Annotated in this window: 107 protein-coding genes, 1 tRNA gene, 3 pseudogenes and 1 riboswitch (2 of these 112 running past the window's edge); of the genes and pseudogenes, 52 read left to right on the top strand and 59 right to left on the bottom strand. The window is 57.1% G+C overall.

All coding sequences use genetic code 11. The features are described from left to right. Positions 1–1416 carry the 3' portion of a glutamine synthetase III family protein gene (locus tag KQI82_RS09065; RefSeq protein ID WP_216632463.1) on the top strand. 687 nt of this gene lie to the left of the window's left edge, so only the last 1416 of its 2103 coding nucleotides appear in the window; its start codon lies beyond the left edge, outside the window; it ends in the stop codon at positions 1414–1416. Between the two features lie 44 nt (positions 1417–1460). On the opposite strand, the gene KQI82_RS09060 is transcribed toward KQI82_RS09065, so the two are convergent. Continuing rightward, positions 1461–2546 carry a YkvI family membrane protein gene (locus KQI82_RS09060; RefSeq protein ID WP_216632462.1) on the bottom strand — a complete coding sequence of 362 codons (1086 nt, stop codon included), beginning with the start codon at positions 2544–2546 and terminating at the stop codon, positions 1461–1463. A 362-nt stretch (positions 2547–2908) separates the two neighbouring features. Beyond that, positions 2909–3004: riboswitch (NiCo riboswitch) on the top strand. Positions 3005–3116: 112 nt separating this feature from the next. Here KQI82_RS09060 and KQI82_RS09055 point away from each other — a divergent pair. From KQI82_RS09055 to KQI82_RS09045, 3 genes are all read left to right on the top strand, one after another. Continuing rightward, positions 3117–4046 (top strand): cation diffusion facilitator family transporter, encoded by a 930-nt coding sequence (locus tag KQI82_RS09055; RefSeq protein ID WP_216632461.1) that lies wholly within the window; start codon positions 3117–3119, stop codon positions 4044–4046. Between the two features lie 283 nt (positions 4047–4329). Then, complete coding sequence (gene asnA, locus KQI82_RS09050) at positions 4330–5337, top strand: aspartate--ammonia ligase (RefSeq protein WP_216632460.1); 1008 nt, start codon at positions 4330–4332, stop codon at positions 5335–5337. 145 nt (positions 5338–5482) lie between these two features. Then, positions 5483–6286: a helix-turn-helix domain-containing protein gene (locus KQI82_RS09045; RefSeq protein WP_216632459.1), complete on the top strand. Its 804-nt coding sequence runs from the start codon at positions 5483–5485 to the stop codon at positions 6284–6286. Positions 6287–6400: 114 nt separating this feature from the next. Here KQI82_RS09045 and yihA read toward each other — a convergent pair whose 3' ends face one another. The 14 genes from yihA to KQI82_RS08975 form a co-directional block, all read right to left on the bottom strand. Further along, positions 6401–6994 (bottom strand): ribosome biogenesis GTP-binding protein YihA/YsxC, encoded by a 594-nt coding sequence (yihA, locus tag KQI82_RS09040; protein ID WP_216632458.1) that lies wholly within the window; start codon positions 6992–6994, stop codon positions 6401–6403. A 9-nt stretch (positions 6995–7003) separates the two neighbouring features. Beyond that, positions 7004–9409 (bottom strand): endopeptidase La, encoded by a 2406-nt coding sequence (gene lon / locus KQI82_RS09035; protein WP_216632457.1) that lies wholly within the window; start codon positions 9407–9409, stop codon positions 7004–7006. A gap of 67 nt (positions 9410–9476) precedes the next feature. Further along, positions 9477–10787 (bottom strand): ATP-dependent Clp protease ATP-binding subunit ClpX, encoded by a 1311-nt coding sequence (gene clpX, locus KQI82_RS09030; protein ID WP_216632456.1) that lies wholly within the window; start codon positions 10785–10787, stop codon positions 9477–9479. A 13-nt stretch (positions 10788–10800) separates the two neighbouring features. Further along, positions 10801–11382, bottom strand: coding sequence for an ATP-dependent Clp protease proteolytic subunit (locus KQI82_RS09025; RefSeq protein ID WP_187334117.1), 582 nt, complete (start codon positions 11380–11382; stop codon positions 10801–10803). Between the two features lie 99 nt (positions 11383–11481). Continuing rightward, complete coding sequence (gene tig, locus KQI82_RS09020; RefSeq protein WP_216632455.1) at positions 11482–12897, bottom strand: trigger factor; 1416 nt, start codon at positions 12895–12897, stop codon at positions 11482–11484. Between the two features lie 89 nt (positions 12898–12986). Then, positions 12987–13673 (bottom strand): metallophosphoesterase, encoded by a 687-nt coding sequence (locus KQI82_RS09015; protein ID WP_216632454.1) that lies wholly within the window; start codon positions 13671–13673, stop codon positions 12987–12989. A 19-nt stretch (positions 13674–13692) separates the two neighbouring features. Then, complete coding sequence (thrC, locus tag KQI82_RS09010) at positions 13693–15180, bottom strand: threonine synthase (RefSeq protein ID WP_216632453.1); 1488 nt, start codon at positions 15178–15180, stop codon at positions 13693–13695. 26 nt (positions 15181–15206) lie between these two features. Next, positions 15207–15563, bottom strand: a complete 357-nt coding sequence (locus tag KQI82_RS09005) for a YraN family protein (RefSeq protein WP_216632452.1) — start codon at positions 15561–15563, stop codon at positions 15207–15209. Next, positions 15560–16180, bottom strand: a complete 621-nt coding sequence (locus tag KQI82_RS09000) for a ribonuclease HII (protein WP_216632451.1) — start codon at positions 16178–16180, stop codon at positions 15560–15562. The genes KQI82_RS09005 and KQI82_RS09000 overlap by 4 nt, the downstream gene beginning before the upstream one ends. Positions 16181–16317: 137 nt before the next feature. Then, the gene (gene ylqF / locus KQI82_RS08995) at positions 16318–17214 is read right to left on the bottom strand and encodes a ribosome biogenesis GTPase YlqF (protein WP_241426673.1); all 897 of its coding nucleotides are present in this window, start codon (positions 17212–17214) and stop codon (positions 16318–16320) included. Between the two features lie 30 nt (positions 17215–17244). Continuing rightward, on the bottom strand, positions 17245–17850 hold the full coding sequence (gene lepB, locus KQI82_RS08990) for a signal peptidase I (protein ID WP_216632450.1): 606 nt from the start codon (positions 17848–17850) through the stop codon (positions 17245–17247). A gap of 192 nt (positions 17851–18042) precedes the next feature. Continuing rightward, positions 18043–18384: a 50S ribosomal protein L19 gene (gene rplS, locus KQI82_RS08985; protein ID WP_216632449.1), complete on the bottom strand. Its 342-nt coding sequence runs from the start codon at positions 18382–18384 to the stop codon at positions 18043–18045. Positions 18385–18634: 250 nt separating this feature from the next. Beyond that, positions 18635–19297 carry a TIGR03936 family radical SAM-associated protein gene (locus tag KQI82_RS08980; protein ID WP_216632448.1) on the bottom strand — a complete coding sequence of 221 codons (663 nt, stop codon included), beginning with the start codon at positions 19295–19297 and terminating at the stop codon, positions 18635–18637. Next, entirely contained in the window at positions 19290–21122 is a 1833-nt protein-coding gene (locus tag KQI82_RS08975) for a TIGR03960 family B12-binding radical SAM protein (RefSeq protein WP_216632447.1), read from the bottom strand. The genes KQI82_RS08980 and KQI82_RS08975 overlap by 8 nt, the downstream gene beginning before the upstream one ends. Before the next feature lie 220 nt (positions 21123–21342). Here KQI82_RS08975 and KQI82_RS08970 point away from each other — a divergent pair, with 220 nt between their 5' ends. Both KQI82_RS08970 and KQI82_RS08965 read left to right on the top strand, forming a co-directional pair. Continuing rightward, positions 21343–21528, top strand: a complete 186-nt coding sequence (locus KQI82_RS08970) for a DUF4177 domain-containing protein (RefSeq protein WP_216632446.1) — start codon at positions 21343–21345, stop codon at positions 21526–21528. A 212-nt stretch (positions 21529–21740) separates the two neighbouring features. Next, positions 21741–21965, top strand: a complete 225-nt coding sequence (locus KQI82_RS08965; protein WP_216632445.1) for a hypothetical protein — start codon at positions 21741–21743, stop codon at positions 21963–21965. A 200-nt stretch (positions 21966–22165) separates the two neighbouring features. On the opposite strand, the gene KQI82_RS08960 is transcribed toward KQI82_RS08965, so the two are convergent. Together KQI82_RS08960 and KQI82_RS08955 are read right to left on the bottom strand one after the other, a co-directional pair. Then, a complete protein-coding gene (locus KQI82_RS08960) occupies positions 22166–22870 on the bottom strand; it encodes a Crp/Fnr family transcriptional regulator (protein WP_216632444.1) in 705 nt (234 codons plus the stop codon). 465 nt (positions 22871–23335) lie between these two features. Beyond that, on the bottom strand, positions 23336–24016 hold the full coding sequence (locus KQI82_RS08955; protein WP_216632443.1) for a Crp/Fnr family transcriptional regulator: 681 nt from the start codon (positions 24014–24016) through the stop codon (positions 23336–23338). A 113-nt stretch (positions 24017–24129) separates the two neighbouring features. On the opposite strand from KQI82_RS08955, the gene alr (KQI82_RS08950) reads away from it, so the two are divergent. Next, positions 24130–25263, top strand: coding sequence for an alanine racemase (gene alr / locus KQI82_RS08950; protein WP_216632442.1), 1134 nt, complete (start codon positions 24130–24132; stop codon positions 25261–25263). Between the two features lie 29 nt (positions 25264–25292). Here alr (KQI82_RS08950) and KQI82_RS08945 read toward each other — a convergent pair whose 3' ends face one another. Next, a complete protein-coding gene (locus KQI82_RS08945; RefSeq protein ID WP_216632441.1) occupies positions 25293–25874 on the bottom strand; it encodes a site-2 protease family protein in 582 nt (193 codons plus the stop codon). Next, on the bottom strand, positions 25858–26778 hold the full coding sequence (locus KQI82_RS08940) for a M23 family metallopeptidase (RefSeq protein ID WP_241426671.1): 921 nt from the start codon (positions 26776–26778) through the stop codon (positions 25858–25860). The genes KQI82_RS08945 and KQI82_RS08940 overlap by 17 nt, the downstream gene beginning before the upstream one ends. A gap of 178 nt (positions 26779–26956) precedes the next feature. Here KQI82_RS08940 and KQI82_RS08935 point away from each other — a divergent pair. From KQI82_RS08935 to KQI82_RS08920, 5 genes and pseudogenes are all read left to right on the top strand, one after another. Then, positions 26957–27032 (top strand) — tRNA-Pro (locus tag KQI82_RS08935). Between the two features lie 538 nt (positions 27033–27570). Then, entirely contained in the window at positions 27571–28416 is an 846-nt protein-coding gene (locus KQI82_RS08930) for a tyrosine-type recombinase/integrase (protein WP_216632439.1), read from the top strand. Between the two features lie 706 nt (positions 28417–29122). Further along, positions 29123–30835: pseudogene (locus KQI82_RS15945) on the top strand (leucine-rich repeat domain-containing protein); the annotation flags it as partial. Between the two features lie 111 nt (positions 30836–30946). Beyond that, positions 30947–35323 carry an S-layer homology domain-containing protein gene (locus tag KQI82_RS08925; RefSeq protein WP_241426670.1) on the top strand — a complete coding sequence of 1459 codons (4377 nt, stop codon included), beginning with the start codon at positions 30947–30949 and terminating at the stop codon, positions 35321–35323. A 94-nt stretch (positions 35324–35417) separates the two neighbouring features. After that, positions 35418–35675: a hypothetical protein gene (locus tag KQI82_RS08920; protein WP_216632437.1), complete on the top strand. Its 258-nt coding sequence runs from the start codon at positions 35418–35420 to the stop codon at positions 35673–35675. A gap of 588 nt (positions 35676–36263) precedes the next feature. Here KQI82_RS08920 and KQI82_RS08915 read toward each other — a convergent pair. Together KQI82_RS08915 and KQI82_RS08910 are read right to left on the bottom strand one after the other, a co-directional pair. Then, positions 36264–36407 carry a hypothetical protein gene (locus tag KQI82_RS08915; protein ID WP_216632436.1) on the bottom strand — a complete coding sequence of 48 codons (144 nt, stop codon included), beginning with the start codon at positions 36405–36407 and terminating at the stop codon, positions 36264–36266. 86 nt (positions 36408–36493) lie between these two features. Continuing rightward, positions 36494–37435: a LysR family transcriptional regulator gene (locus KQI82_RS08910; RefSeq protein WP_216632435.1), complete on the bottom strand. Its 942-nt coding sequence runs from the start codon at positions 37433–37435 to the stop codon at positions 36494–36496. 159 nt (positions 37436–37594) lie between these two features. Between KQI82_RS08910 and KQI82_RS08905 the strand changes: the two genes are divergently transcribed. The 9 genes and pseudogenes from KQI82_RS08905 (at position 37595) to KQI82_RS08865 (ending at position 48878) form a co-directional block, all read left to right on the top strand. After that, positions 37595–38530: an NAD(P)/FAD-dependent oxidoreductase gene (locus KQI82_RS08905; RefSeq protein WP_216632434.1), complete on the top strand. Its 936-nt coding sequence runs from the start codon at positions 37595–37597 to the stop codon at positions 38528–38530. Between the two features lie 22 nt (positions 38531–38552). Beyond that, a complete protein-coding gene (locus tag KQI82_RS08900; RefSeq protein ID WP_216632433.1) occupies positions 38553–39914 on the top strand; it encodes an acyclic terpene utilization AtuA family protein in 1362 nt (453 codons plus the stop codon). Positions 39915–39929: 15 nt separating this feature from the next. Further along, complete coding sequence (locus KQI82_RS08895; RefSeq protein WP_216632432.1) at positions 39930–40235, top strand: DUF4387 domain-containing protein; 306 nt, start codon at positions 39930–39932, stop codon at positions 40233–40235. A 54-nt stretch (positions 40236–40289) separates the two neighbouring features. Then, the gene (locus KQI82_RS08890; protein ID WP_216632431.1) at positions 40290–41630 is read left to right on the top strand and encodes a 2-hydroxycarboxylate transporter family protein; all 1341 of its coding nucleotides are present in this window, start codon (positions 40290–40292) and stop codon (positions 41628–41630) included. A gap of 28 nt (positions 41631–41658) precedes the next feature. After that, entirely contained in the window at positions 41659–41982 is a 324-nt protein-coding gene (locus KQI82_RS08885) for a hypothetical protein (RefSeq protein WP_216632430.1), read from the top strand. 12 nt (positions 41983–41994) lie between these two features. Beyond that, positions 41995–43437: pseudogene (locus KQI82_RS08880) on the top strand (UGSC family (seleno)protein); the annotation flags it as partial. A 263-nt stretch (positions 43438–43700) separates the two neighbouring features. Further along, the gene (locus tag KQI82_RS08875) at positions 43701–46094 is read left to right on the top strand and encodes an ATP-binding response regulator (RefSeq protein WP_216632428.1); all 2394 of its coding nucleotides are present in this window, start codon (positions 43701–43703) and stop codon (positions 46092–46094) included. A gap of 139 nt (positions 46095–46233) precedes the next feature. After that, a complete protein-coding gene (cls, locus tag KQI82_RS08870) occupies positions 46234–47757 on the top strand; it encodes a cardiolipin synthase (RefSeq protein ID WP_241426668.1) in 1524 nt (507 codons plus the stop codon). 26 nt (positions 47758–47783) lie between these two features. Then, the gene (locus KQI82_RS08865; protein ID WP_216632427.1) at positions 47784–48878 is read left to right on the top strand and encodes a M42 family metallopeptidase; all 1095 of its coding nucleotides are present in this window, start codon (positions 47784–47786) and stop codon (positions 48876–48878) included. Positions 48879–48988: 110 nt separating this feature from the next. On the opposite strand, the gene acrA is transcribed toward KQI82_RS08865, so the two are convergent. From acrA to KQI82_RS08840, 5 genes are all read right to left on the bottom strand, one after another. After that, positions 48989–50125: an acryloyl-CoA reductase electron transfer subunit beta gene (gene acrA / locus KQI82_RS08860; protein WP_216632426.1), complete on the bottom strand. Its 1137-nt coding sequence runs from the start codon at positions 50123–50125 to the stop codon at positions 48989–48991. 19 nt (positions 50126–50144) lie between these two features. Beyond that, positions 50145–50945 carry an acryloyl-CoA reductase electron transfer subunit gamma gene (gene acrB, locus KQI82_RS08855; RefSeq protein WP_216632425.1) on the bottom strand — a complete coding sequence of 267 codons (801 nt, stop codon included), beginning with the start codon at positions 50943–50945 and terminating at the stop codon, positions 50145–50147. Between the two features lie 19 nt (positions 50946–50964). Continuing rightward, complete coding sequence (locus KQI82_RS08850; protein WP_216632424.1) at positions 50965–52107, bottom strand: acyl-CoA dehydrogenase; 1143 nt, start codon at positions 52105–52107, stop codon at positions 50965–50967. Between the two features lie 24 nt (positions 52108–52131). Next, positions 52132–52968, bottom strand: a complete 837-nt coding sequence (locus KQI82_RS08845) for a 3-hydroxyacyl-CoA dehydrogenase NAD-binding domain-containing protein (protein ID WP_216632423.1) — start codon at positions 52966–52968, stop codon at positions 52132–52134. Positions 52969–53030: 62 nt separating this feature from the next. Continuing rightward, positions 53031–53807, bottom strand: a complete 777-nt coding sequence (locus tag KQI82_RS08840; RefSeq protein WP_216632422.1) for an enoyl-CoA hydratase-related protein — start codon at positions 53805–53807, stop codon at positions 53031–53033. 311 nt (positions 53808–54118) lie between these two features. Between KQI82_RS08840 and trmB the strand changes: the two genes are divergently transcribed. From trmB to KQI82_RS08825, 3 genes are all read left to right on the top strand, one after another. Then, complete coding sequence (trmB, locus tag KQI82_RS08835) at positions 54119–54778, top strand: tRNA (guanosine(46)-N7)-methyltransferase TrmB (RefSeq protein WP_216632421.1); 660 nt, start codon at positions 54119–54121, stop codon at positions 54776–54778. A gap of 117 nt (positions 54779–54895) precedes the next feature. After that, complete coding sequence (locus tag KQI82_RS08830; protein WP_216632420.1) at positions 54896–55735, top strand: AraC family ligand binding domain-containing protein; 840 nt, start codon at positions 54896–54898, stop codon at positions 55733–55735. Beyond that, on the top strand, positions 55719–56141 hold the full coding sequence (locus KQI82_RS08825) for a DUF2000 domain-containing protein (RefSeq protein ID WP_216632419.1): 423 nt from the start codon (positions 55719–55721) through the stop codon (positions 56139–56141). The genes KQI82_RS08830 and KQI82_RS08825 overlap by 17 nt, the downstream gene beginning before the upstream one ends. A gap of 56 nt (positions 56142–56197) precedes the next feature. On the opposite strand, the gene KQI82_RS08820 is transcribed toward KQI82_RS08825, so the two are convergent. From KQI82_RS08820 to infC, 10 genes are all read right to left on the bottom strand, one after another. Further along, positions 56198–57433, bottom strand: a complete 1236-nt coding sequence (locus KQI82_RS08820; protein ID WP_216632418.1) for an amidohydrolase family protein — start codon at positions 57431–57433, stop codon at positions 56198–56200. A 15-nt stretch (positions 57434–57448) separates the two neighbouring features. After that, entirely contained in the window at positions 57449–58351 is a 903-nt protein-coding gene (locus tag KQI82_RS08815) for an ABC transporter permease (protein ID WP_216632417.1), read from the bottom strand. Between the two features lies 1 nt (position 58352). Continuing rightward, entirely contained in the window at positions 58353–59408 is a 1056-nt protein-coding gene (locus KQI82_RS08810; RefSeq protein ID WP_216632416.1) for an ABC transporter permease, read from the bottom strand. A 10-nt stretch (positions 59409–59418) separates the two neighbouring features. Continuing rightward, positions 59419–60969 carry an ABC transporter ATP-binding protein gene (locus KQI82_RS08805; RefSeq protein ID WP_216632415.1) on the bottom strand — a complete coding sequence of 517 codons (1551 nt, stop codon included), beginning with the start codon at positions 60967–60969 and terminating at the stop codon, positions 59419–59421. A gap of 60 nt (positions 60970–61029) precedes the next feature. Continuing rightward, complete coding sequence (locus KQI82_RS08800; protein WP_216632414.1) at positions 61030–62097, bottom strand: BMP family ABC transporter substrate-binding protein; 1068 nt, start codon at positions 62095–62097, stop codon at positions 61030–61032. Positions 62098–62156: 59 nt separating this feature from the next. Beyond that, a complete protein-coding gene (locus tag KQI82_RS08795) occupies positions 62157–62903 on the bottom strand; it encodes a glutamine amidotransferase (RefSeq protein WP_216632413.1) in 747 nt (248 codons plus the stop codon). Positions 62904–62919: 16 nt separating this feature from the next. Beyond that, entirely contained in the window at positions 62920–63939 is a 1020-nt protein-coding gene (locus KQI82_RS08790; RefSeq protein ID WP_216632412.1) for a LacI family DNA-binding transcriptional regulator, read from the bottom strand. A 334-nt stretch (positions 63940–64273) separates the two neighbouring features. Beyond that, positions 64274–64627 carry a 50S ribosomal protein L20 gene (gene rplT / locus KQI82_RS08785; RefSeq protein ID WP_216632411.1) on the bottom strand — a complete coding sequence of 118 codons (354 nt, stop codon included), beginning with the start codon at positions 64625–64627 and terminating at the stop codon, positions 64274–64276. Positions 64628–64652: 25 nt separating this feature from the next. Next, positions 64653–64850, bottom strand: coding sequence for a 50S ribosomal protein L35 (gene rpmI / locus KQI82_RS08780; protein ID WP_187334169.1), 198 nt, complete (start codon positions 64848–64850; stop codon positions 64653–64655). Between the two features lie 46 nt (positions 64851–64896). Continuing rightward, positions 64897–65403: a translation initiation factor IF-3 gene (gene infC, locus KQI82_RS08775; RefSeq protein WP_187334257.1), complete on the bottom strand. Its 507-nt coding sequence runs from the start codon at positions 65401–65403 to the stop codon at positions 64897–64899. A 375-nt stretch (positions 65404–65778) separates the two neighbouring features. On the opposite strand from infC, the gene KQI82_RS08770 reads away from it, so the two are divergent. Both KQI82_RS08770 and KQI82_RS08765 read left to right on the top strand, forming a co-directional pair. Further along, positions 65779–65931 carry a hypothetical protein gene (locus KQI82_RS08770; protein WP_216632410.1) on the top strand — a complete coding sequence of 51 codons (153 nt, stop codon included), beginning with the start codon at positions 65779–65781 and terminating at the stop codon, positions 65929–65931. A 150-nt stretch (positions 65932–66081) separates the two neighbouring features. Further along, entirely contained in the window at positions 66082–67020 is a 939-nt protein-coding gene (locus tag KQI82_RS08765) for a DMT family transporter (protein ID WP_338148970.1), read from the top strand. A gap of 30 nt (positions 67021–67050) precedes the next feature. Here KQI82_RS08765 and KQI82_RS08760 read toward each other — a convergent pair whose 3' ends face one another. Next, positions 67051–67548 carry a pyridoxamine 5'-phosphate oxidase family protein gene (locus tag KQI82_RS08760; protein ID WP_216632409.1) on the bottom strand — a complete coding sequence of 166 codons (498 nt, stop codon included), beginning with the start codon at positions 67546–67548 and terminating at the stop codon, positions 67051–67053. A 209-nt stretch (positions 67549–67757) separates the two neighbouring features. Here KQI82_RS08760 and KQI82_RS08755 point away from each other — a divergent pair, with 209 nt between their 5' ends. Continuing rightward, complete coding sequence (locus KQI82_RS08755) at positions 67758–68219, top strand: helix-turn-helix transcriptional regulator (RefSeq protein WP_216632408.1); 462 nt, start codon at positions 67758–67760, stop codon at positions 68217–68219. A 47-nt stretch (positions 68220–68266) separates the two neighbouring features. On the opposite strand, the gene KQI82_RS08750 is transcribed toward KQI82_RS08755, so the two are convergent. Then, positions 68267–69904 carry a GH25 family lysozyme gene (locus KQI82_RS08750; RefSeq protein WP_216632407.1) on the bottom strand — a complete coding sequence of 546 codons (1638 nt, stop codon included), beginning with the start codon at positions 69902–69904 and terminating at the stop codon, positions 68267–68269. 129 nt (positions 69905–70033) lie between these two features. Beyond that, complete coding sequence (glmS, locus tag KQI82_RS08745; RefSeq protein ID WP_216632406.1) at positions 70034–71872, bottom strand: glutamine--fructose-6-phosphate transaminase (isomerizing); 1839 nt, start codon at positions 71870–71872, stop codon at positions 70034–70036. Between the two features lie 342 nt (positions 71873–72214). On the opposite strand from glmS, the gene KQI82_RS08740 reads away from it, so the two are divergent. Beyond that, positions 72215–72895: a DUF421 domain-containing protein gene (locus tag KQI82_RS08740; protein WP_216632405.1), complete on the top strand. Its 681-nt coding sequence runs from the start codon at positions 72215–72217 to the stop codon at positions 72893–72895. Next, entirely contained in the window at positions 72896–73297 is a 402-nt protein-coding gene (locus tag KQI82_RS08735; RefSeq protein WP_216632404.1) for a DUF4363 family protein, read from the top strand. It abuts the gene before it with no gap. Here the strand turns inward: KQI82_RS08735 and nrdR are convergent. From nrdR to KQI82_RS08700, 7 genes are all read right to left on the bottom strand, one after another. Then, the gene (gene nrdR / locus KQI82_RS08730) at positions 73272–73727 is read right to left on the bottom strand and encodes a transcriptional regulator NrdR (protein WP_216632403.1); all 456 of its coding nucleotides are present in this window, start codon (positions 73725–73727) and stop codon (positions 73272–73274) included. The two genes, KQI82_RS08735 and nrdR, sit on opposite strands and share 26 nt — an antisense overlap. Before the next feature lie 208 nt (positions 73728–73935). Further along, positions 73936–74460 carry a hypothetical protein gene (locus KQI82_RS08725; RefSeq protein WP_216632402.1) on the bottom strand — a complete coding sequence of 175 codons (525 nt, stop codon included), beginning with the start codon at positions 74458–74460 and terminating at the stop codon, positions 73936–73938. 144 nt (positions 74461–74604) lie between these two features. Continuing rightward, positions 74605–75081: a hypothetical protein gene (locus KQI82_RS08720; protein ID WP_216632401.1), complete on the bottom strand. Its 477-nt coding sequence runs from the start codon at positions 75079–75081 to the stop codon at positions 74605–74607. Between the two features lie 68 nt (positions 75082–75149). Further along, complete coding sequence (locus tag KQI82_RS08715) at positions 75150–75518, bottom strand: type II toxin-antitoxin system PemK/MazF family toxin (protein ID WP_243208587.1); 369 nt, start codon at positions 75516–75518, stop codon at positions 75150–75152. A gap of 173 nt (positions 75519–75691) precedes the next feature. Next, positions 75692–76876, bottom strand: a complete 1185-nt coding sequence (gene alr / locus KQI82_RS08710; protein WP_338148969.1) for an alanine racemase — start codon at positions 76874–76876, stop codon at positions 75692–75694. A 33-nt stretch (positions 76877–76909) separates the two neighbouring features. Then, positions 76910–77524 carry a hypothetical protein gene (locus tag KQI82_RS08705; protein ID WP_338148968.1) on the bottom strand — a complete coding sequence of 205 codons (615 nt, stop codon included), beginning with the start codon at positions 77522–77524 and terminating at the stop codon, positions 76910–76912. Positions 77525–77544: 20 nt separating this feature from the next. Then, positions 77545–79083 (bottom strand): NAD(P)H-hydrate dehydratase, encoded by a 1539-nt coding sequence (locus KQI82_RS08700; RefSeq protein WP_216632400.1) that lies wholly within the window; start codon positions 79081–79083, stop codon positions 77545–77547. A gap of 150 nt (positions 79084–79233) precedes the next feature. Between KQI82_RS08700 and KQI82_RS08695 the strand changes: the two genes are divergently transcribed. Then, positions 79234–80211 (top strand): IseA DL-endopeptidase inhibitor family protein, encoded by a 978-nt coding sequence (locus KQI82_RS08695; RefSeq protein ID WP_216632399.1) that lies wholly within the window; start codon positions 79234–79236, stop codon positions 80209–80211. Positions 80212–80479: 268 nt separating this feature from the next. Here the strand turns inward: KQI82_RS08695 and KQI82_RS08690 are convergent, their stop codons facing one another. Together KQI82_RS08690 and KQI82_RS08685 are read right to left on the bottom strand one after the other, a co-directional pair. Next, on the bottom strand, positions 80480–80683 hold the full coding sequence (locus KQI82_RS08690) for a hypothetical protein (protein ID WP_216632398.1): 204 nt from the start codon (positions 80681–80683) through the stop codon (positions 80480–80482). Between the two features lie 143 nt (positions 80684–80826). Then, positions 80827–81111, bottom strand: a complete 285-nt coding sequence (locus KQI82_RS08685) for a hypothetical protein (RefSeq protein ID WP_216632397.1) — start codon at positions 81109–81111, stop codon at positions 80827–80829. A 142-nt stretch (positions 81112–81253) separates the two neighbouring features. On the opposite strand from KQI82_RS08685, the gene KQI82_RS08680 reads away from it, so the two are divergent. The 6 genes from KQI82_RS08680 (at position 81254) to KQI82_RS08655 (ending at position 87624) form a co-directional block, all read left to right on the top strand. Continuing rightward, positions 81254–81589, top strand: a complete 336-nt coding sequence (locus KQI82_RS08680; protein ID WP_216632396.1) for a helix-turn-helix domain-containing protein — start codon at positions 81254–81256, stop codon at positions 81587–81589. Between the two features lie 478 nt (positions 81590–82067). Beyond that, complete coding sequence (gene pheS, locus KQI82_RS08675) at positions 82068–83093, top strand: phenylalanine--tRNA ligase subunit alpha (protein ID WP_216632395.1); 1026 nt, start codon at positions 82068–82070, stop codon at positions 83091–83093. A gap of 15 nt (positions 83094–83108) precedes the next feature. Next, entirely contained in the window at positions 83109–85805 is a 2697-nt protein-coding gene (gene pheT / locus KQI82_RS08670; protein WP_216632394.1) for a phenylalanine--tRNA ligase subunit beta, read from the top strand. Between the two features lie 117 nt (positions 85806–85922). Next, complete coding sequence (locus KQI82_RS08665; RefSeq protein WP_216632393.1) at positions 85923–86168, top strand: IreB family regulatory phosphoprotein; 246 nt, start codon at positions 85923–85925, stop codon at positions 86166–86168. A gap of 210 nt (positions 86169–86378) precedes the next feature. Continuing rightward, positions 86379–86681: a hypothetical protein gene (locus tag KQI82_RS08660; RefSeq protein WP_216632392.1), complete on the top strand. Its 303-nt coding sequence runs from the start codon at positions 86379–86381 to the stop codon at positions 86679–86681. A gap of 46 nt (positions 86682–86727) precedes the next feature. Beyond that, on the top strand, positions 86728–87624 hold the full coding sequence (locus KQI82_RS08655; protein ID WP_216632391.1) for a C40 family peptidase: 897 nt from the start codon (positions 86728–86730) through the stop codon (positions 87622–87624). A 71-nt stretch (positions 87625–87695) separates the two neighbouring features. Here KQI82_RS08655 and folD read toward each other — a convergent pair whose 3' ends face one another. The 4 genes from folD to yfmF are packed head-to-tail and all read right to left on the bottom strand — an operon-like array spanning position 87696 to position 92052. Beyond that, entirely contained in the window at positions 87696–88538 is an 843-nt protein-coding gene (gene folD, locus KQI82_RS08650; RefSeq protein ID WP_216632390.1) for a bifunctional methylenetetrahydrofolate dehydrogenase/methenyltetrahydrofolate cyclohydrolase FolD, read from the bottom strand. Then, a complete protein-coding gene (gene lgt, locus KQI82_RS08645; RefSeq protein WP_216632389.1) occupies positions 88522–89508 on the bottom strand; it encodes a prolipoprotein diacylglyceryl transferase in 987 nt (328 codons plus the stop codon). The genes folD and lgt overlap by 17 nt, the downstream gene beginning before the upstream one ends. A 13-nt stretch (positions 89509–89521) precedes the next feature. After that, entirely contained in the window at positions 89522–90793 is a 1272-nt protein-coding gene (yfmH, locus tag KQI82_RS08640) for an EF-P 5-aminopentanol modification-associated protein YfmH (RefSeq protein WP_216632388.1), read from the bottom strand. After that, positions 90790–92052 (bottom strand): EF-P 5-aminopentanol modification-associated protein YfmF, encoded by a 1263-nt coding sequence (gene yfmF / locus KQI82_RS08635; protein WP_216632387.1) that lies wholly within the window; start codon positions 92050–92052, stop codon positions 90790–90792. The genes yfmH and yfmF overlap by 4 nt, the downstream gene beginning before the upstream one ends. A 223-nt stretch (positions 92053–92275) precedes the next feature. On the opposite strand from yfmF, the gene KQI82_RS08630 reads away from it, so the two are divergent. From KQI82_RS08630 to KQI82_RS08620, 3 genes are all read left to right on the top strand, one after another. Next, entirely contained in the window at positions 92276–92713 is a 438-nt protein-coding gene (locus KQI82_RS08630) for a DUF3795 domain-containing protein (protein ID WP_216632386.1), read from the top strand. A gap of 959 nt (positions 92714–93672) precedes the next feature. Next, positions 93673–94005 carry a PadR family transcriptional regulator gene (locus KQI82_RS08625; RefSeq protein ID WP_216632385.1) on the top strand — a complete coding sequence of 111 codons (333 nt, stop codon included), beginning with the start codon at positions 93673–93675 and terminating at the stop codon, positions 94003–94005. Then, on the top strand, positions 93995–95407 hold the full coding sequence (locus tag KQI82_RS08620; RefSeq protein ID WP_216632384.1) for a DUF2812 domain-containing protein: 1413 nt from the start codon (positions 93995–93997) through the stop codon (positions 95405–95407). The genes KQI82_RS08625 and KQI82_RS08620 overlap by 11 nt, the downstream gene beginning before the upstream one ends. A gap of 51 nt (positions 95408–95458) precedes the next feature. On the opposite strand, the gene KQI82_RS08615 is transcribed toward KQI82_RS08620, so the two are convergent. Continuing rightward, complete coding sequence (locus KQI82_RS08615) at positions 95459–96415, bottom strand: dipeptidase (RefSeq protein WP_216632383.1); 957 nt, start codon at positions 96413–96415, stop codon at positions 95459–95461. Between the two features lie 131 nt (positions 96416–96546). After that, entirely contained in the window at positions 96547–98256 is a 1710-nt protein-coding gene (locus KQI82_RS08610; protein WP_216632382.1) for a glycosyl hydrolase family 18 protein, read from the bottom strand. 245 nt (positions 98257–98501) lie between these two features. Between KQI82_RS08610 and ylxM the strand changes: the two genes are divergently transcribed. The 8 genes and pseudogenes from ylxM (at position 98502) to trmD (ending at position 103990) form a co-directional block, all read left to right on the top strand. Continuing rightward, positions 98502–98867 carry a YlxM family DNA-binding protein gene (gene ylxM, locus KQI82_RS08605; protein ID WP_216632381.1) on the top strand — a complete coding sequence of 122 codons (366 nt, stop codon included), beginning with the start codon at positions 98502–98504 and terminating at the stop codon, positions 98865–98867. 2 nt (positions 98868–98869) lie between these two features. Next, positions 98870–100225: a signal recognition particle protein gene (gene ffh, locus KQI82_RS08600; protein WP_216632380.1), complete on the top strand. Its 1356-nt coding sequence runs from the start codon at positions 98870–98872 to the stop codon at positions 100223–100225. A gap of 68 nt (positions 100226–100293) precedes the next feature. Beyond that, entirely contained in the window at positions 100294–100533 is a 240-nt protein-coding gene (rpsP, locus tag KQI82_RS08595; RefSeq protein WP_187331881.1) for a 30S ribosomal protein S16, read from the top strand. 15 nt (positions 100534–100548) lie between these two features. Beyond that, positions 100549–100782 carry a KH domain-containing protein gene (locus KQI82_RS08590; RefSeq protein ID WP_216632379.1) on the top strand — a complete coding sequence of 78 codons (234 nt, stop codon included), beginning with the start codon at positions 100549–100551 and terminating at the stop codon, positions 100780–100782. 239 nt (positions 100783–101021) lie between these two features. Next, the gene (locus KQI82_RS08585; RefSeq protein WP_216632378.1) at positions 101022–101633 is read left to right on the top strand and encodes a TVP38/TMEM64 family protein; all 612 of its coding nucleotides are present in this window, start codon (positions 101022–101024) and stop codon (positions 101631–101633) included. 15 nt (positions 101634–101648) lie between these two features. Continuing rightward, a pseudogene (locus KQI82_RS15670) lies at positions 101649–102506 on the top strand (glycosyltransferase); the annotation flags it as partial. 19 nt (positions 102507–102525) lie between these two features. Further along, a complete protein-coding gene (gene rimM / locus KQI82_RS15900) occupies positions 102526–103224 on the top strand; it encodes a ribosome maturation factor RimM (RefSeq protein ID WP_338148967.1) in 699 nt (232 codons plus the stop codon). Continuing rightward, a complete protein-coding gene (gene trmD / locus KQI82_RS08570; protein WP_216632376.1) occupies positions 103214–103990 on the top strand; it encodes a tRNA (guanosine(37)-N1)-methyltransferase TrmD in 777 nt (258 codons plus the stop codon). Before rimM ends, trmD begins: the two co-directional genes overlap by 11 nt. 47 nt (positions 103991–104037) lie before the next feature. On the opposite strand, the gene KQI82_RS15895 is transcribed toward trmD, so the two are convergent. The 3 genes from KQI82_RS15895 to KQI82_RS08560 all read right to left on the bottom strand — a co-directional run bounded on the left by KQI82_RS15895 (position 104038) and on the right by KQI82_RS08560 (position 105967). After that, the gene (locus KQI82_RS15895) at positions 104038–104511 is read right to left on the bottom strand and encodes a YitT family protein (protein WP_338148966.1); all 474 of its coding nucleotides are present in this window, start codon (positions 104509–104511) and stop codon (positions 104038–104040) included. After that, positions 104483–104890 (bottom strand): YitT family protein, encoded by a 408-nt coding sequence (locus tag KQI82_RS15890; RefSeq protein ID WP_338148965.1) that lies wholly within the window; start codon positions 104888–104890, stop codon positions 104483–104485. Before KQI82_RS15890 ends, KQI82_RS15895 begins: the two co-directional genes overlap by 29 nt. Positions 104891–105118: 228 nt before the next feature. Further along, positions 105119–105967, bottom strand: coding sequence for a MurR/RpiR family transcriptional regulator (locus tag KQI82_RS08560; protein WP_216632375.1), 849 nt, complete (start codon positions 105965–105967; stop codon positions 105119–105121). Between the two features lie 226 nt (positions 105968–106193). Between KQI82_RS08560 and KQI82_RS08555 the strand changes: the two genes are divergently transcribed. The 4 genes from KQI82_RS08555 to KQI82_RS08540 all read left to right on the top strand — a co-directional run bounded on the left by KQI82_RS08555 (position 106194) and on the right by KQI82_RS08540 (position 110254). Continuing rightward, entirely contained in the window at positions 106194–107573 is a 1380-nt protein-coding gene (locus KQI82_RS08555) for a sodium/glutamate symporter (protein WP_216632374.1), read from the top strand. A gap of 29 nt (positions 107574–107602) precedes the next feature. Further along, entirely contained in the window at positions 107603–108616 is a 1014-nt protein-coding gene (locus KQI82_RS08550; RefSeq protein WP_216632373.1) for a hypothetical protein, read from the top strand. Between the two features lie 79 nt (positions 108617–108695). Next, positions 108696–109514, top strand: a complete 819-nt coding sequence (locus tag KQI82_RS08545) for an aspartate/glutamate racemase family protein (RefSeq protein WP_216632372.1) — start codon at positions 108696–108698, stop codon at positions 109512–109514. Beyond that, complete coding sequence (locus KQI82_RS08540; RefSeq protein WP_216632371.1) at positions 109511–110254, top strand: aspartate/glutamate racemase family protein; 744 nt, start codon at positions 109511–109513, stop codon at positions 110252–110254. Before KQI82_RS08545 ends, KQI82_RS08540 begins: the two co-directional genes overlap by 4 nt. 1182 nt (positions 110255–111436) lie before the next feature. Here KQI82_RS08540 and ilvA read toward each other — a convergent pair. After that, positions 111437–112657, bottom strand: a complete 1221-nt coding sequence (ilvA, locus tag KQI82_RS08530; RefSeq protein ID WP_216632370.1) for a threonine ammonia-lyase — start codon at positions 112655–112657, stop codon at positions 111437–111439. 332 nt (positions 112658–112989) lie between these two features. Here ilvA and KQI82_RS08525 point away from each other — a divergent pair, with 332 nt between their 5' ends. Next, positions 112990–114501 carry a helix-turn-helix domain-containing protein gene (locus KQI82_RS08525; RefSeq protein WP_216632369.1) on the top strand — a complete coding sequence of 504 codons (1512 nt, stop codon included), beginning with the start codon at positions 112990–112992 and terminating at the stop codon, positions 114499–114501. A gap of 187 nt (positions 114502–114688) precedes the next feature. On the opposite strand, the gene KQI82_RS08520 is transcribed toward KQI82_RS08525, so the two are convergent. Beyond that, positions 114689–115343, bottom strand: partial view of a MarR family transcriptional regulator gene (locus KQI82_RS08520; RefSeq protein ID WP_216632368.1) — the 3' portion only. 11 nt of this gene lie beyond the right edge of the window; 655 of the gene's 666 nt are visible here — the last part of the coding sequence; its start codon lies off the right edge, out of view; it ends in the stop codon at positions 114689–114691.

Genomic DNA, 115343 nt, shown 5'->3' with positions numbered 1-115343 from the left:
CAAGAGTTGGACGACCACTACTATGGCGTGATCCGCCCCCGGGTGGCAGCCTACATGAAGGACCTGGACACGGAGCTTTGGAAGTTGGGCGTGCTCAGCAAGACCAAGCACAACGAGGTTGCGCCGGCCCAGCATGAGATGGCCCCCATCTACAACAACGCCAACGCGGCCTGCGACCACAACCAGCTGGCCATGGAGCTGATGAAGACTGTGGCGGAGCGCCACGGCCTGGTGTGCCTGCTCCACGAAAAGCCCTTTGCCGGCGTCAACGGCTCCGGCAAGCACGACAACTGGTCACTGACCACCGACACTGGGGAAAACCTCTTTAAGCCCGGCAAGACCCCCAGCCAGAACGCCCAGTTTCTGCTGTTTTTAGCCGCCTTCATCAAGGGCGTGGACGACTATCAGGAGATGCTGCGCTCCACGGTGGCCTCCGCCGGCAACGACCACCGGCTGGGCGGCAATGAGGCGCCTCCCGCCATCGTTTCCATCTTCTTAGGCGACGAGCTGGTGGAGATCATCGACTCCATCGTGGCCGGCTCCGCCTATGTTGACAAGAAGAAAAAGAACCTCCAGATCGGCGTGGATGTGCTGCCCAATATCCCGCAGGACACCACCGACCGAAACCGCACCTCTCCTCTGGCCTTCACCGGCAACAAGTTCGAGTTCCGCATGCTGGGCTCTACCCAGTCCATTGCCGGGCCAAACATCGTGATCAACACCATCATGGCTGAGGAGCTGCGCCAGTTTGCCGACCAGCTGGAGAACTCCAGGGACTTCCAGGCGGACCTTCAGAAGCTGCTGCGCAAAACCTTTAAGGACCACCAGCGCATCATTTTCAGCGGCAACGGCTACGACGAGTCCTGGGCCCGGGAAGCGGAGCGCCGGGGCCTTGCCAACCTGGTCAGCACCGCGGACTGTCTGCCGGCCTATGTCTCTCAAAAAAATGTGGACCTGTTCACCAAAAACGGTATCTTCACCAAAGATGAGATGACCGCCCGCAATGCCATCCACCTTGAGAGCTACTGCAAGGTCATCCACATCGAGGCGCTGACGCTGATCGAGATGGTGAAGCGAAACATCCTTCCCGCTGTCAGCCGCTATTCCGACGCGCTCTCCACCTCCCTGCTGCACCGAAAAGAGGCTGTCCCCACCGCCTCCTTCAAGGTGGAGGAAACCCTGATCTCCAAACTCTCCCGTCAAAACAGCGCCCTTCTGGATCTCACGCTCAGGCTTCAGAAGGCTGTGGATCAGGCCCCGGGCGAGGACGCGGGGTATGCGCAGGCGAATTATTACCACGACTCCGTGCTGTCGCTGCTCAACGAGGCCCGCACGGTCATCGACGATCTGGAGACCATGACCTCCAAAGAGTACTGGCCCTATCCCACCTACAGCGATATCCTTTTCTCCGTGTAAACAGCAAGGAGCCGTCCATAAGGACGGCTCCTTGTTTCTTTTCTCTACTGGCAGTTTTCCTGAACCTGCCCTTTCTCCCTCCGCCTGCACCAGAGGTAGTGGGACCCCATAAACAACAGGAAAATTCCGCTCAAATAGCCAAACAGCGGATAGAGCACGCTGATCAGGTCGCCGAACCCCATCAGGCTGCCCAAAGCGGCGGCGGCTCCCAAAAGCGCGGTCGTTTTTCCACGGCTCCGTTCCACAAGTGGGAACTTCTGCCTCAGCAGAGTGACCACGGCCACCAGACTGGAAAGGGACGTACCAAACATTGCCAACAGCAACAGCGCCCCATAGACATAGGCCAGCGCCGGGCTCAGCGCGGAGGCCAGTGCAAGCATGGGCAGTTCCTGAGAAATTGCCTGAGGGCAGACCCGCAGCGCCAGGATCACACTCAGGGCAATGAGCAACAGCAAACCGCAGCCCAGGGCCACCCCTCTCCACACGGTTTTCTTCTGGTCCGCGTATTTTCCAAGGGGCGCCAGGACGCCGACGGCGCCCAACACATTGTAGGAGGCAAAGGTGATGGCGGCCGTGGGCCAGTATTTCATCAAAAAGCTACCCTCAGAAACCGGGGCAAAGGCCGCCTGGGCCATCGGAAAGCGGATCAGCGCCGCGAGAGCCACCAGAACTGTGACCAGCACCAGAACCGGCACCAGGATGGAAAAGGCGGACACCAGCCCCCGCAGACCCCGAAAGGCTATCAGCACCACCGCCGCGGTCATCAAAATTCCCCCCAGCCAGGATGGGATGCCAAGCAGCTGCTGCGTCAGCGCCCCGGCGCCGGCCGACATGATGGCTGTCACACCGAATAAAAACACGCACTCAAAAAGGGACAGTGCCTTTCTCAGCCAAGGCCACTCCTTCCGGACCACCAAACGGTCCATCTCCTCGATCCCCGTCATCTGTGCAAGGCGCAGCAGCATCATGCCAAACGCGGCCAAAAGCGCCACGGCCAGCAGCAGACCCGGCACCGACATCTTGCCGAAGCTTCCAAAAAACTGCCAGAGCTCCTGTCCCGACACATAGCCGGCCCCTAAGAAACAACCCGCATAAGTCACCGCCAGCCCGGCAGCGGTCAAATTCTTCATATTCCATTTCTCACTTTCCAAAGTGATATCGCCCGCCGCAGCACCCAACATGGACTGTCTTCCAACGCGGGCGGCACCTCCGGCAAACCGCCGCCCGGCGCGGAATCTCTCCGGCTATTATAGCACAGGCGGCAAAGCCGTCAAGGTCCCTTTTTAAGATTCGTGTTGACGAACTTCGGCAGTTTTGCAAAAGGTGAATCCATATAAGGGAGTGGATGCCGCCCTCCTTTTTAACACTTCTATCCCACCCGGATAATCGGGTAATCTTTCTATCACAAAACTATTGATAAGAGCATAGGTTATGGTGTATAATAATAAATACTCTTTGCACTGCATTACATTCTTTCGGGAATGCGAGATCAACAGTACAAACTGAGCAGGCAATGAACCTTCAAGTTCATGGGGCCGGGCCGCACTAAGCGGTAGCAGGGTGTATTATGCACATCTGTGGGACAGTTGTATGTTCCATAGGTGTGCTTTTTTATTCACTTTGGAACAGTCTATCTCTAATGGGGTGCCAATAAGAGAAATCATCATTTCCGCTTATACGGACAAAGGGAGGATTCTTTTATGACAGCCAAAAAAGAAAATCAAACAACCGTAAACTCCGCGCTGCCGGCAACGGAGGAAAAACGAATTGTCCGAAAGCTGTCGCTTGTGGGTATCATTGGAAACACGGTGCTTTCAGGCTTCAAAATCATTGCCGGAATCGCCGGCCACTCCGGGGCCATGATTTCGGATGCCGTCCACTCATGCTCCGATGTGTTCGCCACCTTCATCGCCTTTTTGGGTGTGAAGCTGTCGAAAAAACCGTCGGATGATTCTCATCCATACGGCCACGAACGATTTGAATGCGTGGCCTCTTTGGTGCTTGGAGTAATCCTGTTGGGCACTGGGCTGGGTATCGGCGCAGTGGGAGCGAAAAATATTATCTCCGGCAACTATGAAACCCTATCGGTTCCCGGCGCTATCGCTCTGGCGGCGGCCGTCGTGTCCATCGTGGTAAAGGAGTCCATGTTCTGGTACACGCGGTACTATGCCAAGAAAATCAATTCCTCTGCATTTATGGCGGACGCCTGGCATCACCGTTCCGACGCGTTTTCATCCATAGGTTCTTTGCTTGGGATCGGCGGCGCTATGCTTGGCTTCCCCGTATTAGACAGTGTGGCAAGTGTGGTCATCTGCCTGTTTATCCTGAAAGTATCCTATGATATTCTAAAGGACGCCATTTCCAAAATGCTGGATACGGCCTGTGACGAGAGTTATGAGGCGGAGCTTCGGCAGTTCATTGAAAAGCAGTCGGAGGTTGTGCGCGTTGATATGCTTCGTACCCGGATGTTTGGAAACAAGATTTACATGGATTTGGAAATTGAGGTGGACGGCGACAAGCCTCTGAGGGAAAGCCATGCTGTCGCCGAACAAGTGCATGACGACGTGGAAACGGCCTTCCCAGACATCAAGCATATTATGATCCATGTAAATCCCTCTGAAGTGGAATGAGAGACTGCTATCTGACACTGCTTGACGAATGATCGCTCCCCGAAAGAGCTGCCTTTATTTTGAGGCGGCTCTTTTTGGGCGCTCCGATCGATCGTTTGGAAAATAGAGCGGTATCAACACCTGTCTTAGAAAAGGGGCCGCCAAGGTTGTGCTTGCATTTACGCCGGATTTTGCTTATAATGATTTTTATTGTTAGCTGTCCCGCAGCCGTCAATCCTCATGGGGATGGCAGAGGGCGGAGGCAGCCGAACGCCTTAAATTGAAGCATAGAGGGGTTGAGCACATGAGTAAAGTCTATATTCCGGAGGGATACCAATCTCCGCTCTCCAACTACGAGATGCAGCGTGCCATCGAGTTTATCAAGTCCAATTTTCAGGCGAATCTGAGCAATGCGCTGAATCTGAGACGGGTCAGCGCACCGCTGTTTGTGGATGAGAACTCCGGTTTGAACGACAACCTGAACGGCTATGAGCGCCCTGTGGGATTTGATATCCCGGATGTGGGCGCCAACGGGCAGGTGGTGCACTCTCTGGCCAAATGGAAGCGCCTTGCGCTCAAGCGCTACGAATTCCATGCGGGCAAGGGCCTCTATACCGATATGAACGCCATCCGCCGGGATGAAGAGGTGGACAACATCCACTCCATCTATGTGGACCAGTGGGACTGGGAGAAGATTATCTCCCGTGAAAACCGGACGACGGAGTACCTGAAGGAGACGGTACGCAGCATTGTGGGCGCCGTGTGCGAAACCTCCGAGGCGCTGGATGTTGCCTTCCCCAGCCTGCATGTGAAGCTGGACCGGGACGTGTTTTTCATCACCTCCCAGGAGCTGGAGGACCTGTATCCCGATCTGGACGCCCACCAGCGTGAAAATGAGATCTGCCGCCAGCACCACACGGTGTTCCTCATGCAGATCGGCGGCAAGCTCCGCAGCGGCAAGCCCCACGACGGCCGCGCCCCCGACTATGACGACTGGAAGCTCAACGGCGACATTCTCTTTTGGAACGACGTGTTAGGCCGCTCCTTTGAAATCTCCTCCATGGGCATCCGGGTGGATGAGACCTCTCTGGATGAGCAGCTGAACCTGGCCGACTGCAATGAACGCCGGGCTCTCCCCTTCCATAAGATGCTGTTGGACGGACAGCTGCCCCTGACCATGGGCGGCGGTATCGGCCAGTCCCGTCTGTGCATGCTGATGATCGGCACCTGCCACATCGGCGAGGTGCAGGTCAGCCTCTGGGACAATGATACCCAGGAGACCTGCGAAAAGGCCGGGATCATGCTGCTGTAACAGCAATGGTTTAAAAAACAGCCGCCGCAATATGCGGCGGCTGTTTTTCACCTCCGGCAGCTCCGCCATACCGACTCCACGCAGCGTTTGTTTCTTTTTCGCGGCATATTTGCTACAATGATCGGGAGAAACACAGGAGGGAACTATGAATACAAGGAACACAGGACTGCTGATCAGCGATACAAGAAAGGAAAAAGGACTTACGCAAAAGGAGCTTGCCGAAATGCTGCATGTCTCGGACCGCACAGTGAGCAAATGGGAGCGGGGCGCAGGATTTCCGGACGTGACGCTGCTGGAGCCGCTCTCCGATGCGCTTGGGATTTCTGTCCATAGCCTTCTGAGCGGCGAACCTGAGAGCGGCGATCACACGGTGCAGGATGACCGCGCCGTCCGGGACGCCATCAAGGCCGTCTGCGCCCAATACAAAAGGAAGATGCGAAAAAACATCGGCAGAACCGTTGCGTCTATCTTCCTGACCGTGTTCTTTGGTTTTTTCCTCTTTGCAATTTTAGACTATACCGGTGCATTCCTCAGAGACGTCCAACTTGAAGTCCCCGCGGCCATATACGAGGGCGGAGAGGCGGTTGGGGAAACCGTCGTACGAATAGACGGTTCACTGAAGCGGATCGGCAGGAAGAATTTTCAGGGAACCTTTTCCATCGAATGTGTTGAAAAGACCGGGCGGAAGGACGTCAGCGCATATATTACCTATGACCGGGAAGGGTTTCAGCAGATCAGCTACTATAGCCCCGGAATAGCGCGAGTTTCTGTGGGAATCAAGCGTCGTCTGTATATATCGCCGGATATGCGGCAGTTTGCGCTGACGCTGGATGACGGAAGAGTCGTCGCCACCAATGTCTGCGCCGCAAATCTTCAGGAGATCGATGGGTGCAGGTATGCGCTGTCCTATAAAAGCGGCTATCCCTATTTTTCTTATGCGGATTATTGAACATGCGGCCGGTCTTTGCAGTTTCTTACGCTGTTCAGGCAGCATGTGCAATCAAAGAGAACACGGGATGGACGAATCCATCCCGTGTTCTCTTTGATCCAAGTGAGGTCACTTTTATCCGCAGTGAAGGGAGAGCTCCCGCAGGAGAGTTTCCTTCCCCTCTCCTTTTTCCGCGGAAAAAGCCACCATCGGTTCCCCTTCCGCCATCTGCAGCGTATCGCGGATCAGCTGGAGGTTGGCTTCCACCTCGCTCTTTTTCAGCTTATCCACCTTGTTGGCCACTACAATCATGGGGCAGCCGCTCTGACGGAACCAATCGCACATCACGCAGTCGTCCGCGGTGGGCTTATGGCGGGCGTCCACAATCAGCACGCCCAGGGTAATCAACTCTCCCTCGTCCTGAAAATAGGACTCCATCAGCTGACCCCAGCGCTCCTTCTCCGTCTTGCTGACCTTGGCATACCCATATCCCGGCAAATCCACCAGATACGCCTGCCGGTCTATGCGGAAATAGTTGATCTGGCTGGTCTTTCCCGGTGCAGAGCCCACGCGGGCAAAGTTTTTCCGGCCCAGCAGCCGGTTGATAACGGAGGATTTCCCCACGTTGGACCGGCCCGCAAACACGATCTGCGGCGCGCCGTCCCGGACAAACTGGCTCGGGCCGGCAGCCGAACGCACAAATTCGGCGTTTCCAAAATTCAGTGCCATGCTTCTCCTTTACTGCCGCAGGGCGTCGCCCGGCGCGCTCTCATGGTGGACCGGCGCAAAAGCCGCCACCGGGTCCTCCCGGCGCTGCCCGGCCGTCTCCGGATAACAGATCGCCTCTGCTATCACCGCATCCACGGTCTCCACCGGCACAAAGCGCAGTCCCTTGCGCACAGTCTGGTCGATCTCCTCCAGGTCCCGCAGGTTTTCCCTGGGGATAATGACGGTTTTGATGCCGCTGCGCAGGGCGGCCATGGTCTTCTCCTTCAGCCCGCCAATGGGCAGTACCAGTCCCCGCAGGGTGATCTCGCCGGTCATGGCCAGCTCGGCGCGTATTTTCCGGCCAGTCAGGGCGGAGAGCATGGCGGTTGCAATGGCAATACCCGCCGAAGGGCCGTCCTTCGGCACCGCACCCTCCGGGAAGTGAACATGGATATCCCGGGTCTTGTAGAAATCGCCCTGTATACCTAACTCGGAGGCCCGGCTGCGCAGGCAGCTGAGGGCCGTCTGGGCCGATTCCTTCATCACATCCCCCAGATTTCCGGTCAGCTCCAGTTTTCCGCTGCCCTCCATCACATTGACCTCCACCTCCAGAATTTCGCCGCCCACTTCCGTCCAGGCCAGGCCGTTGACAACGCCCACCTCTTCCTTTTCTGTGTGCAGCGATGGACTGTAAGGCCGGACGCCCAAGACCTCCTGCAGGTTTTCTTCTGTAACGGTAAATCGCTTTATATCCTTTGATACCAGCTGGATGGCCGCCTTCCGGCACACTTTAGCCAGCTGGCGCTCCAGCACGCGGACGCCGGACTCGCGGGTATAGCCGGTGATGATCCCACGGATGGCCCCGTCGCTGACGCGCAGGGCGCTCTTGGAGATGCCGTGCTCTTTCATCTGCTTGGGCAGCAGGTGGCGCCTGACGATCTGGATTTTTTCCTCGTCGGTGTAGCTGGACAGCTCGATCACTTCCATCCGGTCCAGCAGCGGACGGGGAATGGTCTCGGTGGTATTGGCGGTGGTGATAAACATCACCTGGGATAAATCCACCGGAATTTCAAGGAAATGGTCCCGGAAGGCATAGTTCTGCTCGCTGTCCAGCACCTCCAGCAGAGCCGCGGCGGGGTCTCCCCGATAGTCGCTGCCCATTTTGTCGATCTCATCCAGCAGAAGCAGCGGATTCATGCTTCCGCTGCGGCTGATGGCTTCGATGATGCGGCCAGGCATGGAGCCTATGTAGGTCTTGCGATGGCCGCGAATGTCCGCCTCATCCCGGACCCCGCCTAAAGACAATCTGCCTAACTTCCGGTTCAGCGCCTTGGCAACGGAGATGGCAATGGAGGTCTTGCCCACGCCGGGAGGGCCCACCAGACAGAGGATATGGCCGTGCCCCTCCGGGTTCAGCTGACGCACGGCAATGGTTTCAAGGATGCGCTCCTTCACCTTTTCCAGGCCGTAGTGGTCCCGCTCCAGAATTTTCCGGGCAGCTTCCACGTCCACCCGCTCCCTGGTGGTCTTGTTCCAGGGCATCTCAAGGCAGACATCCAGGTAGTTTCGGGAGACAGCGGCCTCCGCGCTGCCAAAGGGCTGCTTTGCGATGCGGTCCACCTCTTTGAGCAGCTTCTCCTCGGTCTCCTTGCCCAGGTGCAGCGCCCGGATACGGCTTCGGTAGTCCTGAAGCTCATCGTCGGAGTCGTCGCTCTCCCCCAACTCGTTCTGCATGACCCGTATCTGGGTGCGGAGAATCTGGTCCCGCTGGGACTGTGCCAGCTGATCCCGGATTTTCTCCTGCATCTCGTGCTCAAAGTTCAGCACATTGATCTCCCGGCTGAGCAGCGCGTTGAGCTTCTTCAGCCGCAGGAAGGGATGCAGCTCCTCCAGTATCTCCTGCTTGTCCAGATAGCGGATGCTGATGTTCTGGGCAATGTAGTCGGCAAGATATCCGGGCTCACGGCAGTCCAGAACCGTCGTGGGCACCTCGTCGGGCAGGCTGGGGATCAGGTCCGCGTATTCGGCGAACAAGCCGTAGGTCTGCCGGATCAGCGCTTCGGTGCGGGGCGTGCTGCGGGTGGCGGCGGGAGTCTCTTCAATCTGTTCCACATTGGCCTGCAAAAAGGGCTCCGTCTGCCACAGCCGGCGCATCCGGGCGCGGTACATGCCCTCCACCATGACGCGGACGGCGCTTTCGGAGATCCGCAGGATCTGCCGGATATGGGAAACTGTGCCAACCTCATACAGGTCGGACTCCGCGGGCAGCGGCGTCCCGATCTCTCGCTGTGTCACAAGGAATATCTCCTGGTCCTGCTCCATGGCGCGCTCCAGGGCGCGGATGGAGATCGGCCGCTCCACATCGAAGTTGATGGTCATGTGGGGAAAAACAGTCAGTCCCCTCAGGGCCAGCACAGGGATGTTCATAGGTTCCATGGCGGAAAAATTTCCTTTCATTTCACTTCAGAATGGAAAAGGGGCGTCGCAAGCGGCGCCTCTTCTCTCAGGAAGCAGAAGCCTTTTTGGGAGTTCCGGAAACGCTCTTCCCGGAATTGAGCTTCACTGCATAATTCACTTTATCAGGGTTCCGGACAACCTCCGGCTTCCCGGTCCCCTCCACGCATTCGCGGGTAATGGTCACCTTTTCTATGGTGGGGTCGGAGGGCACATCGTACATCAGCTGCGTCAGCATTCCCTCCATCACGGCCCGCAGTCCGCGGGCGCCGATGGAGCGCTCGATGGCCTTGTCGGCAATGGCCTCCAGAGCGTCCTTCTGGAAGACCAGGTCCACCTCGTCGTAGCTCAGCAGCTTCTGGTACTGCTTGATCAGCGCGTTTTTCGGCTCCGTGAGAATCCGGACCAGAGCCTCCCGGTCCAGCGCCTCCAGCGGCGCAATCACGGGAAGACGGCCCACCAACTCCGGAATCAGACCGAATTTCAGGATGTCGTGGGGCTGCACCTCCTTGAGGACCTTGCCCACGTCTTTCTCCTTCTTGCTCTCCACCACAGCGCCGAACCCGATACCCTTCTTGTCCAGACGGCGCTCAATGATCTTTTCCAGGCCGTCAAAGGCCCCGCCGCAGATAAACAGGATGTTCTTGGTATTGACCTGAATAAACTCCTGATGGGGGTGCTTGCGCCCGCCCTGGGGCGGCACATTGGCAACCGTGCCCTCCACGATCTTCAGCAGCGCCTGCTGCACCCCCTCGCCGGAGACATCCCGGGTGATGGAGGTGTTCTCGCTCTTGCGGGCGATCTTGTCGATCTCATCCACATAGATGATGCCGTGCTCCGCCCGCTCCACGTCAAAGTCGGCGGCCTGCAAAAGGCGCAGGAGGATGTTCTCCACATCGTCGCCCACATAGCCGGCCTCCGTCAGCGTGGTGGCGTCTGCAATGGCAAAGGGCACCCGCAGGATGCGGGCCAGTGTCTGAGCAAACAGCGTCTTGCCGCTGCCGGTGGGGCCGATCATCAGGATGTTGCTCTTTTGCAGCTCCACATCCTCGTCCCCGCCGAAGAAAATCCGCTTATAGTGGTTGTAAACCGAAACAGATAAAGCGATTTTGGCAGATTCCTGTCCGATCACATACTCGTCCAGCACCGCTTTGATTTCCTGAGGAGTGGGCAGCTGGTCGGGGATATCGTCCAGATCCGCATTGGGCCCATCGTCATAGCCGTCATTCAAAATATTCATACAGAGCTGGACGCACTCGTCGCAGATGCGCACGCCCGGGCCCTGGATCATCCGATGCACCTGCTGCTCATGCTTGCCGCAGAAGGAACACCGGATGGGTTTCTTGCCTTCGTCGCTCATAGAGTTCTCCTTGTTATTTCTTGTAGATGATCCGATCCACCAGGCCGAATTCCTTGGCCTCTTCCGCGCTCATAAAGTTGTCGCGCTCGCAGGCGGCGGTCACTTCCTCCACCGTCCGGCCCGTGTTTTCGGCCAAGATGTGGTTCATCTTCTTCTTGATGGTCTCCAAGCGTTTGAGGTGGATGGCCATGTCGGTGATCTGGCCCTGGGTGCCGGCGGAGGGCTGATGAATCATGATCTCCGCGTTGGGCAGCACCAGGCGCTTGCCCTTTGCGCCGGAAGAGAGCAAAAACGCTCCCATGCTGGCGGCCATGCCCACACAGATGGTGGACACGTCGCACTTGACATACTGCATGGTGTCATAAATCGCCATACCGTCTGTAACAGAACCGCCGGGGCTGTTGATATAGAGGCTGATGTCCTTGTCCGGGTCCTGGGCCTCCAGATACAGCAGCTGCGCCACGACCAAGCTGGCAGTGGTGGCATTGACCTCTTCTCCCAAGAAGATGATGCGGTCATTCAACAGGCGGGAAAAGATGTCGTAAGACCGCTCGCCGCGGTTGGTCTGTTCTACTACGTAAGGTACTAAACTCATGTTTTGAAAACCTCCGTTCATTTGTGGCCTATAAACCATTCTCTCATGATACCACAGGCACCATGAGAGAATGTGTCGAATCTGTTAAAAATGTACGCCTTATTTCTGCTCTTCGGTCGGCTCCGGTTCCTTCTCTTCCTTCTTGGCGCTCTTTTTGGCGCTCTTTTTGACCGGCTTTTCCCCGCCTTCTTCGCCGCCCTCGTCCTTCTTTTTGGGCGCCTTCTTTTTCTTCTCCTCAACAGGCTCCGCAGTGGCGCTGTCGCGGACCACGGCAATGGCCTTCTCGTTGAGCACCTGGGCCTCGATCTGCTCGCGGGGCAGGTACTTCTTCACCATCTCCACGTCCATGCTGTACTTCTCAGAAAGGTTCTTATACTCGGCCTCCACGTCCTCATCCGTGGCCTCTAACTTCTCTTCGTTGATGATGGCGGCAACGGCCAGATCCAGGCGAACCTGGCGCTGGGCGGGCTCACGGGCGTCGTCCTTGAGCTTCTGCTCCTCAGAGCCCGTCATCTTCAGATACTGCTCATAGGGAATGCCCTGGGCCTGAATCTGAGACTTGAAATTCTCCACGAATTTCTCCACCTGACTGTCCACCATGGCGTCAGGCACATCACACTCAATGCCGTCGGCCACCTTGGACATCAAAGCATCCTCAAAGGAGCGGGTGGCCGCCTCTTCCCGCTCGGCGGCAATCTTCTTCTTCAGATCGGCCTTCAGCTCTTTCAGGGTGTCGAACTCAGACACATCCTTGGCGAATTCGTCGTCCAGGCTGGGGGCTTCCTTCACCTTGACTTCATTGACCTTGACCTTGAAGACCACCGCCTTGCCGGCCAGGTCCTTCTGGTAGTCCTCAGGGAAGGTGACGTTGATCTCCTTCTCCTCACCCACGTTCATGCCCACGACCTGCTCTTCAAAGCCGGGGATGAAGCTGCCGGAGCCGATCTCCAGGGGATAGTTCTCTCCCTTGCCGCCGTCGAATGCAACGCCGTTGTCAAAGCCCTCGAAATCGATGACAGCGGTGTCGCCGTTCTCCACAGGACGTTCCACGCTCACGAGGCGGGTGTTGCGGTCGGAGAGCTCCTTGATGCGGCTATCCACATCAGCGGCGGTGACTTTCACCTCAGCCTTGGGCGCGGAGAGGCCCTTATACTGTCCCAGCTTGACCTCGGGATAAACGGGGACGGTGGCCTTGAAGGTAAAGCCGTCCTTTGTGACCTCTCCCTCCAGCTCCACGGTGGGATAACCCACAACACTCAGCTTTTCCGCTTCCACCGCAGCCTCATAGGCGTCGGGAAGCGCGATATCGACTGCGTCAGAATAAAAGACCTCGGTGCCGTACATCCCCTCAATGATCTTGCGGGTCGCCTTGCCCGGGCGGAAGCCGGGGACGCTGATCTTCTTACGGGCCTTCAGATAGGCCTTGTTGACAGCAGCTTCAAAATCGTCTGCACTCACCTCGACGGTCAGCGCGACTATACTTTTTTCCAGTTTTTCACAACTTTTCACACTCATATTTCTTTTCCTCCGTTCATCACCGGTTTCAGGCCGGTGCGAATACCTATTTTAACAGAAAAAAAACGAAATTTCCATAGTTTTTTCCGTTAATCGCAAATTTTTTTTGGAATAAACCCAAGGTAGTCGGCCGCCACCAGGAAAAAGTCCGTTCCGAACCGGGAACCCTGGATGGCGAGGCGGTGGCTTGCGCCGTGGAGATGGCCGTAATAACACTGCGCCACCTGATACTCCTGAAGCTTTTTCAGGATTTCCGGGCACTGATACCCCTGATACAGGGGCGGATAGTGTAAAAAGCAGAGCTTTTTCCGATCTCCGGCCGCCTGCAGGGAGGTTTCCAGCCGTCCAACCTCCCGGTTGAGCACCTTGGCGTCCTGATCCTTCTGGTCCTCCTCGAAGAACCAGCCCCGTGTGCCGCACAGTGCGTAGTCCCCGTAAAAAAAGCAGTTGTTGTGCAGGATCTCCAGACTGGTGATGCCCTCGCGCGCAAAAAAGGCCTTCATCTTGGAGGCCGTGTTCCACCAGTAGTCGTGATTTCCCTTAAGCAGCAGCTTTTTCCCCGGAAAGCTGTCAATCAGGCGAAAGTCCTCCGCCGCCTCCTCCAGTGAGATGCCCCAGGAGGTGTCGCCGCAGAGAACGGTCACATCGTCTGGTCCCAGCCGGGAAAAAGCCTGGCGGATACGTTCCACATAATTGGCCCACCCGTCCCCAAAGACCTCCATGGATTTGTTGACCGCAAGAGACAGGTGCAGATCGCCGATGGCGTAAAGCGCCATGAAACGCCTCCTTTCTATCTCAGCTCAAAAAGGAGAGGACCACGCCGTCCATGCCGCCCTTCTCCGTGCAGCGGTCAAAGCGGCGTTCCTTCCCCTTCAGCTCCGCAAGGCGGCGGGGCGCGGCCACACCGGTGGCCGACTGGAGCTGGCCGATCAGCTCCACGCCCTGACTCTCCGGCGTCTCGCCGATGGCAGTGAGCACGTGGTTGCAGAACTTATAGGGCGAGGCGGTGGATACAAACACCGTCACCGTCTCATCGCCGGTGGCCCGGCGGTACTGCTCCATGACCTGGACCGCCACGGCGGTGTGGGTGTCGATGAGGTAGCGGTGGTCCCGGTAGTACCGGGCGATGGTGGCGGCAGTGTCCTCCTCGCCGCAGAACCCGCCCCAGAAGAGGGACCGGAGCTTCTCCCGGACCGCGCCGCTCACCTCGTAGCGGCCGCTCTGCGCAAGCTGGGCCATGTACTCCTTCACCGGAGCGTCATCCTGACCGGAGAGGTCAAAAAGCAGGCGCTCTAAATTGCTGGAGATCAGAATATCCATGGAGGGGCTCATGGTGGTGTGGAAGGGCCGATTGCGGTCGTAGACGCCGGTGCGCAGGAAATCCGTGAGCACGTCGTTGCAGTTGGAGGCGCAGATCAGCCTGCCCACCGGCAAGCCCATGCGCTGTGCATAGTAGGCGGCCAGAATATCTCCGAAATTCCCGGTGGGAACGCAGAAGTTCACCTTGTCCCCCATGGATATCTTTCCATCCCGGACCAAGTCACAGTATGCGGAGATGTAATAGACCACCTGGGGCAGGATGCGTCCCCAGTTGATGGAGTTGGCCGAGGAGAGAAAATACCCCCTTCCCTCCAGCGTCTCCCGCATGGCCGCATCGGAGAAGATGCGCTTGACACCGGTCTGGGCGTCGTCAAAATTGCCCACCACGGCGCACACGCCCACGTTGTCCCCCGCCTGGGTGACCATCTGGAGCTCCTGGATGGCGGAGACGCCGTCTTTGGGGTAGAACACCAGGATTTTGGTCTGAGGCACGTCGGCGAAGCCCTCCATGGCCGCCTTTCCCGTGTCGCCGGAGGTGGCCACCAGGATGCACACGGTCTTCTCCTCCCCGGTCTTCCGGAGGGCTGCGGAGAGCAGCTGTGGCAGCATCTGAAGCGCCATGTCCTTGAATGCGGAGGTGGGGCCGTGCCAGAGCTCCAGGCAGTGGGTACGCCCGTCCACCGTGCGCACCGGCGCCACGGCGGAAGAATCATATTTGTCAGGGCCGTAGGCGTTCTCAGCAAAGGCCGTCAGTTCCCGGGGGGAGTAGTCCTCCAGATAGAGCCCCATCACCGCCGCTGAGCGGTCCTGGTAGCGCATGGGCAGCAGCTTTTTCAAAAACGCCTCGTCAATCTGCGGGATTTCACACGGTGTCAGCAGTCCGCCGTCCCGGCTCAGCCCCATCTTGATGGCCTCCGCCGCGCTGATGCGCAGCTTGTTGTCGCGGGTGGAATAGTACTTCATGTTCAAAACTCCTCTTTATGGAAAAGTCAGTCACAGGTAAACGCGTTTTCTATGTATTGGAAGTCGGTGACTCCCCCTTTGCCATCGGTATAGACCTCGGCCACGTCAAAGCGCACCGGAAGGTCCAGCCCATAAGCGCTCACATAGCAGGAGGCGGCGGTGCGCAGCTTCCGCTGCTTGCGCCAGTCCACTGCCTCCCGCGGCAGACCGCGGGAGAGATTGCCGCGCAGCTTGACCTCCACGATGCACAGCACGCCCGCCTTCTCCGCCACGATGTCGATCTCCCCAAACCGGCAGCGCCACTGGCTGGAGCGGAGGATATAGCCCTTTTTCCGGAGATAGCGGGCGGTCACAGCCTCTCCAAAATCGCCCAGTCCCTTCATCGCCGCCTCTCCCACTTTTTCAGAAAGCTCAGGCGGTGCACCGGCGAGGGCCCATATTGATCCAGCATCTCATAGTGCAGCTTCGTACCGTAGCCCTTGTGGCGTGCAAACTGGTACTGGGGATACGCCCGGTCCAGCACGCCGGTCAAAAAGCGGTCCCGGCTCACCTTGGCCAAAATGGACGCGGCCGCGATGGAGGCGCTGCGGCTGTCGCCTTTGACGATCAGCTGGTGGGGCGTGGTCAGCGCGCTGAGGCTGCCGTGGTCCCGGTTCCCGTCCACCAGGGCAAGCTCCGCCGGGACGGCCAGCCCGTCTATCGCCAGCTGCATGGCCTTGATACGGGCGTTGAGGATGTCGATGCGGTCGATCTCCTCCGCCTCCACAAAGGCCACCGACCAGGCCAGCGCCCGCTCCTGGATGACCGAAAACAGCGCCTCGCGCCTGCGCTCCGTCAGCTTTTTGGAGTCGTCCAGCCCCTCGATTTCCGTGTGGGGCGGCAGGATCACGGCCGCGGCATACACCGGCCCTGCCAGAGGTCCCGCTCCCGCCTCGTCTACGCCGCAGACGGAGCGGACGCCGCTGCTCCACTGCTCCTCTTCAAATATCCAACCGTTCATTTTCATCTCCAATAGTCCAGGCCGATTACGTAATCCAATCTGATTACGGTGCCAAGCGCCGTGCCCGGATACAGCGCGGCAGGGTTGCCCCGCTATTCGGGACGCAGATCAAAAAGGCCTTGCTCTGTCCCCTGTGCTTATTCCTTAATCTCCTCTGGCGATTCCATTGTAAAGGAACCTAACTTGCCTCCTCTGAATTCATCCAGCAGGATTTTCGCCATGCGCTCCGTGTCGATCTCTCCGCCTGAGATGAGAAAGCCCCGCTTTCTTCCGGCGGAGCGGAGCAGCCGGTAGCCATAGGCCACATCGTTTTCCTCCGCCTCCCGTTCCGGCAGATCAGGCAGCTTATATCCCGTCCGCAGCGCGTCCGGGTAGTGGGCGCCAAGATAGGACATCAGATGGCAGCCCAGGGTTTCAATGTCCAGGATTTCATCTTTCACCGCGCCCGTGTAAGCCAGGTGCAGCCCCACGCTCTGATCCTCAAACTTGGGCCAGAGAATGCCCGGCGTGTCCAGCAGCTCCAGCTGGCGGTCCACCGGCACCCACTGCTTTCCCCGGGTGACGCCGGGCCGGTCCTCGGCCCTGGCCGTCTTCCGTCCCGCCACCTGATTGATGAAAGTGGATTTTCCCACATTGGGGATGCCTAAGATCATCACCCGCACCACCCGGCCCACCTGGCCCTTTTCCGCATAGGCGCGCAGCTTGTCCGCCAAAAGCTCCCGGATGGCGGCGGCAAATTTCCCGGTTCCGACGCCCTGCCTGGCGTTGGATTCCAGCACCGCATAGCCCTTGGAGCGGAAATAAGCGGCCCAGCGGCGGGTGAGGGTTGGGTCGGCCTGATCCACGCGGTTTAAAACCACCAGCCGGGGCTTCCCCGCCGTCAGTTCATCCACATCCGGGTTCCGGCTGGAGATGGGGATCCGCGCGTCCAATATCTCGCAGACCGCGTCCACGTTTCTGATCTGCTCCGCAATCATGCGCCGGGTCTTGGTCATGTGCCCGGGATACCACTGGATAGTCATTTTGTTTTCCATACGCATCTCCCCCCTTCTTTGAAGTATTCCCTATCCTATCAGGCCGATGCGGGAAAATTCCCGTTTCCCGCTGACCGAATCCTCGCCGGGATAGAGCAGCAGCACTGCTTTGCCGATCAGGTACCGGGTGTCCACCGTGCCCAATCGCCCGCTTCGGCTGTCGCTGCTGTGGTTGCGGTTGTCGCCCATGAGAAAGACCGATCCCTCCGGCACCCAAAGCGGGAACCGCGTTCCCTCGTCGGTCAGGGTGAGCTCGTTGATGTAGTCCTCCTTCAGCGGCACGTCGTCCACATAGACGGTGCCTGTTGAAAAGTCGATATCCACCTTCTGCCCGCCCACCGCAATGACCCGTTTGACAATGGGATCGGAGGTGAGGCTCTCCTTCCGGGCGATGACAATGTCCCCCTGCCGGTAGTCGTGGTACAGCAGAGAGTTCACCACCAAAAGCCGGTCCCCGTGCTGGAGGGTCGGCACCATGGAAAGGCCGTCCACGCCAATGAGCCGGATGACAAAGGTGAATAGCAGCACCACCACAAGAACAGAGCACACCAGGGCCTGAAACCACTCAAAAAGGCTCCAGCTCTCCTTCTTGTCATTTCCCTCGCCCGGATCGGTTCGGATCTCTCTTTCATCCATGGAAGCATCTCCTAAGCAGCAATAAACTGCCATGATAATCTATTGGATCAGTATAGCAAAAAGATCCTGAAACAACAAGGGATTTTCCCGGGAAATAAGATTTTTTTGGCCTTCCGGCCGCTGCCGAAATCAATGCGCCTCTATACAGGGCAAAAGAAAAGAGAGGCCGAAGCCTCTCTTTTTCAGGGCAGATTAAAGCTTTTCCTTGATCTTGGCGCTCTTGCCCACACGGTCGCGCAGATAGTAGAGCTTTGCGCGGCGGACGCTGCCGTGGCGCACGTTCTCGATCTGGGCAATGGAGGGGGAGTGCAGGGGGAAGATCTTCTCCACGCCGATGCCATAGGACACGCGGCGAACGGTGATGGTCTCTTCAATGCCGCCATGCTTTTTGGCAATGACGGTTCCCTCGAAGACCTGGATTCTCTCGCGGGAGCCTTCCTTGATCTTCACGTGGACGCGGACCGTGTCGCCCACATCCGGGGAAGACACTTCGGCAGCAAGCTGCTGCTTGTTCAATTCTTTAATCAGATCCATGGGTACTTTCCTCCTATTATTAGGTGTTCATGCCGCTTTTCTCCGGCGCATCAGCGCTCATTCGGCGCGCGCACAGCAGAGGAACGCCCTTTTTAACTTAGTTAGGATACCATAGGAATCCGCGCAATGCAAGGCTTTTCGCAGATAAATTTGAAAATATTGTATAAAATACGCTTTCCCCTCATCTTCCCACTGCGAATGGGCAGGATTTTCCGCAAATGAATGCAGCTTTGCACCCAGCGGACTGCTCTCAGCGAAAAATGGCTCCTTCCTGATCTATCAGCTCCAGACGGCGCACCCGGACAAAGTCCGGCGCGCACTCCGGCAGCTCCCTGCGGATCGCCTCCCCCAACAATGCCGGGTTCAGCCCCGGGTTCTGAGCTTGGACCACAGCCAGAGCCTTGACGGCCTGCTCCCGCTCCGTAAACGTCAGCTCCCGAATCATGGGTCGAATGTCCACATCCGCCAGAGCGCGGCGCTTTGTCTTCTTCTGGATCACAATGGACTCCCGGGAGAAAAGGCCGCCAAGCTGCTCCACAGTGTCGGGCGGCACGCCGTTATCGTAAAGGAATTCCACTTTCGCCCGGATGCTGGCAAGCTCTTTGACCGGTCGCACCGCCGGATAACACTCCAATACACGCAGCCCCTTGGGAAACCCCGGGTTCAACAGCTCCGGCACGCCGGCGCCGTCTGTCTCCTGCTCCACGGTGAAGTCCAGCAGCTCGCACTGGCTGCTCTGCCCCACGGGCAGGGGCAGCACAATGGACAAAATGGGATGAGGGTGGAACCCCTGGGAATGGCTGATCTCCAGTCCCGTTCGGGGAAAGACCCGCTGAAAGGTGCGCATCAGGTCCAGGTGGGAGATGTAGCTGGCCTGAGCCTCTTTTACAAACAGAAGACGCAGCTTAGACATCGCACTTCCCTCCTACCAGACGGTTTGCGCCGCAGCCGCTGCACTGGGTACGGCAGTCCGGCGTGGTCTCGGAGCGGTGGGCCCGCTCCCGCTCCCGCCAGAGGAAATCCTTTGTGACGCCACTGGAGATCATGTCCCAGGGCATCAGCTCATCCTTCTCTCTGGTCCGGTTGGCGTAAAAATGGGGGTCCAGGCCGCACTCTTCAAAGGCTTCCAGCCAGCGCTCCAGGGAAAAGTACTCCTCCCAGGCGTCCAGGCGGGCGCCCTTGCGCCAGACGGACTCAAGGACGGCGCACATGCGCCGGTCGCCCCGGGCCAGCACAGCCTCCATGAAGCTGGTGTCGGAATCGTGCCAGTTGTAGGTCACCGTCTTGGTGCGGATGGCCTCCCGCAGCAGTTTGACCCGCCGCTCATACTCCTCCTTGGAAATCTGGGGCTCCCACTGGAAGGCGCTGTGGGGCTTGGGCACAAACCAGGAGGTGGAAACGGTGATCCGGATGCCCCGGGCCTTGTTGGAGGCATACTCCCGCCAGGTGTGCATCACATGGGCCGCGATCTCCGCAATGCCTAACACATCCTCGTCGGTCTCCGTGGGCAGTCCCAACATGAAGTAAAGCTTCACCGCGCTGAAGCCGCCCTCGAAGGCGGTGCGGCAGCTTTGCAGCAGGTCTTCCTCCGTCAGGTTCTTGTTGATGGCGTCCCGCAGCCGCTGGGTGCCGGCCTCCGGCGCAAAGGTCAACCCCGCCTTGCGGCCCTTTTGCAGCCGCTGCATCAGGGCCATGGAGAAGTTGTCCGCCCGCAACGAGGGAAGCGAGAGATGGATGTGACGCTTGTCGCAGAACTCCTCCAAATCGTCGCACAAATCCACCAGGGGCGGATAGTCGCTGGTGGAGAGGCTGGAGAGCGTCATCTCCTCGTAGCCGGAGTCGCTGAGGGCCTCCATGGCGTAGGCCGCGCAGAGGTCCTTGCTGCGGCTGCGCACCGGACGGTACACATATCCGGCCTGGCAGAACCGGCAGCCCCGGATGCATCCCCGGAAAAGCTCCAGCGTGGTGCGGTCCTGGACAATCTCCGTGGAGGGCACCACGGTGTGGGTGGGGTAATAGGCCTTGTCCATGTCCTCCACAATCCGCTTGGTCACTTGCCGGGGCGCGCCGTGGCGGGGGAGAATCTCCGCCACGGTGCCGTCCTCGTGATAACGGATTTCGTAGAGACTGGGCACATAGAGGCCGGGCACCTGGGCGGCCTCCACCAGCAGACGGTGCTTGTCCCAGCCCTCCTGTTTGGCCCTGCGGTAAAGCTCAATGAGCTCCACCGTCACATCCTCCCCCTCGCCAAGGGAGACGATGTCGATGAAATCCGCCACCGGCTCCGCATTGTACATGGCGGTGCCGCCGGCGATCACCAGCGGGGACAGGGCCTTCCGGTCCGCCGCGCGCACCGGCACGCCGGCCAAATCCAGCATGTTCAAAATACCGGGGAAGGCCATCTCGTAACCCACGGAAAACCCGATGATGTCAAAGTCCCGGATGGGGTCGCCGGACTCCAGCCCATAGAGCGGGATGCCCGCTTTGCGCATCTCCTCCTCCATGTCTCCCCAGGGAGCGAATACCCGCTCACACCAGACTCCGTCCATGTTGTTCATAATGCCGTATAAGATCCGCATCCCCAAATTGGACATGCCGATCTCATAGGTGTCGGGGAAGCAGAATGCAAAGCGGACATCCACTTCCGCCTTGTCTTTCTCCACCGCGTTATACTCGCCGCCCACATAGCGCGCAGGCTTCTGCACCCGGGGCAGGATGCGTTCCAGTCTCTTGTCCACAATCGCTCTCCCAGTCTGGCGCAAAAGCGCCCTGTTTTCTTCCGAATTAATTTATTTTACCGTGTATGACTTTTTTTTACAAGTCCTAATTCCAGGACTCCCTTTTCTGATACTTCTTGCTGGAGTAAACTCCACCAATTTAACAAAGTCTTTCTTGAATACGTACTAATAAAGCCTTAAAATAGGAACCATATTTTTGTTTTGAAGGGGACAGCAACACATGAAAAGATATGAGTATGTGAATGTTCATATTGGAAAATTCTGCGGTGCAAAATCAGAAGAGCATCGGGCGATTATTGATGAATATGCAGGAAAAGGATATCGCTATGTAGGGTATATTCCCACAAATATCAGTGATTATGGAAAAATTAAAGATATGGATTTGGTTTTTGAAATGGACTGTTAATTTCCCAGTTTGACAGTTGCCATAAAATGGCGGCCGCCCTTATTTTTCCTATTATGACGAATCGTTTATATGATCGGCTTGCAGCAACAAAGCTCCGGTGATATTGATAAGTCCGTTGCGCAGAGCCGGTTTGTATGTTATGTTTGCTCAAAAGTGCACATTCGACGGATAAGGTGTGCCAGCAGTTTGTAGATTGAGAAAGAGGGTTTGGGATGAAAAAAGTGATCTTAGGTTCCATTATGTTTTTGGCGGGTGCGCTTTGTACCGCGATACTTTTATCCGGAACGATGGCAAATGATTGGACAACAAACGGGCGGTTATCCTCCTTTTGGAATATGTCGCAATACGGGATTTTGCCGGCGTTTTACATCTTTATCGGTATTGCCGTTGCCGGTATCGCTGTTGCAATATGGGGGATATTTGATAAAAAAGAGTAAGAAAGCAAATTTCCATTTGCCGGGCGGATTTTATTCGTCTTATTGGCACAAGGCATCAAACAGCAGGCGGCTCCGCAAGGATAACCGCCTGCTTTGTGCATTTCAACGGCAGGTTTACAAGATATGCTTGAAACGGCAAAAGTCAAAAAAGGGTTTCCTGAAAGAGAAGGGCCCGCCTGTTCAGGCGGGCCCTTCTCTTCTCAAATCGACAGTCGCTCTTCAAATCTTTGGAGCCGCTCAACGTCATGAACAAGGAATCCGCTGCGCTTCTTTTCCACAATGGACTCTTTTTTCAGTTCGCTGAATACACGGTTAAAGGTGGTCACATGGATCAGAAGATAATCCGCAATCTCCTGCTGGGTCAGCCGGCATGGGATAAAGCAGCCTCCCTCCCCATCCGGCGTACTCTGGCGGCACAGCTGAATGAGCCAGCCCACCACCCTCTGTTCCGCATCCAGACAGGCGGTCAGCTCCATCCGCCGAAAGAGCAGGGAAAGCTGGGCGGCGTACAGCTGATGGTACTGTTCCAGAAGGGCCCTGTCCTTCCCCAAAAGTTCAAAAAACTCCCTTTGGGAAAAAGCATAGGCAATCGTGTTCTCACAGGCCTCGATGTACATCCTTCCGCATCCGGACAGTGATGCCGCCGTTCGGCGCTCCAGTATGGTCCGTTCCCCATAATAGCAGAAATCCAGCCCCGTGGCGCTGAGCGGGCGGTGCACGGAGAGCTTTAAAAGTCCCGTCTGCACGTAGAACACCCCCGGCTCCTGCGAAGCTTCCCGGTCAAAGGAAATGCGCTCGTTTTGAAATATTTTCAAGCATTTGCCCTGGTCCAGATACTGGTCAAAACGCCCTTCCAGCGGCGGCAGCCTGCCAAACAGGATTTGCAAGGCAGCTGTCTTCTCCATGGTATCACCTCTTTCCTTGGCAAGCGTTTCAAGAATTTGTTTTATTTTACCAAATTTTGTCTTTCCCGTCAACAACTTAGTATATACTATAAAATAAATATTTTAACTGCTAATTTTATTTTCAGAATTATCAAATTCATTTGCTTTTATCAACATGTTTTCATTTCGTAAAATTCTATCTTTCTGCTTGTCATATGGATGACTATATAAAAGAAAAATAAAAAAGTACAGGACCGATTTGCGTATAGCCTATTCTTTTGGCAATTTTATATAATGATTTCACAGCAATCTAATCGGAGGAACTCAATTTTTTGCTTTCTGCCAAGCAATAATTGACAAAGGAGTGGTGTCTGCTTTGTATGAATTCACCAAATAGCTCCATTGTCCGGACAGGAGAAAAGCGAGCGCTTTTTCTTTCAAAAGCCGCTCGCTTCCTCTCAGCAGGCGCAACGGGAAATCAGGTCTTCAATAGATCTTCCAGTCATTCATAATGTACTGCCTCAGCTTTGGGACGTCGATGCACAGCCTGCTCTTTGTCTTCACCGCCACACCGTTTGTCTGAAGCCAGGCAAATATTTTGTTGCAGGTGCTGATGTGAAGCAGCAGGATATCGGCGATCTCCTGTTGATTCAGCGCGCAGGGGATTTCGCAGGTCTTCTGGTCATAGCAGCCGGCACAGAGGCCGTAGAGCCACGTCAACACCCGCTGGCTGGAGGTCAGATTGGCCGTCAGCAGCACACGGCGCTGCATCACCGTGTGATAAACTGAGGTAAACTCCATGTACTCCTCAGCGAGGGCCGGGTCTTCTTTGAGAAACGCATAGACCTGCTCCTTTTCAAAGGCTATCAGCACCGTATTTTCAAGGGCCGTGATATCCCAGCTTTGAGAGTATTCCGTATAGGGCGTTATGATATTGGAAAAGCAGGTGATCTTCTCCCCCATGGTCAGAAACCGGAAGGTGGTCCGGTCGGGCCGCGTGATCACACAGGCCCCCTTCCCCTGCCGTACATAGAGAAGGAACTTGCGCCCGATGATGGACTGATCCAGCTTTTCCCCTGAAAACAGTCTGATCTCCTCCCCCTGATTCAAATACTGCTCCAGGTGAGGAAGGGCAAAGGGGAACTCCCCCATCAAGATTCCGCGCATGAGCGCTCTTTCGTCCACCCAATCACCCCGCTTCTTATTTGATAGCAATTGTATAGAAGATTTACGATTCTGTCAACAAAACCCCATTCTTAGATATGAAGGAGTGATCCTGTATGGAACTGTCCTGCTACAATTCATACTACGAGATCAAACTTGAAACGCTGTTTTCCAATTACGAAAAGATCGAAACCTATATCTCTCCCGCCGCGCTCATGCCTGTGCTGAAGGCCAATGCCTATGGAATGGGCACACTGGAGATCGCCCAGGCTCTGGTGGGGCGTTTCAACTGCCCGGTCATCGCCTGTTCCCAGGTTTATGAGGGGCTTGTCCTGCGGAAAAACGGCATATTCACCCCGGACATCCTGATCCTTGGCCCGGTGATAGATATGACCCTCCCCCATGTGGTTCACTGGGATTTGCAGATTCCCCTGTTTACTCCCGACGGAGCCTATGCTCTCTCCAAAGAGGCCGCCCGCCAGGGAAGGCGGGTCAAGGCCCAGATCAAGATCGAAACCGGGATGAACCGCATCGGCGTACATCCAGGGGAGGAGTTGAATTCTCTGATTCAGGCCATCCGCCGGTGTCCCAACATTGAAATCACCGGCGCCTTTACCCACTTTGCCCAGGCGGAGTATCCCGGTGACGAATTTACCAAGCAGCAGTTCCAGCGCTTTCAGGCCGGGGTTCAACAGCTGAAGGAGAATGGGTTCACCCTGCAATACATCCACTGCTGCAATACCGGAGCCACAGAGTGGTTCAAAGATGCCGTATCCTGCTCCACCCATGTCCGTGTGGGCAGCCTGGTTCTTGGCTACAGCGATATTGCCGACGGGTCCAACCCGATCGGCGTTGAGGATATGCTCTCCTGGCGCAGTTATATTCACCATATCAAGCATGTCCTTCCCGGGGAAAGCGTGGGCTACGACCAGTTCTTTAAGCCGGAGCGGCCCACCGATCTGGCCGTTGTGGGCGTCGGCTTCGCCGATGGACTCTTCTGTCCCATGGTAAAGCAGCAGGGCGCGGTCCTGGTCAACGATACAAGAACCCACTTTATCGACACCTGCATGGACCAGTGCTTTATTGACATCACCGGCATCGACTGCAAGGTGGGCGACCCGGTGACCTTCTGGGGCTATTCCCCCAGCCACCAGGCCTATCTCTCCCCGGAGGAGTTTTCCAGATACGGCCAGATCTACACTGCCTATACCTCCTCCTGTCCGGACCGGATCAAACGGATATACATTTAAATGTCACATGAAACATGCTGCTGCGCGGGTCATTCCCTGCGCAGCAGCATGCTCCATACTCCCAGAATTCCCACCAGAAGGTAGGCGTTTCCTCCGCTTTGCACACTCAGCCAAAGGGCGCCGGAGGTCAAAAGCACCAGCGTAAAAATGCTCAATATGCTCACAATACGCCGGGCCAGCCACGGATCTGCCCAGAGAGACAGGATCAGCTCTATCGCCCGTCCGCCGTCCAGCACAGAGATGGGCAGAAGGTTAAAGGCGCCCAGTATCACATGGGCGCCGGCGTAGAGATAGCCTGATGTCCACCCCATGTGTTCAGCAGCGCGGGCGCAGGCAACCCCGCAGATCAGGTTTACCGCCGGACCGGCTATCACCGCGATGAGCTCCTGCCCATAGGAAAGTCCCGCTCCGCAGACCATCCCGGCCCCCCAGGCCGCCAGGCGGAAGCGCTCCGCCCGGACGCCGAAGAATCGAAGCGCGGCCCAATGTCCTATCTCATGCAGTCCGGAGGCCAGCAGGATTGAGGCCAGCAGCTCTCCGCTTTGCTGAAGGGCAAAAGCTGTGACCAGCAGCAGAAATCCAGGCGAGATGATCTCAAGACAGCGTGACATAATAGATGGGGTTCAGATAGTCACTTCCATTGTGCAGCTCAAAGTGCAGATGCGGGCCGGTGGCCATCCCCGTCTCCCCCACCTCTGCGATCTTTTCTCCCTTGGTGACGGATGCTCCCGAATTGACTATTGTTTTGCTGCAATGCGCATACAATGTGGAGTAGCCGTTTTCATGGGTCACAGTCACATATTTGCCCAGGGAGCTGCTCTCACCCACCGCCGTCACCGTGCCGTCCGCAAAGCATCCCACCGCCGTACCGGTGTCCGCCGCGAGATCAACCCCATAGTGGAATTTCTCCTCCCCTTCGATAGGGTGTTCCCGGTAGCCGAAAGAGGAGGACAGAACGCCCACAATGGGCGAGCAGTAGGAGAAGTCCAAAACGGCCTGCTCCATGCGGACACCCTCAGGCAGGTTGGTATAGACCAGTTGGCTCACCGTTGCCTGACCGGCAGTCTCCCCAGCGGTTTCCCCGCTCTCCACAGGCTGTGCGGATTCTTCGGGTTCTTGGGTGACGTTGCCGCTTTCAGTAGTCTCCTCCCCCTCCCCTGTCTCCACCCGCCAGGAAGCGGGCTGCCATCCCTGGGCGCTTTGATTGAGCAGCGCTTGGGTTTCCTCCAGCCCCAGGTCCCAGGCCGCGGTTTCCACCGCTTCCCCGTCCTGGGGATGAAAAACCGCCTGGTACACTTCTTCCAGTGTGCCGCTGAGCCCCTGCTCTCCGGAGATACCCCGGCCCACCGCCGAGAAGACGGCCTTGACATCCATATTCTGCTCCATCACGCTGTTCAGGGTTTCGCGCAGCTGTACCATCCGTTGGGGCAGTACCAATTTGATGACTACCATGGAAAAAAAGACTGCGGCGCAGATCGCCAGCTGCGTAAGGCGCTGGCGCTCCTTCTTTCCCATTGCCGATCCCTTTCTCTGCCGGCTATAAGCTGCCTTTCTCTTTGAGTACCTGTTGATCTGCGCTCCGATCTTTCCCGCCGTCATGGCCCGCCTCCTTTCTTTGTCTCCACCTTATGAGGCCACGATACGGAATATGTCTTGACATTGAGGCAAACTCCACCTATAATATGTAACGTCTCCGGGTGTAGCGCAGTTGGTAGCGCGCTTGGTTCGGGACCAAGAGGCCGTGGGTTCAAATCCCGCCACTCGGACCATATCAAAAGCCAGATTTTGATACAAAGATAGCTTCCCTTTTGGGGAGGCTATTTTTGTATCTATGACAGAAAATCCTTGATATTAGAAAGTGTTCTGGCATTTCCTTTTGCCGCGGCACGGATCAGCCAAGGCAAAAGTGAGGGTGGCCTTGTACACAGCTTCTATGCCGGTGTAGTCGCTTACCGCCATAGCCAGTTCCTTCCACTCATCCGGCAGCAGGCCGATGTTTTATACCACGTTACCTTGCCGTCCTATGCCCTGAGGCAGACCGGCACCGCTTCCCGCAGCTTGGCTGTAACTTTACCTGTTTTCATCCTCCTGTATGTTCCGTTTTCGTTTTGCACTGGTTTTTTGCCTTGCCGGCAGCTTACGCATTTGGGTGTGAACGCAAGGCTCTTTACAAAAAAATTTTGCTTTTTCGCCGGCAGCGTCCGGTCTACCCTTTGAAAGCGGTAGACCGGGCGTTTTGTGTTTTTTACATAAAGGCAGGACCAACAGGTACAATAGAAACAGTTTTTACTATTAAGGAGGTTCCATATGGAACGAACAATTACAACGGGAATTTTACAAGATTTTGCGGCGCATCTGGCCCGCGAGGAACGTGCCCCCGCCACGATGGAAAAGTATTTACGGGACGCGCGGCAGTTCGGAACATGGCTGGATGGCGCAGCAGTGACAAAAGAGTCGGTAATCGCGTGGCGGGAACATCTGCTGACAGAACACCTTCTTTCCCCGTCCACGGTCAACGCCAGCCTGTCCGCACTCAACGGCCTGTTTCGTTTTTTGGGCTGGGAGGATTGCCGCGCCCGTTTCCTGAAAATCCAGCGGCGGATGTTCCGGGATTCGGCCCGTGAGCTGACCCGCCCGGACTACGACAAACTCACCGCCACGGCCCGGGGTATGGGCCGAGAGAGGCTGGCTCTGACCATGGAGACCATCTGCGCCACCGGCGTCCGGGTGAGCGAAGTCCGTTTTATCACCGTGGAAGCCGCCAAGCAGGGCCGGTCGGAGATTACAATGAAAGGGAAAATCCGCGTGATCCTCATTCCTGCCAAACTGTGCCGCAAGCTCCTCAAATACGCCAAAAAACAAAAAATCGTTTCCGGCGAGATTTTTCTCACTGGAAACGGCAGGGGTGTCACACGGCGGCAGATATGGTCGGAAATGAAACGGCTCTGCGTTTACGCAGGTGTGGAGCCAAGCAAGGTATTTCCACACAACCTGAGACATCTTTTTGCGGTGGCCTATTACCGGGCTTACAAGGACATTGCAAAGCTTGCTGATATGCTGGGCCACAGCTCCATTGAAACCACCCGCATTTATCTCTTGTCCTCAGGCGCGGAGCACCAGCGCCAACTTGACCGATTGGGACTCGTCTCTTAGGCGGATTCAACATTCCGCCCCAACACTCCAGGCTCCAAACTTTCAAAGCTACATATTTATATAGAAACTTTACCAGCTTTAAGCCAGAAAATCAAGATTTTTTCCGGAAAATGGGTGCAAAAACCCAGCCGCGAAAAGAAAACTTTTTTGTGGTTTACTTTTGTGCGGCCTTTGGTCCCCATATAGGGGATATGGTTATCTGCTTTTTATGCTTTTGCGCCGAACCTTGCAGTTACTATGCCCGGAGACTGAACAGAATGTTGATTTCGTGTATAACCACGCTGGGCAGGAAAAAAGCCGGAAGACGCCGTTTCCTACGAAACCATAAAAAAGGGTTGGCATGTCTGTCCACTGAGCGATACATGCTGAGAGGTATCGCGTGCGTAGGGGGGACCTCTGTGAGGGGTGAACATATATATTTAAAGGGCGGCATTCACTGATAGAAGAGATTATGACCAAAGCAAGGTACAAGTACCTGTCCGACTTGCGGTACATAGACGATGATCGGCGGGCGTGTACAGCCCATTCCACTGAAATAATCGAACCGGGTCAGGCGTCTCTCTTTGAGTGGAGCGACGCACTGGATTATCCGGCGCAGTCGCCCCCGAAACCCACCTTGCAAGCCGCGAAGGAACGACTGACAACATTGTTATCCCGGCCTCAGGATGAGGCAATTCATAACGGCAAATAAAGGAGGAGATACAGAATGAAAAAACGACTCTTGGCAAGTCTGCTTGCACTGTGCATGGTAATGACAGTATTACCCGCCACGGCACTGGCGACAGAGGGAGCGCCGGAAGGCGAGGCACCGAATATCTGCACACAAGGCGATGGCTGTACGGCGGAAATCCATAAAGAGGATTGCCCACTATATGTAGTCCTTGTGGATGAGCCGGAAGGCGCCGAGCCTGCGGCAACGAAGCGGGTTGCCGCGCTCATCGCGGCCCTGCCGGAGTATGCCAACGCGGTACCGGACGACGTGGAGGACATTGAAGCGGCACAAGCTGCCTACGATGCCCTGTCTGAAGAAGAACAAGCTGCGGTGGACGGGGAGTTGGTATCAAAACTTGCCGATTTGACCGAGCTGGCGAAGGATTTGAAAGGGTATGAGCCGCCACATGACACCGAGGTTTACGATATGCAACCTGTGGCGTCCGGAAACTGCGGCGCCGCAGAGAACGAAAGCAGCGTTCAGTGGGCGCTGACACAGAATAATGCGGATATCAGCAATCCCACCTATACCCTCACCATTTCCGGCAGGGGCACAATGGCAGATTTTCCTTCGACAAACGCTCAGCCGTGGTTAGGAGGCAACGGATATCCAAATCGCGCCAGGATTACCGCCATTGTTGTGGAAGAAGGCATTACCTCTCTGGGAGAGAGAACCTTTAGACAATTAGAGGCTGTAACGTCGCTTTCACTGCCCTCTACTTTGCAGAATATCCCACATCTTCCGGCGCTGGAGAAGTTATATGCCCTGGAGAGTATCACTGTGCCGGAAGATAACCAATTTTATAAGGTTATTGACAACGTCTTGTTCACCAAAGACGGAACAATCCTGATCAAATATCCAATCAGCAAGCGTGGTACTTCTTATACAGTCCCATCAGGAACTTTAACCATTTCGGCTTCCGCCTTTCAGGAAACCCGAAATCTGGAAATACTTACCTTGAATGATGAATTGGCCTGTGTCGAAAGCTATGCCGTTAACGATTCCAAAATCAAGAATTTAATCATCGGCAGTGGGCCGCTTGAGATTTCCAACAATGCATTCCAAAGCTGTTCAGACTTGACGGCTGTTTCCGGCGGCACCAATGTTTCGGCAATCGGCAACTATGCTTTTCAGAATTGTGCAGCACTGACCTCTGCGCAGTTTACAGATAAGCTGATATCCATCGGGGAACATGCGTTTGAGAAATGTACACAACTGGATTCCATTGCTGCAAGCGGCACCACATTTACAAATTTGAGCAGCATTGGACAGTATGCTTTTTATCAGACAGGGCTTACAACTTTTCCAATGAGCTATGATACCCCTTTGACCACAATCCCCTATAATGCGTTCTACCAAACAGCCCTCACAAAAATTACGATTCCAGACGCTGTAACCACTTTAGCAGAAAATGCGTTCAGAATGAGTCAGTCCGCCGAGGCAGGAATGGAAAGCTCATTGAAAACAATAAACATTGGCGCAAATTCCAGATTGCAGACCATCGGCAACTACGCTTTTTACGGTGCATCTTTTGGCACCGTCCAGCTTCCGGATACTGTTACAACGGTTGGTCAGCATACATTTGGCTTGAATGCGAATGCTTCTGTTTTCGATTTTAGCCGAATCAAAGACAATGCAGCAGCATCGCAAAACTCTGTTTATAATTTATACAGTAACAGCTCCAATGTCATTTATTTTAATTCAACAGCTGCTGAAAACCAGTTTTCTGTTGCAAAAAGCTCATTTGTAATCGCGATTACCAACGGCGGCACGTTTGCACCGGAAGCCGTGTTTGAATCCGGCAAACTGGCTGCGCCTGTGAAAGAGGACTATGCCTTCGGCGGCTGGTACACACGGGACGGTGTAAGCGGCGAGTGGGGTGAAGCTGTTACGTCTCCCGCCGCCGGGCAGACCTACTATGCCAAGTGGGTAGAGCGCGGTGATGTCTCAGGCATGGGAACAGTGCAGTCCCCTTATGTACTCAGCGACGGAGCGCATATCTATGCGCTGGCGCGTATCCTTGAAAAACAGCCCGCCAGTGACAGCGATGAAATTCTGAGCGATCAACTCAAGGCGGACTATCTTCTGTTCGGCTATCTGAGCGATTACAAAGCGGCCTATACAGCCATCCAGTGCGCGTATTACGAGCTGAGCGCTGATATCACGCTTTCAAACCGCGACGCAGATGGGACTTACAACGGCTTCTGCGGCATACCCAATTTCTGTGGAGGCAGTTTTGACGGCAAAGAGCACATCATCACGCTGGATATGGATTTCAGCAAATATCCTGCCGAGGCAAAAAGCATCGGCGGCGTGTTTGCCAATACCGAAAAGGCCGCCATCAAAAATCTGAAGCTGGCAGGCAAGGCAACGGGGACGCTGACGTTAATCTCCACCGCCACGCTGAAGGACGTGGGCCTTTTGATCGGCGCCACGTCCAATGGAGCCCAACCCACCACGCTGGAGAATATCACCGCCGACGCCACCATTGACATGACTGTGGATCTGGGGGTCAGTCAGTGCGCCTACATTGCCGCTATGGTGGGACGCGGATATTCTGTGACCATGAAAAATTGCGTCAACAAGGGCAATTTCACAGCCGCTTCGGAAAATCCCACCACAAACGCGCCTCGCGTTGCCGGCTTGGTGGGGCACGCCTACACCGGTTTTCAGTTGGAAGATTGCGCCAATGAGGGAACGATCACAACCACCGGTTCCGGCCCGCTGACCACCGGTGATTTAATGGGCACCAGCAGTTCCCCCATTTACAAAAATTGTGTGTCCTCCGGCAGCGTCAGTTCGCAGGTCGGTACCCTGAGCGTTTTCAGCGGCATGAGAACGGACTGCGTCAAAGCCGATGGGAATGTCATCCGCGTCACCATCACCGGCAAGGCGGGCGACCGCATTGTCAACGCGGATGCTGGCATCAATTACACCTATCGTGAGGCCAGCGATCAGGTGTTTGAACTGCCTGTCTACTATAACCAAGACGGCGTGCGCAATTACAGCAAATATATGCAGGATGAGCACTTTGCGGTCAACAGGGACAGCCGTTTGTTCCTGTACGATCTGCGCAACACCTCCTTCACCACAAAGCTGAGCACCGAGGACGCCTTTACAGATGCGCTGCCCTTCAGCTCCTGGGCGACCGCCCTGCCCATCTCCACTGCCGAACACCTGCTGTGGATGCAAAAGGCCATCAACGATGGAGATGAGGCTGCCATCAAAGCACTGTATACCCTGGGCGGCAAGAGTGTTGAAAACCTGGATTCCGAGACCGCCAGGATCGTGTTGCGCTCCGCTTATTACAAGCTGCAAAACGATGTGGCCGTCACGGGGGAAAACGGCTTTACCGGCATCGGCGACATGGATTCGTTCGGCGGGCACTTCGACGGCGGAGGGCATACCGTGACCCTCACCATCTCAGAGACCGTACCGTCCCTGGCGGAAAATACCTATTTTGGTTTATTCGGACGCATGTTACCGCTGACTGACGGTGTGGTGGAGGTACGGAACCTGAACATCGTCAGCTCCTTCGACCTGTCTCTTCCCATGGATGCCAGCTACAGCGCCTATGTGGGCGGCCTTGCCGGCTACGCAAGCGGCGTTACCTTGGACAATGTGAACGTGACTTTAGAGAAGATGAATCTGTCCAAGAATGGCGACCAGGGGGCCGGCAGCCAGGGAGGCGTGAATGCCGGCGGCTGCTTCGGTGCGGAATTCACATGGCTGGGTACGTGCCCCACTGTAAAAATAGACTGCACCATCACGGCGGACTGGCCGGCGGCCGAAGCGAACAAAAAGGTCGGCTCCCTCTATGTGGGCGGTTTCGCGGGCCATGGACAGTATGGAGGCAGCGTCGAGTTTATCGGCGGCAACGGCATCAATGCCAACAATATCCCAACTCCCAGAATCGGCGGCATCATGGGCTACTCCTGGTCTTCTAACACATTGGACGGCCTCCTGGTGAAAAACAGCACCGGCCATGCCATCACCATGAGCGGCGCAACTGCCCAGATCGGCACGCTGATCGGCTACCATACTACTTCCAGTGCCGCCGCCGATGTGGTAAGCGTGTCGGCGGACGGAGTTGTTGTGGAGGGGCCCTTTGTGCTGAATGGCAGGCATGCCGGCGGCTTGTTTGGATATGTTGACACAACCGGCATTGTAAATATCGCAAACTGCGTGCTGAGCGACGGGATCGACGTGTCCTATACCGTCAACAACGGATACTACGGCGGATTGATCGGATACGCAAACATGAAGAACGCGCCCCTTCGGCTGCGCGACACGGCGGTCGGCGTCAATGTACCTGACAGCGGAATTTATACAGGCGCCCTGATCGGTTATATGACAAAGGAAAGCGATATAGAGGCCCAAAACTCCGTCTATGTCACCCGAAGCGGCGAGGCGGCCGTTGGTAGGAAACAAGGAGTTCCGAACGCGCCTGTCTCTACAATTGACGGTACTGCCGTCCTTGACACTGCTGTGCTGGCCGGGGCAAAGAGCTTTGGCGATACCACAGAACACCTCCTCACCGGCGGCGCTCTGCCCGCCCTCACCGTTGGGCCTGAGAGCATTTTTGCCCTGGCCGGCGGCGAAGTGACCTTGACCAAGGCCGGTATGGCCAAGGCGTCCTTTGCCTGGAATGGCCGGTCCTTTTATACCAGCGAGGACATTACGATAGACCCCAAGGCTTTGACGGCAGACGACGTGACCGTAACCGGCGTCAACAGCAGCTATGCCTCAGACGAAGCCGCAGCTGCGGCGCTGGATGCCATCGCGATTGTCTATGGCGATAAAGTGCTTGCCAGAGGCACGGATTACACTGTGGAACAAATTACATCTGACGGCAGCCATAAATTCATGATTGCGTTTACGGGAAATTACAGCGGCACGACGGAGGCATCCTATACCGTGAGCGATACAGCCCTGACTGCTTCCGCGCAGGGCTACACCGGTGTTTATGATGCCGCCGAACATGGAATTGCTGTCTCCGCTCCCGAGGGCGCGGCCATAACCTATGGAGAGGACAGCGAGAGCTTAGGGGAAACCAATCCAAGTTATACCGACGCCGGCACCTATGTGGTCTACTGGAGAGCCGAGAAGGATGGCAGCGCGGTAACAGGCTCGGCAGTGGTCATCCTCACCCCCGCCACACTGACCATAGCCGCCGATAACCAGTCCATCTACTTGGGCAGCGCACTGCCCGATACCTACACCTATACGGTATCCGGCCTTGTTGGGAATGACATTCTCACCACCGAACCCACCGTAACCTGCCCCACCGCAGATGCCGGCACGGCGGGCACCTATCCCATCACTGTCAGCGGGGCGGCAGCTGGTGACAACTACACCATCACCTATAAACCCGGTACCTTGACCGTCTCCCGGCGTTCCGGCGGCGGCTCCGGCTCCAGCACCTACTCCGTCAGCGCGGACAACGTTAAAAACGGTTCTCTTTCCGTCAGCCCCAAAAACGCCGGCAAGGGCAGCACCGTGACCATCACCGCAAAGCCGGACGATGGTTATACGCTGCATGAGCTGACCGTCACAGACACGAACGGCAACACCGTGAAGCTCACGAAAAAGAGCGATACACAGTACACCTTTACCATGCCCGGCAGCAAAGTTACCGTGAAAGCCGTCTTTGCACGGATCAAGCAGCCCGGCACCGGCTTTATAGATGTTCCCGCCAACGCCTACTACGCCGACGCGGTGGCATGGGCTGTGGAGCAAGGCATCACCATTGGCACATCCGCCGCCACATTCAGCCCCAGCGCCTCCTGCACCCGCGCTCAGATGGTGACGTTCCTTTGGCGGGCGGCTGGTTCCCCGTCTCCCAAGAGCGGCGGCAGTTCCTTTGCAGATGTCCAGTCCGGCGCTTATTACTATGACGCGGTGCTGTGGGCCGTGGAGAACGGCATCACCACCGGCACCAGCGCTACCACCTTTGCCCCGGACGCTGCCGTGACGCGGAGCCAGACTGTGACATTCCTCTATCGCGCGGCAGGATCCCCGGCGGCCAGCGGCAGCTCCTTTGCCGATGTCCCCGTCGACGCCTACTATGCCAGCGCCGTATCCTGGGCTGTGAACGAGGGTATTACCAACGGCACATCCACCACCACATTCAGCCCGCAGGCGGACTGCACGCGTGGTCAAATCGTAACCTTTATGTATCGCAGCGCACAATGATCCCCAGCAAGAGGGCGCGGAGCCTCGTCCCCCTCCCGTCCCGTCAAACGTTTGACGGGACGGGAGGGGAAAATAGATACGGAAGGAGCGAACAATGGATCACATAGAGGTCAAGATCAATAAAATTTCCCCCTCCAGCGCCAAAGGGAGCGTTCATGTGGAGGTGGAGAGCGGCGGATTTACAATTTCCAACATTCTGCTCCGGAAGGACGCCGGGCAGCTAAAGATTTCTCTGCCATTGATAAGCATAGGAGATCAGAAGCGTCCTGCGATTACCTTGCAGGGAGAATTAAAGAATCGGATCATGGAGGAGTTGGAGCAGGCATATCAACAGTCCACCTATATGAAATGAGAAAGACGGCGTTGGATATGGCGGACGATTGCGTTGCGATAAAGGCCGCGGAGTTGCCTCCCCGCCACACCAAGGAATACAATATGCCATGCAGCGGCGGCTCCACACCCGAGACGCACCATTTTATATAGTTCGAATCATACATGCGCCATAAGGCAAGCTTGCCAGCTTTTGTATCCAGGGCTATGCCCGTCATAATTCCAGTATGCAGGGGGGCACATGGGCGGGCATGGCGGCACATTTTCAGAAATAGGGCGGTTTTCCTCCTATGCCGGAGAGGGCATAGCGGAATTCAGCATTTGAGGAGGGAGTTTCTGACAGCTCTTCCGATGATTTTATGATCCGCCCGCCTCCTCTTGCTCTCCGGCGGCCAAAAGCGTCTCCCGCAGCATGATAAGCAAGTCCATTACGCTGCAAAACGCCGCCGTGCCATAGGTCCGGCGCAACATGTTGGTATGACCGTGGACACACTACTCTTTTCGGCATGTTTATTTTATAAATTTGTATTATTATGTATATGTAACAAGAAAGCCCCGGGGAAATGATCTCCCCGGGGCGCCCTTTATATTTTCCCCTGTGTTGTTCATCTTAACCGCCTTGGTGAGCCGGGGCTCCAGTGCCCAAAATCAGCCTGGATGAGCGGACGCGGCGCTTTGCCCGGCGCTGAAGGGCAAACTGGACAATCCCGTCCAACAGCTTGATCACCGCAGCGTCCAACAGGAGCAGGATCAATGTAAAGGCGCAGCTTAAAGCTGCGCCTTTTTTGTATTAAATTATTCTCACAAATTTTCAGAAGGTCCCACATGTAGAATTTCTATTCAGTCACCAAAGCGGGCGGAAGACTGCTCCATGGCGGCGCAGATTGCAAGGAAGTCCTGCAGGATACGGCTTCCTACAAGCTCCTCCCGATAGCAGGCGCGCAAAATGCGGTAATAGTTTTTCTCAGGAATCAGGGGCTTATATAGCAGTTTCCCTCCCCTGTTTCGAAGGTAGATTTCATTCTCCAATGGAGAAAAGGGGAGCAGTGTAAACGCGCCGCATTCCACCATGGCAATACAGGTCTGCCAGCTTTCCGTTTCCAACGCAATCACAGGAGAGATGCCGCACCGCCGAAAAATTTCATCTGCCAGCGCACGAAGGCTGAGCCCCTTTTTGAAAAGCACAAATTCTTTATCTGCCAGAGTAGAGAGGTCTGTAAGAATATCGATGCCGTTTTCCTGGGGGCAAATCTTGTCCGAGAAAAAATCGATTGGCGCAATGATGCAGACCTCCTCTTTGGAGCAGGTATAGGATTGGATGTGGCTGAGCTTGAAATCCTTATAAAGGAAAGCAACGTCGATCTCCCCGGATGTCAGCATTTCCGCCAGGGCTTCCATAGAACCTTCTACCAAGTTAAACTTGTACAGCGGATACTTTTCTCGCAGCCGCGGAACGATGTAGGGGAAAATCGAAGCGCTCTTTTTGCGGCTGCAGCCTATGGTAAGCCTGCCTCGTTCCTCGTCTTGAATTTCCACCAATTCCCGCTCAAACTGGGCCATAGTCCCCATGATCTTCCGGGCGGCGGCAACATAGCGCTCCCCCGCTGCGGTAAGCTTCATACAGCCCGGTCTCCGCTCAAACAATCTAAGTCCCAGCTCGCTTTCCACATGCTCAAGAAGATTGGACAGAGAAGGTTGTGAAACATATAGATTCTTCGCAGCGGCTGTAAGATTTTCCTCCTTGGCGATCTCCAATATATATTGCAGTTGACGGTCATTCATATGCACCCTGCCCCCTTTTTTGATTATAGCAGGGCTTGTCGCGCATCGCAATAGGTAAAAACCTATCGTTAAAATGCATTTTTAGGTATTTTACCAATCGCCATCCGCTGTGTACAATATAAGCAGAACAACCTATTATTCAATCAGGAGGCTTGTACCATGTTTATTTTTGGCGGCCCGGATTATGACCTGATCATCGTTGGCAGCGGCCCTGCCGGCATGACCGCTGCGGTTTATGCGCGGAGAAGCGGCAAAACCGTGCTTGTGATTGAAAAGGAAAAATTCGGAGGACAGATCACCAGTTCCCCAAAGGTGGAGAATTTCCCCGGCAGGCTTTCCATGGCAGGCAGCGATTTCGCAAACGACCTTTTGCACCAAGCGATGGAAAACGGCGCGGAGTTTGTCTTGGGAACTGTGACGGCAGTCGCGCAGGAAGGCGATTTCAAAAGCGTCACAACCGAGGAGGGCGAGTGCTACTCAGCGAAGGCAGTTATTCTTGCCAACGGCGTAAAGCACCGCGTCTTAGATCTGCCCGGTGAACGGGAATTGATCGGAAACGGCGTTCATTTCTGTGTCGTCTGTGACGGAAACCTCTACGCCGGAAAAAAGGCGGCCATCATTGGTGGAGGCAATTCAGCGCTTCAGGAGGCGGTCATGCTGTCGGAGCTTGCGGCTGAACTGCTTATCGTGCAGAACTTGGCGTTCCTCACCGGCGAGCAGCAGCTCATCGACCTTTTGGAGTCCAGGTCCAATGTAAAAATTATTTATTCCACAGTTGTCTCTCAGTACAAGGTTGAAAGCGGGAAGCTCACCGGTCTGACGCTGAAAAGCGAAACGGACGGGAGACTCAGCGAGGTCGCCTGTGACGGCTGCTTTCTGGCGGTTGGCCTGGTTCCTGAGAATGAGCAATTTTCCCCGGTGGCAAAGCTTGATGAACGCGGTTATTATATTGCGGATGAGAGCTGCTTTACAGAGACAGAAGGCCTGTTTGTCGCGGGTGATTGCAGGCAAAAGGCCGTCCGTCAGCTGACCACAGCGGCAAGTGACGGCGCGGTGGCGGCTCTGGCGGCCTGCCGATATATCGACAATCATTGAATATAAGAAGGAGGAACCAAGCATGACTTCCTGCAAAATTTTCGTCCCCGTGGGTGCCTGCGGCGGCGGGATTCATGACGACGCCTTTGAAATGGGCATGGCGATGAATCCGGACTGTATCGCCATGGATGCCGGCTCCACAGATTCCGGCCCCGCATATCTTGCAAACGGCGTGTGCAAGTATTCCGAGCAATCCATCGCGCACGACCTGGAGCTTTCCATTGTTGCGGCGGTCGAACACAATATCCCGCTTTTCATTGGCAGCTGCGGCACCTGTGGAACAGACAGCTCCCTTGCGCACTTTGCCGAGATCGCGGAACAAATCATTGTAAAGCACGGCTACCATATAAAAATTGCAACGATCTCTTCCCAGATGGATCCCCATGTGCTGGAAAAGAAATGGGATGAGGGAAAAATCCACGCGCTCCCCGGCGCGCCGGAGATCACCCGGGATGTCTTTGCCAGCTGCCAAAATATTGTCGGCCTGATGGGGGCTGAGCCATTCATCGAGGCATATCGCAGCGGCGCGCAAATCGTACTTGGAGGGCGCGCCACCGATACCGGCGTCATCGCCGCCTTTGGCCTGATGAACGGAATGAATGAAGGGGCCTGCTGGCATGGCGCCAAGGTGGTGGAATGCGGGCCGCAGTGTACGGATACTGCCGGCGTGTGCGTCATGCTGGAGCTGGACCACGAGGGTTTTACCGTCTATCCTACCGACCCGGCCGCCCATTGCACCCCTTATACGGTTTCCGCCCATCTGCTCTATGAGAACACAAATCCCTTCCGCCTGACGGAGCCGGGCGGGTCCTTTATCACGGACGACGCTGTATACACCCAGCTTACGCCCCAGGCAACCCGTGTGACCGGCAGCCGTTTTGAACGCGCAGGCCAGTATACCATGAAACTGGAGGGCTCGCGCCTGGCCGGCTATCAGAACATCTCCCTTGTCGGCGTGGCGGATCGGGATATCCTGCGGGACCTTGACAGCTGGATCGGCTTCATGCGCTCCCATGTGCAGGCCGTTCTTGACAAGCACGGTTTCGACCGCAGCACCTATTCCTTTGATTTGCGCTGCTTCGGCCATGACGCTGTGGTTCCACTGACGGATGGTGAAAACTTTATTCCAAGGGAAGTGGGCCTTCTGCTGTCCGTGACCGCCGATACACAGGAAATTGCAACGGGAATTGCCAAGGATTTCAACCCCTATCTGCTGCATCTGCCCAAAAACTACCAGAGCGCAAAAGATCTGCTTCCAACATTTGCCTTTCCCTTCTCCCCTGTGGATACGCCGCGCGGGCCTGTTTACGAATTTGTTCTTCACCATGTGGTGGATGTGGACGACCCGTTGGAGCTGGTCCGCATCAATTATAAGGTGTATTAAAAGGAGGCATTGGTCATGGCAAAGCTGAGAGAAGTTACAAAATATATCCGCAGCAAAAACGCCGGTCCGTTTTGGGTCACTTTAGAAATCTTCTGCGACGGTGAGAGGGAGTACGAGCAGGTGAAGGCTTCCAAAAATGTATCCGCCGCAACCATTGCAAGGCTCTATCACACCAAGGAATCCGATGTGCAGATCTTCTATATTCCCAACATTTTTGTAATCAAGATTTCTTTTCCCCGTCCCTATCCCAGCGGTTACCGCTACGAGCGCGATATGCACTACGGCCAGCAATACCGCCTGCTGGCCGAGGTGGAGCTGTAAGATCAGGCCGCGAAACAAAAACCCCCAGTAAAATTACTTTAGGAGGAGATCAGTATGGCAAAAGAGAAATGGTACCAATTTAAAAAAGTAGATGCGATCTTCGGTATTCCGGTCAAGTTCTTTGTCCCCGTCGCGCTGATCATAATTGCGGCCGGTCGTTTGGGTTGGGTCCCTTCGGATCTTTTTATCACCGCTTTCGCCCTGGTCATGGCGGTGGGCGGCATTCTCAGCTGGATCGGTGAAGTCACGCCGATTCTCAAATCAATTGGCGGCAAATTGCTTCTCCCTTTGCTTGGTGCATCCATGCTTGTCAAAAAAGGTGTTTTGAGTGAGATTTTCAGCACTTCCGCCGACCTTTTCACCCAGAACGGTTTTCAGATGTTCTTCGTGGCGGCTGTGGTGGCGGGCGCGATTCTTGCGACGGACAGCCGCTTTTTAAAAGCCTGCGTGATCCGCTACATCCCGGTTCTTCTGATTTCCCAAGTCTTTGCCATTGGCTTCAGCTTCCTTGCGGCAAAGCTCACCGGCCGCTCCGTATATGAGGCGATCTTTTTTGTTGCAGCGCCCTGCATGACCGGCGGCACCTCCGGCGCGATCTCTACTTTGCCGGCGCTGTACTCTTCAGTTTTGGGGGCCGATATGACCGGCATGGCAGCGCAGCTCTACGCGGTAGCGCTGCTTGGCACATACCTCTCTTTGATTATGGCGATCATCATGAATATTCTTGCAAAGAAATTTCCAAAAGCAATGGGCAACGGCAATGGGGAAATCCTTCGCAATGAATCCCCCGCGCTGCAGGAGGCAAAGAAAACCGCCGTTGTCTATGAGCAGTCTTCTTCAGACTATGGAGATTTGATGGGCGGCGTTTTCATTGCCTGCGCATTCATGGTGCTTGGCTCCATTTTCAACCACTTCATTTCCGCCATCGTCTATATCGCCTGGACGCTCATCATTATCGTTATCTTGAAGATATTCAACCTGGTTCCTGATAAGTTCTGCCGTCAGGCGTATTATTTCAGCAACATGTCGCAAAAGTATGTGGTGATCATATTGACCACCTGCATTGGCATGGGTTCCTCTTCCGGCGGCGGTATGAGTTCCGCGCTCCAGCTTTCCAATGTCGTCATCATCGTCCTTGCCATTCTCGGCGCGGTCGTGGGGGCAGGCGTCGGCGCCAAGCTTTTCGGTCTCTATCGTTACGAGTCGTCCTTGACCGCCGCGATCTGCGCCTGCAACATTGGAGCTTCCGGCGATGTACAGACCTGCTACGTCTGCGACCGTATGGAGCTTTTGCCTTACGCCACCATTTCCACACGCATCGGCGGTGCGATGATGCTTGTTGAGATCAGCATTCTGTTTCCCATTGTGGCCCGTGCCGCCGGTATCATCGCCTGAACGGCCGAGTAAAAAGGAGTGAAAGAAAATGTCTGAACAGTATCAAGTCGTATGGCCGTCTTCTCAGGTCCATATTCCGGACGTCCGGCTCTCGCCACGTGTCAAAGATATGAATGAGGCCGTCATATTGGAATTCAACCACATGCACTACCGCGGCGTGGAGATTTTTCCGATTTTAAGAGAGGAGTTAAAGCGCAGGTACCCTAAGATCACCATCATTCCCTGGGATACCATAGGCGACTTCCGCGACATGCGCAACTTCGGCGGCTACGAGGCTGAAAAATGGCCTGGCCTGAAGTATTTTATTGAAAGGCATCATATAACTGCCGCCGTGGGCGGCATGGGGGCCTGAGGAGCCTGTGCACCCGCCGTGACGCGGGTAATGTCGTATGCGGAAACCTGCGGGATTCCCTCAACCGCCATGATCATCACCGGCTTTATTCCCCAGGCAAAGTTGGTTGCCGCCTCCCAGGGCTTCCCCGATCTTCCCATCTCCGAATACCCCGATACCATGATGACTGACTCGGATGAGGAGCTGCGGGAAAAGGTTGTCGGAGTTCTTTGTGACAACGTGGTCCGCAGTCTTACCCAAACGCCTCCTCCCCGCAAACCGCGGAAAAAGAGGGAGCCGAACCTCCGCGACATCATCTTTGAAGGTTCCATATCTGAAGTAAATGAGTTCTTTTATGAAAATTTGTGGACGGACGGCCTTCCCATTATTCCCCCAACGTTGGAAGAAGTCGACCGGTTCATGGAGTTCACCAGCCGCCCTGCGGACGAGGTCATTGCAAAGCTGCCTCACGAAAACCGGAAAGCAACTGTCTGGTCCGTTGCCGTAAACGGCGTGATGGCTGGCTGCAGACCGGAGTATATGCCCCTGCTGCTTGCAGCGGTAGAGGCCATTTCCTATACCGGCATCCCCGGAAACCTTCTTGATCAGGGTTGGCGAGCTGAGGATACCGGCACCTCACCCGGCTGGGAGCCTCTGATCATTGTCAGCGGACCGTTGGTCAAAAAGTTGGATTTCAACTGTGGGCAAGGCGCTCTGCGTTTTGGCCGGCAGGCAAACACAAGCTTCGGCCGCTTCCTCAAGCTGTTTCTGCGAAATGTGGGCGGATTCAGAATTCCGCCCGGCAGCGGCGACAAAGGCAGTCTCGGCCAGAGCATGAATGTGGCCATCGCTGAAAACCAGGACTTTGTTCAGGAGCTTGGATGGAAGACTTATCAGGAGGAACGCGGATTTTCCGCTGAGGACACGTGCGTAACGGTGCTTTCCTCCGCCTATGTCAGCGCGCCCTGCTATACCTCCGGCGATGAGCCGGAGCAGCATTTGGAGATTCTTTCCGAGGAAATTTGCGAAAAACAGTTCGGCATCTTTTCCACATGGGGCGTCCACACCTTCCGTCTTGAACCAGTTTTGATGTTAGCGCCGCCTGTGGCTCAGATTTTCGCGGAACATGGATTGAGCAAGCAGGATGTGCGTGATTATCTCTACCGGAATTCCCATGTGACAGCCGGGCAGATGGAACGGCACTGGCACGATTTTAACGGTCTGGATTTCGACATGTACGCCCGTGCGAAAAACGGAAAGATTCCTCCTGTTTACGGCGAATCCAACGATCCGCAGCGGCCCATCCCCGTATTTCTCAATAACAAAACCCTTCAGATCATTGTGGCCGGTGACCCGGCCCGCGCTCAGAGCAAGGGCTTCATGCAATCCGGATACATCGCTCCAGCGACATCCCGTAAGGTATGCCTTCCTGAAAATTACGATGAACTGATTGCAAAGCAGAAAGAGCGGACTTAGCCCCATAGAAGAGCACCACTGTGCGCATATATGCGCACAGTGGTGCTCTTCTGCCGCCATCTGAAGCTTTTTATCAGAAGTTTCAAGCATGGCGCCGCCATTTTGATGCAGACTCCGCTCGTAAAGCTTTTGGGCGCCGATGCCTTTCAAGTATCATCAGCCGTTGAGAAAATAGTTCTGATTTCAATATTCCTATTTTCTTCATTCCGGTATATAATAAAAAAAGCCGGATTTCTGTTTTAGGCCATGTTAGGAGGTACACTATGTGCAACGACAATCTGAAGCATCTTCTGGATGCGTTGACGGAAACCTCCGTCTATGTAATCGAAGCGGAAAGCCGGAAACTGCTGTATTTTAACCAGCGCTGCCGGGAGCTTGGACGCGGGCGCGCCAAACTTGGAGCAAGGTGCTGCGACGTCTGGCCGGAAGTGTGCGCCAACTGTCCGCTGGCGGAGATGGGCACCGGAACCTCCAGCCACATCGTCTGCTATGATCCCCTGCTGAAAACCACGGTGGACGCCACAGCCAACCGCATCCTCTGGGACGGGCATATCCCGGCCGTCGTGATCACTGCCACTCCCCACAGGCTCAACTTTGAGGAGGAGCAGGGGGAGAAAAAGGTCAAAGAAATGTACGCGCAGAGTTTGGTAACTGTATTCAGCGAGTGTATCATTGCAAACCTGACAAAGGATTACTATGTAAATTGTCAAAAGGACTCGCTGTGGACAGACATACCGGACCAGGGCAGCTTTGGATCTGAAAATCTCACCTATTCCAAAAAGGCAGTCCATCCGGACGACCTCTCTCAATTTCAGGACAATTTTTCAAGAGAATCCATGCTGCGTCTGTTCGCCAGCGGCCGCAGGCAGATAACAAAGCGCCTCCGCCGTCTGACCGGCGACGGCACCTATCACATGGTGGAGTTTACCGCCACGCAGTTAGAGCGGTTCGACGATCAGGACTGCTGGTGTGTTTTGATCTACAGGGACATTCAGGAGGAGTATCTGCTGGAACAGAAGATGAACCTGGACATCGCCCAGTTGGCCATGGCCGCCAAGGTCTCCTACCAGATGCTGATCTCCATCAATCTGACGCAAAATACTTACCGCATGCTGGAATACGACCGCCTTCACTTCTGTAAGGCGCCTGAATCCGGCTGTTTTGATGAGTTGGTGCAATTGGGAATCTCTATCGCCGCCCCGGAATTTCAGACCATATATGCTGAAACGTTTTCAAGGCAGCACCTGCTGGAGGCCTTTGCCCAGGGCGGGCAGTCCGTCTCCCTTGAGCTGCGGCAGCTTGGAGAGGACGACCAGTATCATTGGACCCTTATGCAGGTGATGCTGGTTCCAAGCGACGCCACGGACGACGTTCTTGTGATGGCCATGTCCAAGTGCATCGACGAAGAGCGCCGGCGGCAGGAAGCAGACCTGGAGCGGGAGCGGCAGAGCAAGCTGCTGCTGGAGGAGGCCCTGCAAAAGGCGGAGCGGGCCAGCCAAGCAAAAAGCGACTTTCTCTCCCGCATGAGCCATGATATCCGCACCCCGATGAACGCCATTATGGGGATGACCGAGCTGGCGCAGCACCACATTCAAAATGAGGACAGGCTCCGGGAGTATTTGGAAAAAATATCCGATTCCAGCGCCCACCTTCTGGGGCTCATCAACGAGGTATTGGATGTCAGCAAAATTGAAAGCGGCACGGTGGAACTGGATGAGTCGGAGTTCGACCTCCGCGATCTGGTGCGGGACGCCGTGACAATGGTGCAGCTGGCCGTCCAGTCCAAGGCTCAGCATCTTGTGGTGCAGATCGATCAAACGCTTCACAGTCAGGTGCTGGGGGATAGACAGCGGCTCTGTCAGGTGCTGGTCAACCTGTTGGACAATGCCTCCAAGTACACGGCCCCACAGGGAGAAATCCGTCTCCTGCTGGAGGAGGTCAAGAAAAACACCTTCCAGATGGGAACCTATCGCTTTATGGTGGAGGACAACGGCATCGGGATGACGCCGGAGTTTGTAGAGCATATTTTCGAGCCTTTCAGCCGGGCCGACGATGCCCATAAAGTGACCGGCACCGGCCTTGGGATGACCATTGTCCAGAATATCGTCTCCCTGATGGGCGGCTCCGTTGTGGTGGAGAGCGAGTATGGCCGCGGCTCCCGGTTTACCATCACCCTCTCTCTTGCCCAGGCAGCCGCTTCCCCGGCCCAGGCGGCTCCGGCCTCCTATGAAGAGGTCTCCCTTACAGGAGTCCGTATTCTGCTGGCGGAGGACAATGCCCTCAATCAGCAAATCGCCTTGGAGATGCTGAAGCTGCTTGGTGTGGAAGTGGAGATAGCGGAAGACGGACGCCAGGCGGTGGAGGCGGTTCTCCACCATCCCCCCTTTTATTATGATGCCGTTTTCATGGACATCCGCATGCCCAACCTGAACGGCTATGAGGCCACCCGTCAAATCCGGGACAGCCACCTGGACGGCATCAACGAGCTGCCCATCATCGCCATGACCGCCGACGCCTTTGCGGAGGATGTCAGGAAGACCAAGCTTTCCGGATTGAACGGCCACCTGATGAAGCCCATCTCCATAGAGCAGCTGCGCAATACGCTGGTTCAGTGTATCCAGTGGAAGCGGCGGAACCATCCCGCTCCACAATCATAACGCAGGCCTTTCCCGCCCCGTACTTTGACGGAGCTCCAAAAGCCGTTGACGCCTGTCAGCGGCTTTTGATGTTTTGCCCGCGCTTTCCTTTTCCGCCAAAGCCTGCTATACTGAAGCAAACGTCGAAAGGAGCCCGCTTTTGAAAAAACATGACATCATCGTGAGCAAGATCATCTATATTGCTCTGTTTGTGACCATTCAGCTGGCGATCCTGATCTTCATGTTTATCTATTTCTGGGATAAATTTGCCTACTTTTATTTCTTCTGCATCCTTTTGTCCATTGTGGCCACTGTCCATATCCTCAACAGCGACAGCAACCCAAGCTTCAAGATCGCCTGGCTGATCCCCATATTGCTGCTTCCGATCTTCGGCGGGCTGCTGTACCTTCTCTTTGGAAAGTACCGCTTTACCAAGCGGGAAAAGCAGACGTCGGCCGCTATCCAGCGTCAGTGGCGCAAGGCCGGCACGGCGGTTCCCAACGCCATGGAGCAGCTGGAACAGGAGTCTCCGGAGGCGGCGCTCCATGCCCGGTACATCCTTCGCGCCTCCGGCACGCCGCCCTTTGACCACACCCAGACCGAATACTTCCCCATCGGCGAGGCCATGTACGCCGCCATGCTGCGGGAGCTGGAATCCGCCGGCAAGTTCATCTTCCTTGAGTATTTTATTGTGGAAGAGGGCGTCATGTGGGACGGCATTCTGGATATATTAGAACGCAAGGTCCGCCAAGGCGTCGACGTCCGGGTGATGTACGACGATCTGGGCTGCCTCTTTACCCTGCCCCACGGGTATGTCAAGACCCTCCGCCAAAAGGGGATCCGCGCTTGTGTGTTCAACCCCTTCAACAGCATCCTCTCTCCCCGCTTCAACAACCGGGACCACCGGAAGATCTGCGTCATTGACGGCAACGTGGGCTTCACCGGAGGCATCAACCTGGCGGATGAGTATATCAATGAATTCCCCAAGTACGGCCACTGGAAGGACACGGCCCTCCTCCTGCGGGGCCAAGGCGTCTGGAGCCTGACCACGCTGTTCCTCTCCATCTGGGACATGACCACCGGGGATCAGGACGACTTTGCCCGCTATCAGCCCACTCTCGCCCCCGAGGATGTCCCCAGTGACGGATACGTCCAGCCCTATGCGGATATGCCCATGGACAGTGAGCTGGTGGGTGAGAGCGTATATCTCAACATCATCTCCCGGGCCAGGGAGTATATTTACATCACTACCCCTTACCTGATCTTGGACAATGAAACCCTCTCCGCCCTGAAGCTGGCCGCCCGCAGCGGCGTGGATGTGCGGATCATCACGCCCCACATCCCGGATAAGAAGCTCGTCTTCTTCCTCACCCGCTCCTATTATGAGCCGCTGCAAAAGGCGGGGGTGCGGATCTACGAATATACACCGGGATTCATGCACGCCAAGACCTTTGTATCCGACGACCAGTACGGCGTGGTGGGCACCATCAATCTGGATTACCGCAGCCTGTACCTCCACCTCGAATGCGCCTCCTGGCTCTACCGCTCCAGTGCGGTGGAGAAGATCAAGCAGGACTTTCTGCTGACCCTGAGTTCCTGTCAGGAGGTGGGGTCCTTTGGCCCGCTGTCCCTGCCCAAACGGCTCTTCCTCAGCGTCCTGCGGGCGTTTGCGCCCCTGGTATAACGGAATAAAAGGAGTAATGGATGAACATGAAAGAGACTCTGCATGCTCTGACCGAGCTTCCCGCCCCTCCCGGCTTTGAAGGGCTGGTAAAATCCTATATTGAAAGCCGACTGCAAAAGGCGGGGGTCCGGGACCTGTTTACCGACAATTTGGGAAACCTCTGCGCCCGGATTTCAGGGACTGAGGAAAACGCCCCCGTCCTTCACCTGGACGCCCACATGGATGAGCCCTGTTTCATCGTCCGCTACATCGATGAAGGCGGCCACGTGTTTGTCGCTCCCCTGGGCTATATGGCGGACAACCTGCTCATGGGGCAGCGGGTCTCCATCCTGACCAAAACCGGCGCCGTCAAGGGCGGATTCGGCGTCAACTCCTTCCACTCCTCCGGTGCCGGAGAAAAGGGCAGCATCATATCCCAGGAGGACCTGTGGATTGACATCGGCGCCCGGGACCGTGAGGCCGCCCTGGAGAGCGGGGTCAAGCCGGGGATGCCCGTGGTATTCGACGAGCCCTTTATTGAACTTCTCTCCGGAAATGTCATGGCCAAAGCCTTTGATGACCGGGTGGGCTGCGCGGTGGTGCTGAAGGCGCTGGAGCGGCTTGCCCAGCACCCGCCCCGCAGCACGATCCTTGCCTCCTTCACCGTTCAGGAGGAACTGATCCTGCGGGGAAGCAACACGGTTTACAACGGCTTCCGGAAGTTTTTCCACACCACCCCGGATGTCTGCCTTGTCTACGACATCTGCTCCTGCGGAGATGTCCCCTATGCCAAGCGGCAAAAAGCACCTCTTGTCCTTGGCAAGGGGCCGGCCATCAAGCTCTATGACAAGAGCGCCGTCAGCCATTTTGCCCACGTGGTTCCCTGGCAGGTGGTGGAGTATCTTGAGAGTGGCTGCGCGGCGCTGTCTCTTCCCTACCAGTACGACCTGCTCTCCGGGTGCACCAACGCCGACCAGTTCGCCCTGGATGGCACCGGAGTCCTCACCGGCGGAATCTCCATCCCCTGCCGCTACACCCACAGTGCGGTGGAGATTGTCAACCTCTCCGACGCGGAACAGGCGGTGGAGCTGACCTGCTATGCGGCGGAGCATCTGTGGGAGCGCTTCTCCCGTTCATTCTGACAACACATCCGTCCAAAAGGCCGCCCGCCGGCTGCGGCGTGGCGTCCGGCGCTTAACGGCATAAAGGTCCCGGCGTGAGTGACTCACGCCGGGACCTTTTTTGTGAAACCTTACTTTGCAGCCTTTGCCGCGCGGATCGCTTCCGTCAGCATGGGAGCAACCTTGAAGAGGTCGCCGCAGATGCCGTAGTCGGCAATCTCAAAGATGGGCGCGGTCTCATTCTTGTTGACCGCGATGATGCACTCGGAATCCTGCATGCCGGCCTTATGCTGGATAGCGCCGGAAATGCCCAGAGCAACATAGACCTTGGGATGGACGGTCTTGCCGGTCTGGCCCACCTGATGATCAGCGCTCAGCCAGCCGGAGTCGATGGTGGCACGGGAGCCGCCCACAACGCCGCCCAATTCGGCGGCCAATTCCTCAGCCAGCTTGATGCCGCCCTCAACATCCTTGGAGATGCCGCGGCCCACGGAGACGATGAAGTCCGCGCCGATCAGATCGACCAGCTTCTTGGCGGCTTTGACTACCTCGACGACCTCGGTGTCGATATCGTCCTCAGTCAGCTTCACGACGGGCTTGGTGATCTTGCAGGCGTCGGCCTTGGCCTGATCAAAGGGAGCCTTCTTCATAACGCCCGGACGCACCGTGGCCATGGTGGGACGGAAGCGGGGGCAGATGATGGTGGCCATCAGGTGGCCGCCGAAGGCGGGACGGGTCATCTTCAGGTCGCGGGACACATCGTGGTCCTCGCCCAAGACCTTGGCGGTCTTCATGCCGTCGACCTTCTCAGGAGCGAGAGTGGAGCTCTCTCTCAGGAAGTCCTTGTAGATGTCCATGTCCACGTCCAGGTGGGTGCAGTCGGCGCACAGGCCGGTGTGCAGACGGGCCGCGCAGCGGGGACCCAAGTCACGGCCGATGTTGGTGGCGCCGATCAGGAACGCCTCAGGCTTTCTTTCCTCAATCACGTCACAGATCACCTTGGCATAGGCGTCGGTGGTGTAGACGTTCAGCAGGGGGCTTTCGCAGACGATCACCTCGTCGGCGCCATAGCCGCCAAGCTCTTTGGCCAGGCCCTCGACATTGTCGCCCAACAGCAGTCCGCAGAGCTTCACGCCAAGCTCGTCAGCAAGCTTACGGCCTTCGGAGATCAACTCAAAGTCAGTGGGCATCAATTTGCCCTGGCGCTGCTCACAAAAGACCCATACATCCTTGAAAGCAGCAAGATCCGTATTATTAAAAGTAGCCATTGTATCTTTCTCCTTTCAATCAGATGATGTGCTTCTTGGCCAGAAGACCGGCCAGCTTGTCACAGGTTTCCTTGTCAGCGCCCTCCAGCATCACGCCGGCACCCTTCAGCGGCGGCGTAAAGGAGGTCAGGATGTTGGTGGGAGAGCCCTTCAGGCCGATGGTGGTGGGATCGATCAGGGGATCGTCCTTCAGCGTCTCATAGTTGAAGACCTCCATGGGCTTGGAATAGGCCTCGAATACGCCGGACACGCTCATGTAGCGGGGCTCGTTGAGCTCCTTGATGCAGGTCAGCAGGCAGGGAGTCTTCACCTTGATGGTCATGTAGCCGTCTTCCAGCATGCGCTTGACGGTGATGGCGTTGCCGGCCTTGTGGATCTCGGCAGCGTAAGTAACCTGGGGCAGATGCAGCTTCTCGGCGATCTGGGGACCGACCTGGGCGGTATCGCCGTCGATGGCCTGACGGCCGCACATCACGACGTCATCCTGCTCCAGACCGATGCGGTTGATGGCGGAAGCCAGAATCTGAGAGGTGGCGTAGGTGTCGCTGCCGCCGAACTCGCGGGCGGAAACCAGAACGGCCTCGTCGGCGCCGCGGGCCAGGATCTCACGCAGCATGCCCTCTGCGGGCGGGGGGCCCATGGTGACCACAACCACCTTGCAGCCGGTCTCATCCTTCAGCTTCAGGGCGGCCTCCACCGCGTTCAGGTCATCGGGGTTGGTGATGGTCTGCATGGACGCGCGGTCCAGAGTACCATCGGGGTTCACGGCAACCTTTCCGGAGGTATCGGGAACCTGCTTTACACAAACAATAATTTTCATTTTACCTTTACCTCCTTACTTATTTCACGCCCAGACGGCTGGAGATGACCATGCGCTGGACTTCGGAAGTACCCTCGTAGATCTCGGTGATCTTGGCGTCGCGCATCATGCGCTCCACGGGATACTCGCGGGTGTAACCGTAACCGCCGAAGAGCTGAACGGCCCGGCGGGTGACGTCGGAAGCGGCCTCCGCGGCAAAGAGCTTGGCCATGGCGGCATCCATGGAATAGTCCTCATGGAGCTGCTTTTTGCAGGCGGCGGCGTAGACTAAGTACTGGGCGGCCTGCATGCGGGTGTGCATGTCGGCCAGCTGGAACTGGGTGTTCTGGAACTGGCTGATGCGGCGGCCGAACTGGACGCGCTCCTTGGTGTACTTGATTGCCTCGTCAATGGCACCCTCGCCCAGACCCAAGGCCTGCGCGGCGATGCCGATGCGGCCGCCGTCCAGGGTCATCATGGCGATCTTGAAGCCCTTGCCCTCTTTGCCCAGCAGGTTCTCCTTGGGCACGATGCAGTCTTCAAAGATCAGATCACAGGTAGAGCTGCCGCGGATGCCCATCTTCTTCTCATGCTTGCCCTGGGAGAAGCCGGGGAAGTCCTTCTCCACAATAAAGGCGGAGATGCCGTGATTGCCGGCCTTCTTATCGGTCATGGCGAACACGACAAAGGTATCGGCCACGTTGCCGTTGGTGATGAAGCACTTGGAACCGTTGAGGACATAGTGATCCCCTTCCAGCACAGCGGTGGTCTGCTGGCCGGAGGCGTCGGTGCCGGCGCCGGGCTCGGTCAGACCGAACGCGCCGATCTTGCGGCCGCTGAGCAGGTCGGGCAGATACTTCTGCTTCTGCTCTTCGGTGCCGTGCTCAAAAATGGGGGCGCAGCACAAAGACGTATGGGCGGAAACGATGACGGCAGTGGTGCCGCAGACCTTGGCCAGCTCCTCCACGCACATGGCGTAGGAGAGCACGTCGCCGCCCGCGCCGCCGTACTCCTTGGGGAAGTAAATGCCCATCATGCCTAACTTGGCCATCTTTTCGACGGTCTCCATGGGGAACCGCTCTTCTTCGTCGATCTCTTCCGCCAGAGGCTTGACTTCATTCTCGGCAAATTCGCGGTACATCTTACGGAGCATCAACTGCTCTTTAGTCAGATGAAAATCCATACCTTATACTCCTTCTTTATTACTTTACTTGGAATAATCGTAGAAGCCCTTGCCGGTCTTCTTGCCCAGCAGGCCGCCGCGCACCATCTTGCGCAGCAGCAGTGCGGCGCGATACTTGGGATCGCAGGTCTCGTTGTACAGGGTGTCCATGATGGCCAGGCACACGTCCAGGCCGATGAAATCGCCCAGGGCCAGGGGGCCCATGGGATGGTTGGCGCCAAGCTGCATGGCCTTGTCAATGTCCTCCACGGAGGCAACGCCGGTCTCAACCAGGCCGATGGCCTCGTTGATCATGGGAATCAGGATCTTGTTGACCACAAAGCCGGGGGCCTCGGCCACTTCCACAGGCTCCTTGCCGATCTCCTTGGACAGGTTGTAGATGAACTCAAAGGTCTCCTGGGTGGTGTTGGCGCCCCGGATGACCTCCACTAACTTCATGCTGGGGACGGGATTGAAGAAATGCATGCCGATCACGGGGTGCTTCAGGCCCAGGCCCATCTCCGTGACGGAGAGAGAGGACGTGTTGGTGGCAAACACGGTCTCGGGTTTGCACATGGCGTCCAGCTCGCCTAACAGCTCGCGCTTGGTGCCCATCTCCTCCTTGACGCACTCGATGACCAGATCGGCATCCGCGGCGGCAGACTTCTCCTCCACCAGGACGCGGCTGAGCAGGTCCTCCTTCGCCTCCGCGGTCATCTTCCCCTTCTGGACGCGCTTTTCCAAAGACGCGGCCAGTTTGTCCTTGTGGCGCTGGGCGGAAGCCACGGAACTTGCATACATCAGGGCGGTGTGGCCCTTGGCCGCGAACACCTGAGCAATACCGCTGCCCATGGTGCCTGCGCCGAAAATCGCTACCTTCATTGTTGATCCTCCTGTTATTTTAATTTTTTGGTCACTTCTCTTTATTTTACAAGCGCCGGAACTCAGGCGTTTATAAACGGATCGTGCTTGCGCTTTTCCAAAAACGCGGACATGGCGTTCTTCTGATCCTCACTCTGGAAGCAGGAGCCGAACAGCTGCTCCTCAATTTCCACCGCCTGGTCCATATCCACCTGAAGTCCGTCGTTGACGGCCTTCTTGCAGGCGCGCACGGCGATGGGTGCGTTGCCCGCGATGCGTGCGGCCAACTTCTCCGCCTGGTCCATCAGCTCCTCCGCCGGATAGACCGCCTGGACAAGTCCGCAGGCAAGAGCCTCCGGCGCCTTGATATTCCGGGCGCTGTAGATCAGCTCCTTGGCCTTTCCAGGCCCGATCAGGCGGGCCATGCGCTGGGTGCCGCCAAAGCCCGGGGTGATTCCAAGGCCCACCTCCGGCTGCCCAAACACCGCCGCCTCAGAAGCAATGCGGATGTCGCAGCTCATGGCCAGCTCACAGCCACCGCCCAGGGCAAAGCCGTTTACCGCCGCGATGGTGGGAACGCCAAGCGTCTCCATCTTGCGGAACACATCGTTGCCAAGCTTGCCAAAGGCCTGGGCTTCCTCCTTGGAGAGGGCGCTCATCTGGGCGATGTCCGCGCCAGCCACAAACGCCTTCTGCCCCGCTCCGGTGACAATCACGCAGCGCACCTGGGCGCAGTCAATGGAGTCCAGAACAGCATCCAACTGGCGGATCACCTCATCGTTCAGGGCGTTGAGGGCCTCGGGACGGTTGATCGTCAAAGTGCCAACGTGGTCTTTGGCAGTAAATTCAACATATGCCATACTCTTTTCCTCCTTTGATTCGCCCTCCGCGGAAGGCGCCTGAATGGCAGACTACGCCCACACACTCACAAAGACTATTATAGTTATTTAATTAACATTTCGCAAGTACAAATCCTTCGGAAAATCGGCTTTTGCACGAATTATACGATTCTCACAAAAATCCACGTTGTTTTTGATGATTTTGTTAATTTGTTAACGGGATAAATTTTTTCATGCATGTTTTGGCTCCTCTCTTCTTGGAGAAATGGATTTACACTCCCCTGCTTCTGTGGTACAATAGCCGCAATTGATGATTTCCGGAGGGATTTCCCATGCGTATGCGTAAGAAAAAGAATCTGGTCCCCCGCATGGAGCGCTGCTCCGCCTGTCTCATTTCCGATCCCGCCTCCCTGCGGGGCGGCTGGCGCTCTTTAAAGCCCGATGCAAAGGAACTGCGTCTGGAATTGGGATGCGGAAAAGGGCGCTTTACCGTGGAGACCGCCAGGGCTGAGCCGGACGTGCTCTTCATCGCGGTGGAGCGGGTCCCGGACGCCATGGTGGTGGGCATGGAGCGCGCCTGCGCGGAAGAACTGCGCAATGTGTTCTTTGTGGACATCGACGCCGCCCAGCTGCCCGGTCTCTTTGCCCCCGGCGAGGTGGACCGGATCTATATCAACTTCTGCGACCCCTGGCCCGGAAAGGGACACGCCAAGCGGCGTCTGACCCACGGAAACTTTTTAAAGCTTTACCGCCAGGTACTCAAGGACGGCGGACAGATTCACTTCAAGACCGACAACGGTCCACTGTTCGAATTCTCCGTGGAGGAGTTCCCCCGGTTTGGGTTTGAGCTGTCTCAGCTCACCCGGAACCTCCATGAAAACGGCCCTTGGGGCGTGATGACGGATTACGAAGCCAAGTTTTTTGCCGAAGGGCTGCCCATCAACCGGTGCGTCGCCACCATGGTTCCCATGGAAGAGCCTCGGACAGAATAACAAAATAGGCCGGCTGTCTGTGGACGGTCGGCCTATTTTTCAATGGGCGAATGAAGATATTTTACAAGGCAGCCGCTGTTTCTTGCCTTATACTACCGGTGGAAGGAGGGATGCGTCTTGGAGCAAGGGAGGAAAAGCGTTCGATACGATGAAGCGCTGCAGATGGAGGCCTACCGTTTTGCCGGAATCAAGCAGCCCTTCCCCGCCCACTTTCACGATCACTACGTGGTCGGCCTCATCGAACAGGGAACACGGCGCATGTGCTGCAGCAACCGGGACTACCTCCTCCGCCCCGGCGATATGCTGCTGCTCAATCCTGGAGACAGCCACACCTGCGAACAATATGGAAAGGCCGCGCTGCTGGACTACCGCATGCTGAATATTTCCTCCCCTGTGATGGAGGGCATCGCCCGGGAATTGGGCTCTCCCCTGCCCTGCTTCACCCAGTGCGTGGTCCAAAACCCGGACCTTGCCAGAGAACTGCGCACACTGCATCAGACAATTTTGGACGGCTCCAGCGAACTTGAAAAAGAGGAGCGCTTGTTTCTTTTGATGGAGAATCTCCTGACCCGCTACAGCCGGCCCTTTGCGGCCAGCCTTCCGGAGTGCCGGGAGGAAGTGGCGGCGGTGTGCGCCTTTTTGGAGGAGCACTATGATCAGCGGATTACCCTGGACTGTCTTTGCCGCCGCGCGAACCTGAGCAAGTCCGCTCTGCTGCGGGCCTTCACCAGATACCGGGGAATCACCCCGTACCGGTATCTGGAAACGCTGCGGATCAACCGGGCCAAAGCTCTTTTGGAGCAGGGCGTCAGCCCGGTGGAGGCGGCTTTGCAAACCGGATTTTCTGATCAGAGCCATTTCACCAACTATTTTCGAATGTTCATCGGAGTGGCGCCCGGCGTCTACCGGGACATATTTCTAAAAAAAGAGGGAGACCACCATGGACCAGAAAAGTGAAAAATGCGTGATGATTTTTGACAGGACTCTTCCCACAGGGATCATCGCAAACACCGCCGCCATCCTGGGCATCACCCTTGGCAAGCACCTGCCGGAGGTGGTGGGCAGCGATGTAAAAGACCAGAGCGGTAAAGACCACCTGGGCATCATCAGGTTTCCGGTGCCAATCCTGCAAGGCAGTGCGGAGGACATCCGTGCCATCCGGGAAGCGCTCTATCAGCCCGGCTTTGAAGAGCTGACGGCGGTGGACTTTTCCGACCTTGCCCAGCAATGCAGGACCTACGCCGAGTTTCAGCAGAAGATGGCGCAATCCAGCGAATCTCAGCTGCAGTATCTTGGGCTCGCCATCTGCGGCCCAAAAAAAAAAATCAACAAGCTCACCGGCAGCATTCCATTGTTACGATGATGGAATGCCGCCGGTGACTTTCTCTTCTATCTATATATTAAATAAGGTATCCGCTCTTACTGCCGGATCAGGGTCCCCTGCTTGACGACCATGCGGACGTCCTTCAGATGCTCGATGTTCTCAAGCGGGTTACCAGACAGGGAAACCACATCCGCGTACTTGCCCGCCTCCAGCGTGCCTGTCTCCTCCAGGATTCCGCAGCAGTCCGCGCCGTTGCGGGTGCAGGCCTGCAATGCCTGCATGGGCGTGGCGCCGATCTCCTGGACAAAGTACTTGGCCTCCAGCCACAGCCCGCCGTGATTCAGATCGGTGGCCAGGGCGAACTTGACCCCTTCCTTCAAAGCCTTGCCCATGACGCGGCGGGTATTCTCCCGGGACTTCCACACCTTCTGGTGCCACCAGTCCGGCAGATCGTCCCACACCCAGGACTTGTTGAGCGGGCTTTCAAAACCCTTGACGGGATCAAAGAACAGGTGCAGGTTGGGATCGCTGATGTAGCCGCCGTACTGCAGGAAATAGGGGATGTCGGATTCCTCCAGCAGGTTCACATGCTCCAATGAGTCGATGCCCGCCTCCAGGCCCCAGCGGATGGCCGGACCGCCGATGCAGTGGGCGGCCACCTTTTTCCCGCAGCGATGGGCTTCCTCCACCGCCACGGCCATCTCCTCCTTGGTGTAGGCCGCCACTCCGGTCAGATCCCCCTTGAGATAATCAAGGAAGGTGTCCCCGTTGGAAATGTTGGAGGTAAAGAGCTTGATGACGTCCGCGCCGTGGAAAATGGCCTGGCGCACCCGCTTGCGGACCTCGTCCACACCGTCCGCCCCCACAAACTCCGCGATCTCCGGCGCTGTGCCGTGGGAGGGGCGGATGGGCAGGCAGCACACCAGCAGCCGGGGACCCTCAATCTCCCCGCAGTTGATGGAATCCCGCAGGATCTTGTCGATGAATCCGCCGCCATCCCCAAGGAGCCGCATGGTGGTCACGCCGCACATCAGGTCGTTGTGCAGCGACACATAGCCTCTCAGCGCCCGGTGGGCGTCGGGCTTCATATGCTGCTCACGGACAGATTCTCCCCGCTTGGAGTCCTCTCCCGCATGGCAGTGGGAGTCGATGAGCCCGGGGATCAGCACTTCGTCTCCCCGGTCGATCACAGCGGCGCCGGAGGGAATCTCAATCCGGGAGGCCGGCCCTACCTCTTTGATCCGGTCGTCTTCCATCACAAGGACCGGGTTTTCAATCGGGTCCGCGCCGGTCCCGTCGATCAGCAGCCTTGCTTTCAAATACGTTTTCATACGCAGCTCCCTTTCTCAGTTGTACGCTTTTTTCTGATTCTGTCGAATGGCAGGCAGCAGCATCAAAATCGTCATGGCATATGGGATCATATCCACAAATTCCGTGGGCATGCCCACGCCCTGCAACTGGATGGCCACGGCGTTGGCAATGCCGAAAAGGATGCTGGCCAGCGCCGTCAGCGGGATGTAGGCGTTGCTGAAGCCCACCGCCGCCACGGCGATGAAGCCCCGTCCGGCCGTCATATTCTCCGTGAACATGGAGAGGTTTCCGATGGATAGGAACGCCCCCGCCAGGCCGCAGGCCACGCCCACGATCATCTCCACCAGATAGCGGTATTTCACAGTGCTCAGGCCGTTGACGGAGAGGGCCTTCGGATTTTCTCCCAGCGCCCGGATCTTATAGCCCAGTGCGGTTTTATAGAGGAGGATGAACAGCACTGCAATCGCCAGCCAGGAGAGATATACAATGATATTGTGTCCGCTGAGGGTGCGCAGGACCGGGATGTCCTGAAGCAGCGGAATGTTGATCTTCTCAAGAGAGGGGGTGGCGGGATCGTAGAACGAGCCCTTGCCGCCAAACACGGGGCCCAGCAGCCAACCGGTGATGGCGATGGCAAACATGTTGAAGCCAAAGCCCAGGATCACCTCATGGCCCTTGAGCTGAATGAGGAACAGTCCATAGAGCAGCGACGCCAATACCGCCGCCAGAACCGCGGTCAGCACGCCCGCAAAGGCGCTGTGCAGGTAGTAGCTTCCCACCACGCCAAAAAACGCGCCGATGAGCATGAACCCCTCCAGGGCGATGTTGAAGTTGCCCGCCTTGGAACACACGGCGCCGCCCAACGCGCACAGCAGCAGCGGAGTGGCAAGGCTGAGTCCGGTCATGAGGGTGTGCTCACTGAAGATGATTTCCAGCATATCAGTCTCCCTCCCTGTTCTTCTTTTTGATCCGCAGCAGTTCATAGAGCCCCTCGGCTGTGATGCAGATCACAATGACGGCAATCAGGATGCGCACCGTATCCAGCGACACGTCCATCTCCCGGGCCATGGCACGGGCGCCGTTTTGCACCGCTCCCATGAAAAAGCCCGCCAGGGGAACCCCCACCGGATTCAGCCGTCCCATCAGGGAGATCATGATGCCGTTGGCGCCCATGTCCAGGGCAAACCCGTGGACATAGCGGCCGTGGACGCCCAAGACCTCCACCGCGCCCGTCAGCCCTCCGATGGCGCCGCTGGCCAGCAGGGAGCAGAACTGGACCCGCCGGACATTGACGCCGCCGTATTCGGCGAACTTGGAATTCAACCCCACCATCTTGTGCTCATACCCCGCCCTGGAGCGGTTGGCAAAGAAATAGTAGACAATGCACACTGCGATGGCAATGAAAATGCCGACGCTCAGCTGATAGCGCTCCACAATCTTGGGCAGCGCGGCGCTGCCTAAAATCTCCGGGGTCCGGACCTGCTGGACGGCGCTGGTGATGTCCTCACTCCGCTGGAACTTGGCCGCCAAAAACTGGCACAGCAGCACGGCGATGTAGCTGAGCATCCAGGTCATGATAACCTCGTTTACACCGTGATAGGCCTTCAAAAAAGCCGGGATCAAAAGCCAGAGCATGCCCACCGCCATGGCGGCCGCAAGGCACGCCGCCACATGGAGCAGGGGCGGAAGGCCATCCACATAGGCGCCCACCAGTCCGGCCGCAAGGCCGCCCAGATAGATGCAGCCCTCCAGGCCCATATTGAACAGCCCCGCCCGGACCGCCACGGCGGAGGCGATGCCCGCCAGCATGTAGGGCACGGTCCAGCGCAGGGTGGTCATGAATTTGAGCTGTCCCATGAAGGCGCCCTTCAGCATGGTCGCGTAGGCCGCCAAGGGATTTTCCCCCGCAAAGAGGATGAATACGCTGCTGACCAGAAGGCCGATCAGCAGAGCAATGAGCAGCCGCAGGATCGACTGTTTCAATTCGTTTTTCATAGACGCCTCCTCAGGATGCCTGCACGCCCGCCATCAGCCGGCCGATGCGGCTGCGGGCATCCGGCAGCTCCGGATTGACTTCACCCATAATCTCCCCTTCGTACATCACCACCACCCGGGTGCTCAGGGAGAGCACCTCGTCCAGGTCCGTGGACACCAGCAGCACTCCGTAGCCCGCTTTTGCCTTGTCCACCAGCTGCTGGTGAATGAACTCGATGGAACCGATGTCCACGCCCCGGGTGGGCTCCTCCGCCACAATGAGGTCGTGGGCCAGGTTGATCTCCCGGGCCAGAATGCACTTTTGGATGTTGCCGCCGGAGAGCTCCATGATGCAGGCGTCGGGAGAACTGGTCTTGATGTCGAAAGTCCGGATCAGCGACCCCGTCAGCTCCCGCAGCTTTTTAACGTGCAGAAAGACCTTTCCGCTCCATGGGCTGCGGCGGTGGGGTCCCATCATCATGTTTTCATGGATGCTGGAATCGGCGGACACGCCCCGGATGTAGCGCTCACCGGTGATGTGGGCAATGCCCAAACGGCGCACGTTGTATGCCTGGCTGTGGGTGATATCCTGCCCTTCATAGGCGATGGCTCCGTCCTTTATATTGCGCAGCAGGCCGTTGACCGCTTCCACCAGCAGCCCCTGTCCATTGCCGCCCACTCCGGCGACTCCCAGGATATCCCCCTTGCAAAGCTTCAAAGAGATATCCTTCAGCTGCTCTCCCGAGGGCGTCACGCCGCTGGAGACATGTTCCAAGGTCAATACGCTCTCCCGCTCTTTTTCCGGGGGGAAATCGCTGTTGGCGATCTTTCGCGTGGTCACGTCGATGCGCCGGCCCACCATCTTCTCCGCCAGGTCCTCCATAGAGCTCCTGGAGATTTCCACCGTGTCCACCACCCTGCCCTTACGCATCACAGTGGCGCGGTCGGCTATGTGCATGACCTCCCGCAGCTTGTGGGTGATGAATATGATGGACTTTCCGGCCTTTTTCAGCTCTTCAAACGCCTTGAACAGCTCCTCCGACTCCTGAGGCGTCAGCACGGCCGTCGGTTCGTCAAAAATCAGTATCTCAGCGCCGTGGAACAGAATCTTCAGGATTTCCACCCGCTGCTGCATGCTCAGCGAACACTCGCTGATCTTTTTATCCGGGTCAATATGCAGCTTATACCGCCCGGAGATTTCCCGGGCAATCTCCGCCGCCTTTTTCTTATCCACAAACATGCCCTTTTTCGGTTCAAAGGCAAAGACCAGATTTTCCGCCACCGTAAAGGAGGGAATCAGCATGAAGTGCTGGTGGACCATGCCGATGCCTTCCGCAATGGCGTCCCTTGGGTTTTTGAACGTCTTCCGCTCCCCGTTCAGAAGAATCTCTCCCTCCTCGGGCTGCAGGATTCCATAGAGGATGTTCATGAGAGTGCTTTTCCCGGTTCCGTTCTCGCCCACCAACGCGTGGATTTCTCCCTTGCGCAGCGTAAGCGAGACATGGTCATTGGCAATGACCGGTTTTTCCGGGTGGGGGAATATTTTCGTGATACCGCGAAGCTCCAGTATGACGTCGCTCATAGCTTCCTCCGTTTCTCCGCTGGTACGGAGAGGGGCGAATCCGCCCCTCTCCGCCGTGCCTTATTTGGTCTCAGTGGTCTTGGGAATCTCAATTTCGCCGTCGATAATCTTCTGCTCCACCTCTTTGATGGTGGTCAGGGTCTCTTCATCCAGCAGGTCCTCGTTCAGCGCGATGACAGGAATGCCTTCCGCCAGGCCGTAATAGACCTGCTCATTGGTGAACTCGCCGTTGTAGGCCTTGGAAATGGAGTCGTATGTGGCAAAGCCGTGATCCAGCAGGCAGGAGGAGATGATGTTCTCCGGGGCCAGGTCGGACTGATCCACGTCCACGCCGATGGCGTACTTGCCCGCTTCCTTGGCCGCCTCGAACACGCCCAGGCCAGTCTGGTTTGCCGCCTGGAAGATGACGTCCACGCCGCGGCTGTAGAGGCTGCTGGCCAGCTCCTTGCCCTTGAGGGGATCGTCAAAGGTGTTGGCCCAGGAGACCACCAGCTCGCAGTCGGGGTTGATGTACTTGATGCCAGCCTCATAGCCGGCCAGGAAGGTGACGATGCCAGGGTTGATGCCGCCGCCTAAGAATGCCACCTGGTCGGTCTCGGTCTTCAGCGCCGCGGCCACGCCGCACATAAAGGCGCCCTGCTCAGAGCGGAAGTGCAGCGGCTTCAGGTTGGGGATGTCGTTGTCCTCGCCCAGATCGATCCACAGTCCGATAAACAAAGTTTCAGGATAGAGGGGAGCCAGCTCCTTGGCCGCCTCCAGGAAGTTGTCGTAGATGAAATAGACCACATCGTAGTTCTCTTCACAGACCGCCTGCATCTGCTCTTTGTACTCGGCGATCTCCACGCACTCGACGATCTTGCAGTCGATGCCCATTTCATCGCGGAGTCTCTCAATTCCCTCCAGCGTGTTCAGGTCGGCGGGGGTAGTCATCTTCCGGATGGTCAAAACCGCAACTTTGTAATCGGCGGGGTCCTTCTGGTTCTCTCCGCTCTGACTGGCGGAGCCAGAACCGGCGCTGGCGCTGCCTCCGGAGGTGGTTCCGGTCCCGCCGCAGCCAGTGAGGACGCCCAACAGCATCACCACAGCCATGGCGGCAAGGAACAGTCTCTTGCAAAACAACTTCTTCATTTTCATACTCCTCTCAAATATTTATTTCCAATTGGCCTCGGCCACTTAGAAACACCTTCTCAGAATTGCCCGCCCAGATAACGGACCATGTTGTCCCACAGCCGGGGATAATACTCCCACTCCGTCATTGCCTTCGGCGCCCAGTGGGCGGCGCAGTCCGGCGCGTAGGCCACTACCCGGCCCTTGCCCCACTGCCACGCGGAGAGGATGGCGTCGCCCTCCTCCCTGATCAGCACCTGGGCGCCGCTTTTCGCTTTGAGCTTGTTATAGCCCAGTATGTAGGGCATCTCCGCCGGGATACCCGCCAGAATCGGGTGGCTGTCCGGCACGCACCTGAGATAGGTTCCCTCCGGCGTCTCCTGCCGGTCGTCTCCATAGTAGAGCTCCACAGGCAGAATTTTCTCCAGCACGGAATTTTTATACTTTCCCTTGCCGTCCATTCCCTGGAAGGTCATGTATCCGCCGATCATGGCAAAGCCTCCTCCCTCGTCCACAAACTGGCAGACCAGCTTCAGGAGGTTGGGCACCGGCTTTCCGGTGGAGAGCATATCCGGCAGCAGCAAAAACGTGTTGCTGCCCACATCGGAGAAAAGAATCACATCATAGGCCTGCAGTCCCTCCAGGGTCCGTGGAAACTCCCGGTACACCAGGTGACAGGGGATGTGGGTCACTTCATGTCCCAGACTGCGGAGCATTTGCCCCATGACGGGAAATGCCTCGCCGTACCGGGTGGCGGAGAAGCTGTCGTACCCCTTGTATTCGACGGTGTGCACTATGGCAGATTCCCCTACAAACAAGATCTTCATAAAAACTCCTTATTGTTTATTCCCCTTTCCCATGGGAGCGGCGGCGGACAATTTCCGTCTCCAGCACGATCCGCTCCGTGCAGTTGGGGTCTTCAATGCGCCGGAGCAGCAGCCGCGCTCCCTCCTGTCCCATCAGATAGGGGCTTTGCCGGATAGTGGTCAGGGGCGGAGAGGATATTTCCATCCACTCATAGTCGTCAAACCCGATGACGCCCACATCCTCCGGCACCTTCACCCCCCTTTGATTAAGAGCCTTGAGCACGCCCACGGCCTTTACGTCATTGGCCACAAAAATTGCGTCCGCTTGATGCTCCAGCAGCTGCTCTGCTCCCTCGCTGCCCGAGCGGACCGTGTGCTTCTGAGAGAGGCTGACTATCGTTTCATCCAGCATCAATCCACAGGCCGCAAGGCCGTCGCAATATCCCTGATAGCGGTCGTGGCCCGTGAAGGAATCCGGGCTGCCGCCGATATATCCAATGCGGCGCTTGCCGCTGTCATAGAGCAGCTTCACTGCCTTATGCGCCGCCGAAACATTGTCTGAGCATACGCAGGGACTGGGGATATCCGTCACCAGACGGTCTATCACCACAAAAGGAATACCGCTTTCCATCACGTCCGCGAACAGGGTCTGCTTTTTCTTGTTGGGTACGATGAGGATGCCGTCCACCCACTGCTGCTTCAGGACTTCCAGATCCCGCAGCTCATCCGTCCCCTCCCCTTCTTCCTCGGTGTACGTGCTGACGATCATGTTGTACCCCTTGGTCTGGAGATAGTCTTTGGCGCCGCTGAGCACATCCATAAAAAACACGTTGGTGGACATACCGGGCCGCACCCTTGGTATGATCATCGCCATGGTCTTGGACTGCTGGGTCCGCAGCATCCGCGCCGCCCGGTTGGGCTTGTAGCCGGTTTCCTCTATAGCCTTTTCCACCAGCTCCCGGCTCCGCTTGGACACCTGCCGGGTGTTATTGATCACATGGGACACTGTCGCCACGGACAGCCCTGTCATCTCAGCGATCTCCCGGATTCCCGCCATGTAATCCCCCCTATTTTTTGTTGATGTAAAACGTTTCCGTGTAAACGTTTTACATCATGCATTTATCATAAGTTTCCCTATCCCGTTTTGTCAAGCCATCTTGCCCTCTTTTTCCATCCGTTCCCCACTTTTGTCATATATTGAAAATTTTTACAGGTTTTTTTGTGTTAAATGTCCTTCATTTCTGGAATGTCCACAGCCCGGTTCGTCATTATAAACAATCGGCCTTTGTATCTATAAACCAGAGCGCCCCCTTTGCCTTTCGGATGGCGCAAGGGAAAATAAAAAAGCAGCACAGGAAATTCCTGTGCTGCTTTTTTGAATTCAATTGGGATCAGGCAGCCTTCTTGGCAACCTCGACAAGCTGAGTGAACGCGGCGGCGTCATTGACCGCCATCTCAGCCAGCATCTTGCGGTTGATTTCAATGCCGGCTACCTTCAGGCCGTGCATAAAGGTGGAGTAGTTCATGCCGTTCATCTTGCAGGCGGCGGAGATGCGGGTGATCCACAGCTGACGGAAGTCTCTCTTCTTCAGGCGGCGGCCCACATAAGCGTAGGTCAGGGACTTCATGACAGCCTGGTTGGCCATCTTAAAATGCTTGGACTTGGAACCCCAGTAGCCCTTAGCCAGTTTCAGCGTCTTATTTCTTCTTTTGCGCGTCATCATCGCGCCTTTTACTCTTGCCATTTCGAATAGCCTCCTTCTCTATCGCTTATTTATAGGGAATCATCTTGCGGATCGTCGCTTCGTTGGTGACATCCGCATAGCCGCCGGCACGGAGGCGTCTTCCGCGCTTGGTATCCTTCTTGGTCAGGATATGACTCTTATAAGCCTTGGCGCGCTTGACTTTGCCGGTTTTGGTCAGATTAAATCTCTTTTTGGAACCACTGTGGGTTTTCAGCTTGGGCATGTTTGAAATCTCCTTCCGTATGTTGGGATAAAATAAACGCGCGGCGTTACTTGCCAGCCTTGGGGGAGAGGAACATGGACATATTCCGGCCCTCCAGTTTGGCGGCCTTATCCAATGTCGCTACTTCGGCACACTGTTCGGCAAACCGGGCCAAAAGCGCCCTGCCCAGATCCGTATGGGCCATTTCACGGCCGCGGAATCTGACGGAGACCTTGACGCGGTTGCCTTCGGCGATGAACTTCTGGGCATTCTTGAGCTTCGTATTGAAGTCCCCAATGTCAATGCTCGGAGACATGCGAATTTCCTTGATCTCCACCACGTGCTGATTCTTTCTGGCCTCTTTTTCACGCTTGCCCTGCTCAAAGCGGAACTTTCCATAGTTCATCAGCTTACAGACAGGGGGTTGCGCCTGAGGAGAGATTTTTACCAGGTCCAACCCCTGCTCATCAGCAATTTTCAATGCCTCCGCCGAGGACATGATGCCAAGCTGTTCCCCTTCGGAGCCGATCAGGCGGATCTCCTTATCGCAGATCTCTTCATTCAGTTCATGCATTACACTACTAATGGTCGAAGCACCTCCATTCAAAAATAGCAAAACGCGGATACTTTCAGAAAGCATCCGCGCAACAACAATCTGCCCCTTTACGGCAGATCAATTACACTGTTAACCTCTTTGCTGATCGCTGGAGGTGAGGCGGATGCGCCTTCTTTGTTTTGCTCAGTTATTATAGCAAACAAAAATCCTTCTGTCAATCAAAATTTTGAAAATGGATTACATTTACGGCGCACGGCGCAGCCGGCGGGCGTCCCGCACAGCTTCCTCTGACTTTTTTGCGTCTTTTCTATTTTTTTGAGCCCACCGGTATAATTTCTTCCGTTCAGGCAAGAATAGTTTCGTACTCAGTGATCCGCGAAAGGAGGTGCTCTGATGAGCGAGCGCAACAACCAGAACAACAATCAGCAGAACAACAACCAGAACAAGAGCAATCAGCAGAACAATCAGCAGAACAACAACCAGAACAAGAGCAATCAGCAGAACAACAGCCAGAACAGCAATCAGCAGAACAACCGCAACAAGTAACCAAAAGAGGGAACGGCAAATTCAGCCGTTCCCTCTTTTTTGCTTGTAAGGGCAGGCAGAGTATGATATGATGATCTGAATCTGTAGATATATATGCATGACTCCTGTGAGCAGGCCGCATCGCGGCGGCACGCAGGAGGCTGGAAGGATGTGATCACCAAAATGGACAAGCGCAAGCTCACGGCGCATCTGCTGGCCATCGTCACAGTCACTGTGTGGGCCACCACATTTATTGCAAGCAAAAAACTGCTTGGCATTTTTTCCCCGCTGCAAATTCTCTTTATGCGCTTTATCCTGGCCTACATCGCCCTTTGGATCATTCGCCCCCGCCGCCTCCGACTGAGTAAAAAGGAAGAGCTCTGCTTCCTTCTGATGGGGGTGTTCGGCGGAACACTCTATTTCTATACGGAGAACACCGCTCTTGTCTACACCCTTGCTTCCAACGTCAGCATCATCGTAGCCACCGCGCCCATTCTCACCGCTCTGCTGGCCCATTTCTGCACCCGGGATGAAAAGCTGCGCTCCAGCTCGGTCTGGGGCTTTTTCATCGCCATCACCGGTGTGGTGCTGGTGGTATGCAACGGCGCCTATGTGCTGAAAGTCAATCCCCTTGGGGACTTTCTCTCCCTCTGCGCTGCGATCTCCTGGGCGGTTTACTCCATGCTGCTCAAGCGCTTTGCCAGCAAGTACGACTCCTTCCTGGTGACCCGGCGCACCATGCTCTGGGGAATTCTCACCGCTCTGCCCCTGATTTTGATTGAGGGAAAACCCCTCGACCTCTCCGCACTGAAAGCGCCCACGCCCCTGTTCTGTCTGCTGTTCTTAGGGCTGGTGGGCAGCGCCGCGTGCTATGTCTTCTGGGCCACAGCGGTGGAGCGGCTTGGCGTGGTGAAGACAAACAGCTACATCTATCTTGTTCCCTTTATCACCATCGTGGCAGCCGCCCTGCTGTTAAAAGAACCCATCTCCTTTGCGGCCGTTCTTGGCGCGGGACTGATCACCGCCGGTGTGGTCGTGGCCCAGCGGCGTCCAAAATCCGAACCGGTACAAGACCCTGTTCCCGAACAGGAACAAAGCAGCGCCGAATAAATTCGGCGCTGCTCTCTTATTGTCGTAAGATCACTGATTTCCCTTTGCGGACACCAGCTCAATCGCTTCCTTGCCTGTCATGTGGTCAACAGTCAGCTCCAGCATGCCAAGGGCCTTCCACTCCCGCTTGATGACCTCTTCCCGGTTTTCCCCACTGTCATCCGGCGCGTATTTGAGCGCGATTTTCTTGACGGCGGCCCACTTCTCCCCATCCTCCTCCAGAATGCGCACGGTACCGAACACAATGACGCTTCTGAAATAGGAGGTGTACTCCTCCGGAACCACCTGGTCCTGGTCGATGACACAGAAGGATGCCCTGGGGTCTCTCCGGATCGCATCCATCTTGTGTCCGTTTTTCGCGCAGTGGAAATAGAGTTTCTCCCCATCCCAGACATAACTCAACGGCACGGCATAGGGATACCCCTCTTCTCCGATCAGCGCCAAAACCCCGGAGGTCCCTCTTTTCAGGATCGCATCACACGCTTCCAGCGGCAACGACTGCCGTTTTCTTCTCAGCTCAGGAAACATTATATTGCACCTCATTTCAAAAACAGACTTTTCATCCATGCGTATTAAGTAAAATCCGGACTTCATCCGTGGTCTTCATTCAATTCAGTAGCGGGATCATACCATATGGGAAATAAAAAGTCAATTATCTCCCAGTGGCAAAGAATCTTTGCTTGCATGGTATGAAGCGGTGTGGTACCCTTCTTTTAAAACTTATAAGGGGGTATTGCATGTCAGACTTCAGCAGCAATTTGAGGCGCCTGAGAAAGCGCTCCGGTCTTTCCCAGGAGGCGCTGGCGGGCCGCCTGGCGGTAACCCGGCAAACGGTTTCAAGCTGGGAGCGCGGGAACTCCTATCCGGACCTGGAGCTGCTGACAAGGATCAGCGACGTTCTCCAGACCAGCCCCAACGACCTTCTCTACCCACCCGCCAAAAAAAGAGCGTCCGTGGGAAACCCTTCTCCCCGCAGTTTTCGGACCGTTGCGGTGATTTTGTTTGTTGCGGGGCTTTTGCTTGGTATATCCGCCGCAAGCCAATCATACGCCTCATCGCCGGATACGGTAAGCTGGCACTTTGTCCTTTCAGACGCCCTGCCGTACTGGGTAGCGGCGTTTTTATCCGGAATGGTATTTATTGGATTTGAGCAGGTCCTCCTGCTGCTTCAGGATATCCGCTGGGGCGAATCAAACTGAAAAAGAAAGGCCCGGCGTATAAAACGACGGGCCTTTCTCTATCCTTTTCACCGGGGGATCAGCTGAAGGTTGCAGTCTACGTTGCCGGTGATTCCGGCCACTGTGCCGCTGCTTGAATACTGCCAGTAGTTGGGCTGATAGTAGAAGGTGGGGTAGAGCTTTTCTGACGCTGTGGTCTTGTACTCGGCAAACCACAGGGGGTACTTGCTCAGCTGGTCCATGTACTCGCCGTATTTGATGTAGCCCACGTAGTTGCCCACATAGATCATGGGCTGGTAACCCGCCTGGGCAATCCGGTCGCAGAAGGCCAGGGCGCAGGCGGAAGCCACGCCGGGGTCTGTGCCGTAGACCCGGTAAGAGGAGTCGTGCATCTCCCAGTCGTAGGCCACAGGGCCGGTGACGTTGTGGCCTTCCAGCAGGCTGATGACAAAGTCCGCCTCTTCAATGGCCTCCTCCACGGTGACGGCCTGGGCAAAGAAGTAGGCTCCGGCCTCAATTCCCGCCGCATAAGCGCCTTCCAGGTTCTTGGCATAGAAGGCGTCCGCGTTCAGCTTGCCGCTGGAGGTGCCCCGCAGGCCCACCCTGATCATGGCAAAATTCACGCCGTCCGCGGCAGCGGCCTCCCAGTCGATGGTGGTGTCGGGACAGGCCCGGTTCTGGTAGGCGGACACGTCGATGCCGAAGCGGGCCGTGTAGTTGCCCGCGCCGTAGTTCAGCCGGCCGTTTTCCCAGTAGAAGCCGCTCTGGTCCAAGTCATTTGCCTTCACTCCCTGAAGCACCGGAATCTGCTTTCCGCTGTAGGCGATGGTCTCTCCGGTGACATTTCCGGTGGGCGTCAGGGCCGACCCGGTGGGCGCGGGCGGATTCGGCGGGGTCACAGGCGTGTCGGGAACCTGGGGTGTATCGTCCACCGCCACCTCATGGCTGCTGAAATTGCGGATGTGCCCGTCCACTGAGACGTTTTTCATGGTCACGGCAGTGGTGGCTCCCGGCGCCACGATCAGATCGCCCGCAATATGCATGTTTGCAAGAACCACATCCGGCGCGTTGACCATCAAATTGCCGTTCACTTCCTCGGAATAGGAGCCCGACTTCTGATAGAGGACCGAGACCATGTTGTCCAGCAGGCTGACCACCTCCGCCCGGGTGATGGCATCACGAGGCCGGAAAAGATTTTCCCCGGTGTCGGTGAGATAGCGGGCCATGGCGGCCACGTATCCCTTGGCAAAGTCGGAGATATGACCAGCGTCGGCATAGGCGGACTCCTCTTCCGCCTCGGGAATCCCAAAGGCGCGGGCCACCATGGTCACCGCCTCCTGGCGGCTGATGGTGTCCCAGATCAGCGCCCTTCCCTCATTGCCCAACATGACGCCGGCGGCGTTCAGCTTCAGCACCTCAGACTCGCACCACGTGCCCAGCGTGTCGGTAAAGGTCTCCGCCGCCGAGGTGGTCTGATAGTGCATCACCCGATCCAAAATAACGGAAAACGCCCCACGGGTGATGGAACTGTTGGGCTGGAAGGTCCCGTTTTCATATCCCTTGATGATCCCGTACTGTTCGCTCCATTTGCTGATGGCACTGTAGGCCCAGTGGCCCTCGGTATCCGTGAAGCTGGCCTGCGCGCTGCCCAAAAGCAGTGCCGCCAACAGCGCTCCCACAATCGTCACCCGTAGTGTCTTCCCCATAGCCGTTCCTTTCCTTTGTACGAATTCTTTGGTATTTTGTCGAACTCAAGCTCAAAAAAGTTCCGCAAATGGCTGCCATTTGCGGAACTTTTTCTGGATTCCACATGGACTCTTTTCCGGATCTTGTTTTTACTCCACCGTCACACTTTTTGCAAGGTTCCGGGGTTTATCGATGTCGCAGCCTCTTTGCAGCGCCACATAGTAGGAGAAGAGCTGCAGCGGCACAACGCCCAAGGAGGGCTGGAGCATCCGATGGGTATCCGGGATGCACAGGACGCTGTCCGCCGTTTTCTCCATCTTCTCCCGGAAGCTCTCCGTGGTCAGCGCCAGGACCTCGGCCCCTCTTGCCTTGACCTCCACCACATTGCTCATGGCCTTGTCGAACAGCGGCGCATAGGTCCCAAGGGCCACCACCAGGGTGCCCTGCTCAATGAGGGAGATGGTGCCGTGCTTCAGCTCGCCGGAGGCATAGGCCTCAGAGTGGATGTAGGAGATCTCCTTCAGCTTCAGCGAGCCCTCCAGCCCAAGGGCATAGTCCAGGTTTCGGCCGATGAAAAACACGGAGGCGTGGTTAAAGTACCGGGAGGCAAAATACTGAACATCCTCAGTCTTGTTCAGCACCTCCTCCATCTTGGCGGGAAGGCACAGCATCTCCTTGACGATGGCCCGATACTCCTCCGCCTCAATGGTGCCAAGGATGTCGGCAAAATAGAGCCCCACCAGGTCCAGCACCGCCAGCTGGGTGGAGTAGGCCTTGGTGGTGGCCACCGCGATCTCCGGCCCGGCCCAGGTGTAGAGCACGTCGTCGGACTCCTTGGCGATGGAGGAACCCACCACGTTGACAATGGACAGCGTGCGGGCGCCCAGGCGCTTTGCCTCCCGCATGGCGGCCATGGTGTCCAGCGTCTCGCCGGACTGGCTGATGACAATGACCAGGGTGTGTTCATCCACCAGAGGGTCGCAGTAGCGGAACTCTGAAGCCAGCACCACCTCCACGCTCTTTCGCAAAAGCCGCTCCAGGTTGTATTTGCCCACCATGCCCACATGATAGGAGGACCCACAGGCGATGATGTCGATTTTCTGGATGTTCCGGATGTACTCCGGCGTGATGTGAAGGTCCTCCAACACCACACGGCCGTCCTTAATGCGGGGGAACACCGCCTTGCGGAAGGCCTCGGGCTGCTCCATAATCTCCTTGAGCATGAAGTGAGGGTATCCGCCTTTCTCGGCTGCGGAGATTTCCCAGTCCACATAGCTGTGCTGCTTTTCCACCGGCTCCAGCAGTGAATTGTACACCTGGATTTCATCCCGGGTCAAAACGGCGATCTCCCCGTCCTCCATGTAGCTGATATCCCGGGTGTACTGGATCATGGCCGTCACGTCGGAGGCCACGAAGTTGAACCCGTCGCCATAGCCTAAGATCAGGGGACTGTCCTTCCGGGCGGTGATCATGGTATCCGGGTCCTCTTCACAGAGAATGGCGAATCCGTAGGACCCCTGGATCCGCCCCAACACGCGGGAGACCGCCTCCAACATATCCCCGGACTCCTGATAAAAGTACTCCAGCAGCTGGGCCACCACCTCGGAGTCCGTGTCCGAGGTGAATTGGACGCCTTTTTTCTGAAGCACCTCCTTGATCTCCATATAGTTTTCAATGATGCCGTTGTGCACCAGGGCAAATTTGCCCGACTCGCTGACATGGGGGTGGGCGTTGACATTGGACGGCTCTCCGTGGGTGGCCCAGCGGGTGTGGCCGATGCCCACCGTCCCCTCCAGGTCGCTGCCGCCGTGGACCATGTCCGATAGAGCCTGGATGCGGCCCTTGGTCTTTTTCACCTGCAGCCCCTTCTGAGCGGAGCAGATGGCCACGCCGGCCGAGTCATAGCCGCGGTACTCCATGCGCCGCAGGCCCTGAAGCAAAATGGGCGCCACCTGCTCGCCGCCCACATATCCGATAATTCCACACATAAAATTCTGAACTCCTCCTGAATGATATTCGGTCATACAGGACAAACGCGCAGACATTTGTCGCTTCCTCACGGCCGCAGCCTCTTTGTTTTGCAGTCACCCGCATATTTGTCAGCTGCGTAACGCACCCGTGGACGGTACGAAAGAGCATCCGCCGAATTCTCGATACACTCTTTTCCTCGTTATCCTGCCTCTGACTTCTCAGAACAGGCACATGGCGCTTTTGATGGGACGGACCCATGTTCCTCCTTTCTTTTCTGCGTATGCAGCCCTCCGCCCTGACCGCGGGCGCAGGGATAATTTCCGTTTCCCCGCAGATACTGTATGCGGGAGGGATTCGCTATGTCAACCGCATTTTTACGAACGGTGATTCTGTATCTGATGATTATGCTGGGGCTGCGCCTGACCGGAAAGCGGCAGATCGGCCAGCTGGAACCGGCGGAGCTGGCTCTGACCATGATGATCTCCGATCTGGCCACCGTACCCATGCAGGATTTCGGGATTCCCCTGCTGGCCGGAGTCATCCCCATTCTGACGCTCCTGGCCCTCTCCACCCTGTTCTCCTACTGCTCTTTGAAAAGTCTCCGCTTCCGCGCCTTTGTCTGCGGAACGCCCGCCATCTTAATTGAAGACGGCCGCATCTGCCAGGACGTGCTGCGCAAGAACCGATTTACGCTGGACGAACTGATAGAGGAGCTCCGGGGCCAGGGAATCGGCGATTTATCCACCGTAAAATACGCCATTTTGGAAAATTCGGGTCAGCTTTCGGTTCTCCCCTATCCGGCCAACGCCCCGGTGACGCCACGGGATATGGGAATCACGCCGGCAAGCCGGGCCACGCTGCCAGTGATCCTGATCAACGACGGCCGGGTGATGACCACAAACCTGAACGCCTGCGGGAAAAGCGCCAACTGGCTGCACAAGGAATTGAAAAAGCACAAGCTCCGAAACCCCTCCCAGGTCTTTCTTCTCACGTTGGACCAGGAGGGTACGGTCTGCTGCATTCCAAAGGAGGACAATTAAATGAAATCACTTTGGGTCCCCGTCTCTCTGCTGGCACTGATCCTGACGTTCTCGCTTCTCAACGGCGCTCTGGTCAGCAAGGCCGTGGGTCAATGGGACGCCCTGCTGCTCCAGGCGGAGGACAGCGCCCTTCAGGGGGACTGGGACGGAGCGCGGCGCGCGGTGGAGGAGTGCTATCAGCAGTGGGGTGCAAAGCAGACCTATCTCCACATCGTGGAGCGCCACGGAGAACTGGATCAGGCCGAAACCCTCTTCCTGCGCGCAGCCGCTCTTGCGGCACGGGAGGAGCTGAGCGACTTTCTCACCGAATCCCAGGACCTGCGTTCGCAGCTTGCCCTGCTTGCGGAGATGGAACAGCTCAGCGCCAAAAATGTGCTCACTTATTTTCCAGCAGCTTATTGAGCTCGCTCATAAAGGTGTTGATGTCCTTGAACTGGCGGTATACGGAAGCAAAGCGGACATAGGCCACCTCATCCACCGTCTTGAGCCGGTCCATGACCTGCTCGCCGATCAGTTCCGTGCTGATCTCCCGCTCCAGGGAGTTTTGCAGATTCTGCTCGATTTCCTCCGCGATCTGTTCTAACTGCGCCATGGAGACAGGCCGCTTTTCACAGGCCCGCATCATGCCGCCCAGGACCTTTCTCCGGTCAAAGCTCTGCCGGCTGCCATCCTTTTTGATGACCACCATGGGCAGACTCTCCACCGTTTCATAGGTGGTGAAGCGCTTGACGCAGGAGAGGCACTCCCTGCGGCGGCGGATGCTGTTTCCCTCGTCCGCTGGACGGGAGTCGATCACCTTGCTCTCTCCATAACCACAATAGGGACAATTCATCTTCCTCATCCTTTCGTATCTTGCGCATCCATAATTTTCTTTTTTGTCAAAGATCGATAGCCGGGATATCCACCAGATACAGCTATCGGCATTATATCACATCACTACAGAGAGTGGTATACATAAATCAAATTTTTTCTCTCCATGCGCGGAGCGGCGGGCATAACGGCCTCCGCATCGGCCGCTTGCGGGCAGCAGGCCCGGACATTCATAAAATGACAGGCTGATCCTGCCGGTCAAAGGTGAAGACAGCATACTGCCTGCCCTGGAGGAGGCGGATCCTGGCAAAGCAAAAGAGCTCCGTCAGCAAAAACGGCCTGCGGCTGTCAAAGGGAAGCGCCAGCTGCCGCCCCCCATCCCTCTCCCGCCACAGCGCCCCCTCCACATCCCGGAGCTGGCCCTTGAAAAAGCCCGAGCGGAAAAAGTCCTCCGGATGCTCCAGGGGCCTCCATCCCTCCTCCGCCCGCGGCAGGACGGCCCGGGCCTCACAGCAGCGCAGCGGCCCCGCCGCCTCCGCCTCGCGGCAGGAAAGCCGCCGGGCCAGGTACAGGTCCTCGCCCCTTGGCTCCATCACCCCTAACGTCAGTTCCCCCCGCTCCCCCACCGCATATGCGCGGTAGAGCCCATTGTCGGGACGAAAGCAGTAGACCTCAAAGGTCAGATACAACCCGTCCCGGCGGCAGATCAGCTTACCCAAGAGGGTCCCGTCCAGATACAGCGGATAGGTTTCCATGGACCTCACCTCCCATACAGAACATAGCCCGGCTCTTTTTGCATATGGTTCGAATGCAGCCGGTTCTCCGCCTCCCGGCGGTGCGGAGAAATAAAAACAGAGCGTCCGTGCTATGTCTATGCACGAACGCCCTTTTCTATACGGTTACTTTATGGTGTATTCGCCCCGGACCATCAGTTTGACCGTGGCCGCCGTGGCCTTCACGCCCCGGTCTTCAATGGTCATCATATACACATGGTTCTTCACCAGGGCGCCGCCGTTATTCAGCGTGGTGGCATCGGTTGTGTCGATAAGGCCCGGCGTGGAGGAGGCGGAGCAGGTGGCTGTCCCCACCCGCAGCATGACCTCACAGCCAATGCCGCCCCTGAGCGTCTGGCCGCTGCTCAGCGTCACCAGGGTGAAGGTGGAGGCTGTGCCTGCTGTGCCGCCTCCGCCCTGAGCGGCGATCTTGCTGTCCACCCTGCTGAGGATGGCGTTGAAATATGTATCATTCAGATAGCTGAGCGTCACCAGCGGGTCCTCGGAGGAGCCCACGTCCGCGGCCACTGAAACGGTTGCCGTCAAAATCAGGCTGGCGATGGTCATGCACACCGCGCGAAATATCCAGTTGTTTTTCTTCATGGCGATCTCCCTTTCTTTTGTAAGGCGCCGCGAAAAAGAGTATGTATTCTTTTTCGCGGCGCTCGGCTCTATACCAGTTGGTCGTGCTGCTGCAGACCAAAACTCACCGCTATCGCCGTATCGATCTGCTCCATCACCGCATCGTCGGCCTTTCCCATCTTCTCCCGCAGCCTGCGCTTATCCAGCGTACGGACCTGCTCCAGAAGCACCACCGAATCCCGGGTCAAGCCGGAACGGGCAGCAGAAAGTTCAATGTGGGTGGGCAGTCTGGCTTTTCCCGTCTGTGAGGTGATCGCAGCCGCGATCACAGTGGGGCTGTACCGGTTGCCCGTGTCATTTTGAATGATCAGAACCGGACGGACGCCTCCCTGCTCACTGCCTACCACCGGGCTGAGGTCGGCGTAATAAATGTCGCCGCGCTTTACGCTTGTATCCACAAAGTTCACACTCCGCCGAAAGAAGTACCCGTCATTCCCCAGCAGGAATGAGGCCACTCTCATTCTCCCACGCATCCGCGGAATTTATACTTTGGCTGTTGAAAATTCCAGCGTTCCCAGACCCCGAGTCATTCTATGCGCGGGCCCCGGACAGAGTGCTTGATTCACTTGTGTTAAAGCTGCATCATCAGGCTTCGCTCGACGGCCCTGCCGTCCTCAAGATAGACTCTTGGAACCCGCCTGGACACCGCGCACAGCAGCTCATAGGTGATGGTGCCCGCTAATTCCGCCATACGGTCCACGGAGTTGTGTTCGCCGAACACCTCCACCTCGTCTCCCGGGCCCACCCCCGGCAGATCCGTCAGGTCGGCCATGCACATGTCCATGCAGATCCGGCCCCGGATGGGCGCCTCTCCCTCCCTGGTCAGTACCTGCCAGCGGTTGGAGAGGCAGCGGAAAAACCCGTCGGCGTATCCGATGGGCAGAACGCCGATGCGGCTGATGCCCCGGCCCGTAAAGTAGGTCCGCCCATAGCTGACGGAGGTGTCGGGCTCAAACTCCTTCACCTGCCCCACGGCGGTCTTCAGCGCCATCACCGGCTTCAGTCCCAGGTCCCGGGAGACCTGGCCCGTGCCGTAGAGCAAAATGCCGGGCCGCACCATATCCCAGGCAAATTCCGGATAGTAGGCCGTGGCTCCGCTGTTGGCGCAGTGGTGGATGGGAAAGCGCATGCCGGCGCGGCGCTCCACCTCCTCCGCCATCTGGCGGAAGCGCTTAAACTGGAGTTCGGTAAAGGCCCGGTGATCGGCGCGCTCCGGCTCGTCGGCCACGCAAAAGTGCATGAAGATGCCTTCCCACTCCAGGCCCGGCAGCTCCACCGCCTGCAATATCTCATTCAGGCTGCGCTCAAAGTGGGCCTCATCGCACTGGAAGCCAAGCCGGCCCATGCCGGTGTCTACCTTCAGGTGTACTCTGAGAGTGCCGCCCGCCGCCGAGGCCTCTTTGGAATAGGCCCGGGCCATCTCAAGGGACGGCACATCCTGAGCCACGTCGTGCGCGATCAGCACGGAGGTCATCTCCGCCGGGGTATACCCCAGCACAAGGATCGGCAGATGGATTTCCCCCTGGCGCAGCTCCTCCGCCTCTTCCACGTTGGATACGGCCAGATAATCCGCGCCTATCTGCTCCAGCTTCCGGGCCACGTGCACGGCGCCGTGCCCATAGGCGTCCGCCTTGACCACGCCAAGAAATTTTGCCCGAGGCCCGGCCTGACGGCGCAGCGCCTGATAGTTGTATGCCAAGTGGTCCAGATTGATCTCCGCCCACGTGCGCCTGAGCGTTTTTTCCATCGTTTCCATTTCCCCTTGCTCTGATCCGAAGGGCGCCGCATCCTACGACGCTTCCTGCTGTGTCAATTCCTGTTCTATTGTACCACCGAATGCAAAATCCGTAAACTCCGCTTGTAAAATTATTTCCTCATCCACCGCAATTTCCCCATGGACCGGCGCACCGCTTTCCACACTGAGCCAGACGGTGGACACCAGCTTTCCTCCGTTTTCCCCGGTAAGATCGCAGCAGACCCGCACGCAGGGCGTCTCTCCCCAGTCCTCCCGGCTCTCCTCTATCAGCCAGCCCTCCCGGAGAGAGCGCATCAGCAGCGGAAGCGCCATGGCGGGGGAGAGTTCCTCGCTGCTCAGCGTCCCGGCCGGCAGCACCATGTCCGCGTAGGTCAGCGTCAGATTCTCTCCCTCCACGGAGGCTTTCAGTCCGGCCAGGTACTCCGGTTCCACCACCTCCACCTGGCCGGTGCCATCGCTGTCACATGCGCAGCGCAGGGTATAGGACTGGACCTGCTCTTCCGATCCAAAGGTGATTTGCGCCTCCATGGTAAAGCTGTCCGCCGCGCGGTAGCGCTCCAGCAGACTTTCCTCTTCCTCCGGCGCGGCGCCGCACGCACAGAGAACCAGCATCATTTGTGCGCAAAAAAGCAGCATCAGCCTGCGCACACGGTCTCCCCCTTCAATTTTCAGATTCGGATGCTTTGGAAGGCGGCGGAAATACGGCCAATCATATCCTGAGGCGTCATGGCATACTCCGTCAGTGCCTGGGCGGCCAGGTCCCCCGCCCTCCCATGGAGCCACACCGCCGCTGCGGCGGCGGCCATGGGTCCGGCCCCCTGGGCCAGGAGGGAGACGATCATCCCCGCCAGCACGTCTCCGCTGCCTCCTTTTGCCATGCCGGAGTTCCCGGTGGTGTTGATCAGCGCCGTCCCCTCCGGCGAGGCAATCACCGTGGCGTGGCCCTTGAGCACCAGATAACAGCCGTGGGCCCGGGCAAACTCCCGGGCGGTGCCCAATCGGTCGCCGCCGCTCAAATCTCCTCCCACCCGGGCAAACTCCCCGTCATGGGGCGTGAGCACCGTCACCCTGCCCTTCCGGCGATCCAGTACATCTATATGGCCCTCCAGTGCATTTATGCCGTCGGCGTCCACCACCACTGGCACACTGAGCTCCTCAAGGAGGCTGCGCATCAGCCAGGCCGCCTCCGGAGCGCGGCCCACACCCGGACCGATCAGCACAGCGTCGCTCCCGGAGGCTCTTTGCCGAAAGCTCTGTAAAGCCTTTTTGCTAAACTGTCCTTTTGTATCGGGGAGTGGATAGGGCATGGGCTCGTCGCATTTTCCAGCTGTAATGGCGTAGATGCTCTCCGGGACCCCAAGGGTCACCAGACCGCAGCCCGTCCGCACCGCCGCCTTCGCCGCAAGCACGGGCGCGCCGGTATACCCCACGCTCCCCGCTATCAGGGAGGCCTTTCCAAAGGCGCCCTTGTGGCCGTCCGGCTTGCGCCGGGGCAGAACCGCGCTCACATAGTCTGCGTCAATGCTCTGGGTCCAATAGGTCCCCTGCCTGATAAGCGCGGGTGGAATCCCGATGTCCCAGATCTGGAGCCGTCCAGTACAGAGCTTCCCTTCTCCCGCAAAATGCCCGGCCTTTGGCATTGTAAAGGCAACTGTCCTGTCGGCATGTACCGCCGTTCCAAGAATCCGTCCCGTGTCCGCCTCCACTCCGCTGGCAATGTCAGCCGATACCACCAGGGCCTCTGCGCGGTTGATCCGCTCAACCAGCTCAACGAGCACCGGATCCCGGATGGGGCGGGAAAGGCCCACGCCGAAGAGCGCGTCCACGATCACCTGACTGCGGCGCACAAATTGACAGAGCTCCGCGTCCGGGCGCCACTGCTCCAGATTCACCCCCGCGTCGCTGAGACGCCGGGTCATCTCCTTTGCATCCTCCGTCATCTTCTCATAGCCGCCCACCAGGAAAACCCGCACCTGCATGCCGGAGCGGGCAAGCAGCCGGGCGGCGGCAATGCCGTCTCCGCCGTTGTTTCCCGTGCCGCAGAAAATGGAGGCCGCGGACTTGCCCGGCCGCCCCTTCAACTCCTTCAGGACAGCCTCCGCCACTCCCTCCGCCGCCCGCTCCATCAGCTCTGTGGAAGGGATCTTCCACTCCTCAATGGCAGCGCGGTCCAATTCCCTCATCTGCGCGGTTGTTGCGATCAGCACAGTAAGCACCTCCCAAGTCATCTGACAGCTTATCCGTATGATTCGGGAGTATACCATATTGCGGGGCCTTTGCAAAGTCCTGTCACCGGATTGTTGTTGACGCGCCGCTTTGCTGATCCTATACTATAGAGAAGAAATGAGGTGTTTCTCATGACATGCAAAAGCGGGCTTTTGCTGTCCCTGGTCCTTCTGTTCCTGTCCGCCTGCGGTGCGCAGCCCCCTGCCCAGAGCGGCGCTTCCTCCGGAGAAACGCCCACTGTTACGGCATCGGAGGTGCTTGCCGCCTATGACGACGCCTGTGAGGCATACGATTGGTTCAACCTGGCCACCATGCCCTGCACCGGCGACGCGGCAGCGGTGGCCGGCCGTGAATACCGGATGGTGGATCAGCCCGGGTTTACTACCCTGAGCGATTTAAGCGCGCATCTAAAAACGCTTTTTTCCGATGATCTGACGGATCGGCTGCTCTCTGAAGGCACCTATCGGGAGATCGACGGGAAGCTCTACTGTGCCGAGGGCGGCAGAGGATTCAATCTCTATCTGCTGGATAAGCGGGCGGAGGCCGTCCGGTCCGAGGATGGGACCTGGAAGGTGACGGTGACCTTCTACGCCTGGGATGACTTCAATCCGCCTCAGCTCACCGCCGGACTGTCCCAGCGGGTGCTCACCTATGAGTACAAGGATGGGCGCTGGTGCTTTCCGGACTTCTGCCCTTCCGACGACTTGGATTTGAAGGCGGACACCGTGTTCACCTTTTCCTATGACGCGGATACCTTCCACTCCACAGACTTTGCAGACTACACCGACCTGCAGTTGTGCTGCTATCTTCTGAAGGCCGACGGCGCCTACTCCGAGGCGCCAGGCGACCTTCTGTTCCAGCGGTTCTTAGAGGCGCCGGAGGCAATGATGGCCACGCTGGCCCAGCTATGCTCCGCCTGGCAAACCCGGGTGGCCCCCATTATCGGCTACAACGGAGTCTATCGGCTCACTCCACCGGAGCAGGAGTCCTTCAAGGACCTGGTGGACTCTTACAGCCCCAAAAATGAGGAGGAGCGGGCGGTGCTGGACCTCATCGCCGACGCCTATGCCCAGGCCGCCATAGCCAGTGCTGCCAGCAACGCCGCCTGATTTCCGTCTCACCGGCGTCTGTTTGCCGCAGTCAATTTTTCCAAAAGGCGCCTTTGCAGGGCGCCTTTTCCCTTTTTTAGACGTATCGCCCGTCCGGCATCCGGCGGGGCCGTTTTGTCGGATGGTCACTCCCGGAGGATTGTTGAATATCCCTGCTGTGGATAAATATTGCTTTCAGGCGTGGTGAATCGGCCTTCGCCGAAGCGGTTAACCTCTAATTCCCTTTTGCATTCCCGAAGCGGGGTCAGCAGAAGCTGATGTGATTTATTCATTCAAAGGCGTAAAAGGGCTGCCCCCACGAGGAGGCAGCTCTTGAAAAAATGGTCGGCTCTGCATCTATGCGTCTATCCCCGAAATACCCGATATATCGAATAATCTCTAAGCAGTAGAATGATGGCCGGTTTTGATTTTTGTTGTTCCAGGTCTCCGCATCGTTGATTTCCTTAATGTGGGCAACGGTCAACTCATCCATGCGGACTGTCTTTTTATGAATGTAGGGTCTGTCCTCATACGCCCAATACCCCGACAGCCAGACATTCCAGAGCTCTACACTTTCCGTCTGAAGGAAGAAAAGCGGCTTGCATTTGATATGCAAGCCGCTTTCGTAAATTAAGATTATACTGACGTTTCAGATGATATTCCTAAGCAAATATCATTTTCATCAAATTCGAGTGCAATATGGTATCCAGTGGCCATCCATTGCTTTAGTGTCGTACCATCTCCCATTGACGATATACTGCTCGGCATACCAACTTTGTCAGTAATTTCTTTAAACGATTTTCCTTTAAGATTTCCCAGTTCGACAAACTGTGCATTTAATCCTTTTCCCGGCAATTTCACACAGAAAGAAATAAAGCCATAAAGAACAAGTCCACCTATTATTGGTAATATAAATCCCATTTTGCGCCACTCCTCATTTTTTTATTTTTCGACTGCGTTTCCTACAATATAGCATATTTTAATCTTTTAGTCAATATTTTTTAATCTTATACTTTGTTTTATAACGTCTGTAATCACCATAAAATAATGCAGAGGTGATTAAATGAATTATGTTTTGTTAGGGAAACGCATAAGAGATGAGCGGCTTATGCAAAGATTAACATTGGAAAAGTTAGCGGAAAGAACGGACAAAAGTATTAACTTTATCGGTCAAATAGAGCGTGGAGAGGGAAAGCCAAGTCTTGAAACGCTCGTTGATATTGCAAATGCTTTAGGTGTAACAGTAGACAGCTTACTATATGATAATATAAATGCAAATGATAATAGTATATCAAAAGAAGTATTATCTTTAATTACTTCTTTTGATGACAGGGGGAAACGATTTATATTAGATGTAGTTAAGAGATATAAATATTTCCATGATATAAATAACCAATAGTTCGTAAAGGTATGCTTGAAACCCCACCTTTTTCTTGTTCATAAAACTTTAAAAATAGTTTGTGGATGTTCGTAAATAAATGTTGATATTTACGCCAGCAGGGACTGTTTTGAATTTTCTCCTTGCATTTCTCTTTTTTTTATGTTATAAGTGATATTTGATATCAGCTATGAACGGGAAAATAGCGGAACATACGTCCTTCAGAGAGGGCCGGTCACCGGCTGCAAGCCGGCCTGGGACGTGCTGCTTGGTTCGCCCGGGAGCCGCCGTGGAGACACGGCCGGAATGCCCTCCGTTATCCGGGCGGCAAGTGCGCGCAGTCATCCTGCGTGAATTTGGGTGGTACCGCGGAAGATGGCCTTTCGTCCCAATTTTTGATTGGGCGGAGGGCTTTTATTTTTTAGCTTTTCCCGCCGTCCAAGCAGTTTATCATCAGTTTTTCCGCAGTCCGCTGCGGAGCGTTAAGAGGAGTGTCAATATGAAGCAGCAATTGGAGCAGATCCGAAACCTTGCGCTATCGTCCATCTCCGCCACCCGGGCCGCCGCTGACCTGGAAACGCTGCGGGTGCAGTACCTGGGCAAAAAAGGTGAGCTGACCGCTGTCCTGAAGCAGATGGGCAAGCTGGCCGCCGAGGAGCGGCCCATCATCGGCCAGTTGGCCAACGACGTCCGCTCCGCTGTGGAGGCCGCCATCGAACAGCAGTCCGCGGCGCTGGAGCGTCAGGCGCTGGCCGACCGGCTGGAGCAGGAGACGGTGGACGTCACCATCCCCGGCGCTCACCAGGAGATGGGCCACGCCCACCCCATGTATCAGGTGTTGGACGAGATCAAGGACATCTTCATCGGCATGGGCTTTCAGATTTTAGACGGCCCTGAGGTGGAGCAGTCCGACTACAACTTCACCAGGCTCAACACACCGGACGACCACCCCGCCCGGGAGTGGTCCGACACCTTCTATTTTGACAACGACTCCAAGGCCCTTCTGCGCACCCAGACCTCCCCCATGCAGATCCGGGCCATGGAGACTCTGCCCCTCCCCATCCGGGTCATCGTCCCCGGCCGGGTCTACCGCAAGGACGAGGTGGACGCCACCCACTCCCCCATGTTCCATCAGATCGAGGGTCTTGTGGTGGACAAGGGCATCACCATGGCGGATCTGAAGGGCACGCTGAACACGGTGATCCGCGCCATCTACGGCGAGAACACCGTCACCCGCTTCCGCCCCCACCACTTCCCCTTCACCGAGCCCTCCTGTGAAATGGACATGCAGTGCCACAAGTGCGGCGGCAAGGGCTGCCCCACCTGCAAGGGCGAGGGATGGATCGAGGTGCTGGGCGCCGGCATGGTCCATCCCAAGGTGCTGCTTGGCTGCAATGTGGACCCGGACGTCTACTCCGGCTTTGCCTTCGGCATGGGCCTGGAGCGGATGGCCATGGGCCGGTTCAAGATCAGCGATCTCAGGCTGATCTTCGAAAACGACATGCGGTTTTTGAAGCAGTTTTAAAAGGAGGAGAGAGAAATGAAGTTATCCAGAGAATGGCTCAATGAATTCGTCGACGTCCGGGACATCGGCGAACGGGAGTTCGCCGAGGCGATGACTCTCTCCGGTTCCAAGGTGGAGGTCACGGAGGACCTGGGCGCGGAGATTCAGAACGTAGTGGTTGGCCGAATCCTCCGGATGGAGCGCCATCCCGACTCCGACCACATGTGGGTCTGCCAGATTGACGTGGGCGAGGCTGAATCCGTCCAGATCGTCACCGGCGCTTGGAACATCCACGAGGGCGACCTTGTGCCTGTGGCCAGGCACAAGGCTCTGCTGCCCGGCGGCGTCAGGATCGAAAAGGGCAAGCTTCGGGGCGTGGCGTCCTGCGGCATGCTGTGCTCTTTGAAAGAACTGGGACTCACCGCGGCCCACGACTTCCCCTATGCGGTGATCCGTCCCGCCGCGCTTTTGAACGACTATCACCCTCTGGACAAGGAAAAGCCCTCCATCCCGGCAGACGTTCAGCCCGGTTACAAGATTTTCGGCAAAGTGGTGGCTGCAAAAATACTGGAAGCTGCCGCACAGCCGGATTACTCCTATCATGTCGTTCTGGATATCAACGACGCCACCGCCATGGTCGATACCGACTGCCAGAACCTCCACAAGGGCGATCTGGTGGCCTACGACACGGCCAGGGACCGTATCTGTACCCTTTCCGACCTCCATGCCCAGCAGGAGGAGTTCCCCCACTGCATCGAAGACGGCATCTGGGTGCTTCAGGAGGAGGATGTGAAGCCCGGCGACGACATCCGCATCGTCATGGGCGCGGACGACCAGGTGGTGGAGTTCGAGATCACCCCCAACCGCCCCGACTGCCTTTCCGTCATCGGCCTGGCCCGGGAATCCTCCGTCACCTTTGACCGCGAGCTCCGGCTCCACACCCCGGAAATCCGGGGCTGCGGCGGCAGCATCGCGGACCTGGTGGACATAGAAATCGAGGACGGCGACCTCTGCCCCCGCTACACCGCCCGGATGGTGAAAAACGTAAAAATCGCCCCCTCCCCCAAGTGGATGCGCCAGCGGCTGCGCAACAGCGGCGTGCGGCCCATCAACAACATCGTGGACATCACAAACTATGTGATGCTGGAATACGGCCAGCCCATGCACGCCTTTGACTTCTCCTGCGTGGAGGGCGGTAAAATCATCGTACGCACCGCCCGGGAGGGTGAGACCATCCAGACCTTGGACGGCAACGAGCGCAAACTGACCACCTCCATGCTGTGCATCTGCGACGAGCACCGGCCCGTCTGCGTGGCGGGCGTGATGGGCGGCGCCAATTCTGAAATCGTGGGCGACACGGCTCAGGTGCTCTTTGAATCCGCCAATTTCAACGGTGCCTCCGTCCGCCGCACCGCCACCGCCCTTGGCATGCGCACCGACGCGTCGGCCCGTTACGAAAAGGGACTGGACCCCATGAACACCATGAAGGCCGTGCAGCGCGCCTGTGAGCTGGTGGAGCTCTTGGGAGCCGGAGAGGTGGTGGACGGCGTCATGGACGTGATCGCAAAGGACTCCTATCCCGTCACCGTCCGCCTGGAACCTGAGAAGATCAACGCTCTTCTTGGCACCGACGTGAACAAGGAGGAGATGCGCCGCATCCTGCTGAGCCTGGGCTTTGAACTGGAGGGCGACCTCATCCGCGTGCCCTCCTGGCGCAGCGATGTGGAGCATTACTCCGACATCGCCGAGGAAGTGGCCCGGTTCTATGGCTACAACCGGATTCCCACCACGCTGATGCGGGGCGCCACCATCCGGGGCGGCTACAGTCCCGTCCAGAACGCCGAGCGCTCAGTGGGCGCGATGTGCCGCACCCTGGGCTACAGCGAAATCATCACCTACTCCTTCATCAGCCCCACCTATTACGATAAGATCAACCTCCCCGCCGACTCCCCGCTGCGCAGCTCCATGCGAATTCTCAACCCCCTGGGCGAGGACACCTCCATCATGCGCACCACCACGTTGCCCTCCATGCTGGAGATTCTGGCCCGGAACTACAGCTTCCGCAACAAATCCGCGCGGCTCTATGAGCTGGGCCGGGTCTACTTTGCCAAAAACGACGGCAGCGGCATGGCCGACGAGCCCAAGGTGCTCTCCTTAGGCGCCTATGGAGAGGGCTGCGACTTCTTCCATCTCAAGGGTGCCGTGGAGGCCGTCCTCAGCGGCCTGCGCATCAGCGGAGCGGTTTACACCGCTGTGCGGGATAACCCCTCCTATCACCCCGGACGATGCGCCCAGGTCAGCGTGGACGGAGAGGTCATCGGCGTCTTTGGCCAGATTCATCCCGGCGTGGCCGTAAACTACGGCATGGACATGGAGGTCTACGCCGCTGAGCTGAGCTTCAACGCCCTCTATGCCCACAAGGGCGCCGATCCCATCTACACGCCGCTGCCCAAGTACCCCTCCGTCACCCGGGACATCGCTGTGGTTTGCCGCCGGGAGATCACCGTCGGCCAGTTGGAGGACTGCATCCGCCGGGGCGCCAAGGGCCTTTTGAAGGATGTGTCCCTGTTCGACATCTACACCGGCAAGGGCGTCGCCGAGGGCTTTAAGAGCGTGGCCTTCAACCTGCAGCTGCGCTCCGACCAGCGGAACCTGACCGCCCAGGAGGCGGACGAGGATGTGCAGAGCATCCTTGATCTGCTTAAGGCGGAGTTGGACGCTGTTTTGCGCTGAGCGGCCGAACCGGCGAAGTTTTTGCTTTTCCCCTTTACAGAATTGAGAAAAACGAGTATACTAAGGACAGTATTTTTGGCATATCCGCACAGCAAACAGAGAAAAGGTGGTGTCTGTATGGACGACTTTACCCGCAAATTCAACCTTGTGGAGGAGCGTGACGAACAAATCCACGAGATTCTCTCCACTGTCTATCGGGCGTTGGAGGAAAAGGGCTACAACCCCATCAATCAGATCGTCGGCTATATCCTGTCCGAGGACCCCACCTATATCACCAATCACAACCACGCGCGCACGCTGATCCGAAAAATCGACCGGGATGAGCTGCTGCAGGTTCTGGTCCGCAAATATCTGGGGCAGTAGCAAATTGAATCAGAGTAATCCCGCAGTGTTTGGGGAAAGGTTACAAGAGTGCCTTTTTCAAGCACTGCGGGATCTTTTCTTTTTCGTCATATTCTCAAATCTTTCTCCTTCGATTCCGTGAAAATGACGGTAAAAAACAGGCAACATAGAATTGACAAATCGGAAAAAACCTGTTACAATTTGGTTACAATTTTAAAGCGAGGTGTAACAATGGCAGAAAGCAAAACCGCCAAGCAGGAAGGTCTTATGTACAAAGGGCATCCGCTCCGCCGGGTGGACAATCTGATTTACTATGGCTCCATGGCCGATAAATATATCATCATGATGCAGGTTCTGGAAAGCAAAAAGGAGCAGGATCTGGATGTGGCCACAAAGGTCTCCGTCCAGCTGCAGCTGACCGATCCCGATTTGAAATCCCGTGACCGGGTTGTCAAAAAGAGCGAAAAAGACAGCCTCTACGCCGCAATGGACGTTGCCGCCATCTGGCTGGAGCGTGCGCTGAGCGGCAAGTAACTTCACTCCCAATCTATACAAAAGTTGAAAGGAAGCGTAAGAGAAGATGAGACGTTTCGCAGGAAAGGCCACCAAAGTTTTGATTGTTTCCGCCATTATGACGGCATGTTTGGCAGTATCCGCTCTGGCCGCCGACATTGGAATCGGCGTCGGCGCCACCACGGGTTCTTCCCTGCGGCTCCGCTCGGAACCCAGCACTTCCTCCACCACCATCACCTATCTGGACAAGGGCGTGGCGGTTTCCATCCTTGCTAAGCTGGACGGCTGGTACAAGGTCAGCTTTGAAGGCTACACCGGCTATGTGTCCGCCGACTACTTAATTGAGGATCAGGACGGCGTGTTCACCTCCTATGGCCGGATCAACAGCGACGGCGTAAATGTCCGCGCGGCGGCTTCCACCGACAGCGATGTGGCCGCCGCCCTCTCCAAGGACACCTATCTCACGGTAAACGGCTTCACCGGCGGCTGGTACAGCGTCACCTGCAAGTACGGCACCACCGGCTATGTCCGCAGCGATTTTGTGGACCTGACCACCGACTCCTCCTCCGGCAGCGAGATGGGCAAAAAGGTGGTGTCCACCGCCAAGCAGTACCTGGGCACCCGCTATGTCTACGGCGGCGCCTCCCCCAGCGGCTTTGACTGCTCCGGCTTCACCATGTATGTCTACCAGCAGTACGGCTATTCCCTGCCCCACACCGCAACCGGCCAGTGGCAGTCCTCCTCCGGCACCAAGGTGTCCCGCAGCGAGATTCAGCCCGGCGATCTGGTGTTCTTCTGCGATCCCAGCCGCTCCAACGGCAAGGCCTGCTCCCACGCCGGCATCTACATCGGCGACGGGCAGTTCATTCACTCCTCCTCCTCCAGAAGCGGCGGGGTCATCATCAGCAGCCTTTACGACGACTACTACAACACCTACTATGTGGGCGCAAAGCGCTTGGGCTGATCAGAACAGAATACATATTAAAAAGCTCCTCCCGGTTTCGGGAGGAGCTTTTATCTTGATATGATAAGTTTCTATTTGGCCAGATGGCGCTGGGCCGCGGTGAGGATGTTGCGCAGCAGGATCACCCGGGTCATGGGGCCTACGCCGCCGGGCACCGGAGTGATATAGGAGGCCTTGGCGGAAACCTCGGCAAAGTTCACATCACCGCAGAACTTCCCCTCTTCGTTTCGGTTCATGGCCACATCGATGACCACCACGCCCTCTTTGACCATGTCGCCGGTGATGAGGTTCCTCTGTCCGGCGGCCGACACAAGGATATCCGCCTGTCTGGTAATTTCAGAGAGGTTTTTGGTCTTGGTGTGGCAGGTGGTTACGGTACCGTCATTTTGAATCAGCAGCTGAGCCATGGGCTTGCCCACAATGTTGCTGCGGCCCACCACCACGCACCGCTTGCCGGCCACGGAAATGCCGTAGGCGTGGAACATCTCCATGATTCCCGCCGGGGTGCAGGGCAGAAAATAGGGGTCACCGATCATCATGCGCCCCACATTGGCCGGATGGAAGGCATCCACGTCCTTGTCCTGGGCAATGGCCTCGATGACCCGCTGTTCGCTGATCTGCCTGGGCAGGGGCAGCTGGACCAGAACGCCATCGATCTCCCCGCATTGGTTGAGTTCATGGATTAGTTCCAGCAGCGTCTCCTCCTGCGTCTGTTCCGCCAGCAGGTACTCCCGGCTGAGAAAGCCGCACTGGGCACAGTCCTTTTCCTTATTGTTCACATATACCCGGGAGGCGGGATCGTCCCCGACCAGGATCACGGCCAGCCCCGGCTTTCGGGGCAGCTTCTTCGCCTCTTCGATCAGCCGCTCCTTTTCCCTGGCGGCCAGCGCCTTTCCGTCAATGTAAATCGCCATCGGCATCCTCCTCTCCGGAGACATGGGATTCCTCCTCCGGGGCCGGTTCCGCCGTATCTGCCCCAGAGTCCGTGTTCGCCTCCGCCTTTTGTGATGCCACCCGGTTTACCATCAGATCCGCCGGATCATGGGGATGCAGTCTGATGTGGTAGACCAGGAAAAACGCCGCCAGAATCGCCACCACAAGGGACAGCGCCTGAGACACCCGGATGGGCTCGCCGAAGAGCATCCAGTCAAATAGGTACAGGCTGTCGGTCCGCAGCCCCTCAATCCACAGCCGGCCCAGGCCGTACCACAGGAAATAGAAGCAGGTGTTTTCCCCGTCAAACCGCCGTGCCTTTGTGATTACGAAAAAGATCAGGAGCAGCCCCACCACGTTCCACAGGCTCTCATAGAAAAAGGTGGGGTGCACCTCGATATACCGATAGGCGCTGGTCCAAAGTCGCATCCTCCAGGGCAGTGTCGTCTCCGCGCCAAAGGCCTCCCGATTCATAAAATTGCCCCAGCGGCCGATGGCCTGTCCGATCAGCAAGCCCATGACGCAAAGGTCGGTCATGGCCCACAGCTTGATCTTCTTGTGCCGGCAGTAGACAAACGCCGTCAAAAACGCGGCGATCACCGTGCCGTAGATGGCCAGACCGCCGTCCCAAATGGCTACGATCTTTCCCCAGTTGGGGCTTCCGTCGGCATTTTGGAACAGGGACCAGTAAAAAATCACATAGTAGAGGCGGGCGCCCAAGATTCCCGCCGGCGTGCCCCAGAGCACCAGGTCCAGCACATTGTCCTCCGTGATTCCAAAGCGTTTGGACTGCTTCATGCAGAACCACAGCGCCACCATCAGCCCCAGGGCGATCAGAAACCCATACCAGTACACCCCGTGGCCAATGTTCAGCATTTTGGGACTGGCGGTAAATTCCCAGTCCCCGAAAAGTCCCGGAAAACTGATGGGCATGTCTTTTAATGCGGTCAATTTGCGTTCCTCCTTAGTCCTTCGGCAGGATCATCGACAGCGCCCGTCGGCTCTCCACAATGTTCTCCCGCAGGAAACGAATGATATCCTCCCGGTCCACGGTGTCAAAGACCTCCGGAAAGCGGCAGGCGTCGTATCCCTTAAAATACCCTTCCGACAGCAGCATGGCGATGTTCTCAAAGGAGTTCAGGGACCGGATCATGGAGCCGAAGGTAGACTTGCGGATCTGCTGGAAGTAGGTTTCGTCGATTCCCTCCCGAACCAGCCGACCGGCCTCCTCCGTGATTCTCTCCGCCACAGTCCCGGGGTCCCTGCTGTCTCCTCCGGCGTAGAGATAGGCCGCGCCGGGCAGCATCTCAAAGGCGCCGCCAAAGGTGCCGTTGATCAGCCCCTTGTCATAGAGCTTTGCATAGAGCGGGCTGGAGTCACCAAGCAGCACGTCGCAGGCGATCTCGCCCACAATGCTCTCCCGGAGCTCCTCCCCCTTGTGCGGCGGCGTGCAGCGATAGCCGCTGAGGAACATGGGCATGGAGACCTCCATCCGCATCACGGTCTCCTTTTGGCCGACCGCGTCCGGCTCCGCTCCGCCGTAATCCCGCTCAATGGGGGCCGCGGCTCCCCGGCCGGGCAGCTCCTGGTAAACGAGGTCCATGATCCGCTGGGGATCCACGTTGCCCACCACGCACAAAACCATATTGGAGGGCGTGTAGAAGGCCTTATGGCAGTCGTAGAGCGTTTCGGCGGTGATGTAGGAAATGCTCTCCACCGTGCCCGCCACACTCACCCGCGCCGGGCTCTTTTCATAGAGGCACTGTATCATCCGGGTGTAGACCTGCCATTCGGGGTTGTCCTCGATCATGCGGATCTCCTGGCCGATGATTCCCTGCTCCTTGGCCACGCTGGCCTTGGTGAAATATGGCACGGTCACAAAGGACAGCAGGATTTTCAGGTTCTCTTCAAAGTGCTTGGTGGAGTCAAAATAGTAGGCCGTGATGGCGTTGGAGGTGAAGGCGTTCGGCTCCGCCCCGTTTTTTGCCAGCTCCTGAAGGGCGTTTCCCTCCTTGGTGTCAAACATCTTATGCTCAAGGTAGTGGGCAATGCCCGCCGGGGTGTCCAGCCACTGCCCTTCCCGGCAAAACCGGAGGTCCATGCCGCCGTAGCGGGTGGCAAAAAAGGCATAGCTCTTGGCATGGTGCTCCTTGGGCACCACATAGAGCTTCAGCCCGTTGGGCAGCGTCGTCTCGTAAACGGACTCTCCGATGCGGTCGTAGTTGGTTTTCTTCACGCCGTTTGCTCCTTTCCCTTCAGGAAATACACCGTGTCCAGGCGGATTTGGGCGGCGGCGGCCAGTATCCGCTCTATCGTCACGCCGTCAAGCTCCGCGATCATGTCTCCCGGCGTCTCGCTCTGCCCGGTGGCGGCCTGTCCAAGATAGAAGTCCTCCAGCCGGCCCTGGGAGTCCTCCATGGTGCGGAAGGCATTGGTCATGGTGCTTCTGGCGCCTTCTACCTCCCAGTCCTCCAGCTGTCCCTGCTGCACCGCCTTCAGCTGTGCCATGATTTCGTCGTAGGCCTTGCGATAGTTTTTCGTCTCAATGCCGGAGGACACAGTGACCAGGTTCTTCTTCCGGTGATACTGAGAGGTTGCAAAGTAGCACAGCGACAGCTTCTCCCGCACGTTGAGAAACAGCTTGGAGTTGCTGGTGCCGCCAAAGAGGGCGTTGGCTATCAGCATGGCGGGCGTATCGTCACTGCCGCAGCGAAAGCCCATGGAGAGCTTCCCCTGGGTCACGTCCATCTCCTCCGCCACATAGCGGGGTTCCTCCGGGGCTGGCCGGGTGGTGGTCACCGCCGGCTCCGCCACCTCCTCCCGGGGCAGGGTGGAAAGCGCCTCCTCCAGTGCAAGGCGCACCCGCTCCAAAGAGGCGCTGCCGATATAAAAGAGCTCCAGGCGGCTGGAGGCGATCAATCTGCGGTAGCTTTCGTTCAGCTTTGCCGGGGATATCCGCTCCACATCCTTCTCCTCGCCAAAGCGGCTGACGCCGTAAGGTTCCTCAGCGCACATCTCCTGCAGCAGCCTGCGGTCGGCATAGTCCCGCTTATCGTTGACAATGCCCCGGATGGCGTCGATCAGATTGGCCTTCTCCCCCTCCACATAGGAGGGGATAAACCGCCCGTTCTTTGTGGCGGGGGACAGGATCATCTCCCCGATCAGCCCGGCCACCGGCTCCAGCAGCTTCTCTCCGCCCGGCGTGTAGGTGTCGTCGATGAAGCTGGAGACAAAGCCCACGCACTGGTTTTCGCCCTTTTTGCGCACCGTGTATTCCACTCTTGCGCCGTAGAGCAGGTCCAGCGCCGCGGAAAGGCTCTGCATATCCGGATAGCGGGCCGTTCCCCGGCGCAGCACCGCAGGGATCAGCGCATTGGAAGCCGCCGTCTCAGCGCGCAGAGGCGTCACAAACTGGGCGGAGAGAAAGCTGGTCTTGAATTTATCGGACGGCAGGTAGGTGAAATACACTCCCTGTCCAAGCTCCATTCGTCTCATAATTTTCAGCTCCTGTTCTGTGGAATCGTCATACAGATTATAGTATACCACTTATTGAATCAATTCCGCAAGAGGGAGGCAAATAAGCTGCCGCTACAGCAAAGTGTTGGCCGCAAACCTCCGGCAGTTTCTAAAACTTGCCGTGAGGATAACAGTTCAGTATAATTATGTTATAATGATATTCATCATATTGAAAAACAAAATTTGATAAGAGGAACCAGACATGAAAATGCCAAAAGAAGCTATCCAGTCAGCTATGTTTGCTCCTTGCGGGATGAATTGTATGGTTTGCTATAAGCATTGTTATCACAAAAAGCCCTGTGCCGGTTGCCTGAACGGCGATGCGGGAAAACCGGAGCACTGTCGTACCTGTAAGATAAAAGATTGCATCAAGGGAAACGGGTTGACCTATTGCTTTGAATGTTCCGGCTATCCCTGTAAACTGATAAAAAATCTCGAAAAAAGTTATAACAAAAGATATCAGACAAGTCTCATGGCCAATAGCGAATTTATCCGGCGGTACGGATTAGAAATGTTTATGGAACTGCAGAAACAGAAATACACCTGTCCAAAATGCGGCGGCGTTATATCGATTCACGACAGGGAATGCAGCGAATGCCATGAAAAAATGATATCATCAGATTCCTGTTCGTCGGTCTGAGCATGTCCACAGGCCTTGCTTAACAGCGGGAAACACCTTACCCGATTTGCGCACGGAGCACCCCCGGTAATTTAAGCCCATCCTGAACTCCCTCCGCCCCGATGGTAAAATGACAGTCCATCATACCGGGCGGATTGCTGGCCGGCTGCGGATTGGGGGATTGCTTCCGGCGTTTCATAACGCAAAATGCGGTTGAGCCGAAACCGACAGATAAAAGTTCGCAAGCAGGCCTTGCGGAAAGGGGGAGCGATTCGTGCGGACTACGGGGCAAGCGGAACCTTTTACTTATTGGAAGCGGCCGTGGCATAAGTGGGTCGTCCTATTCACAGCAATTTTACAGCTTCTGTGCCTTTGGATGAATGTTCAGGAATTTAGAGACCTCTCCTGCGTTGGAATCCTGAGCGGCTCCGAGTGGGAGAGCTATGCGGTGCACCAAAGCTTGAAGTGTGCCCTCAACGGTATGATGGCGGCGATTTTTCTTGGGACTTTTCTGATTGGACTATGGGCGCAAGGCCAGAGAGCCGCCCGGCTGGCCGAGGGGCTGCTTTTGCTGCTTCTGGCCTTGGCCTGGGGCTTTTCGGGCTTTGTGCTTGGACTCTGCTCGCCGGGTGGAAGCAGGATTACCTGGGTCTTCTTTTTACTTTCGACATTTGGAGGCGGCGTGTATTCCCTTTGGCGGAGCCGGAGCAGACAACCATCCTCTCCAAATACCAATTGATCGGGCGGCTGCTGTTTTAGGCGGCCGCCTTTTTCTGTCCGTTTCAACGCATCCTTTGGTGAAGGGAAAAGGATGCCGGGAGGAAAGCGTCCTGGCCGGAATTCATCACAGGGGTGCTCCTACGGCAAACTCCTCTTCCCTTCATTTTTCCTCCGGCTATTGACAATATCGATAATCGATGATATGCTGTGTTCAAATAGATTAACGATATTCGATATTCCATTTGAAAGGCGGTGGAACAGTGGCAAGGGAGCAGTTTGAGACGCTGACGGAGCAGATGTTTTATATTCTGCTCTGCCTGCAGACAGAGTGCTACGGCACGGATATGATGGAGCGGATCCGCACCATGACCGGGGGCCGGGTCTGCGTGGGGCCCGGCACGCTCTACAACCTGCTGGACCGCTTTCTCTCCGCCGGCATGATCCGGGAAACCAAGGTGGAGGGACGAAAGCGCAGCTACCTCATCACCGACACAGGTCTTGAGGCATTGGAGCAGGAGTACCGGCGGCTGGGTCTGCTGCGGGAGGCCTACCGCGCCTACGGGAGAAAGGAGTTGAATGGCCATGCGGAATAAAAAACGCAGTGTGGGACCCTGCTTCCTTTTTTATCAGTACGCAGATATTGAGCGCCACCTGACCAGAATGGCCGAGCGGGGCTGGCAGTTGGAGGCCATCACCTCCTTCAGCTGGCGCTACCGCCGGGCGGAGCCAAAGCGCCTCACCTATTCCGTCACCTATTTCCCCGAGGCATCAGAGTTTGACCCCGGGCCCACAGAGAACCAGCAGGTCTATCTGGACTACTGTGCCCAGGCCGGGTGGCACTACGTGGCCCAGTGCGCCCAGATGCAGATTTTCTGCTCGGAAGAGGAGCACCCGGTGCCCATCGAAACGGATGAACAGGAGAAGTTCCGAGCCATCTGCCGCGCCATGAAGAAAAACTATCTGCCTGGCAACCTCCTGCTCCTTGGCTGCTGCCTGCTCCAGATGTTTACCCAGGGTCAGACCTTTTTCGACAGCCCCATCATGAGCCTGGCCACGGGCACCGCGCTGACCAACTTTATCCTCTGGCTTTTTCTGTCTGTTCATTTGGGCGGCTCCCTTCTCCTCTACTGGCACTGGAAACGGACCACCGCCGCCGCTGTGGCCCAGGGCGGGCCCTGCGTGGCCAGCTCCAGCAAATGGCCCCAGTGGAGCGGGTGCGTGGCCGTGGCTTTGCTGCTGCTTTCCCAGATCCAGTACTTTTTCCTGCACAATAACGGCCGGTCCGGATGGGTCTATCTGATCTACGGTCTTTTTTACATGCTGGCAATCCTGGTTCCCGTCCTTGGGGTAAAACACATCTGCAAAAAGCTGAAGATCGACCGCGCCACCAACATGGTGTTCACCTTTTTAGCCGCCATAGTGGTCAGCATTGCGGCCATGGCGGTCCTGACCAAGGTGATCTTCTGGTCCATCGACCACGGCGTCCTTGAGGAGTCTCCGCCGGAGACTGTGACCATCACCACCGACCGCGGGCAAACCTATACCGCCGACATATACCACGACGACCTTCCATTGACGATAGAGGACCTGCAGGAGGGAGACTATACGTATTACTCCTATGCCGCGGACCATCAGGAGAGCATTTTTCTCCGCCGGGAGGCGGGGCTGCAAACCTCTGTGCTCTATGGGAGCGACGGCCCGGAGCTCTATTACGCCCGGCTGACACCGAAGCTGCCGCTGGTCTACCGCGTCTGCCGCTGGGAGCTGACCCGCTCCTTTGAGTCCATAGGCGTGGATTACGAGATGACCCCCATTGACCCAACGCCCTGGCGGGCGGACGCCGCCTACCAGAAACGGGCCCTCAACCCCTACCACGGCGACCTCTTTGAGGGGTACTATGTGCTCTGTTATGAGGATATGCTGCTGTCGCTGCGCACCGGCCTCCCGCTGACGGATGATCAGATTGCCACTATCGTGGACCGGCTGGTCCAGTAAACGTAAAAAAGCGCTCCGGAATCATCCGGCGCGCTTTTTTGCGCTCGCTGCTCAGCCCACAGTCCGCTCCAAAAGAGCCTGGAAGTTTCCCCGGGCGATCTTCTCCTGTTCCCTGCCGCTCATACCCATTTTCGTGAATTCTTCAAACAGGTTGGGAATCCGGGAGGCGTTTTCAAATCCAGAGGTGTAGACCCCCTGGCTCAACAGCGGAGAGCCGGGCTCATCAATAAACTCGCAGAAGTCAAAGCCGCAACCCACGTGGTCAATGCCCATGACGTCGATCATATGGACCGCATGGCGGGCCAGCTGCTGTACGGTCTGCGCCTCCCGCTCCGGGGCGATGAAGGCGCGGCAGGAATTGAGTCCGACCACACCACCCAAGTCCCGGATGGCCCGGAGCTGGTCATCCGTCAGATTCCGGGGCACATCGCACAGCGCCCTGGCATTGGAGTGGGAGGCGCAGATGGGAGCCGAGGCCGCATCCGCCACGTCCCAAAAGGACTTTTCGTTAAGATGGGACACGTCCATCAGCATCTTCTTCTCCTGAATGCGGCGCACCGCCCGGCGGCCGGCCTCCGTCAGGCCCCGGTCCGCGCTGCCCCGGGCGCCGGTGGCAAGGGCGTTTTCCTCATTCCAGGTCAGCATGGCCGTGCGGACGCCGAAATCATAGTACTCGTCGATCCGCTCCACCTGGTCGCCGATGGCGGCCATGCCCTCCACGCCCAGCCAGATGTAAAATACTCCATCCCGGACGGCCTGGCGCATCTCCTCACAGGTGTGCACCGCCCGCACCGCATCACACTGGGCCAGTTCCTCCTTCACCTGCGCCATGATCCGCACGGTATCCCCCGCCGGATCGTCCGGCTCAGCCCAGATCACAAAGACCGAGCCTTCCACGCCGCCCCGACGCAGCCTCTCCAGGTGTTCCCGCCGGAGGACGTCCTGCTCCCCCTGCAGCCGGCGCCGGCTCACATCCGTCCAGATATCGGAATGGAAATCAAGTATCATATCTGCCTGTCTCCCCTCGAATATGTCAAATAATGCTTCTCCAGTATAGCATCTCCGCCGGGAAATGCAACCGTCAGGTGAAGCGGCTCGGAGGTCGTCCGGCAGCTTTTCATATTCTGTGGCCGGCGCTTTCAATCCGCGGCGCTTTCGCAAAAACGCATCAGGATCACCGCGGCCTCAGCGCGGGTAACGATGCCGCGGGGCGCAAGGCGGGCGTCCGCCAGGCCATGGATCAGGCCGCTGCTGACCGCCCACGCCATGGCCGGTTTCGCATAGCTTCCGATTTCGCCGGAATCGGTGTATCCGGTCAAATTGGCTCTTCCGCTCACGTCATAGCCCTTGTACCGGGCATAGCGGTACAGTATGGCGGCCAGCTGCTCCCGGGTGAGTGTATGGTCCGGGCCGAAGCGGCCATCCCCGTAGCCACCCACAATCCCCTTGGAGGCGGCCCAGGAAACCGCTTCGCGGCAATAGGACTGCTGCGCCACATCCAAGAACAGCGTCTTTCCCGCGGAAGGGCTCCCCTCCAGCCGGTGCACAATGACGGCCGCCATACCCCGGTTCACCGGCCGCCTTGGGGAAAAGACCCCGGCGGAGGTGCCATCCATCAGGCCCCTCTCCCGAACGTACTCCACGGCCTCATGGTACCAGTCGCCTGGAGCCACGTCGGTAAAGGCCCCGCCCATAAAGGCCGCGCGGGCGCTTTGGATCAACACCGCATTCCTGTCCTGAGAGAGCTCCCAGAACCCGATCCCTCCCAGTCCGTGGGTTCTGGCCAGCTCCGCCTTGGCCGCCATGGACTGCGGGGTCTCATAGGAGAGAAAGGTCCCCTCCCCATAGAGATAGGGAGCCTCCGCCTCCTTGTGGTAGAGCTTCCGGTATTTGGACTGGCTGAGATAGTTCCGCTCCAGCACATGGTATGGGACGGAGGCCGCGGAGGAAAACGTGCTGTAGAGTCCGTTGTTCCTGCTGCTCACTCCGTCATAGCGGTAGCCGTAGAGCGGCATGCCCAGCACTATCTTCTCCGGACTCATCCCCCGGTTTAAGTACGTCTGCACACTGTCAAAGACGCTGCTCTTATACTGCGGCGAGTTCTCCTCCGGCGTGTAGAGCGGGGCATTCAGATCCGCGTAGGTGTCCCAGGGGCCATGGATATCATAGGCCATCAGGAAGATGTGGTCCACTGTCCGGGCAACGGCTTCCACCTCAATTTTATTGAGGTACTCGGAACCGGCGCCGCCCGCGATGGTCAGGTAATAGGGCCTTCCGTCCTGTTTGCTCTGCCGGTCCAGCTTGTCCCGCACGGCCTGAAGCAGCAGGGTGAAGTTCTGCTTATCCTGAGGACGGTGCACCATACCGGAGGGGCCGCCCGACACCGGGTACTCCCAGTCTATGTCCACGCCGTCAAGACCATGCTCCAGAAGAAAGTCCAGGCAGCTCTGTGCAAACCGCTCCCGCCGCTGGGCGGTGGCGGCCGCGTTGGAGAAATAGAGAGAGTCGTCCCACCCCCCCACGGAAATCAAAAGCTTCAGGTGGGGATGCTTTTCACGCAGCGCGCGCAGAAGCTTCAGATTTTTCCGGTCCTGTTCCGGGTTCTCCAGAAGCAGCGTGCTGTCGTTGGGGTCAATGGCGGCAAAGGCGTAGTTGATGTGGGTCAGCTGATCTCCCGGAAGCTGGTCCGGCGTGACCCCCTGGTAGGCGGCCCAGCTTGCATAGTACCCTACCACAGCCCTGCTTTCAGACGGGTATGCAGTGCCCGCCGAGGCCGGCAGGACAAACAGGGCCAGCGCCATGGAAAGCACCGCCAACAGCAAAATTCCTCTTTTTACAGCAGCATTCACATTCGTTTCCCCTTTTCTGCAAATACGATAAGCCCATTGTATTTCAGGGCTCCCGGAGGATGCAACACACGAATTCTGGAAAAGCTGCTCCATTCTGGAAGCGCTTTGCACCATTCCGCCAGATATGGAGAAGAAATCAGAAAGCAATCCAAAAAATTGCGTTTTTTCCCTTGACTTTTGCGGCGAATTCCTGTAAACTATTCCATGTTGTAAAGCGATATAACTTTACAGAAGGGGTGTTTGCCGTGAAAAACCAGACATATCGGATGACCATGCTGTTCGATTTTTACGGAGAACTCCTGACCGACCGTCAGAAGGAGTTTTTTGATCTCTACTACAACGAGGACCTGTCCCTTTCCGAGATCGCTGAAAATGCCGGGATCTCCCGCCAGGGCGTCCGGGATGTGATCGTTCGGGCGGAAGCGTACATGACGGAAATTGAGGACAAGACCGGATTGATCCGCCGCTTTTTGCAGATGCGCCAGCATCTGGAGGCCATTGAGTCGGCCGCCTCTGAGATCAAAACCATCAACTACCGGCAGTATGAGGATCCCCGCCTGCAGGAGCTGAGCAAGCAGATCTCCGCCGCTGCCGCTGCGCTGAAGGAGTAACTATGGCGTTTGAAGGCCTGAGTGAAAAACTGAACGCTACATTTAAGCGGCTGCGCGGCAAGGGCCGCCTGACGGAAAACGACGTCAAAGAGGCCATGCGCGAGGTGCGCCTGGCGCTTCTTGAAGCCGATGTCAGCTTTAAGGTGGTCAAGGAGTTCGTCTCCCACGTCACCGAGCGGGCCACCGGCGCCGACGTACTGGACAGCCTGACTCCCGCCCAGCAGGTTATCAAAATCGTCAACGAAGAGATGACCGCTCTCATGGGCAGCACCAACTCCAAAATTTCCATGGCCAACAGCGGACCCACCGTGGTGATGATGGTTGGCCTTCAGGGCGCCGGCAAGACCACAAACGGCGCAAAGCTGGCCGGGTTGATGCGCCGTCAGTTCGGCAAGCGGCCCCTGTTGGCGGCCTGCGACGTGTACCGGCCCGCCGCCATCGAGCAGCTGAAGGTCGTGGGCGGCCAGCTGGACATTCCTGTCTTTGAATTGGGGCAGGGCGATCCGGTGAACATCGCCGAGGAGGCCATCCGCCACGCCCGGGACCATGGCAACGACATGGTGCTGCTGGATACCGCGGGACGGCTCCACGTGGACGCGGAGCTGATGGATGAGCTCAAGCGGATGAAAGCCGCTGTCCATCCCAACGAAATCCTGCTGGTCGTGGACGCCATGACCGGTCAGGACGCGGTCAACGCCGCCTCCGCCTTTGACGAGGCCCTGGGGATCGACGGCGTGGTGCTGACCAAGCTGGACGGTGACGCCCGGGGCGGCGCCGCCCTCTCCATCCGGGCCACCACCGGCAAGCCCATCAAATTCGTGGGCACCGGTGAAAAGTTGGATATGATCGAGCTGTTCCACCCCGACCGCATGGCCTCCCGTATTCTTGGGATGGGGGACATGCTGTCCTTCATTGAAAAGGCGGAGCAGAACTACGACGAAAAACAGGCAAAAAAATTGGAGGAAAAGCTCCGGAAAAACCGCTTTACGCTCCAGGACTACTATGACCAGCTGCTGCAGCTGCGGGGCATGGGCGATTTGAGCCAGCTGGCCGGCATGATGCCGGGCGCCATGGGCAAGCAGCTTCAGGGCGCCACCATTGACGAAAAGGCTCTCTCCCGCACGGAGGCCATTATCCTGTCCATGACACCCCTGGAACGGGAGAATCCCCAAATCTTGGGTGCCAGCCGGAAAAAGCGCATTGCCGCCGGTTGCGGACTCCAAGTGGTGGATGTGAACCGGCTGCTTAAGCAGTTTGACATGATGCAGCAGCTGACCCGTCAGCTCTCCCACGGCCGGATGGGCGGCGGTATGGGCGGCAAGATGCGGGGCTTTGGCCGGAAGAAACGGTTCCGCTGATCGGTATATAAGTGCTCACGCATTTATAAATAGAACTTTTAGAATCACAAGTTGGAGGTGAATGACTTATGGTTAAAATCAGACTGCGCAGACTGGGCGCCAAGAAGGCCCCTTTCTACAGAGTGGTTGTGGCGGATTCCCGCGCTCCCCGCAACGGCCGCTTCATCGAGGAGATCGGTACCTACAATCCCTGTGTCTCCCCCGCCGAGATCAAGATCGACGCGGAGCGCGCCAAGGCTTGGATCAAGACCGGTGCTCAGCCCACCGATACCGTCCGGGCGCTGTTGAAAAAGGCGGATGTACTTTAATCTGGAGGGCAAATCATGAAAGACTTGCTGCTCTACATCGCCAGAAACCTCGTGGATGATCCCGACGCTGTGAGCGTGACAGAAGTCCCCGGCGATCAGGAACTGACGTTGGAGCTGCGCGTCGCTCCGGAGGACATGGGCAAGGTAATCGGCCGTCAGGGCCGCATTGCCAAGGAGATTCGCACGGTTGTCCGCTCCTATGCCCAGCGCACCGGCGTGAAGGTTTCCGTTGACATTGTAGATCAATAAGCGCGGACGGCGTCCGCGGATCCCGGCAGGCATGCCGTCGCATGCCTGCCGGGGCTTTTTATGTTTTCAACCCCAATTCATAGAAACTTCATCAATCAAACATGTAACGTTCATCTTTCTCTGCTATCTTATGGTTGGATATAACACAATTTCGGCAAAGCTCCACTTTTTTCGAGGTTTTTGAAGAAAGAGGCTTTTCCCTTTCGTATTATGAATAAACCGGCAAAGGAGCAACAGCCATGAACTCTTCCAACAAATCTGTTCAGTCCAATGGAATCCAGGCTGCCTTGCAGCTTCTCTCCATCGCAGGGTTCTGTCTGTGCGTGGTCCTTGCCATCTGGGGCTGGCGGGCCAGACTGCTGACCTCTCCGGAGGCGATGGCCGCTTTTGTAGGCAAGGCCGGTGTGGCGGGTATCTTGCTGTTTGTCGCCTTTCAGATCGTCCAGGTGGTACTGCCCATCCTGCCAGGCGGCCTGGGGTGTCTTGCCGGCGTACTGCTTTTTGGAGGGCTGCACGGCTTTTTCTACAACTACATCGGCATCTGCGTCGGCTCTCTGCTGGCCTTCGCCATTGCCCGCTGCTGCGGAAGACCCCTGCTGTACCGGCTCTTTTCCCCATCCCTGATCCAGCGCTACAGCAGTTGGACGGACCGGCACTTTGCCAAGTGGTTCGCTCTGGCCATTTTCCTGCCGGTGGCTCCCGACGACTTTCTCTGCTATCTGGCAGGCACCACGCGCATGAGCTGGACCCAGTTCGCCCTCATCATCCTGCTGGGCAAGCCCGCGGCCATCGCCCTCTACAGCCTGGGTCTGGCCGCGATTTGGACCCAGGTGATCGCGTACCTCACTTGAAAGGAAGGCACTGTTATGACCATTCACCTCTACACCGGAGGCAGCCGCATCGTGGGAAGAAGCGGCGTGGGACAAGCCATCTCCCATCAGCGGGAGATGCTTCGCCTGGCCGGGCTCCAGACCACATCCACTTTCTTTTCCCCCTCCGAGGCAGTTCAACTGAACACCGTGTTCCCCGACTCTGCGGCAATGGCGGTCCTCTCCCGACTGATGGGCAAAAAAGTGGTCTATTATGGCCACTCCACCATGGAGGACTTCCGGAACTCCTTTAAGGGCTCTTCCTGGCTTGCGCCCCTTTTTAAGCGCTGGATCTGCTTTTGCTATGGGCTGGGGGATGTGGTTATCACTCCCACCGAGTACTCCGCCGCCATACTGAAAAGCTACGGCATCCGACGGCCCATCCACGCCGTCTCCAACGGCATCGACACCCGCTTCTTCGCCCCCAGTGAGCAGCGCCGCCAAGCCTTCCGCGCCCGCTGGAGCATCACCTCCCGGGAAAAAGTGGTGATCTCTGTAGGCCACTACATCCAGCGCAAGGGAATCCTGGACTTTTTGGAGCTTGCCCGGCGGATGCCGGACGTGCGGTTTTTCTGGTTCGGCTACACCAACCTGAATCTGATCCCCGCCCATGTGCGCCAGGCCATCGTCCAGGCTCCTCCCAACGTGACCTTCCCCGGCTTTGTGGACCGTGAGGGCCTGCGGGAGGCCTATTGCGGCGCCGACGCCTTTGCCTTCCTCAGCCACGAGGAAACCGAGGGGATCGTGGTGCTGGAGGCCCTGGCCTGCGGGACGCCGATCCTGCTGCGGGACATCCCCGTCTATGAGGGTTGGCTGCAAGACGGGCAGGAAGTCTATAAGGGACGGGACCTGGAGCAGTTCCAAATGCTGCTGAATGGGATGTTGGACGGCTCGCTGCCGTGTCTTGCCGCAGCCGGAAGAAAGATCGCCGAGCAGCGCAGCTATTCCGCCATCGGCGAGCGGCTGCGCTCCATCTATCTCCCCCGGCCCGCCTCTTCCCCACTTGCCAAGAAAGTCTCCTTCCGCTATAATGAAACCAATCAACGCGCATTGGAAGGAGCCACACATGAAGCTACAGTATATCAAAGTCGGACGGGTGGTCAACGCCCATGGCATACGGGGCGACCTGCGGGTACAGCCCATGGGACAGTCGCCGGACTTTCTCACGCAGTTCAGGACCCTCTACCTGGACGGGCAGCCGGTCCATCCGGAATCCTGCCGGGTACACAAAAGTCTGGTCCTTTTGAAGCTGCCCGGCATTGAGGACATGGACTCCGCCCTGGCCATGAAGGGCAAGGTGCTTTCCATCCGGCGGGAGGACGCCGCCCTGCCTGAGGGCGTCTTCTTTGACGATGAGCTTCTTGGGCTTCAGGTGGTGGACGCCGACACAGGCGACTCCCTGGGCGAGCTGAAGGAGGTTCTTCCCTACCCCGCCCACAACCTCTACCGGGTGGTGGGGCAGCGTGAGTACCTGATTCCCGCTGTCCAGGACGTGTTCATCGTATCCACGGACCTTGATGCCAATGAGATGCGGGTGCACATGATGGAGGGGTTGGCCACCGATGAGAATTGACATTCTGACGCTGTTCCCCGACTCCGTGGACGCCTATACCAAGGTCAGCATTCTGGGCCGGGCTCAGGAGCGGGGGTACATCACCATCCGTACCCATCAAATCCGGGACTATACCACCAACAAACAGATGCAGGTAGACGACTATCCCTACGGCGGCGGACGGGGGGCGGTCATGCAGGCGGATCCCCTTTACCGCTGCTGGGCCCACGTGTGCGAAGAGGTTGGGCTGCGGCCCCACACCATCTTTCTCTCCCCCTGCGGCCGCGTCTTCACCCAGCAGGTGGCCCGGGAGCTGAAGGAGAGCCACGACCACCTGATCCTGGTCTGCGGCCACTATGAGGGCGTGGATCAGCGCTTCATCGACGAGTGCGTGGACGAGGAGATTTCCATGGGGGATTTCGTGCTCACCGGCGGAGAGATACCGGCCATTGCGGTGGCTGACGCCGTGTGCCGCATGGTGCCCGGTGTGCTGCCCGACGAGGAGTGCTTTATGGAGGAGTCCCACTGGGACCACCTGTTGGAATACCCCCAGTACTCCAGACCCGAGCAGTGGCATGGGCGCCGTGTGCCGGAGGTGCTGCTCTCTGGCCATCACGGCAATGTGGCGGCCTGGCGCCGGAAAGAGAGCTACAAGCGCACCATGCTCCGTCGGCCGGACCTTTTCGCCCAGTTCGACGAGAGCAAGCTGGCCACCAAGGCAGAGCGCAAGCTCCTGCAGCAGGCCAAGGAGGAGTTCCGGCAGCAGACAGCGCAAGAGGAACAGTAAAGAGGAGCAGGCTTCGGCCTGCTCCTCTTTTTTTGCCTATGTAGGGATCAGATCACCCGGAAACCCTCTCCGTGGACCTCCGTGGAGTTCATCACAATCATAAAGGCGTCCTCGTCCAGATGCTTGACCTCCTGCTGGATCTGGTACATCTCCTTGGAGTTGCAGGCCACCATCACCACCTGCTTCTTCCCCCTCCTGTATCCGCCCCGGCCTTCAAGGATGGTGGAGCCCCGGCCGGTGCACTGGTCGATGAGGTCGCAGACCTCCTCCCCCTGCTCCGTCACAACCAACCCCACCTTTCCGGAGTTGAGACCGCCCATCACCTTATCCACCGCAGTGGCAATGAGGAAGTTGATGAGCAGGCCATAGATGATCCCGTCCACGCTGCGCAGCATCGCGCCGCCCACCAGAATGGTTGCGGCATCGGCGAAAAACGTGATGGTGCCCAACTTCATGTGGGGCTTGACCGCCTTGATGGCCATGATGACAAAATCAGACCCGCCGGTGGAGGATTTGCGCATTGCGCATGTAGATGAGCGCATAGCCGATGCCGCTGAGCACGCCGGTCACAATGGCGATCAGCATCTGCTGGCCCTGGTAGACAGGCAGCAGCGGCGCCACATAGTCGATCATCAGAGAGGAGATGATCATACAGCGGAGGGACTTCAGCATAAACGTCCGCCCGATGAGCCGGTAGCAGGCGATGGCCACTGGGATATTCAAGGCAATGGTTGTCAGGCCGATGGGCAGATTGAACAGACGGTAGAGGATCATGGCGATTCCGGAGAAACCGCTTAAGGGGAATCCGGCGTACAGCGCAAAATTATAGAGCGCCACCGCCACCAAAAAGCTGCCCGCCGTCTCGCAGGCCACATCCATTGCAACATTCTTCCAACGCATAAAAACCGCATCCTTTCCAAAAGAGATTTGAGGCAAAAAAAGACACCTGCAGATCAAAAGGTATGATCCGCAAATGCCTTTGCTCTTCCAATACTTACTATATCAGATGGGCCCTCCTTCTGTCAATCCCCATTCCTTTTCAGCCTTTTGTATAAGGGGATCAACGCCCCTTTGCGGCAGCGGCTAAACGCCCGGCGGCATTTAAAATGCCGCCGGGCGCTTGACTTTTCAGCAGAACATATCAAAGTCCATTAGGTTCCTTTCCAGTTCCTTCAGATACTCCTCCATACGCACCTTGTGACGCAGCGCCCGGGTGATCAAAAGCGTGTTGAGCAGGGACAGGCACGCGGTATAGGACGCCACATAGGAGCGGGAAACCGTCCGGCAGGTGAAAACCAGGTCCGCATACTCAAAGGCAGGCGAAAGCCCCTCGCTGGTCAGCAGAACGATGGAGACGCCGCGCTGCTTGAGCCGCCTGACCATCTCCACCACCTTTTTGGTGTACCGGGAAAAGGAAAAGGCAATCACCAGGTCCCCGGGGCGGATCATCATCATCTTGTCCACATAGTCCCCCACACCGAATTCAATGTTGGACACGTTCACATCCTGCTGGCGCAGCTTGAAGGCAAAAAAGGCGGCAAAAAAGCTGGCGCTCCGGCCGCCAAGGGTATAGACGTGTCTCGCCTGGTCCACCATGGCCAAAAAGGGCTGGATATTGGCAAGGTTCGCAGGATTTTTCAGCGTAGCTTGGATGTCGTCGATATCATAGCGCATGATCTCGCTGACCGCGTCCCCCTCTTCCATGCTGGCCGCCGTATTTTCCAAACGGTTGTTGATGGGCAGGGCGTTGTTCACATACTCCGCCGCCAGACGCTTAAAGCCGCTGAAGCCGGAAAAGCCCAGCTCATTGCAGAATTTGGAGATGGTCGTCTCGCTGGTACCGGTGAGCTGGGCGATCTGGGAGATGGTCTGGAACGGGATGTCCATATAGTGGGACACAATATAGTCCGCCACCGCCTTCTGGGCGGGAGAAAACTCCGATTGACTCTCCTGGAGCTGTCTGAGCAATTTCTGCATAGTCGTCATCCTCGGCTTATATTTTGCGCGATCTCTTCTGTTGAGCCAATTTTAGCATACTCTTTCCGTAAATTGAAGTAAAATTATATTTCTTGTATTCTTCTATAAAAAATATTTTTCTAAAATATATATTTACAAAAATATATTTTCGTGTTATTTTCAAAATAGAGCTCGGGCCACGTGGACGATCATCGTATTCGATACGCAGCACAGAAAGGAGAAAAATATGCTACCAGTTGAAAAAATTGCAAGTGGAACCATCACCAATTTTATTCTCTACCTCGCAATCATCGGCATTCTTCTCTTCGTTGCTACCGTCCTCAGACTGAAAATCAATTTTCTAAAAAAGGCATTTATCCCAGCTTCATTAATTGCCGGCATCATTGGTCTGATCCTTGGGCCCTATGTCCTGGGCCTCTTCTCAGCGGAGATGCGCAGTTCTCTTTCCGCCATGCCCACTCCCTTCATCGTCATTGTCTTTGCCTGTATGCAGCTTGGCGTCAAGCGCTCCAACCTCAAAGACGCCCTGATCCTCTCCGCCCCCTCTGTGATTCAGGGATACCTCTACAGCTTTGTCCAGGTGGGCGTCACCTGCCTGCTCACCGCCCTTTTGTTCACGCCGCTCTGGGGGACCAACTCCATTTTCGGCTGCATCGTAGAGGTCGGCTTTGAAGGCGGACACGGCACTGCCGGCGGCATGACCGAAGTCTACGCCGAATTGGGCTGGGCCGCCGGCGGAGACGTGGGGCAGACCACGGCCACCATCGGTCTGATCATTGCCATTGTAGGCGGCATCATCCTCATCAACATGGGCGTCAAGCGCAGATACACAACGGTCCTGGAGGACAGCAGCGCCCTCAACGCCGGTCAGGAAACCTTCACCGGCGGCGAAAAGAAACCCTCTACTTACACCACCATCAGCGGCAATGTGGTGGAGACTTTCGCCTTCCACGCAGCGCTGATCGGTATTGCCATTTTCATCGGCAAGGTCATCATCTATCTCTTTGACCTGGTATTCCACTACAGCCTTCCCCTGTTCCCCTTCGCCATGATCGGCGGATGGCTTCTCAACATGGTGCTCCAGCGGACTCCGCTGGCCGAACTGATGGACCGCGGCATTTTTGTGCACATCCAGAGCCTGACCATGGACTTTTTGATCGTGGCCGCCGTGGCCTCTGTCTCCATTCCCGTGATTTTGGAGAACTGGAAGCCGTTGCTGATCTCCTGCACCCTGGTCACTGCGATCATCATTTGGCTCTTTTGGTGGACCAGTCCCCGGCTCTACAAAAAGCACTGGTTTGAGTGCGCCATCACCCGCTTCGGCGTGGCCACCGGCGTGGCTGCCATCGGTCTGATGCTGCTACGCACCTGCGACCCTGAGATGAAGACCGAGGCCGGCACCGTCTACGGCCTGGGCACGCCGTTCGTCTCGCCCTTTGTGGGCGGCGGCCTCATTACCACCGCCTATCCCTATCTCATCGTGGCTATGGGCGCGCTGAAGTGCGGACTGCTCTTCGTGGGCATTTCCATCGCGCTGATCCTCCTGTGCATGCTGGTGGGCCTTTGGAACCGCAAGCCGGTCATGGAACAGCGCGGCAATCTGTAACATTATTTTTGAAGAAAGGAACGCAAATCATGGACTCTATCAAGCTGCTCTATCTCAGCGGAGACGAGGTATCCTCCCTTGGGGCCGGAGATATGAATCTGGCCCTGGCGGACGTAGAGGAGGCGCTGAAGCTTGTATACCAGGGCGACGCCATTGTGCCCGAGAAAATCGCCATGGGTTTTGGGAAATCCTTCCTGGAGGAAAGTGACAAGGGGCGCATCAACGCCATGCCCGGATTCTTAGGCGGCAAATACCAGATGGCCGGTATCAAATGGATCGGCAGCAACCCTAAGAATATGGAGAAAGGGCTGCCCCGGGCAAGCTCCATCACCATACTCAACGATCCGGACACCAAGTTCCCGGTCTGCCTGATGAACGGCAGCGAGATCAGCGCCATGCGCACAGGCGCGTCCAGCGGAGTGGCCGCCAAATACCTGGCCCGGCGGGGTGCGGATACGCTGATGCTTGTGGGTGCGGGCTATCAGAACCGCAAGCAACTGGAGGCCATCTACCGCGCCTGCCCTCAGTTAGACCACTTCTATATAGTGGATATCGTCCGGGAGAGCGCGGAGCGTTTTGCCGATGAGATGGGCAGCACCCTTGGAATCTCCATTACTCCCATTACCAAAATCGCCGACTGCGGCCGCACGCCGGATATCACCGTCAACGCCTCCAGCGCGCAGGTCCCCGTGATGGACCTGTCCGTCGCGGCCCCCGGCAGCCTCCACATCTGCGTGGGTGGTCTGGATCATCCGGACCTCTACAAAAAAGCGGACAAAATCCTCTGCGACTCCTGGAAGCAGGTGCGCCACAGGGGATCGTGCTACCTTGCCGTGGACGGCCTTGCCGGAAAGGTGCGGGATGAGGACATCTATGTCCAGGAGATCGGCGAGGTCCTCTGCGGCGATAAGGCCGGCCGGGAGAGCGACCGGGAGTTCCTCTACTACAAGCCCGTGGGCATGGGAGTCCTGGACATCGCAATTGCCAGCCGCGTCTACCGGCGGGCAAAGGAGTCGGGCATCGGAACCTGGGTCAACTATTGAGCGTTCATTTCCTGTCTCCTGCCGCTGAGGCAGGAGACAGGAAATCGCAGATTATCTGATCGAACAAGGAGGACAACATATGACCATCATGAGAGGCGGCACAGCCAGTCAGGGCACGCCCATCGGCATTTTGATGGCCGACACCGTATCTGCCCGAATACCTGGCGACGTGGGCAACGGCTTTACCTATGACTTCCCGGTGCGGTTTTACACAGTGAAGGGCGCCACAGCGGAGCGGATCAGCAAGGGAGTGGACCCGGAACTGGCAGACGCCCTCCTTGATGGGGCCCGGTTCCTGGAAGCGGAGGGATGTCAGGCCATTACCACCAGCTGCGGCTCCCTGATCGCCTTTCAGGACCAACTGGCCTCGGCGGTACAGATTCCCGTTTTCACCTCCAGCCTGCTCCAGGCCTCTTTTGCGGCCCAGATCATCCAGCCCCACAAAAAAATAGGCATCCTCACCGACAGCGCCCGGTCCCTGGACCCGCGCTACTGCACCGGCTACGGTCTCACCAAAGAGCGCATTGCCATTCAGGGCCTGGAGGATACGAAGGCCTTCTATCCCGCCTTTTACAGCGGGACGGACCGGTACGTCTATGAGGAAGTGGAGGCTGACGTGCTGTGGGCCGCCGGCAAGTTGATAAGAGAGCACCCGGACATTGGCGCCATCGTCTGCGAGGGGGCGGACCTCGCCCCCTTCTCCCCCGCCGTCAACCGTATGACCGGCCTGCCCACCTTTGACATTGTGACGCTGATCCGTCTGGTGGCCTCCGGCATCCTGCGGGGAATGACCTCTCCCTTTCAAAATCGGCTCAACGGCGGGGATACCGGCGTACCGCCTTCATGGGGCAGGCCGCCTATGGATTCTGAGGAAGCAGGGAAAGGGGGATGCGTATGACAACCATGTACGGCGGAACCGCCAGTCAGGGCGTTGTGGTGGGCATTTTGATGCAGGACCGCCAGATTCCCCGGATTCCCGGAGATGTGGGCAACGCCTTTACCTATGATTTTCCGGTGGCCTTTTATACCGTGGAGGGCTCCAACGGCTCCCGGATCATCGAACGGACCGACTACACGCTGATTGAGAAATTCATTGAGGGCGCCCGCTTTCTCCAGGCTCAGGGCTGCCGGTGCATCTCCTCAAGCTGCGGCTTTGTCATCGCCTTTCAAAAGCAGATCGCCGCGGCGGTGGACATTCCCGTCATCACCTCCGGTCTGCTCCAGGTTCCCATGGTGGCCCGGATGCTGCCCCCTAATAAAAAGGTGGGTATTCTCACCGCCAACTCCGATACCCTGGACCTCAGCCACTTCCTTGTTCCGGGAATCGATGAAAGCCGCATCGCCGTCCAGGGTATGCAGGGCACCTATTTTTACGACACCTTCCCCCGGGGCGCGGTCAGCTATGTCTACGAGGACATCCGCAGAGACATTGTGGAGGCCTCCCTGCAACTGATGCGCCAGCATCCCGACGTGGGCGCCATTGTCTGCGAGGGAACCAATTTCGCCCCCTACACCCCCGCGGTCAACCGGGCCACCGGCGTTCCCATTTTCGATGTGGCCACGCTGATCCGCTTTACCGTGTCCGGCATTCTGCGGGGGATGACGGATCCCTTTAAAAATACGCTGAGCTACCGGTAAAGGCTTCCGGCGACGCATTTTCCCGAAGACCGTTGTAAAGAGGAGGCCGGATGTCACGCATCCGGCCTCCTTGTGCCATGCTGTTAAATTTTGAGCATCCGGACTTTTAAAAGGCGGAAAGAATCACGCGTCCGGAGATGGATGTGAGCCGATTGATCGGGCAAACTACCCATGAGGTGATTTTGATGGCAAAGAAAGGAATGGCCCGGCCGGACCGGACGCACACGCAGCCCCGCAATGACGCCGCGCCTGTTCCGGAAATCCAGGGAAAGGCCAAACATGGCACAAGAGCACGCAAAGCCCATCATCGACGGCACCAGCGGCCCGCAGCTCAAGGTCTACCATGAGCTGAAAGGCGATGGTTCCGTCGGCGATGCCACCCCCTGAGCTACAGCCGCCCCGGTCACGGGGCGGTTTTCTTTTTTCCCGGCCGCTTCGGCTGTGCCCTCCCGCCTCCGCGCAACATATTCTGAAGTATGATCGGAGGTGAACGCATGTTCATGCAAGCCGTCGTAATCGAGGTACATCTGGACCACCTGTTGGTGATTGACCTTGACACACGACAAAATGTAATTGTAAATACCATCGCTTCCCGCCAGTTCCGCCCCGGCAATGTGGTTAATATCTGGTATAATGGCGTCATGACCAACAGCATCCCGCCGCAAATCAACGCCCTGCGGATTACCGCTGACCAGTCTGATGGGGTTCCACCCGCTCCTCCGGCACCCCCCTGCCCTCCCAACGGCTGTCTGCCCAATATCCGCCCGCCTTTCATATGGCCGCCGATCCTCTTTCCGCCGGCGGTGAGACCGCCCATAAGGCCCCCTGTGGGTCGGCCGCCTGTAAGACCGCCTGTGGGCCCGCCGCCGAGACCGCCTGCGGGGCGTCCCCCTGTGAGGCCGCCTATCACCCCTCCCGGCAGACCAAGATAAAACGATTGATTTTTTGCCGCTCCTTCACCGGAGCGGTTTTTCTTTCTCCTTTTGGCAGCCGGCAAAGCGTAAAAATTTTCATTGAACGAACTCGGTATACAGCTGTAAATCTGTTTGCCGTCTCAAGGTCGGCGGCATGGCGGTGTCTGTTCATTTGTGGAAGCGGCCCAAATTCCGGATGAGCCGGGTATGGAAAAAGAGAGGGCGAACTCCCTCTCTTTTCCTATATCCAGGCAGCGGCCCGATTGTTTCAGTTGTAGATATTCTTGGAGTCCACCAGGCAGGCGTGGTAGCCTTCTTTCCGCATGGCTTCCAAAATGGCCTCTTTATGCTCGTGGCCAAACGCCTCCAGTGTCACACGCAGCTCCACCTTGCTCTGGCGGTTGATGTTCACGAACTGGTTGTGGTCTAATTTGATGATATTTCCGTTCTCCCGGGCCACGATCTCCGCCACATGGAGCAGCTCGCCGGGGCGATCCGGCAGCATAACGGAGAAGGTGAACACTCTCCCGCGGCTGATCAGGCCGTGCTGTACCAGGCTGGACATGGTAATAACGTCCATATTGCCACCGGAGAGGATGGACACCACATTTTTTCCCTGGTCGTTCAGCTGCTTCAGTGCCGCCACAGACAGCAGTCCCGCGTTTTCCACCACCATCTTGTGGTTCTCCATAATGTCAAGAAACGCTTCCACCAACTCGTCGTCCTCGATGGTGAGAAACTCGTCCACGTTCTGCTGCACATAGGGGAACACCACGTCACCGGGTGTCCGCACGGCCACTCCGTCCGCAATGGTGACAGCGGAAGGGAGCGACACCACGTGACCGGCCTCCACAGATGCCTTCATGGAAGCGGCGCCCGCCGGCTCCACGCCGATGATCCGCACGTGAGGATTCAGCAATTTGGCCAGGGTCGAGACCCCCGCCGCCAGTCCTCCGCCGCCGACAGGCACCAGGATGACGTCCACGTCCGGAAGGGACTGAAAAATCTCGTAGGCAATGGTGCCCTGTCCGCAGGCGATATCCAGATCGTTGAAGGGCGGAATATAGGTCATGCCGTTTTTCTCCGCCAACTTCACCGCATAATCCGCCGCATCATCAAACACCGCGCCGTGGAGAATCACCTCCGCGCCGTACTCCTTGGTGTGGTTGACCTTCATCAGCGGCGTGGTGGTGGGCATAACCACAGTGGCCTTCACCCCGGCCACTTTGGCCGCATAAGCCACGCCCTGCGCGTGATTGCCCGCAGAGGCGGTAATCAGCCCATGGCCCTTTTGCTCTTCCGTCAGCTTGGTGGTCTTATAATAGGCTCCGCGAATCTTGTAGGCGCCGGTGACCTGCATGTTTTCCGGCTTTAAGTAGACCTGATTGCCGCAAAGCTGGGAAAAATACCGGCTGTAAACCAGGTTTGTCTGGGAGATGACGCCCTGCAGCACGCCGCGGGCCTCTTTGAATTGATCCAGTGTAAGCATGCGATACGATCCTCTTTATCTGTTTTTTTGAATGTTCCGCCTTTCTGACACAGGGACATTTGGATTTATATCATAGCAAATTCGCGGGCTGCGGTCAATGGCGGATATTCGTTTATTCCACGATTATTTCAGGTCAAAGGATAAAAATCCCCCCTTTGCCCTCTTTTTTTACCCACCCTCCTAAAAGAGCGGTGGAAAATTTGTAATTATTCATTTTTTGAGAAAACATGCAGGAATGGACAAAACCGCGAAGCGCAACCGATAGTTGACGCCCGGGTGGTAGCTTTTTATCCCCTATTTTGTTACAATGGCAGGGCAAAGGAGGTACGCTTATGACATTGGGCGAACACATCCAACAGCTGCGTAAGGCGCAGGGCCTTTCACAGGAGGGCCTTGGTGCGGCGCTGGGCGTCAGCCGCCAGGCCGTTTCCAAATGGGAGACCGGTCAGACCTTGCCGGACACCGCCAATCTTCTGGCCATGGCCGAATTGTTTGGCGTCTCCGCCGATGAACTGGCCATTCAAAAAGAAGCCGCTGAGGCGCCCGCGCCGGAAACCCCTGCACCCGAGCGCGGCCCGCTCTCTTTTTTCCTCATACCCATCGCCGTTGCCCTCATGGTGATTGTGGGGATGTCCCTCTGGTTTATCCTGATGCCCGAGTCCTCCGGCACGATGCCCAACTCGTCTGTGCCGCCGCCCTCCTCCGAGGCGGCCGGTGAGGCTCTCAGTGACTTCACCCTCTGCTGGAACGCGGGCGGCGATCCGGAGCGCCTGTCCCTTGGTGAGCAGGAGGATTGCTTCCCCTTTGGCACCTCTTTGGAGCTCACCGCCCGGGAGTGGGTCTACGGAAGCGACTGGGGCGTGGATTTCCACGACGTCACCTGCGGCGCCCTCTACCTGACCTATTGTGACGCGGACGACGGCTCGGGGCAGGTGATCTCCAGAATAAAGACCATCGGCGCGGGATACGAGACATCCCGGGGCATCGGCGTGGGCAGTCCCAAGGCGGATCTGCTCCGGGCCTATGGGGACAAGCTGGTCTACTGCATAAAGGAGCACGGCTCCGACATCCTGGTGCGCCACGACTGCTATTACGCCTTTCAGACCACGGATGCCCCTACCTACAGCATCGTCTTCTACATGCAGGACGGCCATGTGGCCGGTCTGCGACTGGAGAACATGTTCGACCTCGGCATGGACGCCTATGCCCCGGACAATGTCTCCCGCTTCCCGGTGGTGGATGGAGAGCCGGACTTTTCCCAGCGGACCGAACCGGAGCGGGAGGAGATCGACGCGACCCGGGCTGTATACATCGCCTTTCAAACCCTGACCACCGACGCCAACCTCTCCGGTGAGGAGCAGTACCAGTGCCGCCGCACCATTTTTGAAAATCTCCGCTATCTGGACTGGCCGGCCTATGGACAGTTGGGGGAGGCCGGTCAGGAAATCGCCGCCTGCGAAAAACTGACCTACTGGCTGGAAACTGTGGGCGATCTCAGCAAGGATGAGATTTTGGGTCTCCAGATGGGCGTCCAGTCCAATCTGGATGGGTTTTACTCGGAGAACTACTCCAGAGTGCTGGCCAACGCCTTCTTCCTCTACCCCATCCAATTTGCCCAGCTGTTGGCGGACAACGAAAACTCCATGGAGGATTCAAGACACGTGGTATCCCTCACAGCCTACGGCTCCGACCTCTATCCCGAGCAGGAGGCCGCGGCCGTTGAGAAGCTGCGCCGTTACGGCCTCAGCGGACGGGAAGGGGCCTGGGCGGACTTCCTCATCGCCTACATGGAGGCCCCCATAGGCACGGGTTATGAACTGCCTCTGCCGGAAGGTGTCTATTGACTGTATTGGAAGGGCGGCAAAGGAGTTTTTTCTTCCAGTTGCCATACCTCTCCCCTGCTGCGGCTGGTCCATGCCGCTGTCCGCGCCGATATCAAACCGGGCCCCGCCAGGAAAAGGCGGAGCCCGGTTTCTTTCACAGCCGCCTGATGCGCCCCCATTTTCCAGGGTATTTGAAAAGCCGGCTTTCCTATTTGAGAACCGATATACCCCCGTCCTCATCCACCAGCAGCAGATCGATCCCGGTCCTCCGCTTCGCCAGTTCGGGCAGGCGCCGCCACAGGCCTCTGTATACAGGCATATCGGGAAACGCAATGCTGTACCTGGCCTTTTCGTCGTCCATGCGATAGAGCGTTTCGCCTATGATGCTGAGAAAATAGTTATGCCGCATTGCCTGCCGCGAGCCAGGACCTTTTACTTCAATGAGCCAGCGCCCGCCGTCCTTTTTCGCTTCTATATCCACGCCGTGTGCCTTTCCCCAGGCAACCGACACATCCCAGCCCTGGCGCTCCAGCCAGTTTTTGACAAAGGCCTTCACCGCGTCTTCGTCGAAGTCCCTTCCTCTCTCCTTCGCCCCCTCCGGCTGCTTCTCCCGGGGGCTGGGCGCAAGGCCGGAAAGCTGTGCCGGATAATTGCAAAAGCACATATTCTTATCCGGATTTCGCCGTCGGAGGATCCGCCCTTCTTTGTACAGCGCATTGCATGCGCTGTTTATCTGCTGATGGCGCTTTTGCAGTCTTTTTTCAAGCTCCGTGTCGGTCAAGCCCGGACACTGGTCCAATACCTCTAAAATCTGATCCTTTACCGCCATGCCCATATCGCGCCTCCCGCTGTCCATACCGTTA

This window comes from Dysosmobacter acutus, from assembly GCF_018919205.1.
Lineage (GTDB): Bacteria > Bacillota > Clostridia > Oscillospirales > Oscillospiraceae > Oscillibacter > Oscillibacter acutus.
The sequence above is the reverse complement of the archived record's forward strand: the minus strand, read 5'-3'. Positions and strand labels throughout refer to the sequence as shown.

Coding starts and splice junctions, on each gene's coding strand:
- KQI82_RS09025 (WP_187334117.1), bottom strand. CDS start 11,382: ATGAGTTTAGTACCTTACGTAGTAGAACAGACCAACCGCGGCGAGCGG.
- KQI82_RS08930 (WP_216632439.1), top strand. CDS start 27,571: ATGGAACGAACAATTACAACGGGAATTTTACAAGATTTTGCGGCGCAT.
- KQI82_RS08735 (WP_216632404.1), top strand. CDS start 72,896: ATGAAATCACTTTGGGTCCCCGTCTCTCTGCTGGCACTGATCCTGACG.
- yihA (WP_216632458.1), bottom strand. CDS start 6,994: ATGGCACTGAATTTTGGAAACGCCGAATTTGTGCGTTCGGCTGCCGGC.
- KQI82_RS08620 (WP_216632384.1), top strand. CDS start 93,995: ATGCGGAATAAAAAACGCAGTGTGGGACCCTGCTTCCTTTTTTATCAG.
- lon (WP_216632457.1), bottom strand. CDS start 9,409: ATGGAACCTATGAACATCCCTGTGCTGGCCCTGAGGGGACTGACTGTT.
- KQI82_RS08770 (WP_216632410.1), top strand. CDS start 65,779: ATGAGCGAGCGCAACAACCAGAACAACAATCAGCAGAACAACAACCAG.
- KQI82_RS08720 (WP_216632401.1), bottom strand. CDS start 75,081: ATGAAGAAAAACAACTGGATATTTCGCGCGGTGTGCATGACCATCGCC.
- folD (WP_216632390.1), bottom strand. CDS start 88,538: ATGGCGATTTACATTGACGGAAAGGCGCTGGCCGCCAGGGAAAAGGAG.
- yfmF (WP_216632387.1), bottom strand. CDS start 92,052: ATGAGACGAATGGAGCTTGGACAGGGAGTGTATTTCACCTACCTGCCG.
- KQI82_RS09045 (WP_216632459.1), top strand. CDS start 5,483: ATGAATACAAGGAACACAGGACTGCTGATCAGCGATACAAGAAAGGAA.
- KQI82_RS08760 (WP_216632409.1), bottom strand. CDS start 67,548: ATGTTTCCTGAGCTGAGAAGAAAACGGCAGTCGTTGCCGCTGGAAGCG.
- KQI82_RS15890 (WP_338148965.1), bottom strand. CDS start 104,890: ATGCGTTGGAAGAATGTTGCAATGGATGTGGCCTGCGAGACGGCGGGC.
- KQI82_RS08725 (WP_216632402.1), bottom strand. CDS start 74,460: ATGGAAACCTATCCGCTGTATCTGGACGGGACCCTCTTGGGTAAGCTG.
- KQI82_RS08555 (WP_216632374.1), top strand. CDS start 106,194: ATGCTACCAGTTGAAAAAATTGCAAGTGGAACCATCACCAATTTTATT.
- KQI82_RS08895 (WP_216632432.1), top strand. CDS start 39,930: ATGGCAAAGCTGAGAGAAGTTACAAAATATATCCGCAGCAAAAACGCC.
- KQI82_RS08685 (WP_216632397.1), bottom strand. CDS start 81,111: ATGGGATTTATATTACCAATAATAGGTGGACTTGTTCTTTATGGCTTT.
- asnA (WP_216632460.1), top strand. CDS start 4,330: ATGAGTAAAGTCTATATTCCGGAGGGATACCAATCTCCGCTCTCCAAC.
- nrdR (WP_216632403.1), bottom strand. CDS start 73,727: ATGAATTGTCCCTATTGTGGTTATGGAGAGAGCAAGGTGATCGACTCC.
- KQI82_RS09015 (WP_216632454.1), bottom strand. CDS start 13,673: ATGGCGCTTTACGCCATCGGCGATCTGCACCTGTCTCTTGCGGTCAAC.
- KQI82_RS08655 (WP_216632391.1), top strand. CDS start 86,728: ATGAGACGTTTCGCAGGAAAGGCCACCAAAGTTTTGATTGTTTCCGCC.
- KQI82_RS08810 (WP_216632416.1), bottom strand. CDS start 59,408: ATGAAAAACGAATTGAAACAGTCGATCCTGCGGCTGCTCATTGCTCTG.
- KQI82_RS08525 (WP_216632369.1), top strand. CDS start 112,990: ATGACATTGGGCGAACACATCCAACAGCTGCGTAAGGCGCAGGGCCTT.
- KQI82_RS08900 (WP_216632433.1), top strand. CDS start 38,553: ATGACTTCCTGCAAAATTTTCGTCCCCGTGGGTGCCTGCGGCGGCGGG.
- KQI82_RS08550 (WP_216632373.1), top strand. CDS start 107,603: ATGGACTCTATCAAGCTGCTCTATCTCAGCGGAGACGAGGTATCCTCC.
- ylqF (WP_241426673.1), bottom strand. CDS start 17,214: ATGGAAAACAAAATGACTATCCAGTGGTATCCCGGGCACATGACCAAG.
- KQI82_RS08585 (WP_216632378.1), top strand. CDS start 101,022: ATGAACTCTTCCAACAAATCTGTTCAGTCCAATGGAATCCAGGCTGCC.
- KQI82_RS08965 (WP_216632445.1), top strand. CDS start 21,741: ATGAAAAAAGTGATCTTAGGTTCCATTATGTTTTTGGCGGGTGCGCTT.
- infC (WP_187334257.1), bottom strand. CDS start 65,403: ATGCATGAACTGAATGAAGAGATCTGCGATAAGGAGATCCGCCTGATC.
- tig (WP_216632455.1), bottom strand. CDS start 12,897: ATGAGTGTGAAAAGTTGTGAAAAACTGGAAAAAAGTATAGTCGCGCTG.
- rplS (WP_216632449.1), bottom strand. CDS start 18,384: ATGGATCTGATTAAAGAATTGAACAAGCAGCAGCTTGCTGCCGAAGTG.
- KQI82_RS09000 (WP_216632451.1), bottom strand. CDS start 16,180: ATGAACGGTTGGATATTTGAAGAGGAGCAGTGGAGCAGCGGCGTCCGC.
- KQI82_RS08875 (WP_216632428.1), top strand. CDS start 43,701: ATGTGCAACGACAATCTGAAGCATCTTCTGGATGCGTTGACGGAAACC.
- KQI82_RS09055 (WP_216632461.1), top strand. CDS start 3,117: ATGACAGCCAAAAAAGAAAATCAAACAACCGTAAACTCCGCGCTGCCG.
- ilvA (WP_216632370.1), bottom strand. CDS start 112,657: ATGCTTACACTGGATCAATTCAAAGAGGCCCGCGGCGTGCTGCAGGGC.
- KQI82_RS08945 (WP_216632441.1), bottom strand. CDS start 25,874: ATGTCACGCTGTCTTGAGATCATCTCGCCTGGATTTCTGCTGCTGGTC.
- KQI82_RS08680 (WP_216632396.1), top strand. CDS start 81,254: ATGAATTATGTTTTGTTAGGGAAACGCATAAGAGATGAGCGGCTTATG.
- KQI82_RS08800 (WP_216632414.1), bottom strand. CDS start 62,097: ATGAAGAAGTTGTTTTGCAAGAGACTGTTCCTTGCCGCCATGGCTGTG.
- KQI82_RS08940 (WP_241426671.1), bottom strand. CDS start 26,778: ATGGGAAAGAAGGAGCGCCAGCGCCTTACGCAGCTGGCGATCTGCGCC.
- KQI82_RS08845 (WP_216632423.1), bottom strand. CDS start 52,968: ATGAAGGTAGCGATTTTCGGCGCAGGCACCATGGGCAGCGGTATTGCT.
- KQI82_RS08690 (WP_216632398.1), bottom strand. CDS start 80,683: ATGGATGAGTTGACCGTTGCCCACATTAAGGAAATCAACGATGCGGAG.
- acrB (WP_216632425.1), bottom strand. CDS start 50,945: ATGAAAATTATTGTTTGTGTAAAGCAGGTTCCCGATACCTCCGGAAAG.
- KQI82_RS09005 (WP_216632452.1), bottom strand. CDS start 15,563: ATGAAGGGACTGGGCGATTTTGGAGAGGCTGTGACCGCCCGCTATCTC.
- rpsP (WP_187331881.1), top strand. CDS start 100,294: ATGGTTAAAATCAGACTGCGCAGACTGGGCGCCAAGAAGGCCCCTTTC.
- KQI82_RS08795 (WP_216632413.1), bottom strand. CDS start 62,903: ATGAAGATCTTGTTTGTAGGGGAATCTGCCATAGTGCACACCGTCGAA.
- glmS (WP_216632406.1), bottom strand. CDS start 71,872: ATGTGTGGAATTATCGGATATGTGGGCGGCGAGCAGGTGGCGCCCATT.
- KQI82_RS08615 (WP_216632383.1), bottom strand. CDS start 96,415: ATGATACTTGATTTCCATTCCGATATCTGGACGGATGTGAGCCGGCGC.
- KQI82_RS08665 (WP_216632393.1), top strand. CDS start 85,923: ATGGACGACTTTACCCGCAAATTCAACCTTGTGGAGGAGCGTGACGAA.
- KQI82_RS08545 (WP_216632372.1), top strand. CDS start 108,696: ATGACCATCATGAGAGGCGGCACAGCCAGTCAGGGCACGCCCATCGGC.
- KQI82_RS08980 (WP_216632448.1), bottom strand. CDS start 19,297: ATGTCTAAGCTGCGTCTTCTGTTTGTAAAAGAGGCTCAGGCCAGCTAC.
- KQI82_RS08740 (WP_216632405.1), top strand. CDS start 72,215: ATGTCAACCGCATTTTTACGAACGGTGATTCTGTATCTGATGATTATG.
- KQI82_RS08955 (WP_216632443.1), bottom strand. CDS start 24,016: ATGCGCGGAATCTTGATGGGGGAGTTCCCCTTTGCCCTTCCTCACCTG.
- KQI82_RS08755 (WP_216632408.1), top strand. CDS start 67,758: ATGTCAGACTTCAGCAGCAATTTGAGGCGCCTGAGAAAGCGCTCCGGT.
- KQI82_RS08815 (WP_216632417.1), bottom strand. CDS start 58,351: ATGCTGGAAATCATCTTCAGTGAGCACACCCTCATGACCGGACTCAGC.
- KQI82_RS08590 (WP_216632379.1), top strand. CDS start 100,549: ATGAAAGACTTGCTGCTCTACATCGCCAGAAACCTCGTGGATGATCCC.
- KQI82_RS08750 (WP_216632407.1), bottom strand. CDS start 69,904: ATGGGGAAGACACTACGGGTGACGATTGTGGGAGCGCTGTTGGCGGCA.
- alr (WP_338148969.1), bottom strand. CDS start 76,876: ATGGAAACGATGGAAAAAACGCTCAGGCGCACGTGGGCGGAGATCAAT.
- KQI82_RS08820 (WP_216632418.1), bottom strand. CDS start 57,433: ATGAAAACGTATTTGAAAGCAAGGCTGCTGATCGACGGGACCGGCGCG.
- rpmI (WP_187334169.1), bottom strand. CDS start 64,850: ATGCCCAAGCTGAAAACCCACAGTGGTTCCAAAAAGAGATTTAATCTG.
- KQI82_RS08865 (WP_216632427.1), top strand. CDS start 47,784: ATGAAAGAGACTCTGCATGCTCTGACCGAGCTTCCCGCCCCTCCCGGC.
- KQI82_RS09060 (WP_216632462.1), bottom strand. CDS start 2,546: ATGAAGAATTTGACCGCTGCCGGGCTGGCGGTGACTTATGCGGGTTGT.
- KQI82_RS08910 (WP_216632435.1), bottom strand. CDS start 37,435: ATGAATGACCGTCAACTGCAATATATATTGGAGATCGCCAAGGAGGAA.
- KQI82_RS08905 (WP_216632434.1), top strand. CDS start 37,595: ATGTTTATTTTTGGCGGCCCGGATTATGACCTGATCATCGTTGGCAGC.
- ffh (WP_216632380.1), top strand. CDS start 98,870: ATGGCGTTTGAAGGCCTGAGTGAAAAACTGAACGCTACATTTAAGCGG.
- trmB (WP_216632421.1), top strand. CDS start 54,119: ATGCGTATGCGTAAGAAAAAGAATCTGGTCCCCCGCATGGAGCGCTGC.
- pheT (WP_216632394.1), top strand. CDS start 83,109: ATGAAGTTATCCAGAGAATGGCTCAATGAATTCGTCGACGTCCGGGAC.
- pheS (WP_216632395.1), top strand. CDS start 82,068: ATGAAGCAGCAATTGGAGCAGATCCGAAACCTTGCGCTATCGTCCATC.
- alr (WP_216632442.1), top strand. CDS start 24,130: ATGGAACTGTCCTGCTACAATTCATACTACGAGATCAAACTTGAAACG.
- KQI82_RS08920 (WP_216632437.1), top strand. CDS start 35,418: ATGGATCACATAGAGGTCAAGATCAATAAAATTTCCCCCTCCAGCGCC.
- acrA (WP_216632426.1), bottom strand. CDS start 50,125: ATGGCTACTTTTAATAATACGGATCTTGCTGCTTTCAAGGATGTATGG.
- KQI82_RS08805 (WP_216632415.1), bottom strand. CDS start 60,969: ATGAGCGACGTCATACTGGAGCTTCGCGGTATCACGAAAATATTCCCC.
- KQI82_RS08825 (WP_216632419.1), top strand. CDS start 55,719: ATGGACCAGAAAAGTGAAAAATGCGTGATGATTTTTGACAGGACTCTT.
- KQI82_RS08540 (WP_216632371.1), top strand. CDS start 109,511: ATGACAACCATGTACGGCGGAACCGCCAGTCAGGGCGTTGTGGTGGGC.
- rimM (WP_338148967.1), top strand. CDS start 102,526: ATGGGATGTTGGACGGCTCGCTGCCGTGTCTTGCCGCAGCCGGAAGAA.
- KQI82_RS08790 (WP_216632412.1), bottom strand. CDS start 63,939: ATGGCGGGAATCCGGGAGATCGCTGAGATGACAGGGCTGTCCGTGGCG.
- KQI82_RS08890 (WP_216632431.1), top strand. CDS start 40,290: ATGGCAAAAGAGAAATGGTACCAATTTAAAAAAGTAGATGCGATCTTC.
- KQI82_RS08850 (WP_216632424.1), bottom strand. CDS start 52,107: ATGGATTTTCATCTGACTAAAGAGCAGTTGATGCTCCGTAAGATGTAC.
- rplT (WP_216632411.1), bottom strand. CDS start 64,627: ATGGCAAGAGTAAAAGGCGCGATGATGACGCGCAAAAGAAGAAATAAG.
- lepB (WP_216632450.1), bottom strand. CDS start 17,850: ATGGATGAAAGAGAGATCCGAACCGATCCGGGCGAGGGAAATGACAAG.
- clpX (WP_216632456.1), bottom strand. CDS start 10,787: ATGAGCGACGAAGGCAAGAAACCCATCCGGTGTTCCTTCTGCGGCAAG.
- KQI82_RS08840 (WP_216632422.1), bottom strand. CDS start 53,807: ATGGCATATGTTGAATTTACTGCCAAAGACCACGTTGGCACTTTGACG.
- KQI82_RS08560 (WP_216632375.1), bottom strand. CDS start 105,967: ATGCAGAAATTGCTCAGACAGCTCCAGGAGAGTCAATCGGAGTTTTCT.
- KQI82_RS08970 (WP_216632446.1), top strand. CDS start 21,343: ATGAAAAGATATGAGTATGTGAATGTTCATATTGGAAAATTCTGCGGT.
- thrC (WP_216632453.1), bottom strand. CDS start 15,180: ATGAAGTACTATTCCACCCGCGACAACAAGCTGCGCATCAGCGCGGCG.
- KQI82_RS08885 (WP_216632430.1), top strand. CDS start 41,659: ATGTCTGAACAGTATCAAGTCGTATGGCCGTCTTCTCAGGTCCATATT.
- KQI82_RS08660 (WP_216632392.1), top strand. CDS start 86,379: ATGGCAGAAAGCAAAACCGCCAAGCAGGAAGGTCTTATGTACAAAGGG.
- KQI82_RS08695 (WP_216632399.1), top strand. CDS start 79,234: ATGACATGCAAAAGCGGGCTTTTGCTGTCCCTGGTCCTTCTGTTCCTG.
- KQI82_RS08630 (WP_216632386.1), top strand. CDS start 92,276: ATGAAAATGCCAAAAGAAGCTATCCAGTCAGCTATGTTTGCTCCTTGC.
- KQI82_RS15895 (WP_338148966.1), bottom strand. CDS start 104,511: ATGCGCAAATCCTCCACCGGCGGGTCTGATTTTGTCATCATGGCCATC.
- trmD (WP_216632376.1), top strand. CDS start 103,214: ATGAGAATTGACATTCTGACGCTGTTCCCCGACTCCGTGGACGCCTAT.
- KQI82_RS08960 (WP_216632444.1), bottom strand. CDS start 22,870: ATGGAGAAGACAGCTGCCTTGCAAATCCTGTTTGGCAGGCTGCCGCCG.